The organism is Zobellia uliginosa, from assembly GCF_900156625.1.
GTDB classification, from domain to species: Bacteria; Bacteroidota; Bacteroidia; order Flavobacteriales; family Flavobacteriaceae; genus Zobellia; species Zobellia uliginosa.
Genome location: NZ_FTOB01000006.1, coordinates 112,077 through 205,870, shown reverse-complemented (window position 1 = coordinate 205,870; position 93,794 = coordinate 112,077). Strand labels below are relative to the sequence as shown.

Annotated in this window: 82 protein-coding genes and 1 pseudogene (1 of these 83 only partly in view); 47 read left to right on the top strand and 36 right to left on the bottom strand. The window is 43.5% G+C overall.

The annotated features are described in order from the left end of the window. The 8 genes from BW980_RS22635 to BW980_RS18605 form a co-directional block, all read left to right on the top strand. Nucleotides 1-3,867 (top strand): beta strand repeat-containing protein (locus BW980_RS22635; protein WP_394333503.1); only part of this gene is annotated, 3,867 nt, incomplete at its 5' end. Between the two features lie 60 nt (nucleotides 3,868-3,927). Then, nucleotides 3,928-5,916 (top strand): T9SS type B sorting domain-containing protein, encoded by a 1,989-nt coding sequence (locus tag BW980_RS18635; RefSeq protein WP_083690532.1) that lies wholly within the window; start codon nucleotides 3,928-3,930, stop codon nucleotides 5,914-5,916. 8 nt (nucleotides 5,917-5,924) lie between these two features. Continuing rightward, nucleotides 5,925-6,875 carry a PorP/SprF family type IX secretion system membrane protein gene (locus tag BW980_RS18630; protein WP_076456664.1) on the top strand — a complete coding sequence of 317 codons (951 nt, stop codon included), beginning with the start codon at nucleotides 5,925-5,927 and terminating at the stop codon, nucleotides 6,873-6,875. A 60-nt stretch (nucleotides 6,876-6,935) separates the two neighbouring features. Further along, nucleotides 6,936-13,271, top strand: a complete 6,336-nt coding sequence (locus BW980_RS22870; protein WP_245800105.1) for a T9SS type B sorting domain-containing protein — start codon at nucleotides 6,936-6,938, stop codon at nucleotides 13,269-13,271. A 187-nt stretch (nucleotides 13,272-13,458) separates the two neighbouring features. Continuing rightward, complete coding sequence (gene idi, locus BW980_RS18620; protein ID WP_076456677.1) at nucleotides 13,459-14,004, top strand: isopentenyl-diphosphate Delta-isomerase; 546 nt, start codon at nucleotides 13,459-13,461, stop codon at nucleotides 14,002-14,004. Continuing rightward, nucleotides 13,988-14,395: a 6-pyruvoyl trahydropterin synthase family protein gene (locus BW980_RS18615; RefSeq protein ID WP_013992012.1), complete on the top strand. Its 408-nt coding sequence runs from the start codon at nucleotides 13,988-13,990 to the stop codon at nucleotides 14,393-14,395. Before idi ends, BW980_RS18615 begins: the two co-directional genes overlap by 17 nt. Before the next feature lie 32 nt (nucleotides 14,396-14,427). Continuing rightward, on the top strand, nucleotides 14,428-15,390 hold the full coding sequence (locus BW980_RS18610; protein WP_076456662.1) for a type I phosphomannose isomerase catalytic subunit: 963 nt from the start codon (nucleotides 14,428-14,430) through the stop codon (nucleotides 15,388-15,390). An 82-nt stretch (nucleotides 15,391-15,472) separates the two neighbouring features. Next, entirely contained in the window at nucleotides 15,473-15,742 is a 270-nt protein-coding gene (locus tag BW980_RS18605) for a hypothetical protein (RefSeq protein WP_076456661.1), read from the top strand. Between the two features lie 44 nt (nucleotides 15,743-15,786). Here the strand turns inward: BW980_RS18605 and BW980_RS18600 are convergent, their stop codons facing one another. Beyond that, nucleotides 15,787-16,488, bottom strand: a complete 702-nt coding sequence (locus BW980_RS18600) for a DUF4369 domain-containing protein (RefSeq protein WP_076456660.1) — start codon at nucleotides 16,486-16,488, stop codon at nucleotides 15,787-15,789. Nucleotides 16,489-16,695: 207 nt separating this feature from the next. Here BW980_RS18600 and rpiA point away from each other — a divergent pair, with 207 nt between their 5' ends. Genes rpiA through BW980_RS18585 form a run of 3 tightly spaced genes read left to right on the top strand, consistent with a single transcriptional unit; the run spans nucleotide 16,696 to nucleotide 19,963 of the window. Next, nucleotides 16,696-17,370 (top strand): ribose-5-phosphate isomerase RpiA, encoded by a 675-nt coding sequence (rpiA, locus tag BW980_RS18595; protein WP_076456659.1) that lies wholly within the window; start codon nucleotides 16,696-16,698, stop codon nucleotides 17,368-17,370. Nucleotides 17,371-17,417: 47 nt separating this feature from the next. Next, on the top strand, nucleotides 17,418-18,986 hold the full coding sequence (locus tag BW980_RS18590) for a protein adenylyltransferase SelO (RefSeq protein ID WP_076456658.1): 1,569 nt from the start codon (nucleotides 17,418-17,420) through the stop codon (nucleotides 18,984-18,986). An 11-nt stretch (nucleotides 18,987-18,997) separates the two neighbouring features. Beyond that, nucleotides 18,998-19,963 carry an aldo/keto reductase gene (locus BW980_RS18585; RefSeq protein ID WP_076456657.1) on the top strand — a complete coding sequence of 322 codons (966 nt, stop codon included), beginning with the start codon at nucleotides 18,998-19,000 and terminating at the stop codon, nucleotides 19,961-19,963. Between the two features lie 72 nt (nucleotides 19,964-20,035). Here BW980_RS18585 and BW980_RS18580 read toward each other — a convergent pair whose 3' ends face one another. The 4 genes from BW980_RS18580 to BW980_RS18565 form a co-directional block, all read right to left on the bottom strand. Next, on the bottom strand, nucleotides 20,036-20,287 hold the full coding sequence (locus tag BW980_RS18580) for a hypothetical protein (protein WP_076456656.1): 252 nt from the start codon (nucleotides 20,285-20,287) through the stop codon (nucleotides 20,036-20,038). Between the two features lie 247 nt (nucleotides 20,288-20,534). Further along, nucleotides 20,535-21,851, bottom strand: a complete 1,317-nt coding sequence (locus BW980_RS18575; protein WP_076456655.1) for a DUF819 family protein — start codon at nucleotides 21,849-21,851, stop codon at nucleotides 20,535-20,537. A gap of 31 nt (nucleotides 21,852-21,882) precedes the next feature. Further along, nucleotides 21,883-22,686 carry a Cof-type HAD-IIB family hydrolase gene (locus tag BW980_RS18570; protein ID WP_076456654.1) on the bottom strand — a complete coding sequence of 268 codons (804 nt, stop codon included), beginning with the start codon at nucleotides 22,684-22,686 and terminating at the stop codon, nucleotides 21,883-21,885. 27 nt (nucleotides 22,687-22,713) lie between these two features. Then, nucleotides 22,714-24,963 (bottom strand): penicillin-binding protein 1A, encoded by a 2,250-nt coding sequence (locus BW980_RS18565; protein WP_076456676.1) that lies wholly within the window; start codon nucleotides 24,961-24,963, stop codon nucleotides 22,714-22,716. A gap of 104 nt (nucleotides 24,964-25,067) precedes the next feature. On the opposite strand from BW980_RS18565, the gene BW980_RS18560 reads away from it, so the two are divergent. Beyond that, on the top strand, nucleotides 25,068-25,838 hold the full coding sequence (locus tag BW980_RS18560) for a S1/P1 nuclease (RefSeq protein ID WP_076456653.1): 771 nt from the start codon (nucleotides 25,068-25,070) through the stop codon (nucleotides 25,836-25,838). Nucleotides 25,839-26,023: 185 nt separating this feature from the next. Here the strand turns inward: BW980_RS18560 and BW980_RS18555 are convergent, their stop codons facing one another. Then, a complete protein-coding gene (locus BW980_RS18555) occupies nucleotides 26,024-26,623 on the bottom strand; it encodes an alpha-ketoglutarate-dependent dioxygenase AlkB family protein (protein ID WP_076456652.1) in 600 nt (199 codons plus the stop codon). Next, nucleotides 26,623-27,492, bottom strand: a complete 870-nt coding sequence (locus tag BW980_RS18550; protein ID WP_076456651.1) for an AraC family transcriptional regulator — start codon at nucleotides 27,490-27,492, stop codon at nucleotides 26,623-26,625. The genes BW980_RS18555 and BW980_RS18550 overlap by 1 nt, the downstream gene beginning before the upstream one ends. 241 nt (nucleotides 27,493-27,733) lie before the next feature. Between BW980_RS18550 and BW980_RS18545 the strand changes: the two genes are divergently transcribed. After that, complete coding sequence (locus BW980_RS18545; protein ID WP_076456650.1) at nucleotides 27,734-28,318, top strand: hypothetical protein; 585 nt, start codon at nucleotides 27,734-27,736, stop codon at nucleotides 28,316-28,318. Between the two features lie 69 nt (nucleotides 28,319-28,387). Here the strand turns inward: BW980_RS18545 and BW980_RS18540 are convergent, their stop codons facing one another. Continuing rightward, entirely contained in the window at nucleotides 28,388-28,741 is a 354-nt protein-coding gene (locus tag BW980_RS18540; protein ID WP_076456649.1) for a DoxX family protein, read from the bottom strand. Further along, nucleotides 28,738-29,379, bottom strand: a complete 642-nt coding sequence (locus BW980_RS18535; RefSeq protein WP_076456648.1) for an MOSC domain-containing protein — start codon at nucleotides 29,377-29,379, stop codon at nucleotides 28,738-28,740. Before BW980_RS18535 ends, BW980_RS18540 begins: the two co-directional genes overlap by 4 nt. Before the next feature lie 205 nt (nucleotides 29,380-29,584). Between BW980_RS18535 and BW980_RS18530 the strand changes: the two genes are divergently transcribed. Together BW980_RS18530 and BW980_RS18525 are read left to right on the top strand one after the other, a co-directional pair. Continuing rightward, on the top strand, nucleotides 29,585-31,183 hold the full coding sequence (locus tag BW980_RS18530) for a solute:sodium symporter family transporter (protein ID WP_076456647.1): 1,599 nt from the start codon (nucleotides 29,585-29,587) through the stop codon (nucleotides 31,181-31,183). A gap of 60 nt (nucleotides 31,184-31,243) precedes the next feature. Then, nucleotides 31,244-32,053: an inositol oxygenase family protein gene (locus BW980_RS18525; RefSeq protein WP_076456646.1), complete on the top strand. Its 810-nt coding sequence runs from the start codon at nucleotides 31,244-31,246 to the stop codon at nucleotides 32,051-32,053. Nucleotides 32,054-32,107: 54 nt separating this feature from the next. Here BW980_RS18525 and BW980_RS18520 read toward each other — a convergent pair whose 3' ends face one another. The 3 genes from BW980_RS18520 to htpG all read right to left on the bottom strand — a co-directional run bounded on the left by BW980_RS18520 (nucleotide 32,108) and on the right by htpG (nucleotide 34,923). Continuing rightward, nucleotides 32,108-32,482 (bottom strand): hypothetical protein, encoded by a 375-nt coding sequence (locus BW980_RS18520; protein ID WP_076456645.1) that lies wholly within the window; start codon nucleotides 32,480-32,482, stop codon nucleotides 32,108-32,110. Nucleotides 32,483-32,626: 144 nt separating this feature from the next. Beyond that, nucleotides 32,627-32,842, bottom strand: coding sequence for a hypothetical protein (locus BW980_RS22370; protein ID WP_139327731.1), 216 nt, complete (start codon nucleotides 32,840-32,842; stop codon nucleotides 32,627-32,629). A 191-nt stretch (nucleotides 32,843-33,033) separates the two neighbouring features. Then, nucleotides 33,034-34,923 (bottom strand): molecular chaperone HtpG, encoded by a 1,890-nt coding sequence (gene htpG, locus BW980_RS18515; protein WP_076456644.1) that lies wholly within the window; start codon nucleotides 34,921-34,923, stop codon nucleotides 33,034-33,036. A 430-nt stretch (nucleotides 34,924-35,353) separates the two neighbouring features. Here htpG and BW980_RS18510 point away from each other — a divergent pair, with 430 nt between their 5' ends. The 4 genes from BW980_RS18510 to BW980_RS18495 all read left to right on the top strand — a co-directional run bounded on the left by BW980_RS18510 (nucleotide 35,354) and on the right by BW980_RS18495 (nucleotide 39,062). Beyond that, entirely contained in the window at nucleotides 35,354-36,013 is a 660-nt protein-coding gene (locus tag BW980_RS18510) for a TetR family transcriptional regulator C-terminal domain-containing protein (RefSeq protein WP_245800107.1), read from the top strand. 36 nt (nucleotides 36,014-36,049) lie between these two features. Then, complete coding sequence (locus BW980_RS18505) at nucleotides 36,050-37,360, top strand: ABC1 kinase family protein (RefSeq protein ID WP_076456643.1); 1,311 nt, start codon at nucleotides 36,050-36,052, stop codon at nucleotides 37,358-37,360. A 109-nt stretch (nucleotides 37,361-37,469) separates the two neighbouring features. Then, nucleotides 37,470-38,477, top strand: coding sequence for a 3-oxoacyl-ACP synthase III family protein (locus BW980_RS18500; protein WP_076456642.1), 1,008 nt, complete (start codon nucleotides 37,470-37,472; stop codon nucleotides 38,475-38,477). Between the two features lie 225 nt (nucleotides 38,478-38,702). Continuing rightward, nucleotides 38,703-39,062, top strand: coding sequence for a CoA-binding protein (locus tag BW980_RS18495; protein WP_076456641.1), 360 nt, complete (start codon nucleotides 38,703-38,705; stop codon nucleotides 39,060-39,062). A 62-nt stretch (nucleotides 39,063-39,124) separates the two neighbouring features. On the opposite strand, the gene BW980_RS18490 is transcribed toward BW980_RS18495, so the two are convergent. Further along, nucleotides 39,125-40,603 carry a sodium:solute symporter gene (locus BW980_RS18490; RefSeq protein WP_076456640.1) on the bottom strand — a complete coding sequence of 493 codons (1,479 nt, stop codon included), beginning with the start codon at nucleotides 40,601-40,603 and terminating at the stop codon, nucleotides 39,125-39,127. 57 nt (nucleotides 40,604-40,660) lie between these two features. Between BW980_RS18490 and recR the strand changes: the two genes are divergently transcribed. The 11 genes from recR to ftsY all read left to right on the top strand — a co-directional run bounded on the left by recR (nucleotide 40,661) and on the right by ftsY (nucleotide 49,053). After that, entirely contained in the window at nucleotides 40,661-41,281 is a 621-nt protein-coding gene (gene recR / locus BW980_RS18485; protein WP_076456639.1) for a recombination mediator RecR, read from the top strand. Nucleotides 41,282-41,363: 82 nt separating this feature from the next. Further along, a complete protein-coding gene (locus BW980_RS18480; RefSeq protein ID WP_076456638.1) occupies nucleotides 41,364-42,713 on the top strand; it encodes a dihydrolipoamide acetyltransferase family protein in 1,350 nt (449 codons plus the stop codon). Nucleotides 42,714-42,944: 231 nt separating this feature from the next. Further along, nucleotides 42,945-44,153 (top strand): hypothetical protein, encoded by a 1,209-nt coding sequence (locus BW980_RS22195; protein WP_083690531.1) that lies wholly within the window; start codon nucleotides 42,945-42,947, stop codon nucleotides 44,151-44,153. Nucleotides 44,154-44,237: 84 nt separating this feature from the next. Beyond that, nucleotides 44,238-45,014, top strand: a complete 777-nt coding sequence (locus tag BW980_RS18470; RefSeq protein ID WP_076456637.1) for a 3'-5' exonuclease — start codon at nucleotides 44,238-44,240, stop codon at nucleotides 45,012-45,014. Nucleotides 45,015-45,031: 17 nt separating this feature from the next. Next, nucleotides 45,032-45,643 (top strand): fumarylacetoacetate hydrolase family protein, encoded by a 612-nt coding sequence (locus tag BW980_RS18465; RefSeq protein WP_076456636.1) that lies wholly within the window; start codon nucleotides 45,032-45,034, stop codon nucleotides 45,641-45,643. After that, complete coding sequence (locus BW980_RS18460) at nucleotides 45,643-45,981, top strand: Hpt domain-containing protein (protein ID WP_076456635.1); 339 nt, start codon at nucleotides 45,643-45,645, stop codon at nucleotides 45,979-45,981. The genes BW980_RS18465 and BW980_RS18460 overlap by 1 nt, the downstream gene beginning before the upstream one ends. Then, nucleotides 45,981-47,231 (top strand): competence/damage-inducible protein A, encoded by a 1,251-nt coding sequence (locus tag BW980_RS18455; protein WP_076456634.1) that lies wholly within the window; start codon nucleotides 45,981-45,983, stop codon nucleotides 47,229-47,231. The genes BW980_RS18460 and BW980_RS18455 overlap by 1 nt, the downstream gene beginning before the upstream one ends. Before the next feature lie 67 nt (nucleotides 47,232-47,298). After that, nucleotides 47,299-47,535, top strand: a complete 237-nt coding sequence (rpmB, locus tag BW980_RS18450) for a 50S ribosomal protein L28 (protein ID WP_076456633.1) — start codon at nucleotides 47,299-47,301, stop codon at nucleotides 47,533-47,535. Nucleotides 47,536-47,546: 11 nt separating this feature from the next. Next, on the top strand, nucleotides 47,547-47,729 hold the full coding sequence (gene rpmG, locus BW980_RS18445) for a 50S ribosomal protein L33 (RefSeq protein WP_013991977.1): 183 nt from the start codon (nucleotides 47,547-47,549) through the stop codon (nucleotides 47,727-47,729). A gap of 36 nt (nucleotides 47,730-47,765) precedes the next feature. Continuing rightward, on the top strand, nucleotides 47,766-47,918 hold the full coding sequence (locus BW980_RS18440) for a DUF4295 domain-containing protein (protein WP_076456632.1): 153 nt from the start codon (nucleotides 47,766-47,768) through the stop codon (nucleotides 47,916-47,918). A 178-nt stretch (nucleotides 47,919-48,096) separates the two neighbouring features. Next, on the top strand, nucleotides 48,097-49,053 hold the full coding sequence (gene ftsY / locus BW980_RS18435) for a signal recognition particle-docking protein FtsY (protein ID WP_013991975.1): 957 nt from the start codon (nucleotides 48,097-48,099) through the stop codon (nucleotides 49,051-49,053). Here the strand turns inward: ftsY and BW980_RS18430 are convergent. After that, nucleotides 49,043-50,143, bottom strand: coding sequence for a serine hydrolase domain-containing protein (locus tag BW980_RS18430; protein WP_076456631.1), 1,101 nt, complete (start codon nucleotides 50,141-50,143; stop codon nucleotides 49,043-49,045). The genes ftsY and BW980_RS18430 overlap by 11 nt on opposite strands. A 120-nt stretch (nucleotides 50,144-50,263) precedes the next feature. On the opposite strand from BW980_RS18430, the gene rimO reads away from it, so the two are divergent. The 4 genes from rimO (at nucleotide 50,264) to BW980_RS18410 (ending at nucleotide 55,360) form a co-directional block, all read left to right on the top strand. Beyond that, nucleotides 50,264-51,565, top strand: a complete 1,302-nt coding sequence (rimO, locus tag BW980_RS18425; protein ID WP_076456630.1) for a 30S ribosomal protein S12 methylthiotransferase RimO — start codon at nucleotides 50,264-50,266, stop codon at nucleotides 51,563-51,565. A gap of 210 nt (nucleotides 51,566-51,775) precedes the next feature. Continuing rightward, nucleotides 51,776-52,933, top strand: a complete 1,158-nt coding sequence (gene dgoD / locus BW980_RS18420; protein ID WP_076456629.1) for a galactonate dehydratase — start codon at nucleotides 51,776-51,778, stop codon at nucleotides 52,931-52,933. A gap of 72 nt (nucleotides 52,934-53,005) precedes the next feature. Next, nucleotides 53,006-54,328 (top strand): GntP family permease, encoded by a 1,323-nt coding sequence (locus BW980_RS18415; protein WP_076456628.1) that lies wholly within the window; start codon nucleotides 53,006-53,008, stop codon nucleotides 54,326-54,328. A 33-nt stretch (nucleotides 54,329-54,361) separates the two neighbouring features. Beyond that, nucleotides 54,362-55,360 carry an SMP-30/gluconolactonase/LRE family protein gene (locus BW980_RS18410; RefSeq protein ID WP_076456627.1) on the top strand — a complete coding sequence of 333 codons (999 nt, stop codon included), beginning with the start codon at nucleotides 54,362-54,364 and terminating at the stop codon, nucleotides 55,358-55,360. A gap of 70 nt (nucleotides 55,361-55,430) precedes the next feature. Here BW980_RS18410 and BW980_RS18405 read toward each other — a convergent pair whose 3' ends face one another. The 9 genes from BW980_RS18405 to BW980_RS18365 all read right to left on the bottom strand — a co-directional run bounded on the left by BW980_RS18405 (nucleotide 55,431) and on the right by BW980_RS18365 (nucleotide 62,330). After that, nucleotides 55,431-55,916: a hypothetical protein gene (locus tag BW980_RS18405; RefSeq protein WP_076456626.1), complete on the bottom strand. Its 486-nt coding sequence runs from the start codon at nucleotides 55,914-55,916 to the stop codon at nucleotides 55,431-55,433. Nucleotides 55,917-56,018: 102 nt separating this feature from the next. Next, on the bottom strand, nucleotides 56,019-56,384 hold the full coding sequence (locus BW980_RS18400; RefSeq protein WP_076456625.1) for a hypothetical protein: 366 nt from the start codon (nucleotides 56,382-56,384) through the stop codon (nucleotides 56,019-56,021). A 44-nt stretch (nucleotides 56,385-56,428) separates the two neighbouring features. Continuing rightward, the gene (locus BW980_RS18395; RefSeq protein WP_076456624.1) at nucleotides 56,429-57,889 is read right to left on the bottom strand and encodes a potassium/proton antiporter; all 1,461 of its coding nucleotides are present in this window, start codon (nucleotides 57,887-57,889) and stop codon (nucleotides 56,429-56,431) included. Between the two features lie 186 nt (nucleotides 57,890-58,075). Further along, entirely contained in the window at nucleotides 58,076-59,128 is a 1,053-nt protein-coding gene (arsB, locus tag BW980_RS18390) for an ACR3 family arsenite efflux transporter (protein ID WP_076456623.1), read from the bottom strand. Then, a complete protein-coding gene (locus BW980_RS18385) occupies nucleotides 59,121-59,747 on the bottom strand; it encodes an arsenate-mycothiol transferase ArsC (protein ID WP_076456622.1) in 627 nt (208 codons plus the stop codon). The genes arsB and BW980_RS18385 overlap by 8 nt, the downstream gene beginning before the upstream one ends. 35 nt (nucleotides 59,748-59,782) lie before the next feature. Next, complete coding sequence (locus BW980_RS18380) at nucleotides 59,783-60,250, bottom strand: DUF6428 family protein (RefSeq protein ID WP_076456621.1); 468 nt, start codon at nucleotides 60,248-60,250, stop codon at nucleotides 59,783-59,785. A gap of 50 nt (nucleotides 60,251-60,300) precedes the next feature. Then, entirely contained in the window at nucleotides 60,301-60,630 is a 330-nt protein-coding gene (locus tag BW980_RS18375; protein WP_013991963.1) for an ArsR/SmtB family transcription factor, read from the bottom strand. A 97-nt stretch (nucleotides 60,631-60,727) separates the two neighbouring features. Beyond that, a complete protein-coding gene (locus BW980_RS18370; RefSeq protein ID WP_083690530.1) occupies nucleotides 60,728-61,660 on the bottom strand; it encodes a DUF6929 family protein in 933 nt (310 codons plus the stop codon). A gap of 160 nt (nucleotides 61,661-61,820) precedes the next feature. After that, nucleotides 61,821-62,330, bottom strand: coding sequence for a GNAT family N-acetyltransferase (locus tag BW980_RS18365; protein ID WP_076456620.1), 510 nt, complete (start codon nucleotides 62,328-62,330; stop codon nucleotides 61,821-61,823). Nucleotides 62,331-62,539: 209 nt separating this feature from the next. Here BW980_RS18365 and BW980_RS18360 point away from each other — a divergent pair, with 209 nt between their 5' ends. After that, a complete protein-coding gene (locus BW980_RS18360) occupies nucleotides 62,540-63,145 on the top strand; it encodes a DUF4337 family protein (RefSeq protein ID WP_076456672.1) in 606 nt (201 codons plus the stop codon). Between the two features lie 34 nt (nucleotides 63,146-63,179). On the opposite strand, the gene BW980_RS18355 is transcribed toward BW980_RS18360, so the two are convergent. After that, nucleotides 63,180-64,226 (bottom strand): MBL fold metallo-hydrolase, encoded by a 1,047-nt coding sequence (locus BW980_RS18355; protein WP_076456619.1) that lies wholly within the window; start codon nucleotides 64,224-64,226, stop codon nucleotides 63,180-63,182. 38 nt (nucleotides 64,227-64,264) lie between these two features. Further along, nucleotides 64,265-66,730, bottom strand: coding sequence for a M14 family metallopeptidase (locus tag BW980_RS18350; RefSeq protein ID WP_076456618.1), 2,466 nt, complete (start codon nucleotides 66,728-66,730; stop codon nucleotides 64,265-64,267). A 150-nt stretch (nucleotides 66,731-66,880) separates the two neighbouring features. Between BW980_RS18350 and bshC the strand changes: the two genes are divergently transcribed. Further along, entirely contained in the window at nucleotides 66,881-68,482 is a 1,602-nt protein-coding gene (bshC, locus tag BW980_RS18345; protein ID WP_076456617.1) for a bacillithiol biosynthesis cysteine-adding enzyme BshC, read from the top strand. An 11-nt stretch (nucleotides 68,483-68,493) separates the two neighbouring features. Here bshC and BW980_RS18340 read toward each other — a convergent pair whose 3' ends face one another. From BW980_RS18340 to BW980_RS18330, 3 genes are all read right to left on the bottom strand, one after another. Beyond that, the gene (locus BW980_RS18340) at nucleotides 68,494-69,036 is read right to left on the bottom strand and encodes a pyridoxamine 5'-phosphate oxidase family protein (RefSeq protein WP_076456616.1); all 543 of its coding nucleotides are present in this window, start codon (nucleotides 69,034-69,036) and stop codon (nucleotides 68,494-68,496) included. A gap of 182 nt (nucleotides 69,037-69,218) precedes the next feature. Next, a complete protein-coding gene (locus BW980_RS18335; protein WP_076456615.1) occupies nucleotides 69,219-70,106 on the bottom strand; it encodes a DUF4249 family protein in 888 nt (295 codons plus the stop codon). 6 nt (nucleotides 70,107-70,112) lie between these two features. Then, a complete protein-coding gene (locus tag BW980_RS18330) occupies nucleotides 70,113-72,584 on the bottom strand; it encodes a TonB-dependent receptor (RefSeq protein ID WP_245800102.1) in 2,472 nt (823 codons plus the stop codon). Between the two features lie 597 nt (nucleotides 72,585-73,181). Between BW980_RS18330 and guaA the strand changes: the two genes are divergently transcribed. From guaA to BW980_RS18310, 4 genes are all read left to right on the top strand, one after another. Then, nucleotides 73,182-74,714, top strand: coding sequence for a glutamine-hydrolyzing GMP synthase (gene guaA, locus BW980_RS18325; RefSeq protein ID WP_076456614.1), 1,533 nt, complete (start codon nucleotides 73,182-73,184; stop codon nucleotides 74,712-74,714). Between the two features lie 2 nt (nucleotides 74,715-74,716). Next, on the top strand, nucleotides 74,717-76,885 hold the full coding sequence (locus BW980_RS18320; RefSeq protein ID WP_245800100.1) for a PBP1 and LysM peptidoglycan-binding domain-containing protein: 2,169 nt from the start codon (nucleotides 74,717-74,719) through the stop codon (nucleotides 76,883-76,885). Between the two features lie 93 nt (nucleotides 76,886-76,978). Next, nucleotides 76,979-77,383 carry an OsmC family protein gene (locus BW980_RS18315; RefSeq protein ID WP_076456612.1) on the top strand — a complete coding sequence of 135 codons (405 nt, stop codon included), beginning with the start codon at nucleotides 76,979-76,981 and terminating at the stop codon, nucleotides 77,381-77,383. Next, the gene (locus BW980_RS18310; RefSeq protein ID WP_076456611.1) at nucleotides 77,371-77,919 is read left to right on the top strand and encodes a DUF922 domain-containing protein; all 549 of its coding nucleotides are present in this window, start codon (nucleotides 77,371-77,373) and stop codon (nucleotides 77,917-77,919) included. Before BW980_RS18315 ends, BW980_RS18310 begins: the two co-directional genes overlap by 13 nt. A 36-nt stretch (nucleotides 77,920-77,955) precedes the next feature. Here the strand turns inward: BW980_RS18310 and BW980_RS18305 are convergent, their stop codons facing one another. The 4 genes from BW980_RS18305 to BW980_RS18290 form a co-directional block, all read right to left on the bottom strand. Beyond that, nucleotides 77,956-78,486 carry a hypothetical protein gene (locus tag BW980_RS18305; RefSeq protein WP_076456610.1) on the bottom strand — a complete coding sequence of 177 codons (531 nt, stop codon included), beginning with the start codon at nucleotides 78,484-78,486 and terminating at the stop codon, nucleotides 77,956-77,958. A 182-nt stretch (nucleotides 78,487-78,668) separates the two neighbouring features. Continuing rightward, entirely contained in the window at nucleotides 78,669-79,223 is a 555-nt protein-coding gene (locus BW980_RS18300; protein ID WP_076456609.1) for a hypothetical protein, read from the bottom strand. Between the two features lie 42 nt (nucleotides 79,224-79,265). Then, the gene (locus tag BW980_RS18295) at nucleotides 79,266-79,550 is read right to left on the bottom strand and encodes a hypothetical protein (protein WP_139327730.1); all 285 of its coding nucleotides are present in this window, start codon (nucleotides 79,548-79,550) and stop codon (nucleotides 79,266-79,268) included. Between the two features lie 35 nt (nucleotides 79,551-79,585). Then, nucleotides 79,586-80,314 (bottom strand): hypothetical protein, encoded by a 729-nt coding sequence (locus tag BW980_RS18290; RefSeq protein WP_076456607.1) that lies wholly within the window; start codon nucleotides 80,312-80,314, stop codon nucleotides 79,586-79,588. 174 nt (nucleotides 80,315-80,488) lie between these two features. Here BW980_RS18290 and BW980_RS18285 point away from each other — a divergent pair, with 174 nt between their 5' ends. After that, nucleotides 80,489-82,567 (top strand): tetratricopeptide repeat-containing sensor histidine kinase, encoded by a 2,079-nt coding sequence (locus BW980_RS18285; protein WP_076456606.1) that lies wholly within the window; start codon nucleotides 80,489-80,491, stop codon nucleotides 82,565-82,567. A gap of 7 nt (nucleotides 82,568-82,574) precedes the next feature. Continuing rightward, nucleotides 82,575-83,321: a LytR/AlgR family response regulator transcription factor gene (locus tag BW980_RS18280; RefSeq protein WP_076456605.1), complete on the top strand. Its 747-nt coding sequence runs from the start codon at nucleotides 82,575-82,577 to the stop codon at nucleotides 83,319-83,321. A gap of 34 nt (nucleotides 83,322-83,355) precedes the next feature. Here BW980_RS18280 and BW980_RS18275 read toward each other — a convergent pair whose 3' ends face one another. Further along, on the bottom strand, nucleotides 83,356-84,225 hold the full coding sequence (locus BW980_RS18275) for a hydroxypyruvate isomerase family protein (RefSeq protein ID WP_013991940.1): 870 nt from the start codon (nucleotides 84,223-84,225) through the stop codon (nucleotides 83,356-83,358). Nucleotides 84,226-84,234: 9 nt separating this feature from the next. Next, nucleotides 84,235-84,288 (bottom strand): annotated as a pseudogene (locus BW980_RS23030) (hypothetical protein); the annotation flags it as partial. On the opposite strand from BW980_RS23030, the gene BW980_RS18270 reads away from it, so the two are divergent. The 3 genes from BW980_RS18270 to yidC all read left to right on the top strand — a co-directional run bounded on the left by BW980_RS18270 (nucleotide 84,275) and on the right by yidC (nucleotide 88,162). Next, entirely contained in the window at nucleotides 84,275-84,508 is a 234-nt protein-coding gene (locus BW980_RS18270; protein WP_076456604.1) for a DUF3820 family protein, read from the top strand. The pseudogene BW980_RS23030 and the gene BW980_RS18270 overlap by 14 nt on opposite strands. Before the next feature lie 58 nt (nucleotides 84,509-84,566). Further along, on the top strand, nucleotides 84,567-86,183 hold the full coding sequence (locus tag BW980_RS18265; protein WP_076456603.1) for a CTP synthase: 1,617 nt from the start codon (nucleotides 84,567-84,569) through the stop codon (nucleotides 86,181-86,183). A 128-nt stretch (nucleotides 86,184-86,311) separates the two neighbouring features. Continuing rightward, a complete protein-coding gene (yidC, locus tag BW980_RS18260) occupies nucleotides 86,312-88,162 on the top strand; it encodes a membrane protein insertase YidC (protein ID WP_076456602.1) in 1,851 nt (616 codons plus the stop codon). Between the two features lie 363 nt (nucleotides 88,163-88,525). Here yidC and BW980_RS18255 read toward each other — a convergent pair whose 3' ends face one another. Further along, nucleotides 88,526-89,896: a fasciclin domain-containing protein gene (locus BW980_RS18255; RefSeq protein WP_076456601.1), complete on the bottom strand. Its 1,371-nt coding sequence runs from the start codon at nucleotides 89,894-89,896 to the stop codon at nucleotides 88,526-88,528. Nucleotides 89,897-90,124: 228 nt separating this feature from the next. On the opposite strand from BW980_RS18255, the gene mnmA reads away from it, so the two are divergent. Further along, nucleotides 90,125-91,315: a tRNA 2-thiouridine(34) synthase MnmA gene (gene mnmA, locus BW980_RS18250; protein WP_076456670.1), complete on the top strand. Its 1,191-nt coding sequence runs from the start codon at nucleotides 90,125-90,127 to the stop codon at nucleotides 91,313-91,315. Nucleotides 91,316-91,339: 24 nt separating this feature from the next. Beyond that, a complete protein-coding gene (locus BW980_RS18245) occupies nucleotides 91,340-92,281 on the top strand; it encodes an NAD(P)H-dependent flavin oxidoreductase (RefSeq protein WP_076456600.1) in 942 nt (313 codons plus the stop codon). 63 nt (nucleotides 92,282-92,344) lie between these two features. Here BW980_RS18245 and BW980_RS18240 read toward each other — a convergent pair whose 3' ends face one another. Beyond that, nucleotides 92,345-93,794, bottom strand: the end of a protein-coding gene (locus BW980_RS18240) for a HEAT repeat domain-containing protein (protein WP_076456599.1). 1,961 nt of this gene lie beyond the right edge of the window; only the last 1,450 of its 3,411 coding nucleotides appear in the window; its start codon lies beyond the right edge, outside the window — the gene reads right to left on this strand; the stop codon is at nucleotides 92,345-92,347.

Sequence of the window (93,794 nt, the reverse complement as noted above, 5' to 3'; positions counted from 1 at the left end):
GGTAATCCGGGTAACGTAAGTATTTCCGAAGGGAATGCGATCAATCTAAATGTCGATGATGCGGATGCCGATGCAACCAATGAGATCCAAGATCTGAGCCTTACAGGAAACATTCTAAAGGTCACGAATAATGCGGGTGCCACGGATATCGATCTGACCCCCTACACGAATACGGATACACAGGACCTGTCTATTGACGCTTCAGGAAAAACGATTTCCTTGGTAGAGGGCGGATCGGTAACGGTCAACACCGACGATGCGGATGCCGATGCCACCAATGAGATCCAAGATCTGAGCCTTACAGGAAACATTCTGAAGGTCACGAATAATGCGGGTGCCACGGATATCGATCTGACCCCCTACACGAATACGGATACACAGGACCTGTCTATTGACGCTTCAGGAAAAACGATTTCCTTGGTAGAGGGCGGATCGGTAACGGTCAACACCGACGATGCGGATGCCGATGCCACCAATGAGATCCAAGATCTGAGCCTTACAGGAAACATTCTAAAGGTCACGAATAATGCAGGCGCCACGGATATCGATCTGACCCCCTACACGAATACGGATACACAGGACCTGTCTATTGACGCTTCGGGAAAAACGATTTCCTTGGTAGAGGGCGGATCGGTAACGGTCAACACCGACGATGCGGATGCCGATGCAACCAATGAGATCCAAGATCTGAGCCTTACAGGAAACATTCTAAAGGTCACGAATAATGCAGGCGCCACGGATATCGATCTGACCCCCTACACGAATACGGATACACAGGACCTGTCTATTGACGCTTCGGGAAAAACGATTTCCTTGGTAGAGGGCGGTTCGGTAACGGTCAACACCGACGATGCGGATGCCGATGCAACCAATGAGATCCAAGATCTAGAGGACGTAATAGGTGAGGACCCAAGTGCTGGCAACCAGGCCATCACGAACTTGGCCGATCCAAACAATCCACAGGACGCGGCCACTAAGGCCTATGTCGATGCCTTGGATACTGACGATGCCGATGCTGATCCAAATAATGAGATACAAGAATTAACCTCTACTGATGGTTCTGTAATCTTAACACAGACAGGTGATGATTACAATCTAGAGGTGAACTTTCCGGACAATGATGACAATAGTGCAACTAACGAACTTACCGATTTAAGCTTGGCAAGTGATATTCTGACGCTGACAAACCCGGCTACTCCTGCGAACCAAGTAGATTTAAGTCCTTATTTAGACAACACTGATAACCAACAGATCAGCCTATCGGGAAACATCATCACCTTGGCGAATGGCACCGGTGCGGATACTACGGTTGATCTTACCGATTTTAGGGATGATCAAAATTTGAGCAGTGCGGTAGTCACGGCCAACGAATCCGTCGAAATACGGATAAACGATGGCACGAATACCACTATCGATATTCGTGATGCAGATGCGGATCCTACAAACGAATTAACTGATTTGGCACTAACGGGATCGACACTGACGTTAACAAACCCGGCCACTTCTGGTAATAGTATAGATTTAAGCAGTTTATCCGACCATGATTGGTACGAAGTAGGCGGAACATCCGCTCCGGACGCCATAACCGATAATATTTTTACCGAGGGCAATGTTGCTATTGGCAAAACAACAATTACAAATAACAGGGCTTTGGATGTTGAGGGTAATATTGAACTTACCGATTACGTCTATATGAATGGCAAGCAAGCCTTAAGGGCTAATGATTCTTGGTTGCGTATCAACCCTTCAACTAATGCTACTACGGGTTTTACGTCTGGAACACTAATAAATGGCCACTTAAGGGCAGATGATACTTTAACCGTAAATGAAAGCGGTGGTGACAATGATATGAGGGTTGAAGGTGATACGGATAGCAACCTGATTCGTACAGATGCACTTAATGATAGAGTAGGTATCGGTACAGGGTCACCTGATGCCAAATTAGATGTTGAAAATGGGACTGTAAGATTTTCAGATTACGGATCATTGGCCATAACAGGTACACCTACTTCATTGATCGGCGTTGAGGCAGATGGTGATTTAATTGAAGTGGATGCTAATTCCTTAGGTTCTGACAATCAAACTTTGACGGCAGGAGCTGCCGCTGGAAGTATCAGTATTTCAGGAGGAAATAGTGCAATTATTAATGTTGATGATGCTGATTCCAATCCAACAAACGAAATCCAAACTTTAACATCAACCGATGGTTCGGTGACCTTGAGCGAGAGCGGTGGAGACTATGATCTAGAGGTCAACTTTCCGGCCAATAATGATAACAGTGCGACCAATGAATTATCTGATTTAGCATTAACCGGTTCAACTCTTACACTGACAAATCCCGCAACTTCAGGAAATAGTGTTGACTTAAGTGGTTTAGCGGATAACCTTGGTGACCATACCGCAACGGAAAACATCCAAACTGCAGGAAATTGGATCAGTAATGATGGTGGTAATGAAGGGATACAGGTAGGCACGGACGGCAATATTGGTGTGAACACCAGTTCTTTGGCCAATGCACGGATTACTGCTGTTGGGGGCAATGATTTACCTGGTTTATACCTTACCGGAGAAGACAATATTTGGTTTGATGCCGGTCAGGTGAGAATTACTACTCACGATGGCGCTGGTAATTGGCAGATAAAATCTGGTGCTGACAATGATGATGTTGCATTGGGTAGTACAGGTGCGGTTAAAATGCGTATTGATGAAATTGGAACATGGAGTGTTTATAGCCAAAATGGATTAACGGCAGGCGATGCCATTGGATGGAACCTTGGATTGTACCAAAGCGGACTTGGAAACGTAGGTATAGGTGGTGTTGATACTTCTGGTAATAAACTTCATGTATATGGTAATACTCGTACAGAGAATTTCCAGATGACTTCTGGGGCGACTAATGGTCATATTCTACAGTCAGATGCCGCTGGTAATGCATCTTGGGTAAATCCTACTGCAGTGTTTACCGATACCGATGATCAGACTTTATCATTAACAGGTAGTTCATTGACAATTTCTGAAGGTAATTCGGTTGATTTATCCACTTTAACTGACCATGATTGGTACGAAGTAGGCGGAACATCCGCTCCGGACGCCATAACCGACAATATTTTTACCGAGGGTAATGTTGCTATTGGCAAGACATCGATTACAGGTAGTAGGGCTTTAGATGTAGAAGGTAATGTTGAGCTAAATGATTATCTGTATATGAACGGGAAAAATACCTTAAGGTCTACAGATGGTTGGTTGCGAATTAATTGGAGTAATCACTATACCCTGGGAACATATTTCAACGGAAATGTGAAGATGTATAATGGTTTAGTTGTAAATGAAATAGGAGGAAATTTTGATATGAGAGTAGAAGGGGATACTGATAGGTATTTGCTTTTTGCGGATGCTTCTGCTGATGAAGTAGGTATTGGAACAAGCTCACCTGATGCAAAGTTAGATGTAGAAGGAGGAACAGTCCGTTTTTCCGATTATGGATCAAATGCAGTGAGCGGTAATGCCACTTCCTTGATAGGCGTTGAGGCCGATGGTGACCTTGTTGAAGTTAACTCCTTAAAGGCCTCAAAGGTTTTCTATCCTCCATCCATTGAAGTAGATGCTTCTACCAACGGTACAGGAAGAACTATAAACTTACACGATCAATACATAGCTCAATTCGGTTCGCCAATGGTAGCTAGTACTTCGGCACCATCAGCTATTCCAACATATGCGAATAACGAATTGTATTACTATGTCACTTATTACGATACCGCCGTTTTTGCCAATGTTTCGGTTGATGAATTTGGCGTCATGACCTATGATGTTATTGCCCAACCCGCAAGTTACAACTCATTGATAAACGTAGTTTTTGTTGTCAAATAATAAACAAGGTAAGCAGTCGATTTGAAAGCGAAATCTACATATAAAAAACTTGTCCTCAGTATGGTTTTTACTTTACTGGGACTTGTGGTATCCAATGCTCAGTATGTCTTACAGGCTCCGCCGGATTCGGCTGAAGAGACCCGAACCAATTTTCGTTGGTACGAGGCTCAAGATACAGGCACGGTTCTAAGTACCGAATCGTTTTTGGAAGTAACCGAACAGGGAATCTATTTCGCAACCTATGACGGTACTTTATGCGGTAAGAACGCCACGAGTTATTTTATTGTGACCAATTGTAATTCCCCCTACAACGAGGTTACGCTTGATATCAGTGACAATACGGCCCACCTTTCTCCTGGAGCTTCGGTTAGCTGGACACCTCCTTTGCCAGGTGACCAAAATGCCCCGACGGTGATTGCTACCAAAACACTCGAACGGTATGTTGCCACCATTACCAAGGCGGGAAACGCCAAGAATTTGCCCAGCTTTACCGTAGTCTGTATTGATGAATCGGCCATTCTGGTAGATGATTTGGTTACTGTAGACGAAGACGATTTGGTAATTGTAGACATTTTTGCAAATGATAGTGAGTTGCCGACCGAAGGGAGGCTTACGACCACCAATCCGACAAACGGTACCGTTAATGTTGATAACAACGGAACACCTAACGACCCCACCGATGATATCGTAACCTATATTCCTAATCCCGATTACAACGGTCCCGATTCTTTTAATTATTCGGTATGTAATATCTATGGCGATTGTAGTACGGCTACGGTAACGGTCGATGTGCTTCCTATTTTAGATACTATTGATGATAGCTTTGCAACGACACAAGATACCCCTATAGCATTGGATATTCTCGGCAATGACAATGACCTTCCTTCCACAGGAAGCCTAACCTCAACCGACCCGTCCAATGGAACTTTGACCCGCGATGATGGCGGAACACCCAATGACCCATCGGATGATATATGGAACTATACGCCAAACACAAATTTTGACGGTAGCGATTCGTTTACCTATACCCTCTGTGATACGGTCGGTAATTGTGATACCGCTACGGTAAGCATTTTGGTTACCAACGCTATTGATCTTGATACCGATAACGATGGTATACTTGATAGTTTTGAGGACTTGAATCTAGATGCCGATAACGATCCGGCAACGGACCCCACCGATACCGACAACGATGGTATTCCCGATTATTTGGATATCGATAGTGATAATGACGGAGTCCCCGATAATGTTGAGGCCCAGACTACGCTTGACTATGTGGCGCCAAGCGGAGAGGATTTCAACGGGAATGGGGTTGACGATGCCTATGAAACAAATGGATTATTGGGCATTATCCCAGAAGATACTGACAACGACGGTATTCCCGATTACGTTGATGCCGATAGTGATAATGATAATGTACCTGATAGTATTGAGGCCCATGACCACGATAGAAATGGTATTCCCGATGTAACCTTTATCGGTTCTGATAAAGACCGTGATGGTCTTGATGATGGCTATGAGGGAGAAACCATTATTGATATCGATGTCAATGACGAAGTCGACGATCCGTACAACGATCTACTGAATACAGATGGTGATGGGGAAGTCGATTATAGGGATACCGATGATGATGACGATGGTATTCAAAGTAAGGATGAAGACATCAATATCGATGGAAATTACGCCAATGACGATACCGATGGGAATGGAATACCTGAGTACCTAGAGCCTAATGTTGAGGAAGACCCTATTGAGGTGTTTAACGTGGTAACGCCTAATAATGATGGGGCACATGATTTTCTTTCTATTACAGGACTGGAAAAATATCCTGATAATTCCATCCGGATCTATAACAGATGGGGTGTTTTGGTCTATACCACACAGGCCTATAATACCGAGGGCAACGTGTTTGACGGTACCTCCCAAGGAAGGGTGACCGTTGATGCCGATAGAAAACTACCGGTAGGCACCTATTTCTATATTTTAGATTACAAAGATGCTAAAGGGGAGCAGCAATCCCTTTCAGGATATATATACATTAACCGATAGTAGTAACGATGATCCCAAATCTCATAACAACCGCTCGTCAATTTGGTGTAATACTGGCCCTACTATTTGTGGGAAGTATTCAAAATGCCATTGCACAACAAGATTCCCAATACACCCAATATATGTACAATACGGTAAGCGTGAACCCTGCCTATGCAGGTTCCCGTGGCCATATAAGTACGGCTCTTTTGCATCGTTCGCAATGGGTCGGGTTAGATGGGGCGCCAACCACCCAAACGTTTAATCTACATTCGCCTATCGGGTATAGGGGCGTGGGGCTAGGCTTGTCCATAGTAAACGATAAAATCGGTCCGACTTCGGAGACCTATTTTGACATAGATTTTTCATATACGGTATATACTTCTACCGAAGGAAGGTTAAGCTTCGGTCTTAAGGGGAGTGGCCATTTATTGGATGTTCGTTTTTCAGAACTTAACCAGTATACAAGTGATGCAAGTCTTCAGAACGATATAGAAAATAAGTTTTCGCCCAATATAGGGGCAGGGGTCTATTACCACAATGAAAGGTTTTATGCCGGACTTTCCGTACCAAGGATTTTACAGACACTCCACTTTAAGGATGGGCCTGACCCGTCTACCGCTAAGGAACAGATGAACTTTTATTTGATTACCGGTTACGTATGGGATCTGAACGATAATGTCAAGTTTAAACCGGCCTTATTGACCAAATTGGTAACGGGGGCTCCCTTACAGGTTGATGTTTCGGCCAACTTTATGTTTAGCGAAAAGTTTATTCTGGGCGCTGCCTATCGTTGGGATGCCGCATTTAGTGGTATGGTCGGCTTTAATATTTCAAAAAAATTCTTGATTGGCCTGGCCTACGATCGCGAAGTTACCGAGTTGGGTGCGGCAATCTATAATTCAGGTTCTTTTGAGGCCATCTTACGGTATGACTTTATAAGCACTAAGGGTAATTTAAAATCTCCCCGTTTCTTTTAGGTTTTACTAAAACCCCATCGATCTATAATATCCCGTATATATAACTTAAACGTTTAGCAAATGCGTGTTCCAAGAAAAAGAAATCCCCACTTTTTTGGTGAGTACCTTAGGTGTCATAGTTTTATAGTGCTGCTGTTTTTGTTTATGGGGCAATTCTTATGGGCCCAACCTTCGAACGATAATAGGGCCAATGCCATGCCGCTCTCCCTCAACACTTGTTCGGCCGATGCGGCCTACACTACATTGAACGCTACGCCCGATGGGAGTTCCGGTTCGTGCTGGGCCTCGGGGCCGAATGCCAATGTATGGTTCAGTTTTGTTGCAAGCGCCACGGGTACCGTACAGATCAACCTAGACCGGGGAACCATAACGGGAGATATGACGGGAGATTTGCGCTATGCCATGATGGCCCTGTGGGATGCCACGGGAACCTCCGAAATCGCATGTAGTGTTTTTAACGATGTTAGCGATGATATTTCAATTTTGGCCAACGGACTTACTCCGGGCGATACCTATCTCTTTTCCGTTGACCGTCACTACGGTACACCATCGGGTGCCGAAACCTTTAAACTTTGCCTCAGCGATACCCCGACCAACGATTATTTGGAGGGGGCCATAAACATTGATTCCTTTATGAACGGGTGTTCCGGCGATGCCGTTTTTTCGACCTTGGGAGCAACTGCGGATAGAAACGGAGGTTCGTGTTGGTATACGGGGCCCCATAGAAACGTATGGTTCGAGGTGACTGCCCCGGCCACGGGAAATATAGAGGTGAAGTTGGATAGGGGCGATGAAAAGGGCACCTTGCAAACCGCCTATTTGGCATTGTGGGATAGTACGGGTACGGTTGAATTGGGCTGTAATAGCCATAGGGTAGGGCGTCATTACGATGATATTTCTCTTCTGGCAACGGGCTTGACCCCGGGCGATACCTATTACGTTTCGGTCGATAACCGATACATACATGCCCTCGATACTTTTTCCCTATGCTTAAGCGACCAGGCGACGAATGATTACTACCAAGGGGCGACCGATATAACGGGCCTAATAGGCACCTGCTCGCCCGATGCGGCATATACCACCCTTGGAGCTACCTTTGACAAGAATACGGCCTCGTGTTGGTCTGACTTGGTAAACCACAACAAATGGTTCAGCTTTGTGGCGCCCCCATCGGGTAAAATAGACATTAGAATGGATAGGGGAGGCGTTAAGGGAACGCTTCGCCACGCCTATATGGCGCTTTGGGAAAACGATGGCCTTACCGAAATGGCGTGTACCGCCTATTCGGATCCGGAAGATGATTTAAGAATCCGGCACTGGGGCCTTACCCCGGGGGAAACCTATTATCTTACGGTCGATAACAGGTATATTACCACTACCGATACCTTTACCCTGTGCCTAGATGCCTTGAACGGCCCTGATACCGATGGCGATGGTGTAGGCGACGTAGTTGATCTAGACGATGATAACGATGGTATTTTAGACACAACGGAAGGTTGTGAAAATACAAACCTGTCCGGCACGGTCGGTATGGGGAATCCTATTACCGACACAACCTACACACTCGTGGGAACCGATGTAAGCTATACGGTAAACAAAGCTGCAAGTACGAACATATATGCCTATGATACGGGCTTGAACGGTCATGGTATCCGAATAGAAGGGCAAGGGGGAGACACGGGAAGTTTGACCTCAACTTATGGTACGCCTATTGAAAATGTCTTTTTTAAGATGACCGATTTCGATAATGGCACCCAATACACCATTGAGGTTTACGATGAGAATAATGTAATGTACGACCTAGATGCAGAGGGACTCGTGTTGGTCGGTTCGGGTATTACGCAAACAGGAAATACCTTTGTGGCCGGTAGTTTTGATTCGGATGGCAACGATCCGGCAGACGATGTTAACGGGGCCATTTACTTTTATTTTGAAAGACCGGTGAGTCGTATTGTATTGAACTTTGTTCATAGTTCGAATACATCGACACGATTTATACAGCCCACCTTTTGTCTTGCCGATTTTGATAATGACGGTATTTCCGATCACAAAGATTTAGATAGCGATGGCGATGGCATTCCCGATAATGTAGAGGCACAGTCCACTCAGGCATATCAGGCTCCGAACCCTGATGATGAGGCAACATATCGTGCCAATAACGGTGTAAACTCGGCTTACTTAGGAGGTGTTTCACCCGTAAATACCGATACCACGGATCATCCGGATTATTTAGACCTCGATTCCGATAACGAAGGAGGAAACGATACCATGGAGGCGGGTATAACCTTGGCGAACAACGATGTGGATGATGATGGTCTCGATGATGCTATCGATAGCGACCTTACGGGCTACGCAGATTCCGGCGGCACTATAGACGACCCTACAATCGGTTCGGTTCAACTTCCCGATAAAGACCACGATGTGCATTCAGGCGGTGATGTTGATTTTAGGGATGCTACCGATGATAGACCCGATAACGATGGGGATGGTATTGCAGATGAGGTAGACCTTGATGACGACAACGACGGTATTTTGGATACCGATGAAAATGTTTGTGCCCATATTGTAACAGGACAAAATGTACGTTCCAATGTAAATACCTTGCAAAATTCCAATGCCGTGCTGGAAGCTGGCGTCAAGTATATCTTGGATATTCAAAATGTATCGGCGGCAGGCATTCTCACGGGGGAAGCTGTCGATGGGCCTTTTGCGGGTCAAACGATCAATATCTATTTGACCAATACAACTAGCGGAGGGGCGACCCTCAATGGGGTAACGGCGGTATACAATTCCGACTTTACCTATCATCCTGCCAATTCCGCGGCAATGGGAGGTTTGGTAAATAGCGGATTTTATGTTTTCTACGGTATTGTTGATGCGAACGCTAACGGTACATATGAGGATGGTGTTGATGAGCTATTGGGGCCTGTTGACCCCTTGGTTCCGGGTAGTATTCCAATAGCGACTACGAGCGGACCTCTATATTTCTATTATAACGATGGCATATATGGAGACAATTTAGCGAGTGTTGATTACGGCATAAAAGTCGAGAACTGTGACACCGATGGTGATGGTATCCCGAATATATTTGATCTCGATTCCGATAACGACGGAATCTTTGACGGGGTTGAAGCGGGCCATGGTCAGGTTGATGCCGATACCGATGGTCGAATTGATGGAACCGCCGTTGATTTTGGCAATAACGGGCTGTTCAACGGTATTGAATCCGACGATACACAAGGGGCTACGGCTACATATACCCTTGCCGAAAGTCCCGATGATGCGGATTCCATTCCCAACTATTTGGATTTAGATAGTGATGGCGACGGCCTTCCCGATAATGTTGAAGCGCAGACCACTGCGGCCTACCTAGCTCCAAACGGAACCGTAGATGCCAATGGTGTGGATACGGCCTATCCGTCGGGCCTTGTTCCTACGAATACCGATGGTACCGACAATCCTGATTATCTAGATCTTGATTCCGATAACGAAGCTGGAGACGATACTACCGAAGCCCGCATCGTACGCAATGGCTTGGATGTCGATAATGACGGTCTTGACGATGCCCTCGATGCCGATACCTCGGGATATACGGACCCCGGAGGAACCATAGATAACCCGCTAACGGGACCTGTGGTATTGCCGGATGGGGATAGCGACGCAGGCTCGGGCGGTGATGTTGACTTTAGGGACACTACGGACGATAGGCCCGATAACGATAACGACGGTGTAGTGGATGCCGAAGACTTGGATGATGATAACGATGGCATACTTGATACCGATGAAGGCTGTGGCAATTTTATCATCAACGGCTCTTTTGAACAGGACAATTTTACCGATGCCACTGCTTTTCCCAACGGGTTTACAGGGGCCAATGGAACCTTTATAGGAACCACGTACAATACCAATAGTTTGACAGGATGGAGCTATACCCAAAACCTGGATGGTTGGGTCAACGGAGGATCCTTCGGGGCAGGTACGTTTGCTCCGGCCATTGACGGCTCGCAATATTTAGATTTAGTTGGAAACAACAATGTTACGGGAGGGGTTTCGAACGAAATTACACAAGAGGTGACCTTGGTACAAGGGGAAAGTTATACCTTCTCTTTCTACTGGGGTGAAGATATCGCCCACCTCAACGGCCAGATCGTAACCTTGGACTTTGATATTATCGATGCGGACGGTGTGCCCATTTTAGATGAAACTTTGACCACTATCGCCACAGGGGAAGTAGGCGGCATGGTCGGGCCTAAAAAATGGTTTTATGAAGAGCGCACTTTCGTAGCGTCGACCGATGAAATTACGGTACGTTTTTCCGCCCAACCTTTTGCAACGAATGCATCTTCCGGGGCGGCATTGGATCTAGTGACCCTTAAGTACAGCACACCTACGGAGTGTGTCGATACCGATAACGATGGTATTCCCGATGCCTTTGATTTGGATAGCGATAACGACGGTATTTACGACGCCGTTGAGGCGGGCCATGGGGCCGCACATTCTAATGGGGTGTTGACCGGTATGGTTGGGGCAGATGGTATTCCCGACAGTGTTCAAGACGACCCCGATAGAAGGACCGTGAATTATACGGTTTTAGATTCCGATACCGACGGTAGTATCGATGCACAAGAATTGGATGCCGACAATGATGGCTGTTTTGATGTGGTCGAAGCTGGTTTTACCGATGGCGATGCCGATGGCCTTTTGGGAAGTTCCACCTTAACGGTCGATGCCAACGGATTGGTTACCACGGGTAGCGATGGCTATACGGAGCCTCAAGATCGTAATGGAAATGGTATTCCCGAATACAGGGAAGCTACCTTAAGTCCGGTAATAAGCACCCAACCATCGGAAAGCAGTGTATGTTCGGGGGAAACGGCTTCCTTTTCGGTAGTGGCCACAGACGTAGACCAATATCAATGGCAAATGTTCGATGGTAGCCTTTGGACCGATTTGACCGATGGAGGCCTCTATTCCGGTACGGATACCCATACGCTTGAAATAGCTAACACCACTATAGGTGGGAACGGAAACCGCTATCGCGTGGTAGTCTCGAATTCCTTGCGGGTATGTAGTGTTTTAAATTCCGATGAGGCCATTTTGAACGTTGAGACCACTCCTAGCATAAGCATAGGCGATGCCAGTGAAGTTGAAGGTGCTTCCATTATCTTTCCGGTCACCCTATCAAGCATGGGCTGCCTTGGGCAAGATATAACCCTGACCTTTACTTTTACGGATGGAACTGCCGATACGGCCGATTATACGAACAATACCGTTCAGATAACCATACCGGCCGGGAGTCTTACGGGAGAGGTGAACGTTCCTACGACCCAAGATGAAATTCTTGAAGACGATGAAACCTTTACAATTTCGATCTTAAGTGTCGATGCAGGAAATGTCGCCGATTTTTCAGATACGGCCATAGGCACCATTTTAGATGATGATTTTACGGATCTTGATAGTGATAACGACGGTATCTTAGACAGTGTGGAAGATTTGAACGCCGATGGCGATAACGATCCATCGACCGATCCTACCGATTCGGATGGCGATTCGTTACCTGACTATTTGGATATCGATAGCGATAACGATGGTATACCCGATAATGTGGAAGCACAGACTACGGTGGGCTACATTGCGCCTAGTCTTGTCGATGCCAATAACAATGGCTTGGACGATGCCTACGAAAACGGTATTGACCTAGGGCTGTACCCTGTAAACACCGATGGTACTGACCAACCTGATTATTTGGATCTCGACAGTGATAACGATAACGTGCCAGATGCTATAGAAGCACATGATAGAGACCATGACGGCATGGCCGATGTTTCGTTTATCGGTTCCGATAAGGATGACGACGGACTTGACGATGGTTATGAAGGTTCGGAAACTATAGATGATGATGTGAACGATGAAATGGATAGTCCATTTGACAGTCTACCAAATGCCGATGGCGATGATGAGTTGGATTATCGGGATACGGACGATGATAATGATGGAATTCCGACCCGGGATGAAGATACCAATGGGGATGGAAACTATGCCAACGACGATCAAAATAATAACGGTGTTCCCGATTACCTGGAGGAACCCTATATCGAGGTAGTGGTCTATAATGTAGTAACACCCAATGGCGATGGCGCACACGACACATTGACCATTACGGGGCTCGATGTACGGCCGAACAACAACATCCAGATTTACAACCGATGGGGGATCTTAATATTTTCCACTGAATCGTATGGAACAGGGAACAATTATTTTGAAGGATATTCAACGGCCAGGCTTACGTCTGGGAAGGAAGAAAAATTGCCAAGTGGAACTTATTTTTATATTTTGAATTATGAAGATACCACGGGAGAACATAAGACGCTTTCGGGCTATATTTACCTGAACTGATACGATTCTTGCAAATGGCATAAAATAAAGGCCCTTGGACTTCGGTTCAGGGGTTTTCTGTTTTTTTAGGGAGAATTGGGAGTTCTATAACCATAATTTATCAAGCTCTTGGTTCGATACTAATGGAAAGGTACTATTTTTGTGGAGGAAGGAAGTTAGTTGTACCCATCAAAGAAAAACATTGCTATTGAAAGAGGAAGAAGTCATCTTAGTAGACCAAGACAATAACCCGATAGGAACCATGCCTAAAATGGAAGCGCACGAGAAAGCCGTACTCCATAGGGCATTTTCGGTTTTTGTAATGAACGATAAAGGGGAAACCATGCTACAGCAGAGGGCGGCCCACAAATACCACTCTCCTGAACTTTGGACGAACACATGTTGCAGTCACCAACGGGTAGGTGAGAGCAATATAGAGGCCGGAAAGAGAAGGTTGCAAGAGGAGATGGGCTTTGTAACGGAACTCAAGGAACTTTTTTCCTTTATCTATAAGGCCCCTTTTGACAATGGCCTTACCGAACATGAACTAGACCACGTAATGATGGGCAGCTATAACGGAGCGCCGCAGATCAACCCAGATGAGGTGGCCGACTGGAAATGGATGAAACCCGAGGCCATCAAAAAAGATATAGCCCAAAACCCCGATTTGTATACAGCTTGGTTCAAGATTATCTTTGAAAAGTTCTATGATCATATCGGACAAAATCCAACGGAAGATGAGAGTAAAGGTTAGTAGAAAGGCCCATTTTAATGCGGCCCACCGCCTATATCGTAAAGATTGGAGCGATGAGAAAAATACCCAGGTCTTCGGAAAGTGTAACAACCCCAATTACCATGGGCACAACTATGAATTGGTGGTTAGCGTTACGGGCAAAATAGACCCAGAGACAGGTTTTGTAATGGATATGAAGGTCTTAAAAGATTTGATAGCTGAAAAAGTAGAAGACGCCCTCGACCATAAGAACCTAAATATTGAAGTCCCTGAATTTAAAGACCTTAATCCCACAGCTGAAAATATATCCATTATTATTTGGAATAAATTACGGCCCCACATCAATCCAAATCATGATTTGGAAGTCGTGTTATATGAAACCCCCCGAAATTTTGTGACCTATTCCGGTTAAAGCGAAAATTAAACAACTATAAAAAAAACGCTATGTATCCCTTAAAATTTAACCCTATTTTAAAAGAACGCCTTTGGGGCGGCACCAAGCTTAAAGACGTTTTGGGCAAACCTATTGAAAACGATATTACCGGAGAAAGTTGGGAGCTTTCCACTGTGTCGGGAGATGTTTCGGTAGTGGCCAATGGAGATTTGGCAGGTACCTCATTACAAGACCTAATAGAAAAAGAGCCCGAGAATGTTTTGGGGAAAAGTGTTTACGATAGGTTCGGAACCGACTTTCCTATCCTTATCAAGTTTATCGATGCCAAGCAGGATCTGTCCATTCAATTGCATCCTAATGACGAGCTGGCCAAAAAACGCCACAATTCCTTCGGAAAAACAGAAATGTGGTATGTGATGGATGCCGATGACGACGCCAGCCTTATCGTTGGTTTCAACAAAGATGTTACCAAAGAAGAATACGCCAAAAGTCTCGAAAACGATACCCTATTAGACCTTTTGAACTATGAAAAGGTAAAAGAGGGCGATACTTTTTTTATCAATACCGGAAAGATCCACGCCATAGGTGCAGGTGTATTGTTGGCCGAAATTCAACAGACTTCCGACATTACCTACCGTGTTTTCGATTTCAATAGAAAAGATAAGAACGGAAACCTTAGGGAGTTACATACCGAACAGGCCTTAGATGCCATTGATTACACCAAAAAAGATGATTTTAAGGTGAAGTATAGTCAAGAGAAGAATACGGTGAACGCCATGGTAGATTGCCCTTATTTCAAAACCGACTTTCTAGACTTGAATGCTGGCTTGACCCAAGATGTAACCGACCGCGATTCATTTACTATTTTTATGTGTGTGGGCGGATCGGCTACCATTGCCAATGAGAACGGTTCGGTAGAATTGAAAAGAGGTGAGACCACCCTTTTGCCTGCGGTATCGAATACCATAAAAATCACCACCGAGGGCGCTAAGCTCTTAGAAGTGACCATTTAATGCGACGAATTACGTTTGGCTTTGTATATTTTCTGCATAAATTGATTATAAATAGCTTATTTTTGCGTAAAATTTATTAAAAATGGCAAGTGTAAAAGAATTAAAGAAAGATATTAATAATGTCTTGGGAGACATCATTGAAGCGGTATACATTGTAGAAGCTGCCAATGCCGACCAAGAATCGAAAGAAGGAGCAAAGGTTATTGACGAGGCTATCGAAACTTTTGATACCTTGATCCAAAAGGTGAACCAAAGAGGTGTTGAAAACAGAAAGAAACACCTAACAGAGGTGCGTCAAGAATTGGAGAAGAAAGCCGGTGCCCTTGTAGAAAAGGTGAACAAATTAGGCTAGACCTTCTAGAAGTTAAATGAAAAAGCCCGCAAACGCGGGCTTTTTTACTTTTTAAGGTTTTCCAAATACGTTTTTAATTGCTTGCCGTATTTCGATTCCGCAACTTCGGTCGACAGTGAACCGTAAATGGAATCCAGATACTTAACATTGGCATCGGGAACTTCGTTTAAGGCTATGTAAGGCGCTATATAAGAGTCTTTGTTGTTCAACGCGTAATTCAAGGAAAAGGCATAGCTGCGCTGTAGGTTGCGGTTGCTCAATCGCTGCATCGAGTCTAGTTGTACCGAGTCTAGAACCTTGTTCGGGTCGTTGGCCAATCGAACGATCTCTAAGGTCTTCATGTTGAACTTCGACATCATTTGTCGGTATTCTTCCAATTTTTTTTGGGTTTCCGAACCTTCAATTTTGGCTTTGGTATCAAAGGTGTTCCAAGTCGTGTTGATCGTAATGGTACCCGGCTCACCAAAGAAGGTAATTCGGTCATTGATATCGTTCGCGTCTTTTTTGTCTAAGTAGAGGTAGAAAATTTCGGGGCTTTCGAGTTCCGTTGTAAAGGAAAAATTGCCGTCACCGTCTATTTGTAGCGAATCTATGGTGGCTAAAACGGAATCAGGCACGTGTTGAAGGTAGAGTGTTCCTTTTTTGAGTCCCTTTACATTTCCGGTAACCTTCATGGTGTTTTCGGTAGGCCCTCCACAAGAAAGCAATAAAAGGGTAATAGCACTTAAAAAAAATATGTTCTTCATCTTCGTTTTTTGGTAGCGCAAATATCTGTATTTTTTTTGGTTTCCTTAAGAAGCTATTTTTTAAATCGATGAGTTTTTCTGTAATAGAAGCGTACTTTTGTATCGGTATATCGTAAGAGAACAGTTCGTATTACGACGAATAAGGGTCGAGTTTCTGTAAATAGCTATATACGTTCTTGCCCCTTTAATTTTAATAATACATATTGAATGAATATTGAAAAAGAAAAATGGAATGCTGCCATTGCTTCAGCAGAGTATGTAAAAAACGGAATGCTTGTTGGCTTGGGGTCGGGATCTACCGCCGCTTTTATGATAGCCGAGCTCGGTAAGCGGGTGGCAGGCGGACTCATAATGAAGGGAGTGCCTTCGTCGAATACGACGGCCCGATTGGCCAAGCAAGCGGGTATATCCTTGATTTCCTTGGAAGATGCGGGAACACTCGACATAAATATTGACGGGGCGGATGAGTTTGATGCCCGATTACGGTTGATAAAAGGTGGGGGAGGTGCTATGCTCCGAGAGAAAATTTTGGCCCATAATTCCCGCTTTAACCTGATTATAGCCGATTCGGGAAAACAAGTCGATCGTTTGGGTAAATTCAAACTTCCTTTGGAAACCATTCCTTTTGCTACCCAAAACATTATGGAAGAACTTGGGAAAATGGACCTACATCCACAGCTGCGCATGAAAAAAGAAGCGGTCTATAAGACCGATGAGAACAATTGCATTGTAGATGTAGATATTTTTCAAAAGGATGATTTAGAAGAACTGAACCGGACACTTATCCAAATTCCTGGCGTGGTCGAAACGGGACTCTTTCTGTCTACTACCGATATGGTGTTGATGGGCAAGGGGCAGACGGTCACTTCTTTTAAAAAGTAAGGTTTTCCTATCTTCAGGGAGGATAAGGGGACTATAAAACGAAACGGATGAAATTCAACATACAAGATACCTTCAATAAAGAACTACCGGCCGATCCTATTACTGAAAATAGCAGAAGGCAGGTAGAAAAGGCCTGTTTTTCGTATGTTATGCCAAAACACACGGCCCAGCCGTCATTGATTCATGTGTCCCCTGAAATGGCCGAAGAGCTCGGGCTGTCAGAAGCAGATATCAGAAGTGAAGAATTTCTCAAGGTGTTTACGGGCAATACCGTTCTCGACGGAACGGCCCCGTACGCGATGTGCTATGGGGGACATCAGTTCGGTAATTGGGCCGGGCAACTAGGCGATGGCAGGGCCATTAACCTTATGGAAGTTGAGCACAAGGGTAAACATTGGGCTTTGCAGTTAAAGGGCGCGGGAGAAACCCCTTACTCAAGAACAGCCGACGGCCTAGCGGTTTTACGTTCATCTATTCGAGAGTATTTATGCAGTGAGGCCATGTACCACCTTGGGGTACCTACAACACGAGCACTGTCATTGGCCTTGTCGGGCGACAAAGTGCTTCGCGATATACTTTACAATGGTAATTCGGCCTATGAGAAGGGGGCTGTTGTCTGTCGGGTTGCTCCTTCTTTTCTTCGTTTTGGAAACTATCAGATTTTTGCGGCAAGGGAGGATACCGCTACCATGGGAACATTGGTAGATTATACCATTAAACACTTTTTTCCGGAATTGGGAGCGCCTTCCAAAGCAAGCTATGTTCAATTTTTTCAGGCTGTGGCAGATGCAACCCTAGAGATGTTGGTGCACTGGCAACGCGTGGGCTTCGTACATGGCGTGATGAATACCGATAATCTATCTATTCTTGGATTGACCATCGACTACGGCCCATACGGCTGGTTGGAAGGTTACGACCATGGATGGACACCCAATACCACGGACCGCCAACATAAACGATACCGGTACGGGAACCAACCTAATATCGGCCTGTGGAACCTATATCAATTGGCCAATGCGATTTTTCCCTTGATCGGGGAAGCCGCACCTTTGGAAGCCGTATTGGAAGGATTCAAGACGAAGTTCGGGCAAAAGTATAGGGATATGATGAAATCTAAGATCGGACTGTATAAAGCGGATGACCTTGATCTACATTTGCTCGATGATTTGGAGGAAAACCTACAGCTAACCGAAACCGATATGACCTTGTTCTTTCGGAATTTGGCCAATTTTAAAAAGCAAGAAACGAATTCAGGCGCGTTTATGGAAGTGGTGGGCGATGCCTTCTATACGCCCGACGAGGTGAGCGGTGAAGTACTTGAAAAATGGAAAACCTGGTTCGCCACCTATCAGAATCGATTGGGCCAAGAAGAACTGTCCGATACGGAACGAAAGCAAAAAATGAACTCCGTAAACCCTAAATACGTGTTGCGTAACTATATGGCACAATTGGCCATAGATGCTGCCGATAAGGGAGATTATGCCTTGATCGACGAACTGTTCGTACTTTTGAAAAAGCCCTATGACGAACAACCGGAACAAGAAAAATGGTTTGCCAAACGCCCTGATTGGGCAAGAAACAAAGTGGGCTGTTCCATGTTGTCGTGTAGTTCTTAGAATAAAACCCCATGAAGAAAGAGAAAACGAAAACTGAAATCGGCTTGGGAATGGCCGCTTTGGGCCGCCCGGAATATATAAATATTGATGCAGGCAATAGGGATAAGTCTGAAGTTGCTTTTAGGGCCAATGCTTTAAAAGTATTGGATGATGCCTATGAAAAAGGGGTACGCTATTTCGATACTGCCCCGTCTTACGGAAAGGGCGAAGAATTTTTAAAGGCTTGGAACGATGGCCGAAAGTATACAGACGTAGTTCTCGGAACCAAATGGGGCTATACCTATGTGGCCAATTGGCAATTGGGCTATGATGGTCCCCATGAAGTAAAAGAACACTCTCTAGGAAAGCTTACGGAGCAATGGCAGGTTTCTAAAGAACTGCTTCCCGCCTTGCAGTACTATCAAATCCATTCCGCCACCTTTGAAAGTGGGGTACTCGAAAACAAACCGGTGTTGGAAAAGTTATTGGAAATAAAAAAAGCTACTGGACTCAAAATTGGGATTTCCACCAGTGGGCCCAAGCAAAAGGAGGTCATTGAAAATGCGCTTCAAACAAGCATCAACGGCGATGTGGTTTTCGATAGTTTTCAAGTTACCTTCAATATGTTTGAACAGGCCACTTTGCCCATTTTGCGAAAGGTGCAGGCACAGGGGAAGAAATTGATCATAAAGGAAGCCTTGGCCAACGGTCGCGTATTTCCCAATAAAAGATACCCACAATACCAATCTCTCTATACGACATTGCGGACTTTGGCCGAACGTCATCAAGTAGGTATGGATGCCATCGCACTTCGTTTTGTGATGGATTATCTTCAACCGGACTATGTGCTAAGTGGAGCGGCCGATATAAATCAGTTGGACCAAAATCTAAAGGCGAATACCTTCACATTAAATGAAGAAGAACTAGGGGAACTTACCGAGGCAAAAGTAGATTCTATGGCCTATTGGAAAGAACGCAGTCAGTTGAGTTGGGATTGATGTTTGAATGAATAAGAGGTAAAGGTGAATGTTGATATCTAGTCATTCATAATTTTGGTGTCAATTTGGTTTTTAGTTCTTCATATTTTTTTGTGTGAGCACTTCCAGATCTAGTAATTTTTTAGCTTCCTTAAGTTGGGCAAGAGCTTGTTCTCTAGTTATTTTTTTATCAGGATTTTTAATCTCTCCCAGTTCCAAAGCCGTTTCATAATCTATCAAAACAGGAAGAAGTCCATATCCTTTAAACTGGGCATACATCTTGTAACGACTTTTTTTGTTTCCGTAAGTCTTTAATTTGTCGATTACGATTGGTTTTCCTGCCAAAGTATGGGATACTCTTTGCCCATTTTGAGAGATATAAGCGAATCCTGAGTCCGAGCTTGGAATACCTAGGTTAAAGTGTCTCCAATATTGATTTTATATCCGTTTATTGTTTTTATACTCTGACTTTTTCGTGAGATTACCGAATTCGGCTGTTTGCGAATACGTAATCGAAACAATAAAAAACAAAAAGACCGTTAAGTTTTTCATTCTTGTAATGTTCGAGATAAACAAATTTTAAAACTTATACTTAAAGCGAAGAAGCCACCTCCATCAAATACGCACAGAGCAGTGCACCACCCGTACCTACTACATAACCGAAAACAGCTAGAAGTACCCCTACGGAAGTCAATGATGGGTGAAATTCCGCAGCAACAACGGGAGCCGAAGCGGCACCACCCACATTAGCCTGGCTACCTACCGCTAAAAAGAAAAAAGGCGCTTTGATTAGTTTGGCTACCAAAATCAATAGTCCTGCATGAATGGAAATCCAAATAAAACCAATGGCTATCAATCCAGGGTTTTCAAGTACCTTTCCAAGGTCCATTTTCATACCTATGGTCGCTACGAGAAGATAAATGAACATTCCGCCAATTTTACTGGCGCCGGCTCCTTCATAGTTTTTAGCTTTGGTAAATGATAGGGCTATACCAGCTGCCGTGGCAATCACTACCATCCAAAAGAAACTGGAACCCAAGAAAGATAGAAAGCTTTTTTGGTCACGAACGCTTTCAAAAGAGTTCGTTAACATATCACTGATATTATTCCCAAAGAAATGCGCGATACCCGTTGCTGTAAAAGCAAAACAGAGCATCATCATATAATCTTTTAAAGTAGGTACGCGGGTTATTTTTTCAGCAAAAGCGGTCACCTTAACTTTAAGGGTTTCTATAGCGGAAGTATCGGCCTTGAGCCATTTGTCAATTTGTTTGGTACGGCCTACACCTAAAAGAATAACAGCCATCCAAATATTGGCAACAACAATATCTACAAGCACCATAGCGCCATATTTTTCAGGCGTATATTTAAAGATTTCGTACATGGCGGCCTGATTGGCCCCGCCACCGATCCAACTACCGGCAATAGTAGAAAGTCCTCTCCACACCGCATCAAAATCGTTTCCGCCTACGGTATCGGGGGAAAAAATCGATACGATCAAAATGGCAATTGGTCCGCCGATAATAATTCCTACGCTACCCGTTAAGAACATAATCAACGCCTTTGAGCCTAAGTTGGCAATGGCCTTTAGGTCAATACTCAAGGTCATAAGTACCAAGGCCGCAGGCAATAGATAGCGACTGGCCACGTGATAAAGTTTTGAGCTATGGGCAATGATTTCGCCGGCATCGTTTACCGTATGCCACTTTTCTGCAATAATGCCTGTAGAGGCAAGTATACCGGGCAATAGATAACACATGAGTACGGCGGGAACAATGCCGTAGAATTTGCTCCAGAGTCCTTTTTCCCTAGATGAGCCATAAAAAATGAAACCTAGGCAGAGTGCCAATAATCCAAAAACAACGGTGTCATCGGTTATTAGTGGAGCGGGTAATAACGGTTCGGTCATATGATTTTGGGATGCTTTTTTTCAAATATAATCAAATTACCAGATGCTTTCGAATATAGTGTGCCACACCGTTTTCGGTGTTGGCTAGGGTTACCGCATTGGAGATGGCCTTTACTTCCTCCCGGGCGTTGCCCACGGCTACCCCACAGCCACTGTTTTGCAGCATTTCAATATCGTTGTAATTGTCGCCAAAGGAAATTACATGTTCCAATGACTCATCTTGTCGCAACAATGATTGTATGGCCGATAGTTTAGAAACGGATTTCGGGGCTATTTCGATCAAAGTATCGTTGGAGCGATAGAGGTTGAGGTGGGTGCCCAGTTCTTCTTCAAGAATGGGGTACAGGGTGTCGGCATGGGCTTTGGTACTCATGAGCATTATTTTATGGGCCCCCAGTTCACGGTCTTTCCAATCGGAAAGGGTTTCCGATGTGGGTCTGAAAACCGGTGTGGTCTTGGTGTACCTGATCTCTTTCTGCACTCGTTCAGAGTCTGTGGGTACATACCATTCGTTCTTATGGTACAGGCCTAGTTGGGTGCCATTGGCCTTGGCCAATCCGTATATTTCATCAAGGTGGTCGGTGTCAATATGTACTGAAGAAAGTTCTTGGGTGCCATCAAGTACCAGGGCGCCATTGTAACAGATGATAGGTTGGTCTTCTATACCGAGGTCTTGTTGTAAATAGGTCATGGCGCTCGGCATTCTTGCCGAGACCAATATGATTCTCATGTGCGTTTTTATACGGCGTATTTCGGCAATGGTTAGCTCGGAAACATCACTTTTTGAGGTTAATAAGGTTCCATCTAAGTCTGAACAGAGTATTTTGTAATTCAAGGGTATGGTATTTAAAGTTTGTCGGGCTTAATTTCCTTTTCTAAATTTTTTGGTCTTCTTTTTATCCGGGTTTTTAAAGAGGCGCTTGAAGAAACCATCGCGTTTTACGGGTTCGCAGTCTAGCATTTCCAATATGGCCGGATTGGGCCGTTCGAACTGGGCCTTTGTTATTTCGTTATAATACGGATGCTTGTTCATTTCTTGCATCCATTTGGCAAAAATAGGTAATGCCGCGTTGGCACCTTGTCCTAGACTTGTACTTTTAAACCCGATTTCATGATGGTCGAGTCCCACCCAGGTCACATGCACCAGTTTAGGTGTGATGGCAACGAACCAGGCATCTTTGTTGTTTTGTGTGGTTCCGGTCTTTCCGGCAATGGCATTGTTCAATTTATAGGTAGAACGTATCCGGGAAGCCGTACCCCTGTCGATCGTGCCTTTCATCATCTCGATCATAATCTGTCTTGTTTCCTCTGAAAAAGCCGTCTTTCTGGCCCGTTTCGGTTTAAATTCCATCAAAACGGAGTCCTTTTTATCCGTTATTTTTTCGATGAGATAGGGAAGAACGGCCCTGCCATCGTTGACATAACTGGCATAGGCACCGGCCAATTCGTTCAAGTAAATTTCGCCGGTACCCAAGGCCAATGAGGGCTGCTCGGGCAATTTTGAGAAAATGCCCATATTTTTGGCCATGGTCAATACATTGCTGATGCCGGCCTTTTCCAAGACCTTTACGGCAACGGTGTTTACCGAATGGCTCAAGGCTTCCTCCATGGAATAGTTGAGATAGGTTTCGTCTTTTTTTCCGGAGTTGCTGGGCGACCACCCCTTTAGGTTTTCATAGGCCACTTCTTCAGCTGAAAAATAGGTGCAGGGTAAAATACCTGTTTCAAGTGCTGTGGTATAAACAATGGGCTTGAACGTAGAGCCAACCTGTCGTTTGCTTTGGGCAACATGGTCGAATTTAAAATGTTCGAAATCTATACCTCCGATCCAGGTTTTAACGGCACCGGTCTTTGGGTCAAGGGCCAATGAGCCGGTGTTCAAGAATTTCATGTAGTGCGTTATACTGTCTATACTGCTGGCTTGAACGGTTTTTTCACCCTCCCAGTCGGTCAAGACCATTTGCTTCTTTTTGCTGAGCGAATCGATGATTTGCCCATGTTCGAGACCCTGTTTTTTTAGTTTTTGGTATATGCCTGATTGCTTGACGACTTTTTCAATCAGCTTTTTGTTGGTACGCCAGGGTGCGTTCTTGCCATAGCTTTTTTCAAAACTGCCTTGAAGCGACTGCATATGTTCGCGCATGGCCTCTTCGGCCCAGAACTGCATATTGTAATCGAGGGTGGTGTAGACTTTTAGTCCCGAGGTGTAAATGTTGTAGTCATGGCCTTCTTCCTTTTGTTTTGCGTTCCATTTAAGCAGTTGCTTTCTTACCTCTTCCCTAAAATACGGGGCTAGACCGGCATTGTTGTCGAAATCGCGGTAGTCGAGTTTTAGCGGTTTATCGGTAAGGCTATCCTTCTCTTCGTTCGAAAGGTGATTGTTGTTCGCCATGGCCTGAAGTACCAGGTTTCTTCGTTCGAGACTTCTTTCAGGGAATATACGGGGATTATAGCCATAGGTTGCCTTTAACATTCCTACGAGAACGGCACCTTCTTCTACGTTAAGGTTTTTGGCCGGCTTATTGAAAAACTTAAGGGATGCACTTTCAATGCCAAAAGTATTATCGCCAAAGGAAACGGTATTTAGGTAATGGGTCAGGATTTCTTCTTTGGTATAAATCTCTTCCAGTCGGGAAGCAATGACCATCTCTTTTATCTTGTCGACTACAATATTTGTTTTTTTTCTGTCCCTACGCGGATATAAATTCTTGGCAAGTTGCTGGGTGAGGGTGCTACCGCCACCTGCCGATTGGTCTTGCATAAGAATCGTCTTTACGGCAACACGGCCCAAACTTTGGTAATCAATGCCCGAATGGTCGTAAAAGCGCTCGTCTTCTATAGATACAAGTGCGTTGCGTAGGTGTTCCGGAATAGCCTCAAAAGCAATAGGCTGTCTATCGTAAAGGTAAAACTTGCCAATGAGCACGCTATCTGCCGTGTATACTTCCGATGCCCTTTGGTACTGAAAGTCAGAAAGCTCTTCCTTGTTGGGAACCTTGCCCCATGCGCCCCAATAAATACTCAGTATGAATACAAAGAAAAACAGCACGAGGGCAAGTGCCGCCAGTAGGGTATATCTTAGAAAAGGGGACTTTATTTTTTTTAAAACCAAATCGATAAATTTTAGATGCAATATCAAATTAAAAAATGAAACCCTTGGGCTTCTTAACAATAGATTAAACTCTAATTTTCTACTTTTGTCCGTAAATTTTGTCCATGAGAAAAATAGTATTCTTTTTGTTCTTTATTAGCTTATTTTCTAACGCAAACGAGGGCGAATGGTCTAAAACCGGACACCGGACCGTTGGCGAGGTAGCACAGCAACACCTTTCAAAAAAAACCAGGAAAGCCCTGAAGAAATTATTGAACGGTAAAGACCTTGCCTATGTATCTACGTTTGGAGATGACATTAAGGCCGACAGAGCCTTTAAAGAATTCAGTGCTTGGCATTACGTAAACATTCCGGATGGAAAGAGGTATTCCGATATCGAGCCCAACAAACACGGGGATATTGTAGTAGGAATACAGAAATGTGTTGAAATCATAAAAGATCCGAACAGCAAAAGGGAAGATAAGGTGTTTTATCTAAAAATGTTGGTCCACTTGATCGGTGATCTTCACCAGCCCTTACATGTAGGCCGTTTTGAAGATAGGGGAGGGAACGATATTCAGGTGCAATGGTTCAACAAGGGGAGTAACCTCCACAAAGTTTGGGATTCTAATATGATCAACGACTACGGTATGAGCTATACCGAATTGGCGTCAAGCTTGCCCAAACTTTCAAAAAAGCAAATCAAGCAGATTCAAGAGGGAACTCTTTACGACTGGGTAGGGGAGTCCCAAGATATCGCCCAAAAATTGTACGGTTCAGTGGAGGCTGGTGAAAAATTATATTATCGCTATAGTTTTGATTGGTGGGGCACCGTTGAAGACCAATTGCAAAAGGGCGGACTGCGTTTGGCCAAGGTCTTGAACGGGCTTTTTTAAAATGGAATCGACCATTTATCAAAAAAAACTGGAATTCAACGAATCCTTATACCCCCCTCGTCTATTTGAAGTTATATTTATGTAGATGGTTGCGAGGAAATTATTCGGCGCCCGACGTTTAAAGACAGTAACCTTCTCATAGCTAAAGGGAAAAAAAATCGGTCATTGCAAAATGGCCGATTTTTTTATGCAATAATTCTAAAGGTCAGGTTGATACGGGCGCCGATAGGTTTTGCCGTTTTCGGTATTTGGTGCAGCCAGGCTTCTTGTGTAGGGCCCTTCATCAATAAAAGGCTTCCGTGTTGTAATAAGAGCTTTTGTTTTAAACTTTTGTCCGTTCTGTGTTTCAAGTGGAAGAAACGTTCTTGCCCTAAACTTACCGAAGCAATGATGGGGTGTTTTCCTAATTCTTTTTCGTTATCGGTATGCCATCCGTTGCTATCCCGACCGTTGCGGTACAGGTTTAGGAGGCAGGAAGTAAAGCTTGTTCCGCTTTGGGCCTCTACTTTATTCTTTATTTTTAAAAGGCTCTCTGTATATGAATGGGGGAGCATCACCAAATTTGAATATGAATAGGGCTTCCCGTTGTTGCCGTACAAAGCGGTGAGTCTGGGTTGGGCGTAGCGTTTGCCAAATAGGGAAATATGGTCTTGCTGCCATGGTGTTTCCTTATAAAGTAGGTCAAAGTGGCTGTCGGCCTCCGAGCGTTCCAAGAAATCAGGATAATAGACGATATCGCTATCGGGCAGATTTAGGTGGACCTCGTTCGGAAACAGCCCTTTCATTATTTAAGGACCGTTTTCAGCTCATTTCTATACTCCGATGGGTTTTGCCCGGTAAAGGCCTTGAACTGCTTATTAAAATGCGAAAAGTTATTGAATCCGCTTTCGAAACAAACCTCGGTAATACTTAAGGGCTGCTCGGCCAAGAGCTTGGAGGCATGCACCAAGCGGTACTCGTTTACGAATTGAACGAAAGTCTTATTGGTAATCTTTTTAAAGTAACGGCAGAAAGATGGTACCGTCATGCTCACCATATTACTGATTTCGTCTAAGGTTATTTCTTCTTTGAAGTTGTTCTTTACATGGTTGAAGACCACATTGATACGGTCATTGTCTTTTACTTCGGTCTCCATGGAAAAACCTTCCGCATTGAGAATCTTGAAATCTTTGGAGTTGCCCAGTTCGTTCAAAATGTTCAAAATGGAGAGTAGGCGCTGAAAATGAGTCTGGTACTCCAATATCTGCATCTTCTCACCGATCTTTCTTTTGGTCTTTCCTGAAAAGGCGATACCACCCTTGGCCATTTCAAAGAGGGATTGGATCTTTTTCATTTCGGGAATATCAAAAAAGTCATTTCCCAAAAAGTCTTGCTTCATCTGAATAATGGTCTCACTCTCGTTGCCTGTAAGCTTATCGGTAAAGCCACAGTGGGGTAAATTGCTTCCTATTAATATAAGGTCGCCGTTGGAGTAGTACGAAACATGGCTTCCGATCTGTCTTTTTCCCGATCCACCGTTTACGTGAACCAGTTCTATTTCAGGGTGGTAATGCCAGATGTTGTTTTTGTTGTTCTTGGTCGCATCAAACCGTTGATACGTATAAGAATGCCCAAAACTGGGTTCAATGGCCTCAAAAGCGGGTTTCTGATTCATCTACGGGGGTATTTGAATGACAAAATTAAACAAGGTTGTTTCTTCCTTTCTTTGCAAAATTAACTAAAATATATTCAATATTACCCTATGAGGTGTTTTGGTAAATATGCGATGTTAAAATACCATAGTTTTTGGCCAATTGTGGAGTAGTGGGAGAGGAAATACGGCGGTATGTTTGTAGTGTAATATTAAACCAATATTAATCGACCTGTTTCACGACAGGTTCCAAAACAACAACGACATGAAAAAAGTAGTAAGAACAGCAGCAATGATCGCATTATTATTCAGCACGACTGTTGGATTAGCGAATGAGCCTAAACTGAGCGTTGTACCTAATGAAAATGTAAAAAGTTTCGTATACGAGCTTGATACCCAATCGGGAAGCACAACTATCAAGTTCATCGACGCGGAACAGAACGTTATATTCTTTGAAAAAGTTGAAAAAGGGGCTTACGCCAAGAAATTCGACTTGTCTAACCTTGAAGATGGTCTATATTTCTTTAAATCGGAAGATGAATTAAAGACGATATCTTATACTATAAGTATTGTGGGTAGCGATGTGAAGGTTATCGATAGGAAAGAAAACAGCAAACCGGTCTTTAGGGTGAAAGAAGGTATGGTTTATTTGAACCTATTGAACCTCGATAAGAAAAACGTAAACATACAAGTTTATGACAGTAGTAATCGATTGGTTTTCTCGGAAAAGAGAGAAGGCGAGATGACTATTGAAAAAGCATTTGATTTTACCAAGGCCTATTCCGGAGATTACACGGTAGTAGTAAGGGATAGCAAAGAAACCTACTACAAGGAGATATCGGTAAATTAAGATTGTTTAAGTTGAGTTGAGTTAAATTGTCCCTAAGGTGGTTGAGAACCTTAGGGGCTTTTTTTATGCTTATAGGTAGCTGTAGGCCCAGTACATTAGAACAAACTGCAAAGGCAGCCTTGCCCACAATATCCATTTGGGAATACCCGCTGAAGCCTTTTTTTCTGAAAGCATATAGACGTGCACCGGTAAGAATACGGTCAACATTAAAATGAGTCCGTATAGGGCATAATTCTTTGTAAAAGGGAAACAAACGCCCAGGCCCAGAACTATTTCGGCCACACCGCTCAGTTGCACCAAAAGCTTATGGTTGGGCAAATAATGGGGCATGATTGCCATATACACCCTAGGTTTGATAAAGTGCATGATCCCGGCCAGCACGTAAATAGCTCCCATTACGTAGAGGTGCCATGTATAGCTCATGGTTTAACTTGATATTTCCTTAAACGCTCACGTTTGTACCCTGGCAAGGCTTGGTTGCTCAATGCCAATTCCAATATCTTTTGGTCTTTTTTACGCATGAACAAGAGCTGAAAAAAATCCTTTACCGTAAGTTCGTTTGTAGATTGCTCTACTAAAATAAATCGCTCTCCTTTTCTGACTTCTCCTTCTTTAAGAATGCGAACGTAGGTGCCTGGGTAGCCATAGTCGATATACTTTTTTAAAATGCCTTGGTCGTTAAACCGGATTCCGAGCTTGTAACAAGGTTCCCTTGGTTGTGAAATTTGAACAAGGGCGCTTCCTATTTTATAGATATCGCCTATGCGTACGATAGATTCATCAAGTCCGCTTACGCTAAGGTTCTCACCGAACATTCCCCATTTCCATTCCAGATCTGGATATAATTTTTTCCAGTAGTCGTAATGGTCTACCGAAAATAGAAAACAGGCCTTGTTGATGCCGGCATGGTGCTTTCGGTCAATGACCGAATCTTTGGCTACATCGGTCTTTCCTAAAAATAGGGGTTCTTCTACCGGGTATTTGAATATGCCGGTCTGCTCATTTTTGCCGTTCCATATAACTGTGGTGGGGCGTCCGATATTGGTCGAGATGATTTTCATAGCTTAAAGGTAGAAAACCTATCGGTAAAAATAGAATCCTGCCTGGTTACTTGTTTTCAATACTTCAAGGGAAGTAGTGGACAATTTATTTTCGTCTGCGCACACGAAAATTTTGATAATGTGCTAGATTATTCGCTTAAATTCTGTTAATTTGACATTCGGTGGCTTATCGCACCTTGTATAAATTAGGAAATTACCCCCATTTATGGCATTATTAACATTTTTATTATTTACAGGATTTGTAGCCTTTTACGCCACTTACAAGCTTAGGAGGGACAAGCTGAATACCAAAGACGGATATTTTTTGGGAGGCAGGTCATTGACCGGGGTGGTCATAGCGGGCTCTTTACTTTTGACGAATATATCTACCGAGCATTTGGTGGGGATGAACGGGTCGGCCTATCGTAACGGGGCGATCATTGTAGCGTGGGAGGTAACTTCGGCCTTGGCCTTGGTCATAGCTGCCCTATATTTTGCGCCGCGCTACCTTAAAATGGGCTTGACTACCATCCCGGAATTCTTGGAAAAACGCTTTGACGGACTTACGCGGACCTTAGTGGCCCTTCTTTTGATCATCTCCTTTGTGGCTACTTTGCTGCCCATTGTTCTATACACTGGAGCATTGAACATTGAAGCTATCTTCGATATCTCGGAACTCTTGAATGTGACAACGAGCGAAGGAATATGGATTACGATTTTAGTTGTAGGAAGCATTGGTGCGGTCTACGCTATTTTTGGCGGATTAAAAATGGTCGCCTATACCGATACTATTAACGGCTTTGGACTTTTGGTAGCGGGTCTTCTGGTACCCATACTGGCCCTATTGGCCATTGGGGACGGAAACATTCTCGAGGGGATGTCGACCGTTTTTAAGCATAGTCCTGAAAAATTCAACGTAATTAGTCACGAATCGGGAGTAGGAGAGGGCGCACGTTCCGCTATTCTGCCCTTTGAGGTCTTGTTTACGGGCCTTATGGTCAACCAAATCTATTTCTGGACCATGCACCAGTCTATTATTCAACGGGTGTTGGGCGCGGTCAATCTAAAGGAAGCCCAAAAAGGACTACTGTTTACCGGACTGCTGAAGATATTGGTACCTTTGGTAATTGTGTTGCCCGGACTTATAGGTTTTTATTATTTTGGGGAGAGCCTGTACGATAATCCAGATAACGTATATCCGCTTTTGGTGAAGAAAGTATTGCCTCTATGGCTTACGGGCTTTTTTGTTGCCGTAATGATGGGGGCTATTTTAAGTACTTTTAACAGTGCCTTGAACAGTGCCGCCACGGTTTTTAGCCTTGATATATTTAAAAAATACATTCAAAAAGATGCCAATGAGAAGAAGTTGGTGGTCATCGGTAAAAGTACCTCGGCCATTCTCGCCATATTGGCCATTGGCATTGCCCCCTTTGTGGCCAATGCCCCAGATGGGCTATACCAGTTGCTGCAACAGCTGAACGGTATATTCTTTATTCCCATAGCCAGTGTGATCATTGCTGGTTTCCTTTTTCCGAGAGTAACGGCTGCCGGCGCCAAAGCAGGACTAGGCTTTGGTCTGTTGTTCTACGTGTTTATGTATTATGTGCTTGAGGTCAACCTCCATTTTATCCATATTTGGGGTATTGAATTCGTTCTGAATATCGCCATTATGCACATGGTATCGGCCTTAACCAAAAAAGAAGAAAAGTTTATTATGAAAGACGCGGGCGTGTTAAACCTAAAACCATGGAGGTTTGCCAAGCCCTTTAGTTTCTTTCTTATACTGTTTACGATTATTTTGTACCTTGTTTTAGGCAATGTCTAGCACATAATCGGGATAGAAAAAGTACTGTAACAGAGTGAGTTTAATGCTAAATTTTTAAAAATGGAAAAAACGTTCAGGGATTATGAGGCTGTAGACGTATCGGCCGCTGTGAAAGAGCATTACAGGAAAATGCGGAAGAATCAGACTGTTGATTATGTTCAGCGTATGCAAAAGAAGTATTTGACCTATGATAAACCTATGGATCTATGGGAAGCCATGGGTCATTTGAATAAGTTGATCGATGTGAGCGATCCCGATTTGGATCTACCTAACGTACAGCACCTGATTCAGAGTGCCGAGGCTATCAGGGAAGACAATCGTCCCGATTGGATGCAGCTGACAGGGCTTATTCACGATTTAGGGAAGATAATGTTCCTTTGGGGCAGCGATGAAGATGGTACAAGTCAAGACGAGCAATGGGGTACCGTTGGCGATGTCTTTGTGGTCGGTTGTAAATTGCCCGATACCTGTGTGTACCCCGAATTTAACGAATTGAATCCCGATATGGCCGATGCCCGTTACAATACCCCTACAGGTATTTACCAAGAAGGTTGCGGACTTGACAAACTAAACCTTGCCTGGGGGCATGATGAATATCTTTATCAGGTGCTTTCAAACCATAAGGAAAACACATTGCCCAAAGAAGCCATGGTCATGGTCCGGTACCACTCCTTTTACCCTTGGCATACCGGAGGAAGCTATAAGGAACTCTTGAATGAAGGAGATAAGAAGTATTTAGAACTGATTAAAGATTTCAATAAATACGACCTTTACACCAAATGCCAAAAAATATACGATTTGGAAGAGGTGCGCGAATATTACCAGCCCATAGCTGAAAAATACTTGGGTAAGGGACCTATTTTCTGGTAGCCTTATAATTTAATTCAATAGCAACGGTCATTCAACCTAAGGGCGGAATGGCCGTTACCTTTTTATTTCAATCACCTTAATGATGACGGTGTTCTCTCCGATATTTTCCAGGTCGTGAATGGTTTCCTTTCTACTGCAGGTCCAATAGAATTGATCCCCTTCGTCAAAACGCAAAAGTCCGATTTGTCCGTTTACATTTCTTGAAACCAAAAGTCCGTCTGTAAAGCACGTACAGCTATAATCGTTACAATGCTTTCTAAAAGGAGTTCTTTCCCCGGGCTTTAGAATTATTTCGCTTAATATAAGTTCGTCATTTTCAAAAAGGATATCGCCAATTTTTGTGCTGAAGGTATTCTGTTCGATTTCATTCAGTTTCTTTTTGTCCCAAGAGTCAAAATTACCCTTGGGGTTTAGTTCTGTAAGTACCATACAAAGTAAGCTTTAAGTAAGTAATAGGGTTTCGTTAGAGATGATGGGGCACTCTATATCGGTGTAAAATGTAAAACGTTTATTGGGGTTCAGTGAAATATGAGTTTCTTGAAAAACAAGGATCGCAAAGGATGCTAAGGATGCTTAGGTTCTTGTTCCATTTGCATCTGCTTTGGTCGCATAGGAAACCAAAGTCTGCATCAAAGATATGTGTTGAAAAAGGCTTGACGGGACGAATGCATCCTGTCGACCTGAAATAGAAATGGATGTTAAGGTTTTGGGGTAGGCCCTATTGTTGTTTTTTGGGGTATTCCAAAAGTCAGATAGCCGAGGTGTTTTGTGCAGTTTTAGAGTTTTCATTCTTTCGTTCTTCTTTTAGCGGCACCTATTAGTAGGTATTTTTTTGATTTTTTTATGGAGATAGACTTCAAAATTTTGGGCATTTTTGGGGCCTATTTCAAATTTTTGGGGAAGATATGAATTTTAACAAGAAAAAACGCCCGATTGCTGCACTCTGCAATCGGGCGTTTTTGTAAGTATGTAGTTTGGTGTTACTTTACCATGTCATAACTGCGTTTGATAAAGTTCGTTAATTCCTCACCTTTTAGCAACCCTTTTGAGAGTCGTGCCAAATCTATGGATTGATTGATTAGGCGTTCGCGTTTTTTGGCGGTTTTGGTGTTCAATATCTCGCCTACGAGCGGGTGGTTGGTATTTACGATAAGGTTGTACATATCGGGCATCGACCCCATAGCGAACATACCGCCACCACCGGTTTGCTGCATTTCTTTCATACGGCGCATGAACTCAGGCTCGGTAATGATAAAGGGAGAGGCGTCACTGTCCATAGCTTCAAGTTGCACGGTGTAGCTCTTATCGGTAATTACCTCCTCAAGGTTCTTTTTAAGGGTTTCTTTTTCCTCGTCCGATAATTTAGAGATTTGGGCATCTTCTTTCTTGATCAGGTTGTCCAAATGGTCGGCATCTACACGGGCAAAGGAAAGTTTCTCTTTTGAGGTTTCCAATTTTTGCATCAAATGGGCAATAATGGGGGAATCCATCAAAAGCACTTCATAACCTTTTGCCTTTGCAGCCTCGATATAACTGTGTTGGGCTACCTTGTCTGAGGCATAAAGAACAACGAGTTTGTCGTCTTTGTCGGTTTGGTTTTCCTTGATTTTTTCCTGTAGTTCCTCAAACGTATAGTAGGTACCGTCTACAGTGGGGTAAAGTGCAAATTTGTCAGCTTTTTCAAAGAACTTGTCTTCACTGAGCATTCCGTATTCAATAACGATTTTGATGTCGTTCCATTTTTGCTCAAATTCCTCGCGGTTGTTCTTGAACAATGAATTCAATTTATCGGCGACTTTTCTCGTTATGTACGAAGAAATTTTCTTGACGGCACCATCGGCCTGTAGATATGATCTAGAGACGTTCAAAGGAATGTCGGGCGAATCGATTACACCGCGAAGCATGGTCAAGAACTCGGGCACGATGCCCTCGACGTTATCGGTAACGAAAACCTGGTTTTGGTACAGCTGAATTCGGTCTTTCTGTACATTGAGGTCGTTGGTCAACTTAGGGAAGTATAGAATACCGGTAAGGTTGAAGGGGTAGTCTACGTTCAGGTGAATATTGAACAAGGGCTCCTCGAACTGCATGGGGTACAACTCGCGGTAGAACTCTTTATAGTCTTTCTCCTCTAGGTCGGCAGGCTGCTTCGTCCAAGCCGGATTAGGGTTGTTAATGATGTTGTCTACTTCTTGGGTAGGCGCCGGATCGTCTTCCTTGGCATCTTCCGGTTTGGGTAAGGTCTCCGTTTTTGTGCCGAACTTGATCGGTATCGGCATGAACTTGTTGTATTTGTTTAGAAGTTGACTGATGCGGCTGTCTTCCAAAAACTCGGTCGAGTCTTCCGCAATGTGTAGGATGATTTCCGTACCGCGTTCTTGACGGCTACCGGGCTCTAAGGTAAAATTCGGCGATCCATCACAGCTCCAGTGTACCGCCTCGGCGTCTTCCTTAAAGCTTTTGGTATTGATCTCTACCTGATCAGCTACCATAAAGGCCGAATAAAAGCCTAAACCGAAATGACCTATAATTCCGCTTTCCTTGGCACCGTCCTCATATTTGTTCAAGAATTCCTCGGCACCTGAAAAAGCAAGCTCGTTGATGTATTTTTTGACCTCGTCTTCCGTCATACCGATACCTTGGTCTATAACGTGTATTTTTTTTCCTTCCTTATCGACCTTTATTTCAATCATCGGGTTGCCGTACTCTACCTTGGCCTCGCCTATAGAGGTCAGGTGCTTCAGTTTAAGCGTCGCATCGGTCGCGTTCGACACTAGCTCCCTTAAGAAGATTTCGTGGTCACTGTACAAAAATTTCTTAATCAGCGGAAAAATATTCTCCACCGATACGTTGATTTTACCTGTTGCCATATACTATAATTTTAGTAAGGTACTCGCCGTAGCTTGACCTATAGTTTAATATTTGTTTTGGTTCTTGGGCATAAAAGAACCACAGTTGTAATTACCTAGACGGTGCCCGTCAAAAAAAATACCACATCTGGTAAGAGTGACAAACTGGCGCATTCTGCTGTTCCATACTTTGAAGAAATGGCACAATTGTCTTTTTGTTTAATTATTTTTGAAAATAGTTAAACATTTTGTATATTTGATCATGGATGTGATTAAAATTGCTATGAGAAAGAGCGTTTTAGTTTGGATCACGTTTAAATTAATTATTGTTAGGTTGTTTAAGAGCGTGTTTTCTTCGGAAAGCACGTTTTTTAAATTAGACAAAGAATTGGTATACCCTTAACAGTAATTAAAGCCTTTAAGGCGTAACTTTATGTAATAAAACTCAAGAATCGTGGCTAAGAGAAAAACAAATAAAATTACGGAAGATCGCATCATTGAACTCTATATGGACTACGTTCTCGAGCATGATGCGGTACCGAAATCGATATACAGGTTCTGTAAGGAAAACAAGATTGCCGAAACCGATTTCTATGCGTTTTTTGGTTCGGTGGAATCCCTGCAGAAAGCAATATGGGGCAAATTTTACGCCCATACCGAAGCGCTTTTGGACAAGAACGACGAATACGAAAGCCTTTCGAACAAAGAAAAGATGTTGACCTTCTTCTTTACCTTTTTTGAGTTGCTTACCTTAAACCGGAGCTATGTGCTGCTCACTTTGACCGAACATCGGAATGCACTCAAGAATTTGGCGCAGTTGAAAGATTTACGGCACTTGGTGAAGGGCTTTGCTATAGGTTTGATCGATGAGGCCAATGCGGGAAAAAGTAGCAAAATCACGAAGTACAATCCCAAGATATTTTCTGAAGGGGCCTGGTTGCAGTTTCTGTTCGTATTGAAGTTTTGGATGGATGACAGTTCATCTGGTTTTGAAAAAACCGACCTGGCCATTGAAAAATCGATCAACACCGTTTTCGACATCTTTGATCATACGCCTTTGGAAAATATAATCGATTTCGGGAAATTCTTGTATAAAGAGGCTATGGCATAACGGGGTGCTTCATTATTCTCGACTTAACAAAAACATATGAAGACACTTGATAGTATACCCACGGGTAAGATAGAAAGAGCAGGCAAACTGGTTAAGACGGGTGTAAAGATCGGTGGAAACTATGTGAAGTACTACGGAAAAAAAATGGTCAACCCCGAGCTAGGGAAAGACGAACTCAACGAAAACAATGCCGAAGATATCTATGACGGGCTTAAAAGCCTAAAGGGAAGTGCATTGAAAGTAGCCCAGATGTTGAGTATGGAAAAAAACTTATTGCCGAGGGCCTATGTCGACAAGTTTTCGTTATCTCAATTTTCGGTGCCACCACTGTCGGCACCATTGGTTAGAAAAACGTTTAAGAAATATCTGGGCAAGTACCCTGAAGAACTCTTCGATACCTTTGAAAAAGATAGTGTGAACGCGGCCAGTATAGGTCAAGTACACAAGGCTACCAAAGATGGCAAAGCCTTGGCGGTCAAGATACAGTATCCAGGTGTAGCCGAGAGCATATCAAGTGATTTGGCCTTGGTAAAGCCCATAGCCATCAGAATGTTCAACTTGCAGGGCAAGGACTCGGATAAGTATTTTAAGGAGGTAGAGAACAAGCTTATCGAGGAAACCGATTATTTGCTTGAAATTGAACAAAGTATCGAAATTACCGAGAAATGCTCGGCCATCAAGAACCTTAAATTTCCTAAATACTATAAAGAACTTTCCAGCGAGCGTATTATCACTATGGATTGGATGCAGGGGCGGCACCTAAGTGAATTTACCAAGAAGGAATTTGATCCGGAAGTCGGTAATAGTATAGGTCAGACATTATGGGACTTCTATATGTTTCAAATTCACGGTTTGAGAAAGGTCCATGCCGATCCGCATCCCGGTAACTTTTTGATAAGCGAAGACCATAGCTTGATCGCTATAGATTTCGGGTGTATTAAAGAGGTGCCCAAGGAATTTTATGTGCCTTATTTTGAGTTGGCACAAAAACGGAACATTGAAAACGATGCCGTTTTTATGGAAAAGCTGTATGAGTTGGAAATATTGACGGAAACCGATTCCCCTGAAGAATTGAAGTTCTTTAAGGCGCTTTTTAAAGAAATGCTTTCGCTGTTTACCTCGCCCTTCAATGAGGAGTATTTTGATTTTGGCTCTAATGATTTTTGGGAGAAAATCGCCGATTTGAGCGAACGCTATTCGAAAGACAGTCAAATACGAAAAATGAACGGGAATAGGGGGTCTAAGCACTTCCTTTATATGAACCGTACTTTCTTCGGTCTTTACAATCTCCTCCATGACCTTAACGCAAAAATTGAGGTCGATAGCTTTAAGCGGTACTTATCTTAAAATATCGGAAGATCAAAATCATCTTATAATTTTTGCATATCTTAGAAATTTACGGGTTACTTTGCAATACGTTGAAAGCGTTTGCTTTTAAATTTTTAAAAAATCTTCTATGTATAATTCAAAAATAACGGGACTAGGATATTTTGTGCCCGAAAACGTAGTGACCAATGACGACTTGGCCAAGATTATGGATACCAATGATGAATGGATCCAAGAACGTACGGGTATAAAAGAGAGAAGACATGTGGTTAAAGGTACCGATACTACGACCACCATGGGTGTTAAAGCGGCAAGAATAGCTATTGAACGTGCCGGTATCGACAAAGATGATATCGATTTTATCGTTTTCGCCACTTTGAGTCCCGATTATTATTTTCCTGGCCCCGGTGTACTGGTACAACGAGATTTGGGGATAAAGACCGTGGGGGCATTAGATGTTAGAAATCAATGTTCCGGGTTTATTTACGCCTTAAGTGTGGCTGATCAGTATATCAAGAGCGGCATGTATAAAAATGTCTTGGTTATCGGTTCGGAACTGCATAGCCATGGCCTCGATATGACCACCCGGGGTAGGGGGGTTTCGGTGATATTCGGTGATGGTGCGGGTGCCGCCGTGCTCAGTAGGGAGGAAGACAATTCAAAAGGTGTTCTTTCCACCCATTTGCACAGCGAAGGCCAACATGCCGAAGAGCTTTCTTTGATAGCGCCAGGTATGGGTAAGCGCTGGGTTACCGATATCATTGAAGATGACGATCCTAACGATGAGTCTTATTTTCCGTATATGAACGGACAATTCGTGTTTAAAAATGCGGTGGTGCGATTCAGTGAGGTGATTATGGAAGGCTTGAAGACCAATGGGTTGACTCCTGAAGATATTGATATGCTTGTGCCGCATCAGGCCAATCTGCGTATTTCACAATTTATCCAAAAGAAATTCAAACTTTCCGATGACCAAGTGTATAACAACATTATGAAATATGGCAATACTACCGCTGCATCTATTCCTATAGCCCTTACCGAAGCATGGGAAAAAGGAAAGGTCAAAGAAGGCGATTTGCTGGTCTTGGCGGCTTTCGGTAGCGGTTTCACTTGGGGCAGTGTTATTATTAAATGGTAAGTAACTAGCAATACAATATACGACACACACAAAACCCCGATGTCTCCATCGGGGTTTCTGTCGTTGATGCTGCTATACTAAACACTAACCATTAACTATAAACATATAGCTTTATCACCGACCAATATTATTGAAAGGTTATAAACATCATAACGACTTTTAATAAGACGCACAAATGTTACAAAGGTTACAAAATGTATTAAACTTTAACATCATATTTAACATATGAAAACTACCCTGGTATTCGGAGCCTCGCTCAAAACGAATCGTTACAGCAATCTGGCGGTAAATCGCCTAGTAGACCATAACATCAAAACAGAAGCATTCGGCCTTCGAAAAGGTAAAATCAGGGGTATACAAATAAAGACCAATTTAAGCGAATTTCAAAACATTCACACCATTACTTTATATATCGGTCCAGCTCGCCAGCCTGAATATATCGATAAAATCTTACAAATAAACCCGAAACGTGTAATATTTAATCCGGGCACTGAAAACCCCGAATTATACAAATTACTGGAATCCAAAGGGATTGAAGTGGTCGTGGCTTGCACCTTGGTCCTATTGGCTACAGGTCAATATTAAATATCCGACAAATAGGACGTCCGATTTTTCGGATGAAACTTTAACATTTTACAATTTGGTACTTAATCGACCTTCACGGGGGCATTTCTTTTGCGAATGGCCCAAAGTCCTAAAAATGTTAGTAATCCGTTCAAGGGCAATAGTTCATAACCTACTTGATATCCACCTAGATAATCGGTCGGTAAATTGGCTAGGCCTAAGATACAAAGAACGGAGAGCAAGGCTATGAGCCATGTATACTTATCCTTAATGGCGAACTTGGTGAATATTCCAAAGGTAAATAGGCCTAGTAAAGGGCCGTAGGTGTAGGTGGCGACCGTTAACAACCCATCGATAACATTCCGGTCAAGAATGTACTTGAAGAGTATAACGGTTACGATTAAAAGTATGCTCATGCCGACATGGGTGGTCTTTCGAATTCGGTTCTGGTCTTTTTCTTCTTTTTCGTCAATATTTAAAAAATCTACGCAGAACGAAGTGGTCAAAGAGGTCAGCGCACTATCGGCGCTGCTGTAGGCCGCGGCAATGAGTCCGAGCATAAAGGTGATGGCTACAACGCTGCCCAGGCCACTATTCAATGCGATTTCAGGAAAAAGAAGGTCAGACTTCGGTTGGCCGTCCATTAAAGGGGTGGCAATGTTGAATTTGGCGGCATAGATGAACAATAGCGCCCCAAGCAAGAGAAAGACAAAGTTTACGATAACCAATACAACACTAAAGGAAATCATGTTTTTTTGTGCATCCTTAAGCGATTTGCAGGTGAGGTTCTTTTGCATCATATCTTGGTCGAGACCCGTCATACAAATGGTAATGAACATTCCGCCGAAAAATGATTTTAGAAAGTGGTTCTTGTCAAAAAAACTATCGGTAAACAGAATCTTGTTGTATTGTTTTAGCTCTTCCGAAGCTAAAAATTCAGTAAAACCCCAATCTAGCTTTTGATTGATAAAATAGATGCTCAAGCCTACGGATAAGAGCATGAATGCCGTTTGAAGGGTGTCGGTCCATACAATGGTTTTTATTCCTCCCCTAAAGGTGTATATCCATATGAGCAATATGGACAGGATTACCGTAATCTCAAAAGGAACGCCAAGCTCGTCAAAAACGAATTGCTGTAAAACTATGGCTACGAGAAAGAGCCTGAAAGCCGCTCCGAGAACCCTAGATATAAAGAAGGATACGGCCCCGACCTTGTAACTGACCGTTCCAAAACGCTTTTTTAGATATTCATAAATGGAGGTTACGTTAAGTTGGTAGTATATGGGAAGGAGTACAAAGGCGATAACGAAATATCCGGCCAAATAGCCAAAGACCACCTGCATATAGCTGAATTCGGATGTCTCTACCCAACCAGGCACCGATATAAAGGTAACGCCTGAGAGTGAGGCGCCTACCATACCGAAGGCTACCAAGTACCAAGGCGATGATTTGCCGGCTTTGAAAAAGTCAACGTTCGAGTCGTTTTTCCCCGTAAAGTAAGATATGAGCAAAAGCAAAAGAAAATAAACACCGATCAAGATGAGAATGTGGGTGGCGGTCATGTAATAAAATTTCAAACCAAAGTACAAAAAGTAAAAATAGTACGTAATTTTGTGGTCATGGATTTTTCATCAAAGCTTCTGGAAAATGCGGTATACGAAATGTCACAGTTGCCGGGTATCGGTAAACGTACGGCACTGCGGTTGGTACTACATTTGTTGAAACAACCGGGCGAACAGACCGAAAGATTGTCCAATGCCCTGCAGCATTTGAGAAATGATATCAAGTTTTGTGAAAATTGCCATAATATTTCAGATGTGGCGCTTTGTGAAATTTGTGCCAACCCCAAGCGGGATAGAAGCCTAGTTTGCGTTGTAGAGGATATCAGGGACGTAATGGCTATTGAGAACACCAGTCAATACAGGGGACTCTATCACGTTCTTGGTGGAAAAATATCGCCTATGGAAGGTGTAGGCCCCCAAGACCTTACCATCGCCTCTTTGGTGGAAAAGGCTAAAAAGGGAGAGATAAAGGAACTTATTTTTGCCTTGAGCTCTACTATGGAAGGCGATACGACGAATTTTTATATTTACAAGCAATTGAAGGGACTTGATGTCAGTACCTCTACCATTGCCCGGGGAATTGCCGTGGGCGATGAACTTGAGTATGCCGATGAGGTCACGCTGGGACGAAGTATTTTAAATAGAATTCCCTTTGAAGGTTCCTTGAAGGCGAATTAAAAATGTGGAAAATTTAACAAATAGGTGCTTTTTTTGGTATTTTTGCGACCAAAATAGCTTAAAAGCAGTATAAAATAAGAATATGTCAAAGTTTGAACTGAAATTACCGAGAATGGGTGAGAGTGTTGCCGAGGCAACGTTGACCTCTTGGTTGAAAGAAGTTGGGGATACTATTGAATTGGACGAGCCTATTTTTGAAATTGCTACTGACAAAGTAGATTCAGAGGTTCCAAGTGAGGTGGAAGGTGTTTTGGTGGAAAGGTTCTTTGAGGTAGACGATGTGATCAAGGTTGGGGAGACGGTTGCTATAATCGAGACCGAACAGTCGGCCAATACGGAAGCTGTGGTTGACGATAAGACAAGCGACAAGGAAGAGGAATCGGTGGCCATGGTAGAGGAAACGGTAAAGGTGGCCAAGGAAGTGGCCAGTGCACCCGTTCATCAAGCTCCTAAGACCGTATCAGGAGAACGCTTTTACTCGCCCTTGGTGAAAAATATAGCGAAGCAAGAAGGTGTCTCAATGGACGAACTCGATACCATTAAGGGTACGGGTAACGATGGAAGGGTCACCAAAAACGATATTCTCGAGTATTTAAAGAACGGTAGGGTAAGAGCTGAAGAGCCTGCTGCGGTCCCTGCAGCGGTTAAAAAAGAGGCCTCTTCAGTGAATTCGGTGCAAGCGGTAAAAGAGCCGGTTGCCGCGGCTACCATAAAGCAATCCGTTGATGCGGAGGTCATTCCCATGTCGCGTATGGGTAAATTGATAGCCAAGCATATGGCCGAGAGTGTGTCGACTTCGGCGCATGTACAGAGTTTTATCGAGGTAGATGTGACCAATATCGTAAACTGGCGTAATAAGGTTAAGGCGGATTTTGAAAAAAGGGAAGGTGAAAAACTGACGTTTACCCCCATCTTTATGGAGGCTGTGGCCAAGGCATTGAAAAAGTATCCCATGATGAACATCTCTGTAGAGGGTGATACGGTTATCAAAAAGAAAAATATAAACATAGGTATGGCTGCGGCCCTGCCTGACGGTAACCTTATCGTTCCGGTCATAAAAAATGCCGACCAATTGAACTTGGTAGGTATGGCCAAGGTGGTAAACGATCTGGCCATTAGGTCAAAAACGAATAAATTAAAACCCGATGAGGTGCAAGACGGTACTTATACGGTAACCAATGTCGGAACCTTTGGCAGTGTGTTCGGTACGCCTATTATCAATCAGCCGCAGGTAGGTATCTTGGCCTTGGGGGCGATTCGGAAGATTCCGTCGGTAATAGAGACCGCTGAAGGTGATTTTATAGGGATTCGCAGTAAGATGTACCTTTCCCATAGCTATGATCATAGGGTAGTAAACGGAGCCTTGGGCAGTATGTTTGCCAAGGCGGTGGCCGACTATCTAGAGGCTTGGGATGTTGATCGTGAGGTCTAAAGGTGTTGTTTTGACACTTTTTTATTGAGGCATTCTCGTTTTAAAGGGAAAATACTTTAAAATCAATAAATTATATTGGTTTTATGGTGGGGTTTCGCTATTACTAGATTAATAGTCTTATTTTCATGCGGTAGATAAGTGTCCACCAAGCTTTCCAAACCAATAATGCCAAATAAAATTCTTAAACATCATGTTTACACAATTTTAAATCTTGTGTGCCTTCTTGTTTTTATGCTTCCTTTTGTTCTTTTTTCCCAAGGGGAAAAACAAGGTGAAGCCAAGGCACCCTTAAAATTGTATATCGATTGCAATTGTGATAAGAACTTTTTACGTCAAGAAATTGCGTATATAAACCATGTTCGCGATCAGGCCCAGTCTAACATAAAATTGTTTGTTTACGACATTGCCAATGGCAGTGGGGGGAGGACGTATATGCTGGAGTTTGAGGGGATAGAGGATTATCAAGAGATCTTTGGGAAGCTTTCATATGAAACGACTTCGAGTATGACCGATGACGAGGTGAGAAAGGGACTTTTAAAAAAGGTGCAATCGGGACTCCTTCAATATATTTTAGAATCGGATATGGCTGAAAATATTACCTATACCGTGAATGATGGAGGATTGGGGGAAGTGCAGGAAGTCGACTTTCGTGACCCTTGGAACAACTGGATCTTTGAGGTTTATGGTGAGGCTAAATTAAAGAAGGAGTCGAGCCGTAAAGAGTTTGAATACGAATTAGGTTTTCAGAGTGATCACGTGACCGAAAAGCTAAGGATACGCAGTGATGTAGAGCTGAACCAGGCCAATAAGGAATTCGTTAAAGATGACGAAACCTTTACCAGTGAACGCTTTCGGTATTCTGCCGATGGTAGTGTTGTGGCAAGTCTGTCGGATCATTGGTCCTCGGGCATTTTTGTGGGCGTACAGCACAATACCTTTACGAATATTGATTTTAAATACTATGTGACCCCGGCTATCGAATATAATATTTACCCTTATAAGGAGGTGCTTCGTAGGGAAATTGTATTCGCCTATAAAATCGGTTATCTGCATAACGATTATATTGAGCCGACTATCTTTGAAAAAATGGTCGAGGGTGTTTTTAATCATTCCTTGGATGTGCAGGTAAGGTATCGCCAACCTTGGGGCAATGTCTATGCGCGCTTAAGGGGCTCTACGTTTTTAAATGATTTTTCTAAAAATAGAATTCAGCTGAACGGAAGTTTTTCGGTACGGCTGTTAAAGGGCTTGGCGGCCCGGTTTTCGGGTAGGTTCGAGCTTATACGGGACCAGATAAACCTTCCGGCTGGAGATGCTTCGTTAGAAGATGTGTTGCTACAGCAAAAGCAGATCGCTACGGATTATGAGTCGAATTTGAGCGTTGGGCTAAGCTATACCTTTGGTTCAGCCTTTAACAATGTAATCAATACAAGGTTGTAGTAGGGCAGTGTCGGGCAAGAAAACCAAAGATATATTTTCTCTAAGCTCGTTAAAGATTATATTTGCTTAAAAAATTGCAAAAACATGGAGCTTAATCTTACGCGTCCCATTTGTTTTTTTGATTTGGAAACTACGGGAACCAATGTTGCCAAAGACCGAATTGTAGAAATATCTGTGTTGAAAGTATACCCTAACGGGAATAAGGAGAGCAAGACTTGGTTGGTAAACCCTGAAATGCAAATACCGGACGAGGTCGTGGCCATACACGGTATTTCAAACGAAAAGGTGGCCAATGAGCCTACTTTTAAGGAGTTGTCCAAGACCATTTACGCGATGATAAAGGACTGTGATTTGGGCGGATTTAATTCTGACCGTTTCGACATTCCCTTATTGGCGGAAGAAATGCTTCGGGCCGAAATCGACTTTGATATGAAAAGTATGGTCTCGATAGATGTGCAGACTATTTTTCACAAGATGGAAAAGCGAACCCTTGCCGCGGCCTATAAATTTTATTGTGGGAAAGATTTGACCGATGCGCATAGTGCGGAGGCCGATACCCAGGCTACCTATGAGGTGCTTTTGTCGCAGTTGGATCGATACCCCGAGCTTGAGAACAACGTAAAAAAATTGGCTGAATTTTCAACCCATCGGCAGTTCGCCGACTTTGCAGGCTTTTTGGGCTATGATGAAGATGGTGTTGAGGTGTTCGCCTTTGGTAAGCATAAGGGTAGAAAGGTGTTGGATGTTCTTGAAAAAGAGCCTGGCTATTTCGGGTGGATTCTTAATGCCGACTTTCCCCTGTATACCAAAAAGGTGTTGACGCAGATCAAATTGAGCCAACTGAACAATAAATTAGGGTAGGGCCTAAATCGGTACACATGAAACTTATTTGTATAGGGAGGAACTATGCTGCGCACATTGCCGAATTGGCCAATGAACGCCCTGAAGAACCGGTAGTGTTTATCAAGCCCGATTCCGCAATCCTGCCTAAAGAACAAGATTTTTATATCCCCGAATTCTCTAACGATGTCCATTACGAGGTTGAAGTATTGGTCAAGATCAACAAGGTGGGCAAGCACATCAATGAAAAGTTTGCGCATAAATATTATAGTGAAGTAGGCCTAGGTATTGATTTTACGGCTAGGGACCTACAGTCAAAACTAAAGGAAAAAGGCCTGCCTTGGGAAAAGGCAAAAGGGTTTGACGGAGCCGCCGTTATAGGTGAATGGCTTCCGAAAACCGATTTTGAAGATTTGAACCGTATAAATTTTTCGCTGTTCAAGAATGGTGAGGAAGTACAAAAGGGAAATACAAGTCTCATGCTCTGGAAGATAGATGAACTTGTGGCTTATGTTTCTCGTTTTTTTATGTTAAAAAAAGGCGATATAATTTTTACCGGAACGCCTTCCGGTGTTGGAAGAATTGAAGCAAATGATTACCTTTCGGGTGTTCTTGAAGGGCGTGAGCTTTTTCATTTAAAAGTAAAATGATGATTTACAATCTTGATAAAATCAATGAGATGGCTGAAGGGGATGAGGATTTCATCAACTCTGTAATTTCTGTATTTTTAGAAGAAGTGCCACAGGATTTAGAAGATCTTGAGATTGCACTGAACGATCAAAACCATGACCAAGTGTATAAATTGGCCCATAAAATCAAGCCGAATGTGGATCTTTTGGGGATGGAGCAGACCCGTGCCGCTGCATTGCAAATAGAAACCCTGGGTAAGGCAGGGGCAAATATTTCGGAGATAGAGCAAGTCTTTCCCTTGTTAAAAAAAGATATACATCAAGTCGTTTCCGAGTTGAAAAAAGATTTTAGTATTTAATGTTTGCCGAAATCATTACCATTGGCGACGAAATCTTAATCGGTCAGATCGTCGATACCAATTCGGCCTTTATTTCTAAGGAACTGAATAAAATCGGGGTTTCGGTATATCAGATTACTTCGGTTCAAGACAATAGGGAACATATTCTTCAGGCCCTTGAAGAAGCCAGGGCTAGGGCTCAGGTGGTAATTATGACCGGAGGGCTCGGGCCGACCAAGGATGATATTACCAAACACACCCTCTGCGAGTTTTTTAATGATACCTTGGTGGAAGACGCAGGTGTGCTGGCCCACGTGGAAGAGCTTTTTGAAAAGTATATTTCATCTACTCCTATATCCGATATGAACAGGATGCAGGCCTTGGTGCCTTCTAAGGCGACCGTGCTTCATAATGCGCTCGGTACGGCTCCGGGAATGTGGTTTAAAGAAGAGGGCGTGGCCTTTGTTTCCTTGCCGGGTGTGCCCTATGAAATGGAGAATTTGATAGTAAACCAGGTCATTCCTAAAATCATTGAAGATTTTGAACGTCCATATATCCTGCATAAGACCATAGTAACTTATGGCTTGGGAGAAAGTGCCATTGCCGAGAGATTGGAACAGTGGGAAGACCAGCTTCCCCCCTTCATCAAACTGGCCTATCTGCCCAATTTGGGAAAAGTCAGGTTGCGCTTAAGTGCTAAAGGGCCAGATAGACAAGCCTTGGTCGATGCGGTAGAGGCGGAGTCCCAAAAACTGCCGGCACTCATAGGCGACATCATGTATGGAACCGAAGACGAGCAAACCTTGGAAGAATTGGTGGCCAAGACCTTAACGGAAAAAGGCCTGACCTTGGCTACGGCAGAAAGCTTCACCGGAGGAAAGATCGCAGGGCAACTGACGGCCTTGCCGGGGGCTTCAGCCTACTTTAAGGGCAGTGTCGTGAGTTATGCCACAGAGACAAAGATAAACGTGTTAAAGGTGCCCAAGGATGTAGTGGGTAGATATTCCGTGGTCAGTGCCGAGGTGGCCGAGGCCATGGCTAAAAACGTAAGAAGTTTATTAAAAACCGATTATGCCATAGCAACCACGGGTAACGCCGGCCCGACAAAAGGGGATTCGGATGCCGAGGTCGGAACGGTCTTTTTGGCCATTGCAACACCGACAGGTGTTCATGCCCAAAAATTCAATATGGGCAACCATAGAAATCGTATTGTGGAGAAGGCGGTAAACAAGGCTTTAGAGCTGTTACAAAAAGAAATTTCAAAAATCTGAAATATTCTTTTGTCCATCCCATAAAAATGATATAAATTTGCACCCTGTTTAAAGAAAAATCAGCGCGATGTCAAAAGTTTGTGAAATTACGGGAAAGAGAGCGATGTTCGGTAACAATGTATCGTTCTCTATCAATAAGACCAAAAGAAGGTTTAATGTCAATCTTTCTAAGAAACGTTTTTATATTCCCGAAGAAGACCGTTGGGTAACTTTGAAGGTTTCAGCAAAAGCGTTGAAAATTATCAACAAAAGGGGTATTTCTGCGGTTTTGAAAGAAGCAAAGGCAGAAGGATTGGTAAAATAAGCTAGAATACGATGGCAAAGAAAGGAAATAGAATACAGGTTATTTTGGAATGCACCGAACATAAAGATTCGGGCATGCCTGGTACTTCAAGGTATATCACTACCAAGAACAAAAAGAACACTCCCGAAAGAATGGAGATTAAAAAGTTCAATCCTATTTTAAAGAGGATGACAATCCATAAGGAGATTAAATAAGTTTTCGTATCAACGGGGACATAAAAGAAATTAGTCATGGCAAAGAAGACGGTAGCAAGTTTACAGACAAGTTCAAAAAGATTGACAAAAGCCATTAAAATGGTGAAATCGGCAAAAAGTGGTTCTTATACTTTTGTTGAATCCGTTATGGCCCCAGAAGCGGTCAATGAATGGTTGTCTAAAAAGTAAGATACTTTTACAGTATGATGAAGCCTCTTCGTAAAGAAGGGGCTTTTTTTGTTGCTCCTATCCCGAGATGGGGAAACCTGGGGTAAAAATGGAATGCTTTAAAGCCATGGTGGTGTCAATTAAAGTAAAAACTTCCGCCTTACTTTATTATCTTTGAGCCTATTAATACAAAGAAAACATGAGTTTGTTCAAGAATATATTTTCTTCAAAGAAAAAGGAAAGCCTTGATAAGGGCTTGGAGAAATCTAAAACTTCCTTTCTCTCTAAGCTTAGCAAAGCGGTTGCCGGTAAGTCTAAAGTAGATGACGATGTACTGGATAACCTAGAGGAAGTTCTTGTTTCTTCCGATGTTGGGGTCACCACCACCTTAAAAATTATTGACCGCATCGAGGCTCGTGTCGCTAAGGATAAGTACATGGGTACCGATGAGCTCAATACTATTCTTCGCGAAGAAATATCCGGTCTTCTTTCCGAGACCAATTTGGGGAACCAAACGGAATTTTCCGTACCGCAAGATAAAAGACCCTATGTCATTATGGTGGTAGGTGTAAATGGAGTGGGGAAGACCACGACCATTGGTAAGTTGGCCTATCAGTTTAAAAAGCAGGGCTTGAAAGTGGTTTTAGGTGCAGCCGATACCTTCCGTGCTGCGGCCATCGATCAATTACAGGTGTGGGCCGATCGTGTTGACGTGCCCATCGTAAAACAAAAAATGGGCAGTGATCCGGCTTCTGTCGCTTTCGATACCTTGAGTTCGGCCGTCAAGCAAGATGCCGATGTCGTGATTATCGATACGGCAGGTCGACTTCATAACAAGGTGAACTTGATGAACGAGTTGACAAAGGTGAAACGGGTAATGCAAAAAGTGGTCGATAATACGCCCCATGACGTTTTGTTGGTACTCGATGGTTCAACCGGGCAGAATGCTTTCGAGCAGGCCAAGCAATTCACCAAGGCCACGGAAGTAACTTCGTTGGCAGTTACCAAATTAGACGGTACCGCAAAAGGAGGTGTGGTCATCGGTATCTCCGATCAATTTCAAATTCCCGTTAAGTATATTGGCGTCGGAGAGGGAATTGAAGATCTACAGGTGTTCAATAAGCATGAATTTGTAGACTCCTTCTTTAAGGTATAACGGCATTTAATTTAGCCCACAGTTCATTATCGAAGCTTGAGAGTCCTAATTGGTTTTCTCCTGCACTTTCACCACACCTAACAATAACCAGACCTTTGCTAGGGACCACATAGATTTTCTGGTCGTTGGCACCTAGGGCCGCAAATAGGTCGGAGGGAGCATTGGGTATAAGTGCGCTCGATACCACTTCTTGGGAGGTCGTACCCATATAACTTTGTTTTCCGTTTAGCCACCACAAATAGCCATAGCTTTTATTTAGTTCTTGGGAGGTATCGGTCATTTGGTCGAAGTAGGTTTTGCTTACGATCGAACTCCCGTCCCAACTGCCTTTGTTCAGGGCGAGTAGTCCAAAGCGAGCCATGCTTCGGGTGGTACTGTTATATAGGTTCAAACCTAGGGCTTTGGTCCAGTTTCCCTGCATTCCGATCCGGTCTTCAAGTTTGGCTTTTCCGTAGCTCTGGAAGTCCATTCCCGTACTTTGGGTCAGAATATTTTGAAGAACGATAAAAGCCCCTTGATGGTAGGCCCAACGGGTGCCGGCATCTGCAGTATACTCCAAACAGCTTGGGGTCGTGCAGACCCATGGTATGTAGTCACCTACATGGTCGGTTAGGCCGGAGGTCATGCTTAAATGGTGCTGTACGGTAATCAGGTTTTCCTTTTCTATAGGTAGTGAAGTCCAATTCGTTCCGAGATAATCGGAGGTTTTGTCGGTAATATGCAGCAGGCCTTCCCCTTGTGCAATACCGGTGATGGTCGCCGTCAGGCTCTTGGCGGCGGAGAACCAGGTCCATTGGCTATCGGCAGTATGGCCGTTGAAGTATTTTTCAAGAACGATACGGCCGTCTTTTAATGCCATAAAGCCCTTGGTACGGTTTTCCTCTAAATACTCATATAGGTTTTCTATTTCCGTTTCGTTCCAATCGAGTTGGGTAGGGGTGAGTGTTTCCCAAGAGGTACTTGAAGTGGTAGGAAAATACATGCCCTGTGGAACTGGGGCGATTTCGACTTCGGGTTCTACCTTGTCGTAGGAACAACTGAAAAGAACTAGTAAAAGGAAGCATAGCACAGTGCTGGTGGTATATTTCATGACCTCGATTTCTTATAGGACGTCAAATGCCTATTAAAGTTTAACGCAATTCAAGAAGAAATCGTACCAAAAGGAAGCCGTTCGTTCATCTTGTTGTATTTTTGCGGTCAATTTCCAATTATGAGAACAAAATCGCAGAAGCAGAATAAAATCAATGTAGTTACTTTGGGATGCTCGAAAAACGTGTATGATTCCGAAGTGCTCATGGGGCAGTTGCGTGCCAACGAAAAGGAAGTGGTACATGAGGAGGAAGGTAATGTTGTTGTAATTAATACTTGCGGCTTTATCGCCAATGCAAAAGAGGAAAGTGTCAATACGATTCTGGAATATGTTCAGAAGAAAGAGGCCGGTGAAGTAGATAAGGTATTCGTGACCGGATGTCTTAGTGAGCGCTACAAGCCCGATTTGCAAAAGGAAATTCCGAATGTAGACGAGTATTTCGGTACCAGTGAACTTCCTAATTTATTGAAAGCCCTTGGTGCCGATTATAAGCACGAGCTTATAGGGGAGCGTTTGACGACCACGCCAAAAAACTATGCCTATTTAAAAATTGCCGAAGGTTGTGATCGACCTTGTTCGTTCTGTGCCATTCCTATTATGAGGGGCAAGCATAAGAGTACACCTATTGATGATTTGGTGACCGAAGCTGAAAAATTGGCCGCAAAGGGAGTGAAGGAACTGATTCTCATTGCGCAAGATTTGACCTACTACGGTCTGGACCTCTATAAAAAGCGAAACTTGGCCGAGCTATTGCAAGCTTTGGTGAAAGTTGAAGGCATTGAGTGGATCCGATTGCATTATGCCTTCCCGACGGGCTTTCCTTTGGATGTTCTTGATGTAATGAAGGAAGAACCTAAGATCTGTAATTACTTGGATATTCCCTTGCAACATATTTCAGATTCCATCCTAAAAAGTATGCGTCGCGGTACAACACAGGCCAAAACGACTAAGTTGCTAAAAGAATTTAGGGCGGCGGTACCTGAAATGGCCATTCGTACCACGTTGATCGTCGGTTATCCTGGGGAAACCGAAGAAGATTTCCAAACCCTAAAAGAATGGGTGGCCGAAATGCGTTTTGAGCGATTGGGCTGCTTTACCTATAGCCATGAAGAGAATACCCACGCCTATACCTTGGAAGATGATGTTCCCGAAGAGGTCAAGCAAGAAAGGGCTAACGAGATCATGGAGCTGCAATCACAAATTTCGTGGGAGTTGAACCAAGAAAAAATCGGACAGACCTTCCGTTGTATTATTGATCGTAAAGAAGGAACCTACTTTGTCGGACGAACGGAATTCGATTCCCCCGATGTTGATAACGAAGTCCTTATCGATGCGTCAAAATACTATCTGAAACAGGGAGAGTTTGCAAATATAAAAATAACCGATGCCGCAGATTTCGATCTGTACGGCGAGCCGGTATAGTGATATGCCCTAGAAATAGGGCCTTTTTTGTAAAGAATTGAAAACCTGTATCGTTCGAGACAGGTTTTTTTATGGGCGGACTTCTGCGCTTATTTTAAACGTACGAATTACACTTCAATATTATTCACTACTTTAGGGGAAACCAATCGTAGCGGTGTAAACTGCCACTACGGTGAGATAAAAATAACCCTAGAACTTTAGTTGAATAGTATGGATGACTTGCGAATCGAAAAAATAGAACTCTTTAAAGTACCGCCACGTTGGCTTTTTCTCAAAATAACCACGAAAAGTGGGATCATAGGTTGGGGCGAGCCGGTTATAGAGGGCAAGGCCGCTACGGTCGAAGCCTGTGTAAACGAATTGTCACAGTATCTTATCGGTCGTTCGGCCAATGATATAGAAGATATTTGGCAGACGCTCTATGGTGGTGGTTTCTATCGCGGCGGGCCTATTCTTATGAGCGCTATTTCAGGAATAGACCAAGCGCTTTGGGATATTAAGGGCAAACACCTCGGTGTTCCCGTATACGATCTCTTAGGGGGTGCGGTGCGAAAGAAAATGAAAATGTACTGCTGGATAGGAGGGGATCACCCCGAAGTCGTTCTGGAGCAGGCAAGGGAAAAAGTAGAGCAAGGCTACAAAGCCGTAAAAATGAATGCTACGGGAGCCTTTGCGTGGATCGATTCCTTACAGAAAATTAAGACCGTGGCCGATAATATCCGATTGCTTCGGGAGGAGTTTGGTGATACTTTGGATATCGGACTCGATTTTCACGGAAGAATACATAAAGGCATGGTCAAACGTCTGATCGACGAACTGGCGCCCTACAACCCTATGTTTATCGAGGAACCGGTGTTGAGTGAGAACAAGGAAGCTTTTGATCATATTTACCCATATACCAGTATTCCAATAGCAACCGGCGAACGTATGTTTTCCCGTTGGGATTTTAAGGAACTTTTGCATAGGGGAACGGTAGATATCATCCAGCCCGATTTAAGCCATGCCGGGGGAATCTCGGAAGTGCGAAGAATCGCGGCCATGGCGGAAGCTTATGACGTAGCCCTGGCGCCACATTGTCCCTTGGGCCCGGTAGCGCTTGCCTCATGCCTACATGTAGATTTCAATTCCATTAATGCGGCAATCCAAGAAAGTAGCTTGGGTATTCATTACAACAAAGGTTTTGATCTGTTGGATTATATGGACAATCCCGAAGTGTTCGATGTTAAGGATGGCTATATAGAACTTCTGAAAAAACCGGGCCTCGGGGTAGAGATCAACGAAGAGAAGTTGAGGGAAGGCCAGAAAATTGGGCATAACTGGGCCAATCCTGTCTGGCGAAATGAAGACGGTAGTTTTGCCGAATGGTAAAAAAATAATAGCTTAAATATCAGTTTTCGAGTGATTTAGTTCTTAAATTAATCCAACTTTAACCAACCACCTATGCTTTATCTTGTAGCTTTAATTTGTGCCCTGACCTTTATTATCATGGGCATTGTCCGATGGAAAATCCATCCATTTTTTGTGCTTTTACTGGCTGCCATTGGCTACGGATTCATCACCGGAATGGGCGTAGAGGCTATTATCGACTCGGTAAACAACGGTTTTGGTAGCATCATGGGCAAAATCGGACTTATTATTTTCTTTGGTGTGGCCATAGGAACCGTACTCGAAAAATCAGGTGGGGCTATGGTCATTGCTACGCGTATGATTCGGCTTATTGGCGAGAAATCCATTCACTTGGCCATGATGCTTACGGGCTATCTTCTTTCGATTCCCGTTTTTGCCGATAGTGCCTTCATTATTATGAATTCGCTGAACAAGGCCCTTTCCGAAAAGGCCAAGGTTTCTTATGCCGGTACTACCGCCGCCTTGGCATTGGGACTGACCGCCACCCATGTAATGGTGCCGCCGACACCCGGGCCAATTGCCGCGGCCGGTATTTTGAATGCGGAATTGGGTAGTGTTATTTTATGGGGATTGATCGTTAGCTCTTTGTCTTTGGTCAGCTGCTATTTTTTTGCAACCAAAATAGCTTCCAAAGTACATGTACCCATTCGGATGGAAGTTGCTCCCGATGTGGTACATCGACCCAAATTGTCGCTTTCCTTGTTGTGTATTATAGTGCCGATTATTCTGATTGTTTTAAAATCGGTTTTTGATTATCCGGAACTTTATATGACGGACATGGCGGTATATCCGGTCATTGCTTTTTTGGGTACTCCTGTAATAGCATTGCTGATAGGGGTGGCTTTGTCTTTATTGCTTCCTGAGAAGTTAGATGCGCAAGTCTATTCGGCAACAGGTTGGTTGGGCGATTCATTGCGTATTGCCGCACCCATAATTTTAATTACGGGAGCAGGGGGCATTTTTGGGGCCATGCTTCAAAACTCTGGTTTCGCCGAGTTGATTACCGAAAGCTTTTCGGGTATGTCCATAGGTTTATTTTTTCCTTTTTTATTGGCAGCCTGTTTGAAGACTACCCAAGGTTCCTCTACGGTGGCCTTGATAACAACGGCTTCCATTGTCGCGCCTATGATGCCCGCCTTGGGCCTAGATGAAACCTTTATGAAAACGATGACGGTTTTGGCCATTGGAGCCGGTTCTACCGTAGTTTCACACGCCAACGATAGCTTCTTTTGGGTGTTTACCACATTAACGGGAATGGACGTCAAGCAAGGAAATCAGATACAGACGGTTGGGACCTTGGTTTTAGGTACTTCGGCCATGACCTTGATATTCTGTATTTCACAACTTATGGGCTAAGTATCTGGGATAATCGATTTAAAATAATTGGACATGAAAATAATTTTAGCATTTGTTTTAGTGATGGGCCTTCACACCACACTTGTTTCACAAGAAAGGGAAGACCGCTTTTCAGTTGAGATTCTTGATAGTGAGGCATTACAGGTTATAGATGCCAATGCGAAAATTGAAGTTATAGGCAGTGGATTTGCATGGACGGAAGGCCCCTTGTGGATTGCGGATGGCGATTACCTCTTGTTTTCCGACATCCCGAACAATACCGTATTTAAGATCGATGCCCTAGGAAATACTAGCGAATACCTCAAGCCTTCAGGTTATTTGGGTAAAAGCGATTACGGGGCGGAGCCCGGTTCGAACGGATTGCTGTTGAACCCGAAAGGGGAGCTTGTGTTGATGCAGCACGGGGAACGGCGGGTAGCCAAAATGAAAAGCGGGTTGAACGCCCCTAAGGCAAATTATGAAGCAATTGCCGATTCATTTGAAGGGAAGCGCTTTAACAGCCCGAATGACGGTGTTTTCGATGCCGATGGGAATCTCTATTTTACCGACCCGCCTTATGGTTTGCCCCAACAGATGGACGATCCCCAAAAAGAACTCGATTTTCAAGGGGTGTATTGTTTAAAAACCTCGGGGGAAATCGTTTTGGTAGATAAATTATCAAGACCGAATGGTATTGCGGTAAGTCCCGATGCTTCCAAATTGTACGTGGCGGTTTCGAATCCCGAACACGCCGTATGGTACCAATACGATATTTTATCAACGGGAAGGGTCGAAAACAAAAGGATATTTTACGACCTAACCCCATTGGTAGGTCAAGAAGGGCAACAAGGCCTGCCCGATGGTATGAAGATGCACAGCAAGGGCTATCTGTTTGCTACGGGCCCTGGTGGGGTATGGATTTTTAACGGATCGGGAAAACCGTTGGCCAAAATCCATACCGGTGAAAAAACGGCGAATTGTGCTTTCGGAAAAGATGAAAAAATACTGTACCTGACTGCCGATGATTATATATTTAGGGTTTTGCTTAAGTAAAACATGATATCTATTTATACAAAAGCCCCCCGGAATGTCGGGGGGCTTTGTAGTTGGGAATACTTGCGGACTATACCAAGTCATTGACTATTTTGGCCCATTTTTCGGCGGTTTGCAGCTCTCCGTTCAGTTGTAGGTTGTTATGGCTGTTGAAAAGCTCAAAAACAATATTGCGACTGTCGGCAGGACGGGTAGTGAACACCAGTTCGATTCGTTCGATGACCTGCTCTACCTTTCCTTTATTTCGGAAAGTCTTTCCAATTCTAGAAGCTTTGCACGACTTTACGTCTTTCAGGTCTACCGAAAGTTTTTCAGAAGCGTCTCTTTCTTCCTTATAGAAAAAAACAACCTTTTTATTGGTGTCCATTCCTATTATAAAATCGCCCAAATATTCGTGTTGGTGTATTTTACAGTTTTCTTGTTCCGCAAAACTACTTAGGGAGCGGAGCATTGCTTTTTCTTTTTTCTTGACACTTCTGGTAACCAAAACAAAGGGGATTACACATACTAATACTGATATGGCCCCTACAAGGGACGTACCTAAATCTAAATTCATTTTTTTAAGTTTTTTGAATGGATAAATAGGGCAGTGCGCGGAGCAGGCCCGATGGTAATGGGTCAAATCGAAGATTTGACATGGGTTACTAAAAAAAATGATTTACCAGAAGTAGTGAAAAGGGAATATAATATCCGTCTTTCGGTAAGAAATAAGCAAGTTTTTCGAAAAACGGGTGTATTGGGTAATCTTGCTTTCAAAGATGTGCTCGCTGGCCTTATAATAGCCCAAAACCTTGTCAGGGCCTTCAAGCCAATCAGCGGAGTTGCTCGATGGGCCGTCGATCGCTGTTTCCGATTCGGAGGTATGGCAGTAAAGCTTGGCCGATACCGAAGAGATAGATTCTTTAGGGGAATGGCTTTGGTTTTCAGCCGAAAGGGTCTGGTCGGTATTTAACCCCATGCCGATGGCGCAGCAATAAATTGCCGTCAGCACAAATAAACCAAATACCTTTTTAACCGATTTCATTCGGCAAAGGTAAAATTATATTGGTTTGTAGATGTTAAAAAAAACTAATGATTTAGACATTCTTGAACGGCGTTCAATCCTTCCATGTTGTCGGAAAGTACCACCAAGGTATCGCCCTGTTGAATTTCGGTGGCCCCTTTGGGGGTAATGTAAACGTCGTCTCGTTTGATCATGGCAATGATGGCGTTCTTGGGAAAGTTTAAATCGACGATTTTTTTGTTGACCGAAGAGCATTGGGCCCCAATGGTGATCTCCTTCATGACCGCCTTGGGTATTTCGGCGAGGAACTTCTCTTTTTCGTATATACGCTTGGCCTTTTCGGGAAGGCCTACGTGTAGCCATTTCGCCACTATGGCCAAGGTTGTCCCCTGAATAAGGACCGAGGTCACCGAAATAAAGAAAACGATATTAAAAATGATATGCGCCTTATCGATGCCCGCCAATAGGGGGTAGGTGGCAAACACAATGGGTACGGCTCCCCGAAGACCTACCCATGAAATATAGAAACGCCTACGCAGTTTCATTTTAATGAACATCAGGCTAATGAATACGCCTATAGGGCGCGCTATAAAAATCAAGAACAGTGAAATGGTCAAGCCAATGCCGATATAGGGTACCACATGACTGGGGAAGACCAAAAGCCCTAGTGTAAGGAAGAGCACGATCTGCATCAGCCAGGCCAAACCATCGAACATACGAAAGATGGTTTTTTTATGGATGAGATCTTGATTGCCTAAATAAACGGCACAAATATAGATGGCCAAAAACCCGTTTCCTCCTATAAAATCGGTTGCCGAAAAGGTAATGAACATCATAGTGATGACCAGTACCGGGTAAAGCCCTTCAAAATCTAATCTTATCTTGTTGATGACCAGTTTACTCAACTTACCAAAACCGAAACCGGCCGCGCCACCAAGGATCATCTGTTGTAAAAACAAGGGGACTATAGAGGCCAGTCCTTGATCTTGGTTTACGACCAAGGAAAGAAAGGCAATGGTAAGTACGTAGGCCATGGGGTCGTTACTACCGCTTTCGAGCTCCAGGGTCGGTCTAAGGTTGGTTTTTAGGGCGAGGCTTTTCCCGCGTAGAATAGAGAAAACCGCAGCGGCGTCGGTAGATGAAACTATGGAGCCTAGCAGTAAACTTTCATAGATGGTAAAATCGGTTACATAGTATACAAATACACCCAATGAAACCGCGGTGAGCAATACGCCCAGGGTGGATAGCAAGATGCCTTCTTTGAGAATGGGTTTTACGGCAGGCCAACTGGTATCGAGACCTCCTGCGAACAAAATAAAATTCAGCGAAACTACACCGATGAATTGGGCAATTTTTGGGTCGTCGAATACAATACCACCTATACCCTCCGATCCGGCCAACATTCCGATGCCCAAGAAAAGTAGCAAGGTAGGCACCCCAAATTTGTACGAGGTTTTACCTACGACAATGCTAATAAAGAGTAATAAAGAGCCAATTAAGACAATATTTTCGATAGTAAGATTCATTCGCTTAGCATGCTTAAAAAATATCTGTGCAAGATATTGTTTCTAGGCAAGGAAATCAATCAAAAATAGGGGGGAGTTAGCATTAATATCAATAAAAATTGACTAGAAAGAATGTAAAAATGCCATTACCATCGCGAAGCCATAGACATGTTTCGCTAACAATGGTAATGGCATATCCGAAAGCGTCTATGAAACTGCGTTTTCAGTTTTTTTATAATACTTCTTTCGTAGCCAAAACGAAACCCGAACCAGCAAAATAAGGGCGGGAACTTCTACCAAGGGCCCGATAACCCCGGCAAAGGCTTGGCCTGAATTTAATCCGAAGACGGCTATGGCAACCGCAATGGCCAGTTCAAAGTTGTTTCCGGCGGCGGTAAAGGCCACTGAAGTAGTTTTGTCATATGTGGCCCCCGTGGCTTTTGTAACGAAGAAACCTATGATGAACATAAGTGCAAAATAAATGAGCAAGGGTACGGCAATGATGAGCACATCCATAGGGATTTCAACGATAAGCTCGCCTTTTAAGGAAAACATGACCACTATTGTAAAAAGAAGCGCAACCAAGGTCATGGGTGAGATAGTAGGAATGAATTTTTTTGAATACCATTCCTCTCCTTTTAAGCGCACGAGAATAGAGCGGCTCAATATGCCCAGAACGAAGGGTATGCCTAGGTATATGGCAACGCTTTCGGCAATGGTGGCAATTGAAATATCAACGATGGCCCCGTCAAAACCAAAATAAGGAGGTAGTACGGTAATAAAAATATAGGCATAAAAACTATAGGCAAACACCTGAAATATACTGTTCAGTGCCACAAGTCCGGCCCCATATTCACTACTGCCATCGGCGAGGTCGTTCCAAACCAGTACCATGGCGATGCACCGTGCCAAGCCGATCAAAATGAGCCCGACCATATACTCCGGATAATCTTGAAGAAAGGTAATGGCCAGCAAAAACATAAGAACGGGCCCAATAATCCAGTTGAGTACCAGTGAAATGGATAAAATCTTGATATTTCTAAAGACCTTGGGGAGTAGGGCGTAATTTACCTTGGCCAAGGGCGGGTACATCATAAGGATGAGGCCGATGGCAATAGGTATATTGGTCGTTCCACTGCTTGCGGAATTTATCAGTTCGGGAAGCTGGGGAAAAAAATTGCCGATAGCGACACCGAGTATCATGGCGGCAAATATCCAAAGCGTGAGGTAGCTGTCTAAAAAACTTAACTTTTTAGCCATTTTTAGGGGTTATTTTAGAGAAAACAAAAAATAGTTCGGTAGCAATTTGAATACTTCTTTCATGGTACTTTTCTGCCTGCTGTGGGGTGTTGTCGAAAACTTTTGGGTCTTCAAATGTGATGGGGATCCGTTTTTCGGCCCCCGCAATAAATGGGCAGCCACCATCGGCCTGACTGCAGGTCATAATGGCCGCAAAACTTGATTTGGGGTTAAAATCGTCATCCAAGGTTTTTGAAAAACAAATGACAGGGTGCTCGTTGGGGGCATATTTAATGCTGTATACGGGATTTTTGTCATCGGATCTTTTTACCACATCAAAACCGGTATTGCCCAGTGTTTCGGCAGCCATGGGAAACAAAGCCGTGGCTTCCGTTCCTCCGGAATAGCAAAAAACGTTCTTGATATTGAAATGATAGGCCATGGCCTGTGCCCAGACTTGCGAAAGATGGCTTCTGCGGGAGTTGTGGGTGCAAATAAAATTCAGGCGTATGGTTTCATCGGAATCAACCTTGCCCTGTATAAAGTCGATTAGGGGTTGCAATACCGTTTTTCGCGCATCGGAAATAGAACCTATTTGTAGGGAGGCAATGGTATTTTCAATTTTTTCAAAAGTTTTCATTGAAATATGTTTAGTTGGAAATTTAGGTGAAAGGCTTAGCAACACCCGCTCTTAGGATCACAAGAACTTCCTTGTCCCAAGTCGGAAAATTGAAGTTTCGGTTTTTCGGTAGGAATGCCACAGTTTTCTTTGGCCAAGCAATCCGTTTGTTTGGTCGTTAACAAGAAGTTGGTGCCGTCAAAATCCAAACCGAACTTGCCGATGGTATCCCCTTGGTATTCGACCTCGATTTCAAGGTTGCCTATGCCCAAGGTCTTTTCTGAAAGTTCTATAATGTGCAATAGCTTTTCGGGGTGTAGTCTGTGGTCGTAGTCGTTGGCGTTCCAGAGTTGAAAGTTTACGACCTCTTCGTTGCGTACGGTGCCCCCGCAATCTATAAAGTGTTTGGTGATTTTACCTATTTCCGTCACATGAAAGTGGCTCGGTACCAATTCCCCATTGGGAAGTTGAAAGGCTATTTGTTCTAGTTTAGAAAGTGCTGATTTGATTTCCGATAGTTTCATAATCTATTTTTTATTTATTGTGATTTTACGATTAAGTAGTTCAAATTTTTTTAGCAACAATTCGATTTTGGAAGGTCTTGATCCAAGAATTTGAACATGACTTCCTTCATTTGTGTCCAATTTTCCTTATGAATGCAATAACAAACACTGGTTCCTTCAACGGTGCCTTTTATAAGGCCTAGATTCTTGAGTTCTTTCAAGTGCTGTGAAATGGTAGGTTGTGCCAATCCTATTTCATTTACCAAGTCGCCACAGACACAGGCATTTATTTTAAATAAATGCTCAAGTATGGCTACCCGTGCCGGATGCCCGAAAACCTTTGCATAGAGTGCAATCTCATTTTGAAGGTCTGTGAATATTTCGGTTTTGGCGAGTCCCATACTTTTGTATTTGTATATTGCAATATTACGATTAATAGGGATGCGGAATTAAGTTCGGGGGAATTTTAACAGAATTTTATTTTAAAAGGGGCTAGGGTTAAATTTTCAAAAGGCAGTTGAGTCGTATGGAATTCCCTTTATCGTCATCGGTAACCAGGGCCAGTCTCAGCTTGCCATCGGGAGTTTTTTCGGCCACGGTGACCGATTCTACTTTTAGGGGAGTGTCGTTGTTCGGTATGGCCGCAACCCTGTATTTTTTCGAAAAAGTATTGTTGACAATAGGAATGGCCCCGATAAAGCTTCCTGCAATTTGGCCATCGTAGTAGGCCGTTCCTGTTTTTTCTACGGATGCGGTAAAGAGAACAAGGTTTTCCTCTTCCAAAATCGTGGCTCCTGAAAAGCCAGACTCAAAACCATCGATCTGCGGTAGTTTGTAAACTAGGGCCTGAGGTTCGGAAAAAGCTTTTCTTCCTTCCAAATAATCGAGCAAATCGGAATAATCAAAAATGAAGATAAGGTTTTTGCCCCTGTTGAAGAGATAAATGTTTTCGTGGTATACGGCTACCCCCTCAATGTTCAGGTGTGCACCATCAAGGGCGTCGTGCTTTCTTAAATGGTCGTAGAATTCCGAAATCTGATAGGTACTTACATTGATATTATCGTTTAAGGTGATGTGCAAAAAAATATCTCTTTCAGGAGATTTTGCCCCAGAACCAAAAGCTAGGATCTCGTTTTCGTTAACGCTTTCCAAGGCTTCAAAATCGGGTTTTTTAACCTTATCAAGCCTATTTCCGTCTAAGAGCTCCGTGGAATAGATGAGCGATTTGTCAAGTACGCGTCCATCTTCGTCGACCTTGAAGAGGTAGGGGGAGTCGTCACCTATTACGAAAAATTGGTCACCGGTCTTTGTGATGCCGGAGGCGCTGGGTACGTTTTCGAGTAAGGTGGTATCTATGACTTCTAGCTCCAAAAGGGGCCTGTTGCAGGTGGTAGCAACGGTTAGCAGCAAGGAAATAAAGGCTATTTTCATTAGAAATGTTTCTTGGTGAAAATGGAAATATCAGCCTACATAACTAACGGCCCATTTGGGTTCACCTTTTATTGTCGGAGCAAATTTAGCCATTTGTATAAAAACAATACCCTTTCGGGCAAGGGTTTGATCGATCTATCTTGGTATTGGGGAACGGAACTTAGGTGTTCTTGATGTGATAGAACAATAACTCGACCGTGTCGCCCGGCAAGCGTATCGTTCCGTTTTGGTGAAGGCCCAGTTTAGAGAGTAATCGTTGTGAAGCTTTATTTTCTATGCTCGTAATCGCGGATAGTTCTTCAAGGTGAAAGATATCGAAAGCCATTTCTTTTAGCTTGTGTGCGGCTTCAAAGGCATATCCTTTTTTTGCATATTCGGGTAGAAAAGCGAACCCGATATCGATACAGGGTAGGCCATCCCGTTCGTATAGACCGCAAGATCCGATTTTGGCACCATCGGAGGTTCGAACTATGGTATAGTTGCCATAACCTAACTTTTCGAACTGAGGCCTTATTTTTGTATTGATATAGGTTTGGGCATCGCCTATCGTATACACCTTTCGATCACCAATATACTTTATCCAACCGGGAGAATTGAAGAGTTCGTGAATAAAGACCGCGTCTTCTACGGTGGTCGGTTTTAGGTCTAATCTTTCGGTGTTAAATGTCATGGCGATTATGTAGGAATAAAGTGTAGAAAACGAACGTTTTTAAATTCGTTATTTTTTCTTTTTTCTTGGTATCGGTATTTTTTTGTTAAAATTTCCATGTGCGTTCTGGTCGGTGTCGTCCCAAAGTGCTTTTTTTTCGTATAACCTTTAGGGAGGCTTGATTGAGGTCAAAACTCCCATCAAACCAAATCGATATAGAATACCGAATAATGTCTAAAAGTAGTAAAATTGAGAGTAGAGGGGGGGTAATTATCATGATTATTGTGGCATTATTGGCCGTTATGGAGGTGGTGAACAGCAAATTGGAAGAAAAGATTGCCAGCTCTAATTATAAGTATGTCAGTTATTCAAATTGGTACAATGCAAAGAGTATCAAGCAGATATTAAAAGAAAACCAGCGAGATTACCTAGAATCGTTGCGGAGTGCAGGCTTGGTGGAAGATGAGAAAATGGATCAGCTGGATTTCAGGATAGAGATGACCGACGACCTGATCCGCAAATACGAAGAGGAAAAAACCGAAATACTACTGGGTTCCGATAATATTCCCCGTTCGGCCTGGTCGCAAGACCTTGATGGCGAAATGGGAAAAATAGTGGGGCTCCGCGCTTGGGAGGAAGTAGGTATCTCCAATCGAAAACTAGTGGCGCAAATAGATATCGGTATACTTTTTCTTCAGATCAGTATTCTTTTTGGTGTTCTGGGTATGATCATTCATGACAACCGAAGATTGCAAGAGGTCTTTACAGGGCTGATGATCGCATCGGGCTTTATAGGGCTTGCGGTTAGTCTATACGGGTATTATTCCGTGTTGTAAATCGGTTTTTTTAATGAATTCGCCCTAGTACGGATTACCTGATAGGCCACCATGCTTCGCTTTGGGTCTCCGATAAACGATAGGGTTCTCCTAACTTGGGGAAGGTGACCTCCAAACCTTTTTCCTTGGCCGTATTTTTAAAGATTGTGGCAGGTTCTGTCCAATCGTGTTGTGCCAATGCGAATCCCGCCCAGTGTACGGGCATGGCTTTTTTTACTTGTGCGTCAAGTGCCGCCTGAACACTTTCTTCAGGAAACATATGGATCTGTCGCCACTTTTCATTGTACTGTCCCGCTTCCATAAAGCCAAAATCGAAGGGCCCAAGTTTTTTTCCAATCGTTTTGAAGTGTTCGCCATAGCCACCGTCACCACTGAACCAAATACTGAGATTTTCTGATTTAAAGGCCCATCCGCCCCAAAGTGATTTGGCCCTGTCGGTCAGTCCCCTTCCCGAGAAGTGCCTGCTAGGGGTAAAGGTGATTTGAATGTCGGCATAGGTGGTATCGTCCCACCAGTCGAATTCGGTAATCAGGCCAGGGGCTATGCCCCAAGCGACCAAATGACGTTTGACACCAAGGGCTACGTAGTATTTTTTGGTCTTGTTCTTTAATTTTTGAATGCTGTCATAATCGAGGTGGTCATAGTGATCATGGCTCAGTAGCATTAGGTCGATTTCTGGAAAATCGTCGATGACCGCCAATGTGTTTTCTGAAAAGCGTTTGGTCTTGAACGGGGCGATAGGAGATGCATTGGCCCCCAACATAGGGTCTATTATTATAGTCTTTGCCTTCATCCGCATCAAAAGGGCCGAATGTCCGTACCAAATGCAGTTGAAGTCGGAGTCTTCCCGTAAAAAGGATTCTTTGTTGAACGGGGCTATGGGCAGGGGTGTTGCGGGTTCCCTTTTTTCTTTATCGGTAAACTGTCGGTATAGAAGTTTGGGGATGTCCCAAAAGCTGATGGACATTCCCGTGTCTACCAGGTTTTGAAACTTGCCTTCTTTCCAGTTTTCCGATTGGCCGTACCGTTTAATGAGGGTGTCGGTCAATTGGCCCCCAAATTGTTTTCTAAAGTTTTTCAAGTAGTCGTATTAAGGGAACGAATATAATCATTACGGAGCTAATCTACCATGAAAAGGGCATTGGCGAAGAGGAGTTTTCCGTTTTCCCAAAAACCTCTGAACAAGGGGTTGTCTACCATATAGACTAATTGTCCCGAGCCATATTTCTCTACTCCGAAGACCAATGTTTCTGCAATTTTTTGTTGTGCATCACTACCGGCGAAACCGGCTACGGGTTGAATGCCGTTGCCGTCGAGATAGGCTACGGTACCTTTGTCGAGGTATGCATAGGCATCGACCCCCAGTTTAAGGCTAAAGTAAATGTCGTCATACCCATAGGCCAAAGGGTGTGTGTTGTTTATTTTGGTTTTGAAAATGGCCCCTGTTATTTCATTCTTGATTTGCTCCCTTTGATCATGGTCATAGATCGGTATGGGGGCTATGCTGTCTTTCTTGATGTTTTTGGCCTTGAGTTGAAGCGTTTTATCTTTGGCAAAATCTTTTAGGGCACTGCCCATTGCTATTAATTTACCGCCATCCCTGACCCACTGCTTAAGGCTTTTCATTCGGGCTTGGTTTAAAAATTGGGCGTACGGCTTGCCGCTGGGCAGGATCAAAACGTCGTATTCGCTAAGATCAACGGTATTGAAGTAGTCGCTATTGAGCACACTTACTGGGTACTGCAACTGCTGTTCGAAAAAATACCAGATTTCACCGAAGTTCAGGGTAGAGGTGGGTTTGCCCGAAAGCAGGGCCACCTTTGCCTTTTTTAGGGGCTGTACCGAATGTGAACCAAAATCTTTTCCTCCGTCAACAAAACCGGTCGAGGTAGGGTATACCACCTTTTGGTGCTTTAAGGCTTTTGAGCGTAAGCTGTCCAAGAAATCCGGAAGGTTTTTATTATCCGATTTGGTAATGATAAGGGTGCCTCGGTCGTAAGAAACACCGTCCATAACAAAGGGGTTTTGGGCATAACGCACCTTAATATTGCTATTGAGCAGGTCGGCTAGGAATCGGGCATCGCTGAAGCTGTTCCATTTTATAAGAAAGGCGTACGACTTGCTTGAGAGTTCTTCTAGGTTTAAGGCCTCGAAGTTGTTCCGGTCCGTTGTGGTTTTTGCGGCAACCTTGGTTTCCGAAGCAATGGCGTTAAGTCCATAGGCATAGGGCAAAGACCATGCGGTAATATCATAGGTAAGGGAGTCGCTTAATTTTGTATTGGGTTCAAAGAGCACCTTTACCAGGGTTCCCTTTTTTTGGTCGGAATTGACAACTAAGGTATTATTGTCGGTTTTTACCGAGCCGTTCTTGCCTGAAACATAATTGAAACCTTTTACGGTCTTGTCGGTGGCCCATTCGTATTCGATTTCGTGTTTGGTCAGTAATTCGGTCAAGGCCTTCAGTTTGTCGGGGTTGCCGTTAAGTACATAACTTTTGTACTTAAAGTCCTTGGGTTGGTAGAACTTTTTGAATTCTTGGTTCAAGCGAACCGCGTTCTGTGATGCGATTTCAAGGGTCGATAGTCCTGTGGTGTGGTGGTGAAGGATCCTGTCCTTGAGGGTGAGCGTATCGCCTGTACCTGTTCGTACGCCTAGACCCGCGCTACCGCTACCGCCCTGTTCGTACGTCATGCCGATACTTCCGTTGTAGGTAGGGAAGGTGTCTCCATAACTTGGGTACAATAGGTCGAAGACTTCCTTGGTAAAATAAAACCATCCGTTCGCATCAAAATATTTTGCGTGGTTTTTCCCTACGGTCGTTTGAAATTCTCGCTGAAAATCGGTAATCACCTCGTGAAAAGGTTCTGCCGCGGGGGCAAAATAATACGGACTGTCCACGCCCTGTTCGTGAAAATCGACGTGAACATGTGGTAACCATTTGTTGTAGACCTTTATACGTTGCCTGCTTTCAACTTGTGTAAGCCATGCCCAATCTCGGTTCAGGTCGAACATATAGTGGTTGGGCCTACCGTTTAGCCAAGGTTCGTGATGCTCCGCACTGTTAGGGTCTATGGTGTAGGGCGAATTTTTATACTGATTGTACCAGTTCACATATCGATCTCGACCGTCAGGGTTGACGCATGGGTCGACAATGACCAAGGTGTTTTCTAAAGATTCCTCTTTATGGGTCAATAGTTCGTACACGGTTTTCATAGAGGCTTCCGTGCTTACGCTTTCATTGCCGTGAACATTATAGCTCATCCATACGATAGCAATGCTGGGCTCCCCTTTTCCTTCGGTGTTCTTTAGGTGTTCCAGCCTGATTTTTTCACGGTTTTTCATGTTCTTGGCCGTTGATATGTAGGCCAAGATCAGCGGTCTGCCTTCGTTGGTTTCCCCGTAGTTTTCAAGTCGTACGCGAGAGGGGGCGTTTTCCGAGAGATACGAATAATAGTCGAGCACACGGTGGTGTGGGGTAAAGCGCGTACCCAGCTCATAACCTAAAAAATCTGATGGAGCCTTTAAATTCTGTGCATGAGAGCTTAGACAGGTGCAAATGAACAAGAGGGAAATGAAAAATCTCATATAGCGAATGTTTCCTAGGAATGCTATCAAAGCTACTGATTATTGGTCGTATATGGTAAGTTTTTCCATTAGTGGTACGAAAAACAGGTTAAAGTAATTAACGTATTTTTAGGAAGCCGCATTGGCGAAGAGTTTTATATTTACACCCTTATGGAAATTGACTGTTTACCTTTTTACAAAACCGGCTATTTTACCGAATTTATTTGCGATTATCTTGCTGAAGAACCGCAGGTGCGAAATTTTTACCATCGATTTCCGAACCTGGAAAATTTTGAGGCCCAAATAGCCGAGAAGGCAACTAGTTTTCCCGATGCGAACAGGGAAGTGCTATACGAGGCGCTCCAAAAACAGTACAAGGGTTTCGATGTTACCGATGCGACCCGAACACATCTTAAAAAATTAAAGGAACCTATTACTTTTACGGTGGTGACCGGGCATCAGTTGAATCTTTTTACCGGGCCATTGTACTTTCTTTACAAGATCGTTTCTACCATAAACCTGACAAAGGAGCTTAAAACGGCCTATCCGAAATATAACTTTGTACCCGTCTATTGGATGGCTACGGAGGACCATGATTTCGAGGAGATCAACTACTTTAACTTCCGAGGAAAAAAATTAAAATGGAATAGAACGGCCTCGGGCGCAGTAGGACACTTGGATACGAAGGGACTTGATGAAATTTTTGAGGCATTTTCAAATCAAATAGGCAACAGTACCAATGCCAAGGCGCTAAAGGAGCTATTTAGAAAATCGTATTTGGAGCATGCCAATTTGGCCGAGGCCACGCGCTATTTGGCAAATGAACTTTTTGGAAAGGAAGGTCTGGTCATTGTAGATGGCGATGATAGAAATTTAAAAAGCCTTTTGCTTCCTTATGCCGAGAAAGATATCTTCGATCAATTGGCCTATAAGAAGGTTTCGGAAACCATAACAGGCTTTGAGGCCCTTGATAAAAAATACAGGGTACAGGTCAATCCGCGTGAAATCAACTATTTCTATCTGAAAGACGGACTCCGTGAACGTATCGTAGAACAGAACGGGGCTTATTTCGTAAACGATACCGAAATCCATTTTACAAAAGACGAACTACGGCAAGAATTAAAGGCGTATCCTGAGCGGTTCTCGCCCAATGTCATTGCACGCCCCTTATATCAGGAGGTCATCTTGCCTAACCTATGTTATATTGGGGGAGGAGGGGAAATAGCCTATTGGCTGGAACTCAAGACTATGTTCGAGGCCATGCAGGTGCCGTTTCCGGTTTTGTTGCTTAGAAATTCGGCCTTGGTGATTACCGACAAACAAAAAGGGAAACTTGAAAAAATGAACCTTTCTGTAGCCGATATTTTTTTAAGGCAAAGCAGTTTTATCAATAAAAAAATAAGGGAAATATCGAATATCGATATCGACTTTACGCCCCAAAAACAATATTTGGAAGAGCAGTTCAGGGCCATGTACGATCTGGCCGAACAGACCGACCCTTCTTTTTTAGGTGCCGTAAAAGCTCAAGAAGTAAAGCAAAAGAAAGGCCTCGACCATCTTGAAAAGCGATTGCTACAAGCGCAAAAACGCAAACTAAAAGACCACGTCATGCGTATGACGGAGATCCAGAACGAACTCTTTCCGAATAAATCATTGCAAGAGCGTAACGTGAACTTCTCTGAACTTTATCTAGAACTGGGCGAAGATTTGATTCCGATGCTCTTAGAGGCTTTAAAGCCTTTGCAACTGGAGTTTACGGTTATTAAGGTGTAGCCCTTGAAGGCTTAAGGGGCCAAGAATTTGCCGGACCAAGATCCATCGATTTTTGAAAACAGTACCCTTATATGGTTAGGTTGCTTCACTTTGAGATATTCCATACTCGTAGGCTCGATTTTTATGGCGCAGAAGTAATGCTCGTCTAGGTATTCTACAGATTCAGGGTTTTCGATAGTGCTTCCGGGGGCTAGGTGAGTGGTGTAATCTTTTTTGTTGCTATCCGGCACGGCACTCCAATAGGTTTTCAATAGGTCGGTATCCGTAATTATCGAAGCCTTGCCTTTTAAACTGATCTGCAATAAATGCTTAGGGTGATAGAACAATAGGCTTACGGCTCCATTTTTCTCTATGTCCTTGACTTTTTGCGAGCGTCTATCCGTATAAAACACCACATCTAGATTGTCGTTAAAGTGCCTAAAGACCACTGTGCGTTGGCTCGGGTGATTCGATTCATCGGTAGTGGCCAGTGTAAAAAAACGAAATGGATGTCCTATTTCGCTTATTCCTTTTTTTATTTCGCCTAGGGTTTCATCCCAGTAAATAGAGGTCATGCGTGTGCTTTTGAATAAAAGTAGAAAAAACTTTTAAAAAGAGGTAGGGTATTTTATGAGTAGGGTGTTATAAATAAAAAATGCTATGAAAAAGTTTATTAATTAAACCGTTTCATGTGTTTAGGTTGGTTTTTTTGATTTTGATGAAAAGTCCGGGTTTGGTATCCCGGACTTTTACTTTTTTAAGGGGTCGTCGCTAATTCGTATTCAATTACTTTTTCGGTAAGTTGGTAGCCGGCAAAAACACCTATACCACCATCGCCTTCAATATTGTTAGGGGCTATGCTGTATTCTACGAAGGGATTGCCATCGTTGTAGTCGTTTAGAAAGGATGCACGCAGGTTCGAATAAAGTATTTCTTCCACATTTGTTACTTGTAGGGTTAGTTTTACGCTAACCGCCTCATCTGTAAAACCGTACGAAAAAGTAGCGTACCGGCTTATGGTCTCTCCATCGCCAATGGCATCGGTTAAAAAGCTGTTTAATTCAAAATCCAAAGGAAAGTAACTGACCTGCTCACCTTCCCTTAATTCTGCCGTGGCACCTATGATGTAGTGGTTTTTCTCATTGGCGAAATCTTGAAAAGCTATATCTAGGATATAATCTTGGTAAAACTCATTTTTTTCGCCTAGCGTTATCTTTTCCGTAATGGAGGGTATTTTTTTAGGGATGCGGCAGGTTGAGGTAAAGTCCTTGCCTTTGGCGGAAACCTGTAAAAAATACGTGCCGCCTTCGATTACGTCAAAAGCTGTAGCCGCTACTTGGTAATTTTTTCTTTCAGGATTATAGGTGAGTTCAACCGCATTGTTTTCTTCGTCTCGAATAACGACCCTTGCATCTTTTATGATGAATTTTTCAACATCGGCCAAGGGGTCGTTCGAGTCTATGGGGGTTCCCACCGCGGCTTTGGTGGTCGATACATGGACGGAAAGTAAGGTGTCTGCGGGCGAGATGTAACCTACGATATAAGTGCGGTCTTCTTCATTGAGAAGTTCATCAGCGTCTACCGGATCTTGGCATGCACTACACAGTAAAGCCAATACGAAACTTATTTGAATGTACTTGCTCATCATGGTTTAGAATTTAAAGGTGTAATTGATCGACGGGATTAATATGAGTACCGATGTCCGCGTTAATTGTTTTTCGATTGGGGCATCGGGGTCGTAACTGTCATTGTCTTTATTGTCGATGGTGTAGATGAACGGATTCTTTCTAGCATAGGCATTGTATAGGGAAAAGCCCCAAATACGCTCTCGGTCTTTCTTTTTCTTTTTGTGGAATTGTACCCCTAGATCCAACCGGTGGCTGGTCTCTCCGCGAAAATTGTTGCGTTGGGTGGTGAAATTTTCCATTCCCGTATAGTTGTTGTAAACCCCCGTGGTGATAATAGGGAAGTCGACAGGGTTGGTAATGTGCTGTTGGTTGGGCAAGGTGTAATTGTTTCCGGTCGATAGTACCCATGTTCCCGATAGGGTGATTTTCTCGTTCGGCTTATAAATACCGACTAAGGATATATCGTGCCTACGGTCGTAACGGTCGTAGAATTTTTGGCCCAAATTCAATTCATCGAACTGTCGTTCAGACCATGATAAGGTATAGCCGAGCCAGCCTGTGAGCGGGCCTGTTTGTTTTCTAAGGAGTATTTCGGCCCCGTAGGCCCAACCTTGTCCTGAAGTAATGTTTTCCTCCCAGTTGCTGTTTTTTCCTGTCTCGAGGTCGTCGATGGCTAAAAACGAGGCGCCTTCCTTATAGGCGATAACGTCATCCAGGGTCTTGTAATAGCCTTCGAGGGTTATTGAATAGTCTTTGTCGAAGAAGTCTTTGGCAACGCCCACAGCGAACTGCTGCGAGGTCTGTGGTTTTATGTTGTCGGTAGATGAGACCCATAAATCCGTTGGCAGTCCTATGCCCGAGCTTGATAAGAGGTGGATGTACTGGTTCATTCGCGAATATGAAGCCTTAAAGGCAAGGTCGGTTTTCATATTATAAGACAATGCCAGCCTAGGTTCGGGGTTTACATAGTGCTTGTCCTTATAGTTGAAATAACTCAGTCTGAGTCCAGGGGATAGGCTTAATTTATCGGTCAATTTCCAATCGTCCTCTACGTAAACTGCACCTTCAAAAGAATTTAGTTCTTGTTCTTTGTCTATGTTAGGGTTGAATTCATCTTTGAGCAACAGCCGCTGTGGTGTAAAGTTGTGCATGGTAGCGTTGGCCCCAAATCGAATGGTGTGTTGGCTGTTGGGGTAATAATCAAAATCGGTCTTTAACGTATAGTCGTTAATACCTGAGCTGCTCTTGAACTCGTATTTCTGGTCTTCAAAATCTTCCTCTATCAATATTTTGAACTTGTAATTACTAAAGATCAACGAGGTGTTGGAGAACAGCTTATTGTTGAATTGGTGGTTCCAGCGAAGGGTAGAGGTGATATTCCCCCATTGTAACCGTGACTTGTCCCTGTCTCCATCTTCATAGACACTGTTGTCATAGAATTTGTCCTGTCCGAAATAGTTGCTCCAGAACAATTTGTCCTTTGGGCTGAAGATGTGATGGATCTTAAAATTAAAATCGGTAAAGTAATACCCGGTTCTATTGCCCTTTTCGCTATCTACAAAGGGGCGGGCCATAATATCTGCATAGGTGCGCCGGCCACTGGCAATAAAAGAGGTTTTTCCTTTATTAATGGGCCCCTCGAGCAATGCCGAAGACGAGATAAGGCCAATATTTACCTTGCCGGAAAGCTTCTCTTTGTTTCCGTCTTTCATATCCAATTTGATGACCGAGGACAGCCGGCCTCCAAAGCGCGCCGGAAACCCCCCTTTGAACGCTTCTACCGATTTTATGGCATCACCGTTAAAGACCGAGAAAAAGCCGAATAGATGATTGGAATTGTAAACAACGGCGTCGTCTAAGATAATTAGGTTTTGGTCGGGTGTACCTCCTCGAACAAAGAAACCGGAACTGCCTTCCGATCCCCCTTGAATACCGGGCATCAGTTGCAGGGTCTTCATTACGTCTTTTTCGCCCAGTAATGCAGGTATGTCTTGAATGTCGGCAGGGTTGATCTGCACTTTACTCATTTGGGTGACCTTGCTTTCCTTTATCCTTTCATCGGCGGTAACGACTACTTCCTCAAGATTTTGGGCGGAAGGCTTCAGGGCTATGGATAGTATCTGGTCTTCCGATAAGTTGATTTGCCGTTTTTCGTTTCCGTACCCAATATATGAAATGATGACTTCATGATTTCCTTCGGGAAGGGTCAAAGAGAAAAAACCATAGTCATTTGTAGTGGTGCCCAGTTTTAATTCGGGTACATACACGGAAACGCCCAGGAGGTGTTCGCCGCTACCACTTTCGGTAACATATCCGCTAATGGTGTATTTCTCTTTGTCTTGGTTGGGGGGTATATAGTTGTTCTTGATAACGAAGGGTAGCCTTCGATTTTTATGGATGCCATTTTCGACCGGGGAAGGAGGGTGACTCGTTTTGGCATGGCCTTGTTGAAAAAGAACTAGAAAAAATGAGGTACAGCAGATTGCTTTTTTCAAGATATGTTCGTTTTTTGATTGATGGAAATACTACTTTTAGACATTGATGAAATGTTTTTGTAGTAGTAAATTCTTACGCAAGAAAGTTATTATCTTTAAGGCGGGCTGTTAATGAAACGATAAATAATTAGGCGTGCAAAATAGCTCTTAAAGGGAAACGGTTTTTTGGGAGGGATGAAAAGGCCTCGTTTCATTTTAGGAAGAAAAACGGTTTAAATTTATTCGTTTTAATACAATTTAACACTTTGTAGGAATAAATTTAAATATTTAAAGACCAGTTGTTTGTTAGTCTTTATATGAAGCTTTGGGTTATATTTTGTGTATTTGTCTGGAATTTGATTTTTAAAGCGAAATCCTTGGGGGATTCATCGAAGAAATGTTGGCAATAGACTCCTTTGAAAAAAATGTAAGATTGAAATAAATCATTTTTTTATGGTCTCGATCGGGTGTCTTTTAAGAAATGCCCCTTTGTTTTTTGCGATGGTTTGGGGTGTGTTTCAAGGTCGTATCCGATTTATTAAAGACGATTGTTAAAAAACGGATTATAATTATCACAAAAGAGTCTTTTCGAGAAAATGGAATTTCCTATTTTTGGCCATGCAAAACAACGTCCTTATACTCGATTTCGGTTCTCAGTACACACAACTCATTGCTAGAAGGGTTAGAGAACTCAATATTTTCTGTGAAATAAAGCCATATAACAAGCTTCCTGACGATTTATCTTCGTACAAAGCGGTAATCTTATCGGGGTCGCCCTTTTCGGTACGTGCCGATGATGCGCCACATCCCGATTTGTCGCAAATCAGGGGCAAAAAGCCACTATTGGCCGTTTGTTACGGGGCCCAATACCTTGCCCATTTCGGTGGGGGTAATGTTGCACCTTCCAATACAAGGGAATACGGCCGGGCCAACCTGTCGTATATAAAATCTGATGAAGCCTTTTTTGAAGGGGTTTCGGAAGGGAGCCAAGTGTGGATGAGCCATAGTGATACCATTCAGAAACTTCCTGAAAAAGGAGTAGTATTGGCCAGTACGCACGATGTAGAACATGCTGCATATAAGATTGAAGACGAGAGTACTTTCGCCATACAGTTCCACCCAGAGGTTTATCATTCCAAAGATGGAAAGAAAATATTGGAAAACTTTTTGGTGAACATCGCCGGCCTTGAACAAACTTGGACCCCGGCTGCATTTGTAGATATGACCGTTTCCGAGTTGAAACAAAAAATAGGAGACGACAAGGTAGTGCTAGGTTTGTCGGGAGGGGTTGATTCTACCGTGGCGGCAGTGCTTCTGCACAAGGCTATCGGAAAGAACCTGTATTGCATATTCGTAAATAACGGCCTGTTGAGAAAGAATGAGTTTCAAGATGTTCTGGATCAATACGAACATATGGGGTTGAACGTTAAAGGAGTTGATGCTTCGGCACGCTTTTTGGATGCCCTTGCGGGGGAAAGCGACCCTGAAAAGAAACGTAAGATCATCGGAAAGGTGTTTATCGATGTGTTCGATGATGAGGCCCACTTGGTGAAAGATGTGAAATGGTTGGCGCAGGGTACCATATATCCTGATGTTATTGAATCGGTTTCGGCAACGGGAGGTCCGTCAGCAACCATCAAAAGCCACCACAATGTAGGGGGCTTGCCTGATTTTATGAAGCTCAAGGTGGTGGAGCCGCTAAAAATGTTGTTTAAAGATGAGGTCCGCCGGGTCGGTAAGAGTATGGGTATCGACGATGAGCGTCTAGGGCGCCATCCCTTCCCGGGACCGGGATTGGCCATTCGTATACTAGGGGATATAACCCGGGAGAAAGTGGCTATTTTGCAAGAAGTAGACCATATTTTTATCCAAGGATTACGTGATTGGGGACTTTATGACAAGGTTTGGCAGGCCGGAGCCATGCTTTTGCCCGTAAATAGTGTAGGCGTAATGGGCGATGAGCGTACTTATGAAAAATGCGTAGCTTTGCGAGCTGTAGAAAGTACCGATGGTATGACCGCCGACTGGGTGAATTTGCCATACGAGTTCTTACAAAAGACGTCAAACGATATTATCAACAAAGTGCCGGGCGTGAACAGGGTCGTATATGACATAAGTTCAAAACCGCCCGCAACCATTGAATGGGAATAGATATGAATCAGTTTTTAAAAATAGGCTTTACGCTTTTATTATTCGTTTTTGTGGGCTGTAAGGCTTCTGCACAGAAGTTTACTACACATGCCGTAAAAAAGGGTGAGACCTTGGTGGGTATCGCCAAACAATATCGCGTCGATACCGAAACCATCCTTAAGCTGAACAAAGAGATAAAAGATGGCGACAATTTAAGGGTCAATACCATCTTGGTCATTCCAAAAGATGGTAAGGCCAAGGCCGTTGCGGAACAGTCTACCGTGAAAACGGCAAGTAGTTCGGTACAAGGCGATAAGGGGGAGGCCCAAGAAGAGCCCATTGGTTTTACTTCTTATACCGTAAAGAAAAGGGAAACCCTTTATAGTATCGCAAAGCGATTTCATATTAGTACGGAAGATATCAAAAAGTACAATCCTGAACTGTATTCTTCACAGTTGAAGCGAAAAATGACCTTGAAAATCCCAAAATACAAAAGGGTAAAACCCGAAGATATTTTGGAAATCAATGAAGACGATTTTGAAACCTACACGGTATTGCCCAAGGAGACAAGATGGAGTATTGCCTATAAGTACGGGATTACCGTAGATAGTATGGAGGTCTTGAACCCAGAACTTTCAAAGGCTAACGACTATTTGGCGGTAGGGCAAGAGCTAAAGCTTCCGAAAATAGCGGGCAGTACGGTCGAGAACCAGCAAACACAATTGTATTTGTCCTATACCGTGCCACCAAAGATGAATTTCTACCAGCTGGAACAAAAATTCGGGGTAAAGTCCGATGAGGTGGTTCGTTTGAATCCTGAGATTCAGGAAAGGGGCGGATTGAAGGAAGGTATGGTCATCCGTATTCCCCAGAAAAAAATAGCAAGTGGCGAAATCAATACGGAGAACTACAACTTTTACGAGGTAAAGCCGAAGCAAACGGAATTTTCGCTTACCCGTAAATTCGGTATTAGTTACAAAGAACTTTTAGAGTTGAACCCAGACTTGGCCCAAGGATTGAAAGCGGGTATGGTCTTGAAATTGCCGAAGGATCAAAAGGGTGATTTTGAAATACGTAATTCCTTGGTTCTTGATAAGATCAATCTCATTGACAGCATTAATGTTCAAAACAGGCCTAAGCTAATGTTTCTTTTGCCTTTTAGGTTAGACAAGCTTGATTTGTCCGATAAGGATCGTGTGGCGAACATTATCGATAAACGAAATAGTCTAAAATATAGTTTGGGACTTTATTCAGGGGCTTTGGTAGCACTGGATTCCATTGCCGACCTTGGGGTATCGGTAGATGTGAAAACAATCGATAACCAATTGAGCATTGAGAAAACCAAGGAAATCTTACAGAAAGAAAACCTGGCTTCGTACAGTGCGATTGTCGGACCCTTGGATATGCCTTCCTTAAAAGAGGCCGCGGTTCGTGCGGGTGGTAAACGAGTGCCGCTTGTAGCACCCATACCGGCAAAGAGCGATTTAAGCCTTGCGAACGTGTTTTTCTCCTATACTTCTGAAGAATTGTTGCGAGAGCGAATGATAGGATACACCGTGGAAAAGCGTACCGATCAGCACATTATTGTTATAGCCGACGATAAAAACCAAGGGGTCAAACGTCAATTATTGGCCACCTTTGCCGATGCCGATACCTTAAAAGTAACCCAAGAGGAGAAAAACATCGGGATCAATATTGATAAACTGACCCGACTATTAAGTGATAAAACCGAAAACTGGGTATTTGTTGAGACCGATAATTTTAAGCTGGTTTCCAGTGTAACCTCTATTTTGAATTCGTTGAATACCGAAGAGGTCAAAGTGCGTATGTTTACCACGGATAAGAATAGTGCCTTCGATAACGAGGTAATCAGTAATGCCCACTTGTCGAATCTTCGTTTTACCTATCCGTCAGTGTACAAGGCCGTGTCTGCCGATGCTTTTTTCAAACGATATGAAAAGCGCTTTGGAAGTGCGCCGGATCGTTATGCCGTTCGCGGTTTTGACCTAACCTTTGATCTTTTGCTCAGGTTGGCTTATAAGAACAATCTTATGGAAGCTTCAAAAACGGTAGGGGAGACCGAGTACTCGGGAAACAAGTTTGATTATGAGCGCAATGGTGCTTCAGGTTATTTTAACCGATCTTCGTATATCCTTACCATGGAAGACCTTCGTATAAAGGAAGCGGAATAAAATTCGGGGCAACCCGAATTTTATTTCTTTTTTGAAAGTCGTATCGTTAACTTGGGGCGAGCATTTTTATGAATTATAACCCCTTGTTTGAGTATGACTTCAAAAGTTACCTATAACGGAGATTTAAGAACTACATGTGAGCACCTGCGGTCAGGTGATACTTTTATTACGGATGCCCCTGTGGACAATAATGGCCTGGGCCAAGCTTTTTCGCCTACCGATACCGTTGCTACCGGTTTGGGAAGTTGTATGGTTACCATGATGGGTATTAAAGCCAAAGGCTTGGAGGTCGACCTTAAGGGGGCTACCGTCGACATTAAGAAACATATGGCCGCCGGGCCAAGACGGATTTCAAAAATTGAAGCTAAATTGGTTTTGCCTTCCAATGTGTCCGACAAGAACAGGAAGATATTGGAAAATACCGCATTGACATGTCCCGTGCTTTATAGTTTGCATCCAGATATAGAGAAAGTAATTACATTTCATTGGGAGCTTTAAAACACTTTATTTGGGCAGTATGTCTTCTGGGGTTCGGTATGGTCTTTTCCCAAGAGGAGGAGGTAATCGTCTGGGACGCGGATAGAAAACTTCAGTGGTCCGATTTTAAGGGGAGTTATTTTAAGACCGCATGGGCCGCCGCAACAACGGCCAGTGGAATTAGTTATTCGTTTACGTCTTTTACAAAAGAAGGGCAACTATATCTTGATTTTGTGGTACAAAGCGAGTTTTATCCACAGAAATCATGGTATCGCCCAGAATTGTGTGATTCTATTATTCTGGGGCACGAGCAATTGCATTTTGATATATCGGAACTCTATGCCCGAAAAATGCGAAAACGACTGGCACAGACCCAATTTACAATGAATGCCAAGGCTGAGGTTCGTGCTATTTATAAGGCCATTTTAAAAGAGTTGGGCAATTTTCAGAACAAATATGATCGGGAGACCAATTTTTCCAGAAATTTAGAAAAGCAGGCCCTTTGGAATAGGCAGATTGAAGCTGCCCTAAAAGAAGAAAAGCCTTCCCGTAATTAAATATAGGAAGGCTTTTATATGGTGTACTTAGGAGTTCTAGAACCTGAACGATACCCCCAAGGTCAAAAAAGAAGAGCCGTAACCGGCTTCTGCAAAACCTGCAAAACTATCTGAAAAATACCAGCGTCCACCGACAAAAGCGCTAGCGCCCGGTCTGCTGTTTAGATCACTGTAATTGTCGCCGCTATAAATACGCATAGAGGCCATAACCCCACCGTATACGTCGAGATTGTCAATGTCGAAACCAGTGTAGTGATAGGCACCGCGGGCACCTATGGTTGTGTATGACCAGCTATAATCATAATTGTCAAAGGAGCTGTCATACGTAAACCTCTTATAGCCAAGGTAGCCTCCAAGACTTATAACGCCGGGGCCGGGCATGTCCCAAACACCCCTTTCGTAGCTGGCGCTAAATACAGGGCTTTCCGTAGAAGTATTGTATCCTCCATAATAGCCGCCTAAACCTATACCGGCATTGATTACATTCGAGCCTACTTCAAATTCTTGGGCCGATGCAAACTGTACTAAAAAAGTAAACACTGCTAATAGGGTAATCGATTTTCTCATTTTTAATTATGTTTAATGAAGTCGTTGTTTTAAAAGCGCTGGGGTAAAATTACGTACATATTTTTAATTTATTTTCCTTCTCGTTGTTATTTAGTGTAAAAGAAGGGGCGCTTCAGGTCTGGGGCAAAAGAACAAGCAAGCGTTGGCGGCTTTCCTTGTGATTTGTTTTTTGTGGGTGGGGCTTAATCCCACTTTACGGTTCCGTTCATGGTCAAAACGGCATCGGTTTTTGTGTTGATGACCGTGGTTTCTGAAAATAACACCTCTTTTTTGTCAAAATCTATACGGTAATCCGAGCCACAATCCATGAAGCTGCCAAAATTGGGACTCGCACAGGCGTGCTTGTATTCGGTGCCGTCTACGGTTATGTTCATCGATAGGGATCGGCTTGCACTACTGGTAGATGCCTCGCCAAGATCTAAGCCTATAATAATGAAATTGTTTTTCAGGTCGCTGGGAACAGGGCCGTTTTTATCTATTTTAGTGTTGTTGTCGGTCAAGATTACGGTTTTGGCATGTCCGGTCAAATCAGAACGGCCAATTGCGATATGTCCGACTTGTAATGATGAGCCGATTTTTCCGGTTTCTTCCCCAGATAGTTGTATCGTCCCGTAGGTCGTGGGTGTGTTGGTTTCGTCGGCCTCTTCGGAATTGCTGCTGCAGGCTACCGTTAAGCTTAGGCCGAGCAAAAGTAGGTTGGTGCGGTAATGGTTGAAGTTTAGTCTGGTGTATTTCATTGGTGGGGTAGGGTTTTAGTTAAGTTTGGTTTAAGAGGGTTTTTAATTGTCCGCATCGCAATTTGCCGAATAAAATTCTAGCTGCGCCTTTTGTTCTTCACTTATAAAGTCTTTACAGGTTTTCAGAATCTTGGCTACGTCCGACTTTATTTCCTCACAGTCTCTATCCTGTTTATCCCACTTTTCGTCAATGTCTTCAATTAAGTTAATGCAATCAAGTGCCTTTTGTGTATCGCTAAGCTCATCTATGGTGTCTTTAACGTTGCAGTTGCTCAAGGTGCATAGGCCTAATAAAAGAATCGTAAAAAGGAGTAATGGTTTTTTCATGGTCTTGGGTGTTTGTTTGGTTTTTTAGATCGGTTTTAATTCTCTGTGATTTTGTATTCGAAATCTTTAAATGTACCGTCGGTAACTACGTAAGTTTTCCCGGTCTCTTCGTTCTTACCTGAAAAACTGAATTCACCTGATAGTAGTTGCTTTTCGTGGTCTATTGAGGTAATCTTGATGTAGACTTTCTCTAAGGTGTCAAGTGTTGAACTCGTGTTGTCATCGTCATCGGTGGCTATGTTTTCCGAGTAGGCGGCAAGGGCGCCTCCTGCCAATACATCTTCAACAACAGTATTCCATTCGGTGCCAGGTTCTAAGGAGTTAAAATCTTTGCCAAATACCGATAGTACGATGTGCTGGGCTTTTTTTAGGCCTAACTCGACATCAAAACCTGAGATTTGTAAAAGATAGTAACCCTTATTGATGGATACACCCGCGCCTGCTAGTTCTAAAAGTTCAGGGGTGGTGAATTTTTTTTCATTGACCTTGGCCGTCATGACCCCTATGATTTCCTTAGCTTCTTCTTCTTCTTCTTCTTCTTCTGCCTCTTTTTCCTCCTCTGTATCGACCTCTTCAAAATCTTCGGCAAGGTCTTCCGCAAGGTCGTTTATGGGGTGGCTGTCGCACCCAGCGGCTATACATAAGGATAGAAGGGTGATGACAAGAACAATTCTTTTGTAGTAGAGGTTTTTCATTTTTTGCAATGGGTTGTTCGGTTTGATAGGGTGAAAATAGGAAATAGTGTTGTGGCGTCCGATTTGCATTTATTAAGCGTGATGCTGGGCGTGGTAGGTGTTGTTTTTTTGTCCGTAATCGTAAAGGGTGTGTTTTTGGTATACAGACCTCAAAAAGAACCATTTATCACAATATTTACGGTTTAGGGTGATGCATACTACGCTGAAACTGTTAAATTTGAAGCATATCCTTGACTTGTACATATGCCCTTATATAGAATAAATGTGCTTACCGTATTGCTAATGTTGTCTTTGTTCGGCGTACGTGCGCAAAGGCCCAAGATAGATAGTTTGAGCTTGCTTTTGAAGGGGCATTTAAAGCAGGATACACTTCGATTGAATATCTTGAACGAGCTGGCCTATACCTATTATTCCGTGGATCCCGCGGTCGGGGTCCTTCGGTCAACGGAGGCCTTGGAACTGGGCCGTAAACTGAACAGTCAAGCGGGTATTGCCACCGCGTATGCGTATCGGGGTCATAATTATAGCGCCTTGGGCGAAGATTCTTTGGCATTGGCCTCTTACGACAAAGCGATGGAGGTCAGAAGGGATATGGGAGACCTGCAGGGGCTCGCCCGATTGATATATAATAAGGGGTTGGTCTACTTTAATGAATCTGACTATGCCCGGGCAAATGATAACAATCGAAGGGCCTATGAGGTATTTGAGAAGGCGAAGGATAGTTTTTTGATGGCTAAAATGCTAAATAGTATAGGTATTAATCATATGTACCTCTCCCAGTATCCCAAAGCCCTGAAAAGTTACCTCGATGCCAAGCGTATTTATGAAGACCTAGGGTTGACCGAAGATCGACAATACGCTTCTATCCTAAGTAATATTGGACTGTTGTATGCTCGGTTGGAAAAATTTGGGCTAGCTGAGGAATTCCAGAAAAAAGCCCTTCTGTTTTTTAAAAAGAACGATTTTCAGGAAGGTGTTGCCAATGCCCTTACCAATCTTGGGAGGGTGTACAACGATACCGGGAATCCTGAAAAAGCCATTGAAAGTTATAAACAGGCCCATGATATCATGGAAAAGAACAAAAATGAAAGGGGGGTGGCCAGTGCTTTGACCAATATGGGGATTGCATATTCTGAAATAGGCCAATATACAGAGGCGATCCCGTATTTTGAAAAGACCCGGAAGATTTATGAAAAGTTGAAGAATGCCAATAATTTGGCTATTGTTCACCGGCATCTAGGAGATTGCTATGCCTTGGGGGTACATAAGAATTTGGGACGGGCCGAAGAAAACTACAAAGCTTCTTTTCAATATGCGAAAGGGGCAGGTAGTGTAAATCTTCAGTTCAATGCCCTTGAACAATTGGCTTCCCTGCAAAGTGAAATGGGAAATTATAAAGGGGCTTACAAAAACAAAACTGAGGCCGTGGTATTGCGCGATAGTTTTGCTTCGGTGGAAAAGAAAGAAGAAATAGCGCTTCTCGAGGCCGAGTACGAGTATGAAAAGGAAAAGTCGGCCCTGCAGACCGCCCACGATAAAAAGCAAGCCGTATCCCAAATGGAAATGGAGCGTCAAGAACTGATGATTGGTGGCTTGGCAGTAGGAGCGGTGTTGATCACGGTTTTTTTCATAGTGGGGTTTCAACTTTATAAGAAAAGGGAGAAGATGTTATCTGAAAAAAAGATTTCAGAGTTCAAGACCAGGGTTGCCGAAACCGAACTGAAGGCGTTGCGTTCTCAGATGAATCCGCATTTTATATTCAATGCCATGAATTCCATAAGTGATTATATGGCTAAAAACGATTTGGAGACCGCTAATGTTTTTCTGGTGAAATTCTCCAAGCTGATCAGGGCTATCTTAGAAAGCTCTGAGAAAAAATGGATATCCTTGGAAGAAGATCTCGAGCTTATGGAATTGTACCTGCAGATTGAAACATTGCGATTAAAAGATAAATTCGGGTACTCTTTTCATGTAGGGGAGCAGGTCGATGTAGAAAACACCATGGTGCCGCCTTTAATTTTGCAGCCCTTTATAGAAAACAGTATTTGGCATGGCGTGGCCCTAAAAAAAACTATGGGGCAAATTGACGTATCCATAAAGTGTCAAAATCAGTTTTTGGTCTGTACGGTAGACGATGATGGGGTGGGGCGACATAAAAACACGGCTGCCCAAAATGGGAAGACTTCAATGGGACTTAAGATAACCAAGAACAGACTGGATATTATCAATCAGTTGAAAAAGGAACGTGGAAGCATTCGCGTATTCGATAAAAAAGAAGGGGTGCGAGTAGAGCTGAAATTGCCTTTGGAACTTCAATTTTAAAGATTTTATGTTGAGAGCGATTATTATAGATGACGAAAAGCACTGTCAAGACCGCTTACTTTTATTGTTGGGCGCACATGGTGCTATACAGGTAGAAAACGTGGCTTCTTCGTTTGAAGAAGGTTTGGTTGCTATAAAAAGACATAGCCCTCAAGTGGTGTTTTTAGATGTGCAACTTCATGATAGGACGGGGTTTGAGCTACTTCAAGAATTGGTCCATGTCAATTTTGAGGTCATTTTTACGACCGGGTACGATACATATGCCTTGGAAGCCTTTAGATTCTCCGCCCTTGATTATTTGTTGAAGCCCATTGCGGAAGACGACTTGCATGTGGCCCTGGAGAAACTGAAGGAAAAAATTTCCCTAAAGGAAATCTCTAAAAAAATGGAAGTGCTATTTCATAACCTTGATAATCAAAAAGCCAGTGATTTTCGAAAAATAGCCGTGCCTACGGTAGACGGACTTTCAATGATAGCGATAACCGACATTGTCCGCTGTCAGTCCGACGTGAATTATACCCACTTGTTTTTGAAGGCCGACAAAAAACTTACAGTGGCCAAGACCCTAAAATATTTTGAAGCCCTTCTTGAAAAACACCATTTTTATAGAACGCACCAATCGCATTTGGTCAATTTAAGCTGTGTAGATAAGTATGTAAAGGGAAAAGGGGGCTATGCCCTTATGAACGATGGTTCGCACATAGAGGTAGCGGTACGCAGAAAAGAAGACTTTTTAAGGAAATTAATGGGGTAAAAAAAACCTTCCCGAAGGAAGGCTTAGCGATTTTTTAAACGTCGCAGATGGTGACACCTTCTTTAAGGGCTGCGATTTTGTCGTCCCAAGTCGGTATGAACTCTTGGGCAACATAGCCTTTGAACCCGGTTGCTAAAATAGCCTTCATGATGGCGGGGTAAAAGAGTTCTTGCGTATCGTTGATTTCGTTTCGGCCGGGATTTCCACCTGTGTGGTAGTGTCCGAAATATTGGTGGTAGTCTTGAATATTGCGAATGATGTCTCCTTCCATAATTTGCATATGGTAGATGTCGTAGAGCAATTTAAAGTTTTCCGAACCTATGGCCTTGCATAGTTCAACGCCCCATGCACTGGTATCGCACATGTAATCAGGGTGGTTTACCTTAGAATTGAGTAGTTCCATTTGCAGTACTACACCGTGCTTTTCGGCAATGGGCATTATTTTTTTGAGTCCTTCCGCGCAGTTCTTTAATCCTTCTGCATCGTCCATTCCGTTCCTGTTTCCGCTAAAGCAGATCAGGTTGGTGTAACCGGCTTCGGCCACTTTTGGAATATGTTGGGAGTAATCGGCAATTAGTTCGGCATGAAGGGAAGGGTCGTTCCATCCTTTTTCAATACCAAACCCGGCGCCCCAACACATAGAGGCGTGAATACCGTATTTTTTCATCAAGGGCCAATCTTCGGGGCCGGTAAGGTCCATGGCCTTTATGCCGAGTTGATTCAGGCTTTTTAGAAAATCTTCCATGGGAATGCCCTTGTAGCACCAGCGGCAAACGCTATGGTTGATATTTCCTTTTAATTCTGTACTTTCAGCACTTGCGGGAGCCATAGCATTCGTAGTTTTGCAGGCCACCAGTCCAACTGAGGCAGCGGCCGATGTACCGATAAATTTTCGTCGTTTCATAATTTCTTGCTATTGTGCTAAAATAAAGATAAAATATTTAGTTTTGAAAATGAATGTAGTTCCCGATAGAGAAAAATTGTTAGAATTGGCACATTATAGGATGCCTTTCGGAAAGTTCAAGGGCAGATATTTGGTAAATCTTCCAGAGCCATATTTGATATGGTATCAACAAAAGGGATTTCCTGAAGGAAAATTGGGAAATCTGTTAAAATCCATGCTAGAAATTAAGGTTAATGGACTAGAGCCGTTAATTCGGAAGATTCAAAAAGATTTTCCCAGGTAATACCTATGATTTCACGGTGCAATTTATATCTTTGTGCCCCGTAACAAAGAACACCAATATGTCGCAGACAAAGTATATTTTCGTTACGGGAGGTGTTACTTCTTCTCTAGGGAAAGGTATTATAGCCGCATCGCTCGCCAAATTGCTACAGGCTCGTGGCTACAAGACCACTATTCAAAAATTAGACCCGTATATCAATGTTGATCCGGGAACCTTGAACCCATACGAACATGGCGAATGCTATGTGACGGATGATGGGGCCGAGACCGATCTTGACCTTGGTCATTACGAGCGTTTCCTGAACGTGAAGACGTCTCAGGCCAACAACGTTACCACGGGGCGGATCTACCAAAGCGTGATCGAAAAAGAACGTAGGGGCGAATTTTTAGGTAAGACCGTTCAAGTAGTACCTCATATTACCAATGAAATCAAACGACGTGTACAGCTTTTGGGCAATAGTGGCGAATACGATATTGTCATTACCGAAATAGGAGGTACCGTGGGCGATATAGAATCATTGCCCTATATCGAATCGGTTAGGCAGTTGTTGTGGGAATTGGGAGATAGTAATGCCATTGTTATACATCTTACGTTGGTGCCCTATCTTTCCGCAGCCGGTGAGTTAAAGACCAAGCCTACCCAGCACTCTGTAAAAACCTTGATGGAAAGCGGTATCAAGGCCGATGTCTTGGTATGCCGTACCGAACACGAGATTTCAAATGAGATCAAAGATAAATTGGCGCTTTTCTGCAATGTAAAAAGGGAAGCCGTTATACAATCCATTGATGCATCGACCATTTACGATGTTCCTTTATTGATGCAAGAAGAGGGGTTGGATACCGTAGTGCTCAAGAAACTGGCACTGCGCGACGATATAGAACCGGACCTTACCCAATGGAAAGAGTTTTTGGGGCAGCATAAAAATCCGAAAAACGAAGTCAATATCGGTTTGATCGGTAAGTATGTTGAACTTCAAGATTCGTATAAGTCCATTTTAGAGGCTTTTATACATGCCGGGGCAGTGAACGAGGTTAGGGTGAACGTTAAGTCCATTCATTCGGAACACCTTTCCGAAAAAAGTTTGCAGAAAGAATTAAAGGATCTGGACGGTATTCTTGTGGCGCCAGGTTTTGGTGAACGGGGTATAGAAGGTAAGATCAAGGCGGTACAACATGCCCGCGAGAACAATATTCCTTTCTTGGGAATCTGTTTGGGTATGCAAATGGCAGTCATTGAATATGCGCGTAACGTTTTGGGCCTTAAGGATGCCAATTCTACCGAAATGGACGAAAACACCCCAAACCCTGTTATTAATTTAATGGAGGAGCAAAAAACGGTAACCAATAAGGGCGGTACTATGAGATTGGGGGCCTGGGACTGTGAGCTTCTTGAGGGTAGTTTGGTCAAAAAGGTATATAACGGTGCCGACAGTATCTCCGAAAGACATCGTCACCGCTATGAATTTAATAGTGATTACAAGGCGCAACTTGAGGCGAAGGGCCTTAAGGCTACGGGTATCAACAAAAAGACCAATTTGGTGGAAATTGTCGAAATACCTGAGCATCCATGGTTTATCGGTGTGCAATATCATCCTGAATATAAAAGTACGGTCGCAAGTCCGCACCCGCTTTTCGTTGGCTTTGTAAAGGCAGCATTAGTGCATAAAACGCAATAAAACAATGCCAGTATGGCATAAAATGCGCTTTTGGACATATATTTGCAAATTGACTGGACCAAACCCTAGTATTTGGCGCTGCGATACAATATGTAACCATCGCGGGTAGTCTAAAAACAATTAATTAGATGGAAGAAAAGAAAGTAGACATAAATTCCATAATCGGTTTTGTGCTGATTTTTGGGATACTGATATTTATGTTTTATCAGAATAGGCCTACTCCCGAAGAGCTTGAGGCCCAAAAAGCTCAAGAGGAACAGGTAGTGGAGAAAGTTGAAAACGACGTGCAGTCGGCAGCATTGGATGCCCCGGCCGAAATCAACCTTCAAGATTCTACGGCCATTGCCAATTATCAAGGTAAAATAGGTGCATTCGGGTATACGACCCCTTCCGATAAGCTTACTGAACTGGACAACGAACTGCTTTCGTTGAAAATCAGTAACAAGGGGGGGCAGATCATCGAAGCCCGAATGAAGCAATACCATACGTACGATTCTATTCCGGTTTATTTGGTACACGAAGGCAATGCGTCTTTCGGACTTGATTTTACTACCACCGACAACCGCGTACTCAATACCAAGGATTTGTACTTTGTACCGTCGTTGAGCGAAAGCAACGGTAACAAGGTACTTTCCATGAAGGCCAAGGCAGGTCCTTCGCAGTTTTTGGAATTCCGGTACGAAATGAAAAAAGGGGACTACCTCGTTGATTTCACCATTCGCTCACAAGGTCTGAACGGCATTATCGACAGTAGCAAGCCCGTTGAGCTGAGCTGGAAACTTAAAGGTATCAGGCACAGTAAGAGTGTGGAATACGAGAATAGGTACACCGAGCTGACCTATAACCACGACGATGGAAAAATAGATTACTTGTCGCTTACCAGTGACGACGAGGAAACGGAGGAAGATGTTAAGTGGATATCATACCGCCAACATTTCTTCAGTTCGATCTTGGCTACCAAAAACAATTTTAAAACAGCTGACCTTACTTCGCGTAATTTAGTGGAGGAAGAGAGCAAAGACACCCAGTTCACCAAATTGTTCGGTGCTACCGTACCATTGGAGCTTACCGCCGGCGAGCTGGCGCATAATATGTTTTGGTATTACGGCCCTACCGATGTAAAGGTGTTAAGTCAATATAAAGAGTTGGGGCTTGATGATTCCATTCCTTTTGGATGGGGTATTTTTGGATGGTTGAACCGATATCTGTTCACTCCCTTCTATTCGTTCTTGAGCTCTTTCTTGCCCTTTGGTGTAGCCATTGTGGTGATGACCATATTGGTTCGATTGGCCATGTCGCCCGTAACCTACAAGTCGTACTTGTCACAGGCAAAGATGAAGGTATTGAAGCCTGAGTTGGCCGAGTTGGGGGAAAAGTACAAAGATAACGCCATGAAGAAGCAGCAAGAGACCATGAAACTTTATGGTAAGGCAGGTGTAAGTCCGATGAGCGGCTGTATTCCCGCATTGTTGCAAATGCCGATTTTCTATGCCTTGTTCATGTTCTTCCCGACCTCTTTCGCTTTGCGTCAAAAACCATTTTTATGGGCGGACGATTTATCATCATATGACGTAGTGGCCAATTTGCCTTTCCATATTCCGTTTTATGGGGATCACGTTAGTTTGTTTCCTATTTTGGCCTCTATTGCCATATTCTTCTATATGACGATGACCACAGGTCAGAACATGCCGCAACAACCGGGTATGCCTAACATGAAGTTTATCATGTATCTCATGCCGGTTATGATGTTGTTCTTCTTTAACAACTATGCGAGTGGATTGAGTTTGTACTACTTTGTTTCGAACTTGATTACCATTGGTATTATGTTGGTCATCAAGAATTTTATTTTGGACGATGCGAAAATCCATGCCCAAATTCAAGAGAACAAAAAGAAGCCCAAAAAGGAAAACAAGTTTCAGCGACGAATGCGCGAAATGATGGAGCAAGCCGAAGAACAAAAGAAAACCGGTAAGAAGTAATCTACTGACTTCAGTACCACGGTATTTATAAAACAAAAAACCCTGACATTTCTGTCGGGGTTTTTTTAGCATTCAGTTAGTTTGGTAAGATTTGGGACTCCAAAGATGCGCCATAACTACAGTTAAAAAAAAATAGAGTTGTCAAGTGGCTGTTTTTGTATGCTAACTCAGTAGGGCTTGTTGTCTGATTTGTTTAAAATCAAAATCATCGATAAAAAGTCTTTTTTAAAGTCTTCAATCTGACAGGTTTAAGAATAGAAAATTGAAAGACCGCTAGTTGAAAGCTGATATTTGAACTACGGATACGAACAAAAAAAAGCCGCTGAATTCAGCGGCTTTACTTTTGTGATGGATAAACGAATATTAGTCTTGGGGGGTGTTGGGTAATAAAACGGTATCTACAGCATGAATTACACCGTTCATGGCTTGAACATCGGCCTTGACGATATTGATTCCCGAATTTCCGGCACCGTCCGTTATGGTAAACGAATCATTGGCGGCGGTAAAGGTGAGGGCGTCCCCTTGTAGGGTTGCTGGCGAAACCAGTCCGTCACTTAAATCCCCGGAGACAATATTGGCCTCTGCTATGACGTGGTGTGTTAAGACCGCAGTCAAATCTTCTCCCTCAGGTACTTCGGCTAGTGCTGCAAAAGCACTGTTTATAGGGGCAAATACGGTAAAGGGCGTGTCTTCCGTGGTAGAGCTGAGTATGCTTACGAAATCAGGTTGTCCTTCGGCAGTAAGTACGCTCACCAAAGTTGAGAAGTTTTCACTGTCAGCAGTGGCGAAGGTAACAATGGTAGGTAAATCGATTACCATATCTACGGCGTGTATGATGCCGTTGGTGGTTACTACATCGCTGATGATTACTTGACTTGTTCCGTTCAATACAACGCCGTCATCCGTATTTACATAAATGCTCAAATTATCTCCGTCTTCGTTTGTTGCTACAGTATTTGCATAGCTGTTACTTAGGTCACCGGCAGCAAGGGCCGCACCCATAATAACATGGTTTGAGAGAATGCCGTTCAAAGCATTTTCGTTCGGGTTTTCAAATGCGGTAAAAGCATCGTTGGTAGGGGCGAATACGGTAAATTTTTGTTCGGCATCACCTAATAAATCGGTAAACACCGTGTTGTTGTCCGCCGTCAATGCCGCAACCAAGTCAGTAAAAGCACCGTTGTACGTGGCATGGTTTACGATGTTCGGCAGGCCTATTACCATGTCTACTACATGTATGGTTCCGTTAGAGGCCTCAATGTCGGCCGTGGTCACTGATGAACCATTAATGGTCACCCCATCTTCAATATTGACGTAGAGACTGAGGTTTTTACCATCAACCCCTGCGGTAGAAGAGGAAGGGTAGTAGGTAGATTCTAAGTCGGCGGCTTTTACGTTGCCACTTACTACGTGGTTCAAAAGAACCTGCTTTAGGGTTTCTTCGGGAATATCGTCTAACGAAGTAAAGTTGTTATCGCTCAAAAAAGCCTGAAAGGCCGCATCGGTTGGGGCGAAAACGGTAAAGGGGCCATCTCCTTGAAGCGTAGAAACTAAATCGGCTTCGCCGAGGGCTTCCACTAAAATAGAAAGGTTGGGGTCGGTAATGGCGATATCTACAATATCGGTCTCGGGTTCCATGGGAATAACGGGGGCGTTGTCATCGTCGCTACAAGAGACAAACAATACTACGGTAAAGACTAAGCCTAATACGCTTTTAAAATTGTTGAGAGTCATAATACATATATTAAATGTTCATATTAAATGGACAGAATACAATACCCTATGTATCATCCTTACCCACTTCTTTAAGTTAAATCTGATGCAATTTAAGCTAAAAATATAGTTTTGTTTAACTTTATCGAATAAAAGTTGAACACTTTTGAGTTTAAGGGAATGCTAAAATTGGATTTGCAAAGGGGGAATACGTGTTTATTGACTAATTTTGTCCTCTTATTTATTATCATGAAAAAAGTAGTTGTAGGCCTCTCAGGAGGTGTGGATTCAAGCGTAACGGCATACCTCTTGAAAGAGCAGGGGTATGAGGTAATAGGCTTGTTTATGAAGAATTGGCACGATGATTCCGTTACTATTTCGGAAGAATGCCCGTGGTTGGAGGATAGTAACGATGCTTTGATCGTGGCCGAGAAGTTGGGGATACCTTTTCAGACCGTAGATTTAAGCGTTCAGTATAAGGAACGGATCGTAGATTACATGTTCGCGGAATATGAAAAAGGACGTACCCCAAATCCTGACGTGCTCTGTAACCGTGAAATAAAATTCGACGTATTCATGGACATCGCCTTGCAATTGGGGGCCGATTACGTAGCTACGGGCCACTATTGTAGAAAGGGGGTCATTAAGAATGCAGATGGTTCGGAAACCTACCAGCTTTTGGCGGGTGTTGACGGGAACAAAGACCAGTCTTATTTTCTGTGTCAGCTTTCCCAAGAGCAATTGTCAAAAACTTTGTTTCCCATTGGCGATTTGAACAAGCCGGAAGTCCGACAGATCGCGGCCGACAATGATTTGATTACGGCCGATAAAAAAGATTCACAAGGACTTTGTTTTATAGGGAAGGTGCGTTTGCCGGAATTTCTTCAGCAAAAATTGAAGCCTAAACAAGGAGTCATTGTTGAAGTGCCGTCCGATGTTTCCCAATACCAAAAGGAACGGCCCCAGTTTGAAAGCAAACAGGCGGAACTTGCCTTTTATTCCGAAAAGCCTATATATAGCATTTCAGATGGTAAGGTGGTAGGCGAACATCAAGGGGCGCATTATTTCACCAAAGGACAGCGTAAAGGTCTTGATGTAGGGGGGACCAAAGAACCTCTTTTCGTAATCGATACCGACGTGGAAGAAAACGTGATTTATACGGGGCAGGGTAAATCGCACCCCGGTCTGTATAGAAGGACCCTTTTTATAACCGATGACGAATTGCATTGGGTGCGTACCGATTTGGCCCTGAACGATGGCGAAACACTTGAGGTAATGGCCCGAATTCGATATCGTCAACCCTTGCAGAAGGCAAGTTTGTATAAAGTCGATGGAGGATTGTATGTAGATTTCGAGGAAAAGCAATCGGCGATTACCGAAGGTCAGTTTGCCGCATGGTACCTTGGCGATGAACTTATTGGGTCGGGAGTAATTTCATAAAGGAAATTTTTCAATACTATATCGATGCAAAATAGAATTACGGAACTCTTCGGAATTAAATACCCGATCGTTCAGGCGGGAATGATATGGACTAGTGGCTGGCGACTGGCTTCTGCTGTTTCCAATGCCGGTGGATTGGGCTTGATCGGTGCCGGTAGCATGTATCCGGAAGTATTAAGGGAACATATAGAAAAATGCCAAGAGGCAACCGATAAGCCTTTTGGTGTCAATGTACCGATGCTCTATCCTGATTTGGATCGCTTGATCGATTGCATTGTTGGACTTGGGGTGAAAGTTGTTTTTACTTCGGCAGGAAATCCAAAAACATATACATCCTACTTAAAAGAAAAAGGAATTACGGTAGTTCATGTGGTCAGCAGCCTAAAGTTCGCCCTAAAGGCCCAAGAAGCCGGTGTAGATGCTATTGTAGCCGAAGGTTTTGAGGCCGGGGGGCATAATGGTCGCGATGAGACGACTACCTTGACCTTGATTCCTGCGGTAAAGGAAAAAATAGACATCCCTATCATTGCCGCCGGTGGAATAGCTACGGGTGCGGCCATGCTCGCCACTATGGTCTTGGGTGCCGACGGGGTACAAGTAGGGAGTAGGTTTGTTGCTAGTGATGAAGCTTCTTCCCATTTGTTGTTCAAGCAAAAAGTAGTGGAAGCCGGCGAGGGCGATACCCAGCTTACCTTGAAGGAATTGGCCCCGGTACGGCTTATAAAGAACAAGTTTTATAAAGATATAGAGCAGGCTTATGCCAAGGGGGCTAGAAAGGAAGAGCTAAAGGAACTCTTGGGAAGGGCGCGTGCCAAAAGGGGCATCTTTGAAGGTGATTTGGAAGAAGGGGAGCTCGAGATAGGCCAAGTGGCTTCGCTTATTCACGATATTAAACCGGCGGCCCGCATTGTAAGCGACTTGATGTCGGAATTTGAAAAGGCCAAACAAGGGATGTCTTTCCTCTAAAAAAAGCCATCAAAAAAAATAACAAAAAAATCCCTCCGTTTCTGGAGGGATTTTTTTTGGTGTTTAACCTTGTTTGAGATTGGCAAGGTACTCTATCAAGTTCCGTAATTCCCTTTTTGATATCAATCGGCCCATAGGTGGCATGGCCGATGGCATGTTTTCACGTTTGGCTATACGTGATATAGGGATGTCCAAAGGTTCGGCTTCCGATGTTCTCAAAGTAATCTCCTCATCGGTTTCGGCTTCGAGAATACCGCTTATTTTTTGTCCGTCTTTTAAGGTCAGGGAAACGCTACCGTATCCTGGGGCCAATCGGGCACTTGGTTCAATAAGTGCTTCCAAGATTTGCTCCCTACTTAGAATATTCCCTATGTTTTCAAGGGAAGGGCCTACGTCACCACCGGTACTGCCAATAGCGTGACAACGGGTACATTGTGCGGTAGGGTTCTTGTTGAATACGTTTCGGCCATCCCTATAATTCCCGCCGACCAAGGTTTCTTTAAAGGCGTCGATAGAGTTGCCGTTTTCCTTGAGCGGTTTTAGTTCGGCGATTAAAGTTTCGCTTCCAGTGGCCTCAACGGCCTCGATAAGGTCAAGAATAACACTTTGTTTAAGGCGGTCAGCGCTGGCTTCTTGTATCAATCCTTTTAAAACATCCCCACTCTTTTCGACGGGAAGTTCACCTAAAACGCTTAATAGTTGTTGCTGTTCGCGAACCGACCCCTTTTTGAAAATGGGGGTGATGATGTTCGGTAAGTTCTCTTTTGAGATATCCATCTTCGTCATCAGGCTTATGGCCGTGGTACGAACATTTTTATCGCCATCTTTCATGCCATACTGCATGGCGGTTTCGATTTTCTCATAGTTCAATGTGCCCAAGGCCTTTAAAATTTCAGACCTGACCTTTGGCGACTTGTCCTTTTTCATGATGGAGAAAAGGGTATTGTTATGGGTGTCGATTCCTAGGTTGGCCAAAGTGTTGGTAATGCCGATAAGAATTTCGGTATCGCTATCTTCAAGAAAATCGGGAATGTCTTTTTCTATCTTTTGCTTTACACTGTTGGGGTCTCTCTTGATTTCGCCTCGAAAGCGACCGTCTACCCGGTCAAGGACCGAGGGTTCGGCCCATGTGCCAATCGTAGCCAAGGCTTCACCTCTTAAAACGTTCGACCTATTCTTGTCTTTGGCGAAGGCAATAAGGTTTTCCAATTCCTTTTCACCGCCAACACGCAGTGCGGCATTGATTGCCCTACGCATTAAGGGTTCCGAATTGAATTTTTCTACGGTAAGCATTTCCGCAAGGGCGGGAAGCGCCGCTTCAATAGACCAGTCGTCATTAATGGCCCTGGCAGCTTCCGTTACAATGTATTCATCCCCATCGTTCAAGAATTGGGCGACCGCCGGGTCTTGGAGCCGGCGTAAAACGAGAACGGCGGCAATTCTAAGGCTTCGGTTCGGGTTATGTGCCAAAGGGATGATAGATTCGGTTTTTCCAATTCGGGATAAGGCCAGT

Coding starts and splice junctions, on each gene's coding strand:
- BW980_RS18590 (WP_076456658.1), top strand. CDS start 17,418: ATGAAATTCAACATACAAGATACCTTCAATAAAGAACTACCGGCCGAT.
- BW980_RS18350 (WP_076456618.1), bottom strand. CDS start 66,730: ATGAGATTTTTCATTTCCCTCTTGTTCATTTGCACCTGTCTAAGCTCT.
- BW980_RS18315 (WP_076456612.1), top strand. CDS start 76,979: ATGACTTCAAAAGTTACCTATAACGGAGATTTAAGAACTACATGTGAG.
- BW980_RS18405 (WP_076456626.1), bottom strand. CDS start 55,916: ATGAATTTAGATTTAGGTACGTCCCTTGTAGGGGCCATATCAGTATTA.
- BW980_RS18255 (WP_076456601.1), bottom strand. CDS start 89,896: ATGACTCTCAACAATTTTAAAAGCGTATTAGGCTTAGTCTTTACCGTA.
- BW980_RS18430 (WP_076456631.1), bottom strand. CDS start 50,143: ATGAAATATACCACCAGCACTGTGCTATGCTTCCTTTTACTAGTTCTT.
- BW980_RS18395 (WP_076456624.1), bottom strand. CDS start 57,889: ATGAATCTTACTATCGAAAATATTGTCTTAATTGGCTCTTTATTACTC.
- BW980_RS18440 (WP_076456632.1), top strand. CDS start 47,766: ATGGCAAAGAAGACGGTAGCAAGTTTACAGACAAGTTCAAAAAGATTG.
- rimO (WP_076456630.1), top strand. CDS start 50,264: ATGAGAACAAAATCGCAGAAGCAGAATAAAATCAATGTAGTTACTTTG.
- rpiA (WP_076456659.1), top strand. CDS start 16,696: ATGAATATTGAAAAAGAAAAATGGAATGCTGCCATTGCTTCAGCAGAG.
- recR (WP_076456639.1), top strand. CDS start 40,661: ATGGATTTTTCATCAAAGCTTCTGGAAAATGCGGTATACGAAATGTCA.
- BW980_RS18460 (WP_076456635.1), top strand. CDS start 45,643: ATGATTTACAATCTTGATAAAATCAATGAGATGGCTGAAGGGGATGAG.
- guaA (WP_076456614.1), top strand. CDS start 73,182: ATGCAAAACAACGTCCTTATACTCGATTTCGGTTCTCAGTACACACAA.
- BW980_RS18385 (WP_076456622.1), bottom strand. CDS start 59,747: ATGAAAACTTTTGAAAAAATTGAAAATACCATTGCCTCCCTACAAATA.
- BW980_RS18630 (WP_076456664.1), top strand. CDS start 5,925: ATGATCCCAAATCTCATAACAACCGCTCGTCAATTTGGTGTAATACTG.
- BW980_RS18365 (WP_076456620.1), bottom strand. CDS start 62,330: ATGACATTTAACACCGAAAGATTAGACCTAAAACCGACCACCGTAGAA.
- htpG (WP_076456644.1), bottom strand. CDS start 34,923: ATGGCAACAGGTAAAATCAACGTATCGGTGGAGAATATTTTTCCGCTG.
- BW980_RS18295 (WP_139327730.1), bottom strand. CDS start 79,550: ATGAAAAAACCATTACTCCTTTTTACGATTCTTTTATTAGGCCTATGC.
- BW980_RS18465 (WP_076456636.1), top strand. CDS start 45,032: ATGAAACTTATTTGTATAGGGAGGAACTATGCTGCGCACATTGCCGAA.
- BW980_RS18400 (WP_076456625.1), bottom strand. CDS start 56,384: ATGAAATCGGTTAAAAAGGTATTTGGTTTATTTGTGCTGACGGCAATT.
- BW980_RS18340 (WP_076456616.1), bottom strand. CDS start 69,036: ATGACCTCTATTTACTGGGATGAAACCCTAGGCGAAATAAAAAAAGGA.
- BW980_RS18480 (WP_076456638.1), top strand. CDS start 41,364: ATGTCAAAGTTTGAACTGAAATTACCGAGAATGGGTGAGAGTGTTGCC.
- BW980_RS18305 (WP_076456610.1), bottom strand. CDS start 78,486: ATGAGAAAATCGATTACCCTATTAGCAGTGTTTACTTTTTTAGTACAG.
- BW980_RS18375 (WP_013991963.1), bottom strand. CDS start 60,630: ATGGGACTCGCCAAAACCGAAATATTCACAGACCTTCAAAATGAGATT.
- BW980_RS18490 (WP_076456640.1), bottom strand. CDS start 40,603: ATGACCGCCACCCACATTCTCATCTTGATCGGTGTTTATTTTCTTTTG.
- BW980_RS22370 (WP_139327731.1), bottom strand. CDS start 32,842: ATGAAAACTCTAAAACTGCACAAAACACCTCGGCTATCTGACTTTTGG.
- mnmA (WP_076456670.1), top strand. CDS start 90,125: ATGAAAAAAGTAGTTGTAGGCCTCTCAGGAGGTGTGGATTCAAGCGTA.
- BW980_RS18535 (WP_076456648.1), bottom strand. CDS start 29,379: ATGAAAATCATCTCGACCAATATCGGACGCCCCACCACAGTTATATGG.
- BW980_RS18600 (WP_076456660.1), bottom strand. CDS start 16,488: ATGAAGAACATATTTTTTTTAAGTGCTATTACCCTTTTATTGCTTTCT.
- BW980_RS18605 (WP_076456661.1), top strand. CDS start 15,473: ATGGCAAGTGTAAAAGAATTAAAGAAAGATATTAATAATGTCTTGGGA.
- BW980_RS18410 (WP_076456627.1), top strand. CDS start 54,362: ATGAAAATAATTTTAGCATTTGTTTTAGTGATGGGCCTTCACACCACA.
- BW980_RS18540 (WP_076456649.1), bottom strand. CDS start 28,741: ATGAGCTATACATGGCACCTCTACGTAATGGGAGCTATTTACGTGCTG.
- BW980_RS18585 (WP_076456657.1), top strand. CDS start 18,998: ATGAAGAAAGAGAAAACGAAAACTGAAATCGGCTTGGGAATGGCCGCT.
- BW980_RS18635 (WP_083690532.1), top strand. CDS start 3,928: ATGGTTTTTACTTTACTGGGACTTGTGGTATCCAATGCTCAGTATGTC.
- BW980_RS18270 (WP_076456604.1), top strand. CDS start 84,275: ATGAATGTAGTTCCCGATAGAGAAAAATTGTTAGAATTGGCACATTAT.
- BW980_RS18550 (WP_076456651.1), bottom strand. CDS start 27,492: ATGAATCAGAAACCCGCTTTTGAGGCCATTGAACCCAGTTTTGGGCAT.
- BW980_RS18495 (WP_076456641.1), top strand. CDS start 38,703: ATGAAAACTACCCTGGTATTCGGAGCCTCGCTCAAAACGAATCGTTAC.
- BW980_RS18505 (WP_076456643.1), top strand. CDS start 36,050: ATGAAGACACTTGATAGTATACCCACGGGTAAGATAGAAAGAGCAGGC.
- BW980_RS18245 (WP_076456600.1), top strand. CDS start 91,340: ATGCAAAATAGAATTACGGAACTCTTCGGAATTAAATACCCGATCGTT.
- BW980_RS18415 (WP_076456628.1), top strand. CDS start 53,006: ATGCTTTATCTTGTAGCTTTAATTTGTGCCCTGACCTTTATTATCATG.
- yidC (WP_076456602.1), top strand. CDS start 86,312: ATGGAAGAAAAGAAAGTAGACATAAATTCCATAATCGGTTTTGTGCTG.
- BW980_RS18300 (WP_076456609.1), bottom strand. CDS start 79,223: ATGAAATACACCAGACTAAACTTCAACCATTACCGCACCAACCTACTT.
- rpmG (WP_013991977.1), top strand. CDS start 47,547: ATGGCAAAGAAAGGAAATAGAATACAGGTTATTTTGGAATGCACCGAA.
- BW980_RS18380 (WP_076456621.1), bottom strand. CDS start 60,250: ATGAAACTATCGGAAATCAAATCAGCACTTTCTAAACTAGAACAAATA.
- BW980_RS18525 (WP_076456646.1), top strand. CDS start 31,244: ATGGAAAAAACGTTCAGGGATTATGAGGCTGTAGACGTATCGGCCGCT.
- BW980_RS18290 (WP_076456607.1), bottom strand. CDS start 80,314: ATGCAAATCGGACGCCACAACACTATTTCCTATTTTCACCCTATCAAA.
- BW980_RS22195 (WP_083690531.1), top strand. CDS start 42,945: ATGCTTCCTTTTGTTCTTTTTTCCCAAGGGGAAAAACAAGGTGAAGCC.
- BW980_RS18360 (WP_076456672.1), top strand. CDS start 62,540: ATGTCTAAAAGTAGTAAAATTGAGAGTAGAGGGGGGGTAATTATCATG.
- bshC (WP_076456617.1), top strand. CDS start 66,881: ATGGAAATTGACTGTTTACCTTTTTACAAAACCGGCTATTTTACCGAA.
- BW980_RS18285 (WP_076456606.1), top strand. CDS start 80,489: ATGCCCTTATATAGAATAAATGTGCTTACCGTATTGCTAATGTTGTCT.
- BW980_RS18455 (WP_076456634.1), top strand. CDS start 45,981: ATGTTTGCCGAAATCATTACCATTGGCGACGAAATCTTAATCGGTCAG.
- BW980_RS18520 (WP_076456645.1), bottom strand. CDS start 32,482: ATGGTACTTACAGAACTAAACCCCAAGGGTAATTTTGACTCTTGGGAC.
- BW980_RS18500 (WP_076456642.1), top strand. CDS start 37,470: ATGTATAATTCAAAAATAACGGGACTAGGATATTTTGTGCCCGAAAAC.
- BW980_RS18575 (WP_076456655.1), bottom strand. CDS start 21,851: ATGACCGAACCGTTATTACCCGCTCCACTAATAACCGATGACACCGTT.
- BW980_RS18275 (WP_013991940.1), bottom strand. CDS start 84,225: ATGAAACGACGAAAATTTATCGGTACATCGGCCGCTGCCTCAGTTGGA.
- BW980_RS18615 (WP_013992012.1), top strand. CDS start 13,988: ATGAGAGTAAAGGTTAGTAGAAAGGCCCATTTTAATGCGGCCCACCGC.
- BW980_RS18280 (WP_076456605.1), top strand. CDS start 82,575: ATGTTGAGAGCGATTATTATAGATGACGAAAAGCACTGTCAAGACCGC.
- BW980_RS18320 (WP_245800100.1), top strand. CDS start 74,717: ATGAATCAGTTTTTAAAAATAGGCTTTACGCTTTTATTATTCGTTTTT.
- BW980_RS18560 (WP_076456653.1), top strand. CDS start 25,068: ATGAGAAAAATAGTATTCTTTTTGTTCTTTATTAGCTTATTTTCTAAC.
- BW980_RS22870 (WP_245800105.1), top strand. CDS start 6,936: ATGCGTGTTCCAAGAAAAAGAAATCCCCACTTTTTTGGTGAGTACCTT.
- BW980_RS18265 (WP_076456603.1), top strand. CDS start 84,567: ATGTCGCAGACAAAGTATATTTTCGTTACGGGAGGTGTTACTTCTTCT.
- BW980_RS18335 (WP_076456615.1), bottom strand. CDS start 70,106: ATGAGCAAGTACATTCAAATAAGTTTCGTATTGGCTTTACTGTGTAGT.
- BW980_RS18555 (WP_076456652.1), bottom strand. CDS start 26,623: ATGAAAGGGCTGTTTCCGAACGAGGTCCACCTAAATCTGCCCGATAGC.
- BW980_RS18545 (WP_076456650.1), top strand. CDS start 27,734: ATGAAAAAAGTAGTAAGAACAGCAGCAATGATCGCATTATTATTCAGC.
- BW980_RS18470 (WP_076456637.1), top strand. CDS start 44,238: ATGGAGCTTAATCTTACGCGTCCCATTTGTTTTTTTGATTTGGAAACT.
- rpmB (WP_076456633.1), top strand. CDS start 47,299: ATGTCAAAAGTTTGTGAAATTACGGGAAAGAGAGCGATGTTCGGTAAC.
- BW980_RS18530 (WP_076456647.1), top strand. CDS start 29,585: ATGGCATTATTAACATTTTTATTATTTACAGGATTTGTAGCCTTTTAC.
- ftsY (WP_013991975.1), top strand. CDS start 48,097: ATGAGTTTGTTCAAGAATATATTTTCTTCAAAGAAAAAGGAAAGCCTT.
- dgoD (WP_076456629.1), top strand. CDS start 51,776: ATGGATGACTTGCGAATCGAAAAAATAGAACTCTTTAAAGTACCGCCA.
- BW980_RS18370 (WP_083690530.1), bottom strand. CDS start 61,660: ATGAAAATAGCCTTTATTTCCTTGCTGCTAACCGTTGCTACCACCTGC.
- BW980_RS18610 (WP_076456662.1), top strand. CDS start 14,428: ATGTATCCCTTAAAATTTAACCCTATTTTAAAAGAACGCCTTTGGGGC.
- arsB (WP_076456623.1), bottom strand. CDS start 59,128: ATGGCTAAAAAGTTAAGTTTTTTAGACAGCTACCTCACGCTTTGGATA.